The 87,943-nt window shown below is 45.9% G+C and carries 85 protein-coding genes, 1 pseudogene and 5 riboswitches; of the genes and pseudogenes, 32 read left to right on the top strand and 54 right to left on the bottom strand.

Annotated features, from left to right (window positions below; translation table 11 throughout):
- Positions 1-285: 285 nt before the first annotated feature.
- The 3 genes from ADM98_RS05505 to ADM98_RS05495 all read right to left on the bottom strand — a co-directional run bounded on the left by ADM98_RS05505 (position 286) and on the right by ADM98_RS05495 (position 3,761).
- Positions 286-1,197 (bottom strand): proline dehydrogenase family protein, encoded by a 912-nt coding sequence (locus ADM98_RS05505; RefSeq protein WP_053452615.1) that lies wholly within the window; start codon positions 1,195-1,197, stop codon positions 286-288.
- Positions 1,198-1,282: 85 nt separating this feature from the next.
- Complete coding sequence (locus ADM98_RS05500) at positions 1,283-2,587, bottom strand: NCS2 family permease (protein WP_200904887.1); 1,305 nt, start codon at positions 2,585-2,587, stop codon at positions 1,283-1,285.
- Between the two features lie 136 nt (positions 2,588-2,723).
- Positions 2,724-2,825, bottom strand: a riboswitch (purine riboswitch).
- A 597-nt stretch (positions 2,826-3,422) separates the two neighbouring features.
- Entirely contained in the window at positions 3,423-3,761 is a 339-nt protein-coding gene (locus ADM98_RS05495) for a nucleotide pyrophosphohydrolase (protein WP_053452606.1), read from the bottom strand.
- Between the two features lie 386 nt (positions 3,762-4,147).
- Here ADM98_RS05495 and ADM98_RS05490 point away from each other — a divergent pair, with 386 nt between their 5' ends.
- On the top strand, positions 4,148-6,043 hold the full coding sequence (locus tag ADM98_RS05490) for a DNA/RNA helicase domain-containing protein (RefSeq protein ID WP_053452605.1): 1,896 nt from the start codon (positions 4,148-4,150) through the stop codon (positions 6,041-6,043).
- An 810-nt stretch (positions 6,044-6,853) separates the two neighbouring features.
- Here ADM98_RS05490 and ADM98_RS17540 read toward each other — a convergent pair.
- From ADM98_RS17540 to ADM98_RS05465, 6 genes and pseudogenes are all read right to left on the bottom strand, one after another.
- Complete coding sequence (locus ADM98_RS17540; RefSeq protein WP_053452604.1) at positions 6,854-7,102, bottom strand: hypothetical protein; 249 nt, start codon at positions 7,100-7,102, stop codon at positions 6,854-6,856.
- A gap of 329 nt (positions 7,103-7,431) precedes the next feature.
- Positions 7,432-7,518: pseudogene (locus ADM98_RS17115) on the bottom strand (GMP synthase (glutamine-hydrolyzing)); the annotation flags it as partial.
- Between the two features lie 194 nt (positions 7,519-7,712).
- Positions 7,713-8,810, bottom strand: a complete 1,098-nt coding sequence (locus ADM98_RS05480) for an RES family NAD+ phosphorylase (RefSeq protein WP_053452603.1) — start codon at positions 8,808-8,810, stop codon at positions 7,713-7,715.
- Positions 8,797-9,762, bottom strand: coding sequence for a sce7725 family protein (locus ADM98_RS05475; protein WP_053452602.1), 966 nt, complete (start codon positions 9,760-9,762; stop codon positions 8,797-8,799). Before ADM98_RS05475 ends, ADM98_RS05480 begins: the two co-directional genes overlap by 14 nt.
- Positions 9,763-9,775: 13 nt before the next feature.
- On the bottom strand, positions 9,776-10,567 hold the full coding sequence (locus tag ADM98_RS05470; protein ID WP_152910956.1) for a sce7726 family protein: 792 nt from the start codon (positions 10,565-10,567) through the stop codon (positions 9,776-9,778).
- Positions 10,568-10,910: 343 nt separating this feature from the next.
- Positions 10,911-11,498 carry a recombinase family protein gene (locus ADM98_RS05465; protein WP_053452600.1) on the bottom strand — a complete coding sequence of 196 codons (588 nt, stop codon included), beginning with the start codon at positions 11,496-11,498 and terminating at the stop codon, positions 10,911-10,913.
- A 521-nt stretch (positions 11,499-12,019) separates the two neighbouring features.
- Between ADM98_RS05465 and ADM98_RS05460 the strand changes: the two genes are divergently transcribed.
- Together ADM98_RS05460 and ADM98_RS05455 are read left to right on the top strand one after the other, a co-directional pair.
- Complete coding sequence (locus tag ADM98_RS05460; protein WP_053452599.1) at positions 12,020-13,396, top strand: hypothetical protein; 1,377 nt, start codon at positions 12,020-12,022, stop codon at positions 13,394-13,396.
- A complete protein-coding gene (locus tag ADM98_RS05455; RefSeq protein ID WP_053452598.1) occupies positions 13,387-14,604 on the top strand; it encodes a TOPRIM nucleotidyl transferase/hydrolase domain-containing protein in 1,218 nt (405 codons plus the stop codon). The genes ADM98_RS05460 and ADM98_RS05455 overlap by 10 nt, the downstream gene beginning before the upstream one ends.
- A 64-nt stretch (positions 14,605-14,668) precedes the next feature.
- Here ADM98_RS05455 and ADM98_RS05450 read toward each other — a convergent pair whose 3' ends face one another.
- The 10 genes from ADM98_RS05450 to mtnK all read right to left on the bottom strand — a co-directional run bounded on the left by ADM98_RS05450 (position 14,669) and on the right by mtnK (position 27,832).
- Positions 14,669-15,601: a tyrosine-type recombinase/integrase gene (locus ADM98_RS05450; RefSeq protein ID WP_053452597.1), complete on the bottom strand. Its 933-nt coding sequence runs from the start codon at positions 15,599-15,601 to the stop codon at positions 14,669-14,671.
- 156 nt (positions 15,602-15,757) lie between these two features.
- Positions 15,758-17,278 (bottom strand): glutamine-hydrolyzing GMP synthase, encoded by a 1,521-nt coding sequence (gene guaA, locus ADM98_RS05445; protein ID WP_053452614.1) that lies wholly within the window; start codon positions 17,276-17,278, stop codon positions 15,758-15,760.
- Between the two features lie 129 nt (positions 17,279-17,407).
- A riboswitch (purine riboswitch) is annotated at positions 17,408-17,509 on the bottom strand.
- Between the two features lie 40 nt (positions 17,510-17,549).
- Positions 17,550-19,622, bottom strand: a complete 2,073-nt coding sequence (locus ADM98_RS05440; protein WP_053452596.1) for a transglutaminase family protein — start codon at positions 19,620-19,622, stop codon at positions 17,550-17,552.
- Positions 19,619-20,701, bottom strand: a complete 1,083-nt coding sequence (locus ADM98_RS05435) for a DUF58 domain-containing protein (RefSeq protein ID WP_053452595.1) — start codon at positions 20,699-20,701, stop codon at positions 19,619-19,621. The genes ADM98_RS05440 and ADM98_RS05435 overlap by 4 nt, the downstream gene beginning before the upstream one ends.
- The gene (locus tag ADM98_RS05430; RefSeq protein WP_053452594.1) at positions 20,698-21,654 is read right to left on the bottom strand and encodes an AAA family ATPase; all 957 of its coding nucleotides are present in this window, start codon (positions 21,652-21,654) and stop codon (positions 20,698-20,700) included. The genes ADM98_RS05435 and ADM98_RS05430 overlap by 4 nt, the downstream gene beginning before the upstream one ends.
- Before the next feature lie 365 nt (positions 21,655-22,019).
- The gene (locus ADM98_RS05425) at positions 22,020-23,024 is read right to left on the bottom strand and encodes an ABC transporter permease (protein WP_053452593.1); all 1,005 of its coding nucleotides are present in this window, start codon (positions 23,022-23,024) and stop codon (positions 22,020-22,022) included.
- Positions 23,021-24,529, bottom strand: a complete 1,509-nt coding sequence (locus ADM98_RS05420) for a sugar ABC transporter ATP-binding protein (protein WP_053452592.1) — start codon at positions 24,527-24,529, stop codon at positions 23,021-23,023. Before ADM98_RS05420 ends, ADM98_RS05425 begins: the two co-directional genes overlap by 4 nt.
- A complete protein-coding gene (locus tag ADM98_RS05415) occupies positions 24,526-25,608 on the bottom strand; it encodes a sugar ABC transporter substrate-binding protein (protein WP_053452591.1) in 1,083 nt (360 codons plus the stop codon). Before ADM98_RS05415 ends, ADM98_RS05420 begins: the two co-directional genes overlap by 4 nt.
- Before the next feature lie 11 nt (positions 25,609-25,619).
- On the bottom strand, positions 25,620-26,669 hold the full coding sequence (gene mtnA, locus ADM98_RS05410; RefSeq protein WP_053452590.1) for an S-methyl-5-thioribose-1-phosphate isomerase: 1,050 nt from the start codon (positions 26,667-26,669) through the stop codon (positions 25,620-25,622).
- Positions 26,666-27,832: an S-methyl-5-thioribose kinase gene (gene mtnK / locus ADM98_RS05405; RefSeq protein WP_053452589.1), complete on the bottom strand. Its 1,167-nt coding sequence runs from the start codon at positions 27,830-27,832 to the stop codon at positions 26,666-26,668. Before mtnK ends, mtnA begins: the two co-directional genes overlap by 4 nt.
- Before the next feature lie 78 nt (positions 27,833-27,910).
- Positions 27,911-28,014, bottom strand: a riboswitch (SAM riboswitch).
- A gap of 205 nt (positions 28,015-28,219) precedes the next feature.
- Positions 28,220-28,321, top strand: a riboswitch (SAM riboswitch).
- Positions 28,322-28,391: 70 nt separating this feature from the next.
- Between mtnK and ADM98_RS05400 the strand changes: the two genes are divergently transcribed.
- From ADM98_RS05400 to ADM98_RS05375, 6 genes are all read left to right on the top strand, one after another.
- Positions 28,392-29,582: a 2,3-diketo-5-methylthiopentyl-1-phosphate enolase gene (locus ADM98_RS05400; RefSeq protein WP_053452588.1), complete on the top strand. Its 1,191-nt coding sequence runs from the start codon at positions 28,392-28,394 to the stop codon at positions 29,580-29,582.
- Positions 29,579-30,238 carry a 2-hydroxy-3-keto-5-methylthiopentenyl-1-phosphate phosphatase gene (locus ADM98_RS05395; protein WP_053452587.1) on the top strand — a complete coding sequence of 220 codons (660 nt, stop codon included), beginning with the start codon at positions 29,579-29,581 and terminating at the stop codon, positions 30,236-30,238. The genes ADM98_RS05400 and ADM98_RS05395 overlap by 4 nt, the downstream gene beginning before the upstream one ends.
- Positions 30,235-30,855 (top strand): methylthioribulose 1-phosphate dehydratase, encoded by a 621-nt coding sequence (locus tag ADM98_RS05390; RefSeq protein ID WP_053452586.1) that lies wholly within the window; start codon positions 30,235-30,237, stop codon positions 30,853-30,855. Before ADM98_RS05395 ends, ADM98_RS05390 begins: the two co-directional genes overlap by 4 nt.
- A 16-nt stretch (positions 30,856-30,871) precedes the next feature.
- Positions 30,872-31,408, top strand: coding sequence for a 1,2-dihydroxy-3-keto-5-methylthiopentene dioxygenase (locus tag ADM98_RS05385; RefSeq protein WP_053452585.1), 537 nt, complete (start codon positions 30,872-30,874; stop codon positions 31,406-31,408).
- A gap of 126 nt (positions 31,409-31,534) precedes the next feature.
- The gene (locus ADM98_RS05380; protein WP_053452584.1) at positions 31,535-32,023 is read left to right on the top strand and encodes an arsinothricin resistance N-acetyltransferase ArsN1 family A; all 489 of its coding nucleotides are present in this window, start codon (positions 31,535-31,537) and stop codon (positions 32,021-32,023) included.
- A 60-nt stretch (positions 32,024-32,083) separates the two neighbouring features.
- Positions 32,084-32,839, top strand: coding sequence for an MBL fold metallo-hydrolase (locus ADM98_RS05375; protein WP_053452583.1), 756 nt, complete (start codon positions 32,084-32,086; stop codon positions 32,837-32,839).
- Positions 32,840-32,901: 62 nt separating this feature from the next.
- Here ADM98_RS05375 and ADM98_RS05370 read toward each other — a convergent pair whose 3' ends face one another.
- Positions 32,902-33,540: a pentapeptide repeat-containing protein gene (locus ADM98_RS05370; RefSeq protein WP_053452582.1), complete on the bottom strand. Its 639-nt coding sequence runs from the start codon at positions 33,538-33,540 to the stop codon at positions 32,902-32,904.
- 176 nt (positions 33,541-33,716) lie between these two features.
- On the opposite strand from ADM98_RS05370, the gene ADM98_RS05365 reads away from it, so the two are divergent.
- The 8 genes from ADM98_RS05365 (at position 33,717) to ADM98_RS05330 (ending at position 40,251) form a co-directional block, all read left to right on the top strand.
- On the top strand, positions 33,717-35,039 hold the full coding sequence (locus ADM98_RS05365) for a Y-family DNA polymerase (protein WP_053452581.1): 1,323 nt from the start codon (positions 33,717-33,719) through the stop codon (positions 35,037-35,039).
- Positions 35,023-35,352, top strand: coding sequence for a YolD-like family protein (locus ADM98_RS05360; RefSeq protein ID WP_053452580.1), 330 nt, complete (start codon positions 35,023-35,025; stop codon positions 35,350-35,352). The genes ADM98_RS05365 and ADM98_RS05360 overlap by 17 nt, the downstream gene beginning before the upstream one ends.
- A 51-nt stretch (positions 35,353-35,403) precedes the next feature.
- The gene (locus tag ADM98_RS05355; protein ID WP_053452579.1) at positions 35,404-36,216 is read left to right on the top strand and encodes a ZIP family metal transporter; all 813 of its coding nucleotides are present in this window, start codon (positions 35,404-35,406) and stop codon (positions 36,214-36,216) included.
- Between the two features lie 339 nt (positions 36,217-36,555).
- Positions 36,556-37,392: an undecaprenyl-diphosphate phosphatase gene (locus ADM98_RS05350; RefSeq protein ID WP_053452578.1), complete on the top strand. Its 837-nt coding sequence runs from the start codon at positions 36,556-36,558 to the stop codon at positions 37,390-37,392.
- 109 nt (positions 37,393-37,501) lie between these two features.
- Positions 37,502-38,095, top strand: a complete 594-nt coding sequence (locus ADM98_RS05345; RefSeq protein ID WP_053452577.1) for a LemA family protein — start codon at positions 37,502-37,504, stop codon at positions 38,093-38,095.
- On the top strand, positions 38,092-38,829 hold the full coding sequence (locus ADM98_RS05340; RefSeq protein WP_053452576.1) for a TPM domain-containing protein: 738 nt from the start codon (positions 38,092-38,094) through the stop codon (positions 38,827-38,829). Before ADM98_RS05345 ends, ADM98_RS05340 begins: the two co-directional genes overlap by 4 nt.
- A 17-nt stretch (positions 38,830-38,846) precedes the next feature.
- Positions 38,847-39,110 carry a DUF1294 domain-containing protein gene (locus ADM98_RS05335; protein WP_053452575.1) on the top strand — a complete coding sequence of 88 codons (264 nt, stop codon included), beginning with the start codon at positions 38,847-38,849 and terminating at the stop codon, positions 39,108-39,110.
- 178 nt (positions 39,111-39,288) lie between these two features.
- Complete coding sequence (locus ADM98_RS05330) at positions 39,289-40,251, top strand: EAL domain-containing protein (RefSeq protein WP_053452574.1); 963 nt, start codon at positions 39,289-39,291, stop codon at positions 40,249-40,251.
- A gap of 47 nt (positions 40,252-40,298) precedes the next feature.
- On the opposite strand, the gene ADM98_RS05325 is transcribed toward ADM98_RS05330, so the two are convergent.
- Positions 40,299-41,327: an iron-containing alcohol dehydrogenase family protein gene (locus tag ADM98_RS05325; RefSeq protein WP_053452573.1), complete on the bottom strand. Its 1,029-nt coding sequence runs from the start codon at positions 41,325-41,327 to the stop codon at positions 40,299-40,301.
- Between the two features lie 132 nt (positions 41,328-41,459).
- On the opposite strand from ADM98_RS05325, the gene ADM98_RS05320 reads away from it, so the two are divergent.
- A complete protein-coding gene (locus ADM98_RS05320) occupies positions 41,460-42,275 on the top strand; it encodes an aldo/keto reductase (protein ID WP_053452572.1) in 816 nt (271 codons plus the stop codon).
- Positions 42,276-42,402: 127 nt separating this feature from the next.
- Here ADM98_RS05320 and ADM98_RS05315 read toward each other — a convergent pair whose 3' ends face one another.
- From ADM98_RS05315 to ADM98_RS05305, 3 genes are all read right to left on the bottom strand, one after another.
- Positions 42,403-43,146 carry a general stress protein gene (locus ADM98_RS05315; RefSeq protein WP_053452571.1) on the bottom strand — a complete coding sequence of 248 codons (744 nt, stop codon included), beginning with the start codon at positions 43,144-43,146 and terminating at the stop codon, positions 42,403-42,405.
- Between the two features lie 127 nt (positions 43,147-43,273).
- Positions 43,274-43,591: a DMT family transporter gene (locus ADM98_RS05310; protein WP_053452570.1), complete on the bottom strand. Its 318-nt coding sequence runs from the start codon at positions 43,589-43,591 to the stop codon at positions 43,274-43,276.
- Positions 43,588-43,917, bottom strand: a complete 330-nt coding sequence (locus ADM98_RS05305; RefSeq protein WP_053452569.1) for a DMT family transporter — start codon at positions 43,915-43,917, stop codon at positions 43,588-43,590. The genes ADM98_RS05310 and ADM98_RS05305 overlap by 4 nt, the downstream gene beginning before the upstream one ends.
- Before the next feature lie 269 nt (positions 43,918-44,186).
- On the opposite strand from ADM98_RS05305, the gene ADM98_RS05300 reads away from it, so the two are divergent.
- Complete coding sequence (locus tag ADM98_RS05300; protein ID WP_053452568.1) at positions 44,187-44,741, top strand: GNAT family N-acetyltransferase; 555 nt, start codon at positions 44,187-44,189, stop codon at positions 44,739-44,741.
- A gap of 148 nt (positions 44,742-44,889) precedes the next feature.
- Positions 44,890-47,235 carry a C40 family peptidase gene (locus tag ADM98_RS05295; RefSeq protein ID WP_235504833.1) on the top strand — a complete coding sequence of 782 codons (2,346 nt, stop codon included), beginning with the start codon at positions 44,890-44,892 and terminating at the stop codon, positions 47,233-47,235.
- 58 nt (positions 47,236-47,293) lie between these two features.
- On the opposite strand, the gene ADM98_RS05290 is transcribed toward ADM98_RS05295, so the two are convergent.
- Entirely contained in the window at positions 47,294-47,587 is a 294-nt protein-coding gene (locus ADM98_RS05290) for a putative quinol monooxygenase (RefSeq protein WP_029340705.1), read from the bottom strand.
- A 77-nt stretch (positions 47,588-47,664) separates the two neighbouring features.
- Here ADM98_RS05290 and ADM98_RS05285 point away from each other — a divergent pair, with 77 nt between their 5' ends.
- The 4 genes from ADM98_RS05285 (at position 47,665) to ADM98_RS05270 (ending at position 51,705) form a co-directional block, all read left to right on the top strand.
- Positions 47,665-48,843: a M20 metallopeptidase family protein gene (locus ADM98_RS05285; protein WP_053452567.1), complete on the top strand. Its 1,179-nt coding sequence runs from the start codon at positions 47,665-47,667 to the stop codon at positions 48,841-48,843.
- A gap of 62 nt (positions 48,844-48,905) precedes the next feature.
- Positions 48,906-49,009, top strand: a riboswitch (SAM riboswitch).
- A gap of 95 nt (positions 49,010-49,104) precedes the next feature.
- The gene (gene msrA, locus ADM98_RS05280) at positions 49,105-49,635 is read left to right on the top strand and encodes a peptide-methionine (S)-S-oxide reductase MsrA (RefSeq protein WP_053452566.1); all 531 of its coding nucleotides are present in this window, start codon (positions 49,105-49,107) and stop codon (positions 49,633-49,635) included.
- Between the two features lie 238 nt (positions 49,636-49,873).
- Positions 49,874-50,470, top strand: a complete 597-nt coding sequence (locus tag ADM98_RS05275; protein WP_053452565.1) for a winged helix-turn-helix domain-containing protein — start codon at positions 49,874-49,876, stop codon at positions 50,468-50,470.
- Between the two features lie 11 nt (positions 50,471-50,481).
- Positions 50,482-51,705 carry an MFS transporter gene (locus ADM98_RS05270; RefSeq protein ID WP_326933861.1) on the top strand — a complete coding sequence of 408 codons (1,224 nt, stop codon included), beginning with the start codon at positions 50,482-50,484 and terminating at the stop codon, positions 51,703-51,705.
- A 43-nt stretch (positions 51,706-51,748) separates the two neighbouring features.
- Here the strand turns inward: ADM98_RS05270 and ADM98_RS05265 are convergent, their stop codons facing one another.
- From ADM98_RS05265 to ADM98_RS05250, 4 genes are all read right to left on the bottom strand, one after another.
- Positions 51,749-52,231 carry a DMT family transporter gene (locus tag ADM98_RS05265; protein ID WP_053452563.1) on the bottom strand — a complete coding sequence of 161 codons (483 nt, stop codon included), beginning with the start codon at positions 52,229-52,231 and terminating at the stop codon, positions 51,749-51,751.
- Positions 52,232-52,243: 12 nt separating this feature from the next.
- The gene (locus ADM98_RS05260; protein ID WP_053452562.1) at positions 52,244-52,912 is read right to left on the bottom strand and encodes a Crp/Fnr family transcriptional regulator; all 669 of its coding nucleotides are present in this window, start codon (positions 52,910-52,912) and stop codon (positions 52,244-52,246) included.
- 15 nt (positions 52,913-52,927) lie between these two features.
- Positions 52,928-53,356: a DMT family transporter gene (locus ADM98_RS05255; RefSeq protein ID WP_053452561.1), complete on the bottom strand. Its 429-nt coding sequence runs from the start codon at positions 53,354-53,356 to the stop codon at positions 52,928-52,930.
- A 136-nt stretch (positions 53,357-53,492) separates the two neighbouring features.
- Positions 53,493-54,431 carry an NAD(P)H-dependent flavin oxidoreductase gene (locus tag ADM98_RS05250; protein ID WP_053452560.1) on the bottom strand — a complete coding sequence of 313 codons (939 nt, stop codon included), beginning with the start codon at positions 54,429-54,431 and terminating at the stop codon, positions 53,493-53,495.
- 91 nt (positions 54,432-54,522) lie between these two features.
- On the opposite strand from ADM98_RS05250, the gene ADM98_RS05245 reads away from it, so the two are divergent.
- Complete coding sequence (locus ADM98_RS05245; RefSeq protein ID WP_053452559.1) at positions 54,523-55,062, top strand: gamma carbonic anhydrase family protein; 540 nt, start codon at positions 54,523-54,525, stop codon at positions 55,060-55,062.
- A 46-nt stretch (positions 55,063-55,108) separates the two neighbouring features.
- On the opposite strand, the gene paaX is transcribed toward ADM98_RS05245, so the two are convergent.
- The 12 genes from paaX to ADM98_RS05185 all read right to left on the bottom strand — a co-directional run bounded on the left by paaX (position 55,109) and on the right by ADM98_RS05185 (position 65,505).
- Entirely contained in the window at positions 55,109-55,993 is an 885-nt protein-coding gene (gene paaX, locus ADM98_RS05240; RefSeq protein ID WP_053452558.1) for a phenylacetic acid degradation operon negative regulatory protein PaaX, read from the bottom strand.
- A 73-nt stretch (positions 55,994-56,066) separates the two neighbouring features.
- Complete coding sequence (locus ADM98_RS05235) at positions 56,067-56,834, bottom strand: enoyl-CoA hydratase-related protein (protein WP_053452557.1); 768 nt, start codon at positions 56,832-56,834, stop codon at positions 56,067-56,069.
- Positions 56,831-58,039 carry an acetyl-CoA C-acyltransferase gene (locus tag ADM98_RS05230; protein WP_053452556.1) on the bottom strand — a complete coding sequence of 403 codons (1,209 nt, stop codon included), beginning with the start codon at positions 58,037-58,039 and terminating at the stop codon, positions 56,831-56,833. The genes ADM98_RS05235 and ADM98_RS05230 overlap by 4 nt, the downstream gene beginning before the upstream one ends.
- Complete coding sequence (locus ADM98_RS05225) at positions 58,036-58,902, bottom strand: 3-hydroxyacyl-CoA dehydrogenase (RefSeq protein WP_053452555.1); 867 nt, start codon at positions 58,900-58,902, stop codon at positions 58,036-58,038. The genes ADM98_RS05230 and ADM98_RS05225 overlap by 4 nt, the downstream gene beginning before the upstream one ends.
- A gap of 74 nt (positions 58,903-58,976) precedes the next feature.
- Positions 58,977-60,485, bottom strand: coding sequence for an aldehyde dehydrogenase family protein (locus ADM98_RS05220; RefSeq protein WP_053452554.1), 1,509 nt, complete (start codon positions 60,483-60,485; stop codon positions 58,977-58,979).
- A 5-nt stretch (positions 60,486-60,490) separates the two neighbouring features.
- Positions 60,491-61,270, bottom strand: coding sequence for an enoyl-CoA hydratase/isomerase family protein (locus tag ADM98_RS05215; protein ID WP_053452553.1), 780 nt, complete (start codon positions 61,268-61,270; stop codon positions 60,491-60,493).
- Positions 61,248-61,571: an EthD family reductase gene (locus ADM98_RS05210; protein ID WP_053452552.1), complete on the bottom strand. Its 324-nt coding sequence runs from the start codon at positions 61,569-61,571 to the stop codon at positions 61,248-61,250. The genes ADM98_RS05215 and ADM98_RS05210 overlap by 23 nt, the downstream gene beginning before the upstream one ends.
- 15 nt (positions 61,572-61,586) lie before the next feature.
- The gene (gene paaD, locus ADM98_RS05205; protein WP_053452551.1) at positions 61,587-62,081 is read right to left on the bottom strand and encodes a 1,2-phenylacetyl-CoA epoxidase subunit PaaD; all 495 of its coding nucleotides are present in this window, start codon (positions 62,079-62,081) and stop codon (positions 61,587-61,589) included.
- Positions 62,082-62,095: 14 nt separating this feature from the next.
- A complete protein-coding gene (paaC, locus tag ADM98_RS05200; protein ID WP_053452550.1) occupies positions 62,096-62,881 on the bottom strand; it encodes a 1,2-phenylacetyl-CoA epoxidase subunit PaaC in 786 nt (261 codons plus the stop codon).
- Positions 62,878-63,222, bottom strand: coding sequence for a 1,2-phenylacetyl-CoA epoxidase subunit PaaB (gene paaB, locus ADM98_RS05195; protein WP_023466991.1), 345 nt, complete (start codon positions 63,220-63,222; stop codon positions 62,878-62,880). Before paaB ends, paaC begins: the two co-directional genes overlap by 4 nt.
- Positions 63,223-63,236: 14 nt before the next feature.
- Complete coding sequence (gene paaA, locus ADM98_RS05190; RefSeq protein WP_053452549.1) at positions 63,237-64,208, bottom strand: 1,2-phenylacetyl-CoA epoxidase subunit PaaA; 972 nt, start codon at positions 64,206-64,208, stop codon at positions 63,237-63,239.
- A gap of 19 nt (positions 64,209-64,227) precedes the next feature.
- Positions 64,228-65,505, bottom strand: coding sequence for a phenylacetate--CoA ligase family protein (locus ADM98_RS05185; RefSeq protein ID WP_053452548.1), 1,278 nt, complete (start codon positions 65,503-65,505; stop codon positions 64,228-64,230).
- A 331-nt stretch (positions 65,506-65,836) separates the two neighbouring features.
- Here ADM98_RS05185 and ADM98_RS05180 point away from each other — a divergent pair, with 331 nt between their 5' ends.
- The 7 genes from ADM98_RS05180 (at position 65,837) to ADM98_RS05150 (ending at position 72,699) form a co-directional block, all read left to right on the top strand.
- Positions 65,837-66,238, top strand: coding sequence for a thioesterase family protein (locus tag ADM98_RS05180; RefSeq protein WP_023466986.1), 402 nt, complete (start codon positions 65,837-65,839; stop codon positions 66,236-66,238).
- A 37-nt stretch (positions 66,239-66,275) separates the two neighbouring features.
- Entirely contained in the window at positions 66,276-67,418 is a 1,143-nt protein-coding gene (locus ADM98_RS05175; RefSeq protein WP_023466985.1) for a Glu/Leu/Phe/Val family dehydrogenase, read from the top strand.
- A gap of 13 nt (positions 67,419-67,431) precedes the next feature.
- Positions 67,432-68,481 (top strand): pyruvate dehydrogenase (acetyl-transferring) E1 component subunit alpha, encoded by a 1,050-nt coding sequence (gene pdhA / locus ADM98_RS05170; RefSeq protein ID WP_053452547.1) that lies wholly within the window; start codon positions 67,432-67,434, stop codon positions 68,479-68,481.
- 1 nt (position 68,482) lies between these two features.
- Positions 68,483-69,481 (top strand): alpha-ketoacid dehydrogenase subunit beta, encoded by a 999-nt coding sequence (locus tag ADM98_RS05165; RefSeq protein ID WP_053452546.1) that lies wholly within the window; start codon positions 68,483-68,485, stop codon positions 69,479-69,481.
- Between the two features lie 13 nt (positions 69,482-69,494).
- Positions 69,495-70,712, top strand: a complete 1,218-nt coding sequence (locus ADM98_RS05160; RefSeq protein ID WP_053452545.1) for a dihydrolipoamide acetyltransferase family protein — start codon at positions 69,495-69,497, stop codon at positions 70,710-70,712.
- A gap of 1 nt (position 70,713) precedes the next feature.
- Positions 70,714-72,111, top strand: coding sequence for a dihydrolipoyl dehydrogenase family protein (locus tag ADM98_RS05155; RefSeq protein WP_053452544.1), 1,398 nt, complete (start codon positions 70,714-70,716; stop codon positions 72,109-72,111).
- A gap of 87 nt (positions 72,112-72,198) precedes the next feature.
- Positions 72,199-72,699 (top strand): methylated-DNA--[protein]-cysteine S-methyltransferase, encoded by a 501-nt coding sequence (locus ADM98_RS05150; protein WP_053452543.1) that lies wholly within the window; start codon positions 72,199-72,201, stop codon positions 72,697-72,699.
- Here the strand turns inward: ADM98_RS05150 and ADM98_RS05145 are convergent.
- From ADM98_RS05145 to ADM98_RS05085, 13 genes are all read right to left on the bottom strand, one after another.
- Complete coding sequence (locus tag ADM98_RS05145; protein ID WP_053452542.1) at positions 72,673-73,083, bottom strand: VOC family protein; 411 nt, start codon at positions 73,081-73,083, stop codon at positions 72,673-72,675. The two genes, ADM98_RS05150 and ADM98_RS05145, sit on opposite strands and share 27 nt — an antisense overlap.
- 127 nt (positions 73,084-73,210) lie before the next feature.
- Positions 73,211-74,215, bottom strand: a complete 1,005-nt coding sequence (locus tag ADM98_RS05140) for an aldose epimerase family protein (protein WP_053452541.1) — start codon at positions 74,213-74,215, stop codon at positions 73,211-73,213.
- Positions 74,212-75,708, bottom strand: coding sequence for a UDP-glucose--hexose-1-phosphate uridylyltransferase (locus tag ADM98_RS05135; protein ID WP_053452540.1), 1,497 nt, complete (start codon positions 75,706-75,708; stop codon positions 74,212-74,214). Before ADM98_RS05135 ends, ADM98_RS05140 begins: the two co-directional genes overlap by 4 nt.
- 29 nt (positions 75,709-75,737) lie before the next feature.
- On the bottom strand, positions 75,738-76,736 hold the full coding sequence (gene galE, locus ADM98_RS05130) for a UDP-glucose 4-epimerase GalE (RefSeq protein WP_053452539.1): 999 nt from the start codon (positions 76,734-76,736) through the stop codon (positions 75,738-75,740).
- On the bottom strand, positions 76,737-77,909 hold the full coding sequence (locus ADM98_RS05125; protein WP_053452538.1) for a galactokinase: 1,173 nt from the start codon (positions 77,907-77,909) through the stop codon (positions 76,737-76,739).
- Positions 77,906-80,029: an alpha-galactosidase gene (locus ADM98_RS05120; RefSeq protein WP_053452537.1), complete on the bottom strand. Its 2,124-nt coding sequence runs from the start codon at positions 80,027-80,029 to the stop codon at positions 77,906-77,908. Before ADM98_RS05120 ends, ADM98_RS05125 begins: the two co-directional genes overlap by 4 nt.
- A 14-nt stretch (positions 80,030-80,043) precedes the next feature.
- Positions 80,044-82,038, bottom strand: coding sequence for a beta-galactosidase (locus ADM98_RS05115; RefSeq protein ID WP_053452536.1), 1,995 nt, complete (start codon positions 82,036-82,038; stop codon positions 80,044-80,046).
- A 25-nt stretch (positions 82,039-82,063) separates the two neighbouring features.
- Positions 82,064-82,849, bottom strand: coding sequence for a carbohydrate ABC transporter permease (locus ADM98_RS05110; protein WP_035411101.1), 786 nt, complete (start codon positions 82,847-82,849; stop codon positions 82,064-82,066).
- Positions 82,850-82,862: 13 nt separating this feature from the next.
- Positions 82,863-83,825 carry a carbohydrate ABC transporter permease gene (locus ADM98_RS05105; RefSeq protein ID WP_053452535.1) on the bottom strand — a complete coding sequence of 321 codons (963 nt, stop codon included), beginning with the start codon at positions 83,823-83,825 and terminating at the stop codon, positions 82,863-82,865.
- Between the two features lie 72 nt (positions 83,826-83,897).
- Positions 83,898-85,208 (bottom strand): ABC transporter substrate-binding protein, encoded by a 1,311-nt coding sequence (locus ADM98_RS05100; RefSeq protein ID WP_053452534.1) that lies wholly within the window; start codon positions 85,206-85,208, stop codon positions 83,898-83,900.
- 30 nt (positions 85,209-85,238) lie between these two features.
- Positions 85,239-85,721, bottom strand: coding sequence for a hypothetical protein (locus ADM98_RS05095; protein WP_053452533.1), 483 nt, complete (start codon positions 85,719-85,721; stop codon positions 85,239-85,241).
- A 221-nt stretch (positions 85,722-85,942) separates the two neighbouring features.
- Positions 85,943-87,103 carry an ROK family transcriptional regulator gene (locus ADM98_RS05090; protein ID WP_053452532.1) on the bottom strand — a complete coding sequence of 387 codons (1,161 nt, stop codon included), beginning with the start codon at positions 87,101-87,103 and terminating at the stop codon, positions 85,943-85,945.
- Between the two features lie 110 nt (positions 87,104-87,213).
- A complete protein-coding gene (locus tag ADM98_RS05085) occupies positions 87,214-87,918 on the bottom strand; it encodes a hypothetical protein (protein ID WP_053452531.1) in 705 nt (234 codons plus the stop codon).
- Positions 87,919-87,943: the final 25 nt, after the last annotated feature.

Raw genomic sequence — 87,943 nt, 5'->3', positions numbered from 1 at the left:
ACGATTGACGAAGCTTGCGCTTCATTCGTTTTTGTATTCCGTAGAATACGTTTTTGCCTCATCGTTCAGTTTTCAAAGTTCGTCCGCCGCCTTAGCGACTTTAATAGATTAACAGGTTGTTTTGTTTATGTCAACCATGCTTTTTAAAAATCTTTTCAGCCCCAACGAACCGTTTATAAAAGGCGTCTCGCTGGAACATTTATTAATATAACAACAAAATTCGACAAACACAAGCATTATTTCAAAAAAACTTTGCAAAGAGTTTAAATCCTCTTCGCAAAGTCTTTACCTTCTTAACATGGCGCCTACTGTAAACGCGATATTTGCTGGGCGTTCTGCTAACCGTCTCATCAAATACGTATACCAATCGACACCGTGCGGAACATAGATGACGACACGGTAGCCTTGTCGAACGAGCTCTTGTTGTCGCTTCGGTCGCATGCCTTGGAGCATTTGAAATTCAAACTGTGCTCGATCAATATTTTTCATTTGAGTAAAACGAATGATTTGTCGAATAATCTCTTCATCGTGTGTTGCAATCTGCGTGTAATTTCCATGGAGTAAATTAGTCTTTATTAACTGAAGGTATGTCTCATCCACCGTCTTCTTCGGTTGGATATAGGTTTCATCATCTCCGTCGTATGCTCCTTTAACGACACGTACTGTTGATTGAAGACGTTCTAAATCAAAGCGACTGCGGTATACATTTGCTTGTAGCGCAATTCCGACGTTTGGATAATGTTGATGTACGCGTTCAAATACTTGCACGATCGACTCAATCATCGTCGCTTCCTCCATATTGACGGTCACACGCATGTTTCTCTGATAGGCAATCTCTGCAATACGACTTAACTGTTGATAGGCGATATTCGAATCAATTCTTAACCCGATTGACGTTAGCTTTAAAGATACTTGTGCGTCGAGATCCTGTTCTTTGATTTGACCGATGACTTTGATACATTCGTTCGCAATGTCTACTGCGTCCTGTTCAGTCTCAATGAACTCGCCTAAACAATCCACAGTAGCGGCTCGCCCATCTTGATTAAATTGTTTGACCGTATCGATTGTCTCTTCTGCGCCCTGACCTCCGACGAATAACGTTCCACCAAGCGGCAACCCAACTTTTCTAGCGAATTTAATCAGCAACCTGTTCTCAGCTAAGTACTCAAATACAGGTCCAGTAATCTGCTGTAACATCTGAATCACCCTCTCTCTCCCCCCTTACCCTCTCCCAATAAAAAAAACGTCTTTCTTCTATAATATAAGAAAGACGCAGTTTGGATTAATGCAACCAGATGAAGTAACCGAGGAAACCGAGTGATAATACATACATGATCGGATGCACTTCTTTTGCTCGTCCTTTCGCGATCATCGTGACCGGATAGAAGAGGAAACCGAATGCAATCCCTGTTGCGATTGAATACGTTAACGGCATCATGATGACGGTCAAGAACGCGGGAACCGCATACTCGAATTTTTTCCAATCGATCTGGAGCAATGAAGCTGCCATCAGGACACCGACGATGATCAATGCAGGCGCTGTGACCGGTGCTGTGATGATTGCAAGTAATGGCGAGAAGAATAAAGCAAGACCGAAGAACAATGCTGTGACGATTGCCGTCATACCTGAACGACCACCTGCTGCGACCCCTGCACTGGATTCAACGTAAGAAACCGTTGTTGATGTTCCAAGAATCGAACCTGCTACCGTCGCTGTTGAGTCAGCGATCAATGCGCGACCAGCACGCGGTACTTTATTTTCTTTAATCAGACCAGCTTGGTTTGCTACTGCAACCAATGTACCTGCTGTATCGAAAAAATCAACGAAGAAGAAAGTCAAAATGACGATCATCATTTGAACCGTGAAGATTTCATCAAAGTGGAGGAATGCCTGTCCAAATGTTGGCGCGATACTCGGTGGTGCTGAAACGATCTCACCAAGGCTTGTTGGGACTGGAATCAAACCGAAGATCATTCCAGCAATCGCCGTCACGATCATTCCGAAAAAAATCGCCCCTTTGACACCACGCGTCATCAGGACCGCAGATACGACAAGACCAAATACCGCGAGAAGTGTTGTTCCTTTACTTAAATCACCGAGTGAGACGAGTGTCGCTTCATTCGCAACGACGAGACCACCTGTTTTTAAACCGATGAACGCGATGAACAATCCGATACCTGCTGCAACAGCCATTTTCAACGGCTCTGGAATTGCGTTGATGATGACCTCTCGAATACCTGAAGCCGTCAACACCATGAAAACAAGACCTGAAACGAGAACGCCTGAGAGTGCAGTTTGCCACGGAATACCCATTCCGATAACGACACTATAGGCGAAGAAAGCATTTAGTCCCATTCCTGGTGCAAGCGCAATTGGATAGTTCGCTAGTAATCCCATCGTAACGGAACCGATGATCGCGACGAGTGCTGTGGCACCGAAGACCGCTCCTGCATCCATGCCTGCTTCAGCTAATGTATTCGGATTGACGAATAAGATGTACGCCATGGCGAAGAATGTCGTCATGCCGGCGATGAACTCTGTACGCATGTTCGTACCGAGCCCATTGAAATCAAAGAAACGCGCAATCGCATTTTCTTTTGCTTTCGGTTGGTGTGGCTGTTTCAATTGTGTGCTCATGATTGCCTTCCTTCCAAATAAGCCGTCTCCTTAGAAAACAAAAAACGACCCTTACCTAAGCGGTAAAAGCCGTTTCAATAAGCGCACAATATTGCATGTGCGCCGTAGTAGGAACCTTTACGGTGTTCCTGTAGAGACTTCCGGGCCCTATCCCCAGAATTATACGGCATTATTTATGTTTTTTTAGTGGTATGAAAAATAAGAACAGACACATCGTAGCATGGTCAAATTCATCAGTCAACCATAAAAAACGAAATTTAACTACTTATTTTATCCGAACGTTCGGTTTTGAAAACGTTTTTTTGAAGGCTATTTCACGATTGTTAGAAATCCTCCCTATCACTGAGCGTATATACTTTTAAAGTAGTCGGATAATAGTCCCTCTCCTTTAAAGCAATCCTCTAAAATGTTCTGGATATGATGTAATTAATTTCCATTTGTTCCGTAAGTATTTGAGAGTGACCCGAGATAAGAATAAGCATAAATTGGTTCATCTGGACATAATTCATGAGCACGTCGTAAAATGGGTGCGACTTTTTCTTCCCACGGACCATATTCTCCAAATAAATGATACATTTTTATAGAGCGCTGGCGCTTGAGTATTGAACTATATAAGTACATCAGATGGTTTTATAGCAGAAGATTTAGCTTATTTATTGGCAATATAATCTATAGTTAAATATTTTGATTTAATATTTTAAAACTTAAATTCATTAAATAACTTAAAACAACTTAAAAAAAGATTAAAAAATTCATATTTATTTTAACTCCTCAATCTTTCAAATTACAATTCATTGTATTTCTCATTCACTCCAAAAGCCTTTTCTACAGGGTACTTCTCATCGTTTTTCATCATTTTTTGTTTTACCGCACTTAAAACATCAATTCCAGTTTCATTGGCAAATAACAAAGCATATGTAATTACATCTGCAAGTTCATCTTTCATCTTTCCTAAGTCCTTTTCAACTGCTTCTTCACTGGTCTTCCATTGAAAAAGTTCTAATAGTTCACTCGCTTCAAGCGATAATGAGAGTGCTAAATCTTTTGGATTATGGAATTGCTGCCAATCACGATCATTTCTAAATTTTAAAATCAACTTTGTTAACTGTTTTATTTCATTCATAGAATCCACCTTTTCAAATTAGTTCGAAATTTAAATATGCTTTGTCTCTACGTCTAAAAATCAAATGTACAAATCTCTTTCCCCTCTAATAAGCACTATACAATAAATATTCCAAACTAATTCAGATACAATGTTAGTTTCAATAAATAATTCAATACATTTATCTAAATATTACGTCACCATATAATATTTTTTCATTAGTAAATAATAGCGAAAATTATTTATTACAATTAAATATAATAAAAGCCAAAATAAGGTTTATATTATTATAATATCTTGATATTATTGTAAGTATATTTGAGGAATGAAATGCATTATAGGTTAAAACTCTCAACCTTAAAAAAGATAGTTTATTGAAAATAAAACAGAATTGAGGATGGACTTTTATGGCAACAACACTTAAGCCAATATTTTTTAAAGCTCAACAAACAAGTGGTTATCTTACTGAATTGGAGGATAACATAAAGAAATCTTTAAAAGCTGATGCAGATTTACTTTTAAATTATCCAACCATATATGTACATATTTGGCGAACTAGGAATAATTTACTGAACGGTACTTGGAGTATATACATTGGTGAGACAAATAACATTATATCTCGTACTAAAGAGCACTGGGCAGCTGCAAAAATTCCGGAAATCAGTAGAAAATCAGGGAATTGGCAACACCAGATGCTTGAAGCAGTCGATGATGAAGGCAATCCTAGTTTTCCAGTAGTATATTTTTTTGGTCATTCTCTATTCCATAAATCTTTAGCTCTCGATATCGAAAATAAACTAATAGATTTTTGCATGGCAATGGAAACTGCACATATTTATAACGGAAGAGGTAATCCACAAAATTTTTATTCTGGATATGATAATTTCGATACAATTTTCAGCATGATTTGGAGGGTTTTACGAAACGATAACTCAGAGTTATTTTTAACAGAGGCTTCTATTAAAAAATCGGCCATTTATAAGGCTTCACCTAACCATAAGCTTACTGAGGATCAAAAGGCAGCAAAACAGCTTATAATAGACCGGACTGTAGATTCGATAGTGAATCGTAAAAATAACCAATTAATTTTCGTAGAAGGTGAAGCTGGTACAGGTAAAACTGTATTAGCGAGTAGTACATTTTACGGCATTATCGATAACGAAATCTTAAAAGATTTAAATTTATCCTGTTACATGCTAATGAATCACGAAGAGCAAAGAAATGTCTATAAAAGTATGGCAAGAAAACTCGGCTATACAGAAGATATTGTAAAAGTACCCACTTCTTTTATTAAAGAACATTCGATTTTAGATGATCTATCAAATACATACATTCCAACAGACACTGTCGACATAGTTTTTATTGATGAAGCCCACTTACTTTGGAATCAAACAAATCAAGCTTTTGATTCTAAGTTTAAAGAGCCACAATTAGACGAAATTATGAAACGAGCTCGTGTGACTGTGATTATGTTTGATGAAAATCAAATCCTTCATAAAGGGCAAATTTCTACTGGGGATTATATTGACAAGAAAATACTACTAGCAAAATCACAAGGACCAAATCCATCGGCCGGTGAAAGTAATTACATCAGATTAGTTAATCAGTTAAGAATGAACTGTTCTATTGAAACAATGAAGTGGGTTGATGACTTATCCAAAAAACTCGAATTAAATGATTTAGTACTTAATTCAAAGTACAAAGATTCAAAAAATTATGAGATACGAGTATTCGATACACCAGCAGAACTTCACAATGCAATTAAACTAAGAGCATCAAGAGATGAAACACAACTATCACGTGTAATTGCCACTTATGATTGGAAGTATATTTTGAATACAAATGCACCTAGTTCTCAAAAATATTGGCAACTAGATATTGATGGATGGACCCTCCCATGGAATGAACAAAGATATCGGATAGATTTAAAGCATAAACTGAAAAACAGACAAAAACTTAGATACGCTGCACTGAACTGGGCAGAAAAAGATTATTCTATTGATGAAGCAGGATCAACATTTACAATACAAGGCTTCGATTTGGCATATTCAGGAGTTATACTCGGTCCGTCTATAAGATATGATAGGAAAACTAATATGATTGAATTTGATGAAAGCTTAAGAGCATGGAATAACATGACAGGTAATAGAACTTTACAGGACGGTTCCATATTAAATGTCACGAACACTATTTCAAAGCATGAATTAAGAGTACTTATGACGAGAGGTACAAAAGGTCTTTATATTTATGCATGTGATGCCAACTTAAGAAAAGCATTACGCAAAGCCATAAAAACTCTATAAATACTAATACTATAAAAATACGGCATAAGATCAATAAGTAACCTTATATAGATTAAATCCCTTATAATTTCCTCGCATAATGAGAACTAAATGGATTATCTCACAATATTAGACACGTATAAATCACCTTAATTAAGCTGTCAATATACTATACTTTATCGGTGTATCGGCAGCCTAATTTTTCTGTAATTCGTTCTTCATCATAGTCACTTAAATATTTTATAACACGCTTGCACACCTCATGATTTCTCAACAAATCAAATCTGACGTATAGAAATCCTCCATTTATTTTTTATTTGATTTTGAAATTATTAAGTGGAATGTACATTCTATCAATCTTTAAAACACTGTCCTGTTCGATCCCCTCAAATATTTGGGCGTCATCTGCGTATCGAATTACTCTACTGATCGACTTTATTTATTCCATTCCGTAATTGCTGTTGAGCAAAGTAATGACCTCAATCATGTGGTGATCAATGGACTTGCTTAGGTACTCCAGCATTCTTGCACTGGACTTTCAAGATTTTTTTATAATAGATCGATGTAAATATATAGCAGATTGATTTAACAAGTAGTACTCTTCCATTTCATATGATTCTTTACATCAAAACTGCTCTTTTTTTAACACTTCATAGCGACGCATATATTTGCGCATCGTTTGTTAATTTATACGAGGCGCTGATTTGATCCCTTTTCATGGATGAGTATAGTCCTGAATGAAATATCTTTATATTCATCTTTATCTTTGATACCAATCAACTCCACAACGCAAACTCCTTCATCAAAAAGCTTGGTGAGAATAAACTTATCTCAAACATTGGCATAGGTTTCTTCCTCAACGTCCGTGATGATTTGTTTTACTTCGTCATCAATAAACGTTATATTCACTCGCTTTTCTTCCTTCAAACTCTTGATTCGTCGCATTAGATTAGAAAGCTCTTCAATGAATTCTTCTTCTACCAAGTAGTTAAAAAACACTTTTAATATTGCGATGTTGTTATTGTTTCTTGTTCGAGTTGCTGACGATATTGAATACACCGTTTTATGTGTATGGCTCATACGTCTTTTACTTCTTCTACGCTTAACTCATCTTGCATAAAGTCTTTCCATCTCGACAAACGCCAAATACACATCTCGATATACTTTTCTCTGCTCCTCAAACTTGTTGATTCAGTTTAAAAACGTCCGACAGTTCCCTAATTTTATTCACAAAAAAGCCCCCTTTCATTCACAAATCTTGTGAACAAAAGAGAGATTCATTTTGAAATAGAGTTGTTAAGGGTGAAACAGACTTTTATTCACCTTTCTCCTTTAAATACCTCTTAAAACGCTAATATGACGGGCTTTACACCCATCACGTTTCTATAAAAAAACGTGGTATTAATTATTTACTCCCACTCAATCGTTGAAGGTGGTTTCGACGTCACATCGTACAGGACGCGGTTAACGTGCTGGACTTCGTTGACGAAAGTGGTGGTACACCTACATTTTAACGATGTGTTTTTAGACTTCTATATAATACGGACTACAATTATTAGTGTTATTTCTGTAATTCAATAGTATCAGGTAACTATATTAGCTTTCAACATTATCATATTAGAAAACCTGTAATGCTTACCATCGTCCTTGCTTCAGGAAGTCTAAAATATATATAAAAAAACCTTATAAATCATCGTGAATTGGAATGATAATACTGTAAAGCTGTGATGGCTTTTTTAGTCACATTAGTGCATTTAATGATATTTGGATCAAACATCATAACATTTACTCCGTTTGGATTTACAGTACTTTCAAACATAATTCCGTGATATCCAGCATTTTCTGTATCATTTAAACTTTTAATAAAATCTACTATGAATTGAGTTGGCAAGTAATCTAATTTGCTATCTCCACTTCTAACTGGTTTAGCAATTGCTTTTCCCATCTCTTTAAAAATTTTTATATTAACCGAAAAACGTGTCGGATCTTCAAATTCAAACACATCCAATTCTGATAGCTTTGTAAAGTCTATTACTTTTATTTCAGTACTTTCAGGTACGGAAAACTCTCCTATATAAACTACATCACCTATGCTAGGGCGAATCTCATTAATTACTGTATTGATTTCATCAGCTAAATATAAATGACTGATCCCTTCTGAGTTCGCTCTACCAGCAGTAGCATACTTAGATGGTGGTGCCCCCATCTTCGTAGTGGTTAATGGCTCCTCATTAGAAATTCTTCCTCTATACAAAAATCTATTATCTATGACTTTCCCTAATCTTTCCAAGTATTCTTTTAAAACTACATAATTGACGTGATTGTTGTGAAACCTATTATTGTGCTTAATATGGTTCACAAATCCTCCCCAGTCGTACCCTTTCAAAACAGAGTTTTCCTCTAAATATTTTTTAACCATCCACTGAGGTATTCCGACTTGAGTCGTCAGTAGTGAAATTTTATCTGGATATCTGTTTTTTAAAAGTTCATCTAAAAACTTATGAATCATATGAGAGTCAAAACTTCTATTAAATATATTCCACTCTTTTTCAAAATTATCTTTTATACTAATTAACTCATACTCCGGAAAATCATCTTGTTGTAATTCCTCTTTCTTTCTAAATACGCTTAATAACCCATTAAATTTTTCATCTAACCCTTCATCTTCTTCTAAATTATAAATATGAACATCAGAACTTCCACAAAAATCGCATTTTCCAGTCTTGTCATAACCTTTTATAAGATCCTTTAAAACTTTCGAAAGAAAGCAGTCTTCACAACAATTCATCTTCTTCCTCCAGGTTTAATAATTTATCCACAAGCTCTAGATGATGCATAATAGAAAGTTTTTTCAAAGTAGGTAATCCGGGATATGTACCTTCATAATAATGCTTTGAGAGCATTCTCATTGCATAGGTATCCATTAAACTATTACCATTAAACTCTTTTGTATACCAATCCATTAATTTATTTAAAGCTTCAGAGAATTTTCCTGCTGCATCGCTAGTATCTTTGTTTGAGTCTGAAACAAAATGCATTATCTCAATTTCATTATGTTTATTTGGGTACACAATATGTATTGCTACTGCATAAGGTGCAAAGCCTCCTTCTGCATAAGCAGATCCTACAACTGAATAATCCGAAAATCCTATGTACCCTTCTTCTTCAAAAAATAAGTGATCTACCGAAAATTCTTCACTCGGATTTTCAAGATAATCGGAGTTTCTAGACATCTTATTAAATTTATCGCTCATAGCCACTAAATTTTGATTTCTTAATTTTCTTCTCAGAGACATACTATACGGAATTACATTAATGTACGGAATTTTATCCTTGAAAATCTCGCTATAATTTTGATCCAGACTTTCACTACTATGAATAATCGCAAAATTTTCATAGTTAAATGGGTATTCCTCTAACAACGCTTCTATTTCTATTTTCGATTTTTTATTTAAGTAATGTCCTACTCTAACAAATTCATTTTCTGATATCATTCTTTGATACTCTTTCTTTGTGCTTGGTATTTCAATTTCATCTTTAAACGAACCTATTTTTGGATTTGTAATAAATACAATAGGACTTTGCTTCTCAAAAAAAATAGATAGCAAAGAAATTAAAGTAGAACTAAATTTGATTGGTTCTATAATAGGAACAATCTTTTTACTTATTAAATTTCTCTCCTTGAGTTCTCGTAAAGCTATTAAATCATACTGACGACCACGAATAATTGGAAAATACATTTTTTCCCCTCCGTTATTTCTTTGAAATTTTAAAAAAACTATTACTGTTTAAATTTGACACATATACTAACCAACGTATGGGTAGTGGGATATTTTTATACACTAAATTGTTAGTTACGATAATACGCTTCTTTAACTGTTCAAAAACTAACTCTTGTGCCTTTAAAATTTCAATAGTTTCAAACCACTTCATCGATTCTTTAAAATACTCAACTTGCTTGACATTCGGTAATTTTTTAAAAACATTTAGTAATATGTTTTCATATTCTCTCTTCCTCAAAACTTTGAAAAGATTCTCATGATTTAAGTTCTCTCTAAAAACTTCAGCTTTTTTACGAACACTCAAAGTATCATGTTGTGTTAATACTATGATACCAATATAAGGAATGATTTCCTTTAAATTTTTATAAACTGGGTAATAATTTTTTTCTGTTGTCACAACATATAATTCACTAAAAACAGTAGAATAGTCTAATAATTGTTGTGACAATCTCTCTAAATTGTCTAGATCTGTTTTTATCTCATAGACTATACATTTTTTTTTATTTATCAAAACAAAATCTGCTTTTGATGATTTGATTATAACTTCTTCAAATGCTCCCGTAGTACTCAAGCTATATTTACCCATTACTATTTTATTAAATAAAGTATTTTTGAAGAAATATTCATTTCTATACTTTTGTTTTAAAATATCATAATTTTCATTCATTTCTTCCTCGAATGAATTAAAATTAAAATTTTCATCATCTATTTTTACTTTCAAATTTTTTCTAGTGAAAAATTTACCTGCATTATTAATATTCATTATCCTACTCACACTTTCTATACTTCTTGTTTTTCTTTCTAAGCTTTGTTTAGGTTTTTTTCGGGATATATTAGTTATACAATCATATGTCCAAAAAAAAACCTTTTATCAGTAAAATATCTATGTTATAAAACTTTAATTTTATTCTTTAAATTCTGCTCACGGGCATGTATGATAGTTCAGTCAAAAACATCTCTATAGATCGGTTTTTAAGTACTTTGCGCACGCGAATAATATTAATTAAAAGATTGCGCGGATAAAAGTGCCATCACATATACTCATACTTAACATAAACAAATTGGTCATAAACTCCCCCTACTACCGGGCCAAGTATAATTAAGAATTAATTCTTAAGCCCTTCTCGCTCAAGTAATCTATAAATAGTACCCGTTCCTACTCTGAAAGTTGTACGAATATCGTTTATTGATTTCCCTTTCTTATAGGCAGCTATAATAGCTTTCATTCTCTGCTCTTCTTTTCCACCTTCAACTAATTTAGTTTTTCTACCTCTGTATTTACCTTTACTTTTAGCTATCTCTATCCCTTCCTTTTGACGTTGTTTGTTCATCTTCCGTTCAAACTGTGCTAAACCAGAAAAAATAGTAAACAATAATTCGCTCATTGGATTATCATCAGACAAGTCCAACCAACTATCAGTAACAGACTTAAGCTTTGCTCCTTTTTCTTTTATCAGTTCCACTATGGTTAATAAGTCTTTTGTCGAACGAGATAAGCGGCTTATTTCATGAACAATTATCATGTCGCCTATATTAAGACCTTCTAACATCTCATTTAGTTTCGGACGTTCCATTGAAGCACCGCTAACTTTTTCAATATAAAACTCTGTACATCCGTTATCACTTAAAGATTCCTTTTGTCTTGCAATGTTTTGACCTTCACTACTTACTCTGATATATCCAATAGTTCTCACAATATTAACCTCCAAGGTAGCAGTTATAGTTTAATTTTACTCATTATTAACGGTAACAGTCAAACGGTAAGATAGATTATAAAGAAAACCCTTGATACTAAAGGGTTTCTGTTTTCTTATATTGGTTACCGTTTAAGTGTAGTCTAAAGATAAAATCAGTTCTTTTTTCTTTTTAATTTTTTTCAGCTTATAAAATTAGATGCCACTATAAAGTTTAAGTTAATGTGCACAACTTGAAATATATAATTTACTCATTAATAAGTTAATTACTCAAAGCTTTTATACGATCAAAATATGTTGAATTGAAGCACAACGAAAAATATTCATTATGTAATTTATTTTCACACTTGTAGTAATTAAATTTATTTTATTGAGGTGAAATCTCTATGACGATATACTATATATATCATTATTTTGTATAATTATACTAATATTTGTTGTTAGCAAAGGATTGCATACTTAAACGGCTTAACATAGACTATTTCGTTTACCTATTACGAGAAGTAAAGGATGATAAAGAAATGATCAAACACCTAGAAAAATTAAGAGGTTTTAATAGTATGGAACAGATTACAAACTACATCGAAAAAATTTACTCTAATACTGAAAATCTATATATACCAGCTATTTTAAGTGAAGGTGACTTTATAAAAGGAATTGAAGCCGATTTTTATGTAAAACTAGTCTTAAAACACAAGGATATATCTATAGATAAAACGTGGTTAACCTCTAATTTAAGCTTTTCGCTTCCAACTCCAGATAACATTCATAATATTACTCCATCCCAATTAAACGAGTTATTTATTCATAATGTAATTGTTTATAAAAACTATAAAAATTCAAGTGTATACCAAGTTAATCCATTTTTCACTGTAACTGAATTATATTCAGAAAATGACATTAAGCAATTTAAATATGTTGAAGCTTATTTTGATGAAGAATATCAAAATGAAAAAGGCAGTCTAGTTTTAAACTATCAAAAAGAAAACAATAGTGAACATTTAGGTATATTAAAAAATTTCTTAGCTGAATTTATTATTCATGACGAACAAAAGTATGAACATGTCTATGAACTGGTAGCTGAATTTGAGTATAGGAATAAAAATCATTCCAAGTTGCTCGAGAATCAAAAAAATTCAGATTCTATGTATCTAGAGTATTCTCATAATGAAAAATACGGACTATATCTCCGAGGAAGTATGACAGTACCTTTTTCATTCAGTAAGACTAATGCAAGATCTATAAAAGTTATTGATCTTGGTACGGGTAAAGCTAGAAATCATAATCCGAACCATTACAACGGCGATATTGAAGAAGGATTTGTAGTTTTTTCTGATGAAGTAATTAAGTTATTAAAACAAGACTATTTCTTTTACGATATTGAAATGATTGAAAAGAAACAACTAGATAATTCTGTTCTAGTTGATTACTTTGGTGAGAGAGTAGTATTTTGGGAAGCAGAATACAATAAATTACCCACTACTTTAAAAGATAAAATTGATACATACAATATCGTACCTAACGACAACAATTATATAAGCAAAGCAATGTTTTCTATGCAGCTAGATGTTTCTATAAATTGGGTAAATGATTTAGAACCCGATAAAAAACTTGCATATGCTATAAAAAATCATATGTTTTTAAGAGCCATTGATATGGATCTAAACTTTGTATATCCGCAAAATGAAGAAGAACTACAAATATTTATTAGTTCTATTGAAAAACTTACTCAAATTACATTGGAGGAATTCAATTCAAAAACTGAAGATGTTCAAAATTTATTGAGAATAAGAAATAATAATCAAAGTTCTCTTTCTGAAGTTCATTTAAAGAGTCTATATTTAAAATACTGTTTCGCTGTATATAACAAATATAAGGAGAAGTTTGAATGGATTTGAATTTTCTTGTAGGTTCTAATGGTTCTGGAAAAACCTTCGCTTTAAAACAATTTTTTGAAGAAAACAGCCATTCTGTATTTATTAATGAAGAAGGACATCCTAGTTTTAAAATAACCAAGCCTAGTGTACGAATTGATTTTGAAAGCAAAATATATTCCTTTCAAGATGAGTCTCGAAGAGGGGAACAATCGGTAGAACCTCAACAAGAAGAAATTAACGCTGACTTCTTACCTTTATTACAGGAAATTTTAAAATTAAAAAGCAAATTAAGTTTGATTACTTTAAAGTCTAAGGGACAAGAAAAATTTTCAAATTTATTAAACATATTCACTGAATATAATTTTAATAACGTAAAATGTATATGCTTTGATGAACCTGAGAATTTTTTAGATGAAGACTATATAAAAGAAATTTCTCGAATAATTGTTATGTTGTCTAAAATAGGTCTAAAGGTTAAAGTAGCAACACATAGTACGCGTATTTTGATCGAGTGTAACGCGACAATGAACAAAATTTTTATCGTTAACAGATTTGGAAATCATCATATTAACTTCGAAGGTATACGAGAAATGATGAGAGAAACCACAACTGATATTAGGTCATTTGAAAGTCGTGATTTCACTATAGGATCAACAATGCTAAATAAATTAAATGCTTATCAAAATGAGGAATACTTGGGAGTTCTTGTTTCTCAATTAATAGAAAGTGAAGAGTTTTTCAGATGCTTGTTTAATAAAACTATTGTACTTGTAGAAGGTGCATCTGAAATAATAGCTCTAAATACTATAAAAAATAGATTTGCAACATCTACACAAGTTTTTACTGCGCATGGAAAAGTATACATGCCGTTTTTTGCTAGGCTACTAACCTATCTAGGAAAAGAAGTGATTGTAGTAATCGATACAGACAATGCCAGACATCCACAATTACCAAGAGCGATTACTGCTTATTTTAATAACGAAAAAGAAGTAAACAATTTAAATCTAGTTTTACATGATCCAGACTTAGAAAGCTTTTATGACATTCCTTGGAGTGAAATTTCTGCTAGAGTCGGTTACACGACTGTGGGGGGTGATCCTTACCTAACTGGTGAATTAAAATCAATAGCATCAATGCTTTTTTTCAATATTAATACCAATCAAGATAGATTGTTTGAAACAATGCAGCAATCTTCTTCACCAGAAGATGACTCATACGATTTTATTTAATTTGAGTTAGATAGTTCAAATTTTTAATTCTTAATAAAAAACTTCTCTATAAACGAGAAGTTTTTTATTTTAATTTTAAATAATTTAAAAGACTAGTAGTATTTCCAATCTTAAAAACTTCTTCTTGTTCTAGACCTTTTAGATACTTAGAAGTGATCTGAGTATCAAAATGCCCCATCAATCTACTAAGACTATAAATGTCTATTCCGTTTCTTAATTGTTTTTGCGCATAATAGTCCCTGCAATCGTGTGGACTACAACGTACTTCTTTCCTCACTCCTACTCTTTTACAATGCTCTTTCAGTATCTGGTTAATCCTCGATCTCGATAACCGTTCAGCGCTTTGTTCTAGAAAATAATACTCTCCTATCTCATCATCAGGTCTATGGTTAAATCGTTCTTTCTTAATTGCTTCAAACTTGCGCATGTATTTTCGCATGAGCTTCGAAATGTAGATAAGACGTTGTTTTGAACCTTTTCCATGAATAAGAATATGCTTTCTAGAAACATCGTTTGTTTTAATATTACAAAGTTCACTCACTCTTATTCCACTATCAAACAGAAAAATTAAAATGAGCTTATCTTTGATATTTGAGTACGTGTTTTCTTTTACATCGTTTAATATTCGGCTCACCTCTTCATCGTTGAATGTCACGATCACTTTCTTAACTTCTTTTAAGTTTTTGATTCTACGCATTGGATTTTCATGCTCACTTAAATACTCTTCTTCAACTAATGAATTAAAGAATACCCTTAGAGTGGCTATACTAACGTTTATCGTGCTGTTGATTTCTTTCCCAGTACCTTGACATACTTGAATGTAGCTTTTGATGTGAGCGGGTCTCACGCCCTCTAAATCAACTATTTGAAATTCTGTTTCTACATATGTTCTCCATCGTGTCAGTCTTGTGGTACAAAGACTAATATAAAAATGCTTTTTCCCTTCAATTCTTTGATTTAGCTGAAAATCATCAATCAGTTCAATTAATTTGACCATCAAAAAAACCCCCTTCTATTTGCAAAACAACACAAATAAAAGAGAGTATTTTTAGAAGTCAATAGTCGTAGGTGATAGGAATTAAAATCAACTTACAGCTTCAAAACCATTGGTATAAAAGGGTTTGTAGCTAATTACTAATCTTAATTTCTGAAATCATTCCCACTCAATCGTTGACGGTGGTTTCGACGTCACATCGTACAGGACGCGGTTAACGTTCTGGACTTCGTTGACGATCCGGACCGAGATCTTCTCAAGCACGTCCCATGGGATACGTGCCCAGTCTGATGTCATCCCGTCAATGGACGTGACGGCGCGGATTCCGACGGCATAGTCGTATGTCCGCTCATCACCCATGACACCAACCGAACGGATCGGAGGAAGGACTGTGAAGTACTGCCAGATTTCGCGCTCGAGTCCAGCTTTTTTAATCTCATCACGAAGAATGAAATCAGATTCGCGAACGATTTCGAGTTTCTCATCTGTGATTTCACCAAGGACACGAATCCCGAGACCTGGTCCCGGGAACGGCTGACGCCAAACGATTTCATCTGAAAGACCGAGTTCTTTCCCGAGTTCACGGACTTCATCCTTGAACAACGTATTGATCGGCTCAATCAATTCAAACTGCATGTCTTCCGGCAATCCACCGACATTGTGGTGTGATTTGATTGTTTGTGCCGTATCCGTACCACTCTCGATGATATCCGTGTAGAGCGTACCTTGGGCAAGGAAGTCCATGTCCGTTAGTTTTGAAGCTTCTTCATCAAAGACGTAAACGAACTCGTTTCCGATGATTTTACGTTTTTGCTCAGGATCCGAAATACCACGGAGTTTGTTGAGGAAACGATCCTGTGCATCAATCTTGATGACGTTCATGTGGAAGTGATCCGCGAACGTCTTCATGACGCTCTCTGCTTCTCCCTTACGAAGTAAACCATGATCGACGAACATACATGTCAATTGATCGCCGATTGCTTTGTGAATCAAAGCTGCGACGACAGACGAGTCGACACCACCTGAAAGGGCACAGAGAACTTTTTTATCGCCGACTTGTTCTTGGATCTTCGCTACTTCGATTTCGATGAAGTTCTCCATTGACCAGTCGCCCGTACATTTACAGACTTCAAAGAGGAAGTTCTTGAGCAATTCTTTCCCGAAGACCGTATGGTTTACTTCTGGGTGATACTGCACACCGTACATGTTCAACTCTTCGTTTTTGATCGAAGCGATTGGACATGACACATTCGTTCCATCGACGACAAATCCGTTTGGTACAGATGTGACAAGGTCGCTGTGGCTCATCCAAACTGTTTGTTCGAGCGGCAGGTTTACATACATCGGTGACGGGTCTTGTAACGTCAATGTGGCTTTTCCATATTCACGATGTCCCGCACGTTCCACTGTTCCGCCGAAATGTTGTGACATGAGCTGCATGCCGTAACAGATCCCGAAGATTGGAATACCAAGGTCGAAAATTTCTGGATCACACCGGTACGCATCCTCTGCGTAGACGCTACGTGGGCCACCTGAGAAGATGATACCAGCAGGTGCGATTTCTTTTACTTCTGCTGCAGTGATTTTATGCGAATGCAATTCACTATAGACACCAAGGTCCCGAATACGACGTGTGATCAATTGATTGTACTGTCCTCCAAAATCGAGGACGAGAATCATTTCCTGGTCCAAATGTGCTTCCAAATCTGTTCCCGCCTTTCTGATTTCATGCGTACCCTATGAAAAAAGCCCACTCTTCGCCCATAGATAAAATGGAAAAAGAGCAGGCCGCTTCACAAAAAAATGTATACGAAGGGTCTGCTCCTTCATAGTCAGGTCGTTTAAGGTGACCCGGTAGAGACTCTCGCGCCATATTCGCGAGTATATACAAAGGAGATTGCATGTGTGTGATTTACGTTGTTCCCATTGTAACTGTATCGTTTCGTAAATATCAACCCTCTACATGACGAATGATATTTTCGAAATATTCACGTTTTTTCTCATCCGATAGTGATTCCCCACCATAGACCATCCGCTCATAAGCATCCGTTAGCGGTCGCATCGCATACGTCTCGTAATATCCATCGACTTCGTGCGCCAGTTCAGCAAGCGTCCGCCCATCCTTATAATGGAATCCTTTTTTATCAAGACGTCGTAAGAGGTACCGGTACATCCGGCGGAATCCTTCTGGTCGTTCGATTTGTCTCCGGAAGAAGAGAATCGTGAGTGTCCGAATGATTGGTTTTCGGAACAGGTAGAGGAACAATAGCGCAAGTGCCGTCAAGAAGATCGGCCAGAATGGAATGGACTTCTGCTCCGTCTGCCCAGCGCTAGTCGTCTGTTCTTCGTCAAGAAGATTTTCCTGCGGACGATTTGGCGTCGTCGTCTCTGTGTTATTTTCTGTCTCGCGTTGTGGATTCGTTTGCTCTGTCTCATTATTCGTTTCCCGATCAATCGTGTACTGACCTGCTCCGTCGAAACTAACTGTCGGCTCAAGCGGTACCCATCCCGGTCCTTCAATATAGACTTCGACCCACGAGTGGGCATTTTTATTCCGTACCGTATAACTCGTCACGGCAGAACCGATGACATCGGACTCACCTCCCGTGAATCCTTTCACCCAGCGGGCGGGTAAGCCAGCTGCCCGAAGTAAGACAGCAGCTGAAGTCGAGAAGTTATCACAGTACCCGAGTTTCGTCTCGAACAGAAATTGGTCAACATAATCTTGATTTTCTCCCGGTACGGCAACTTCTTCCGTATTGTATTCAAAGTTCTCTTCCTCGAAATAATTTTCAATTGCTCGCGCTTTGTCCCATGGTGTTTCTTCATCCTCAACAATTTGTTCTGCTAAATCACGGACACGTTGTGGTAAACCGTCCGGCAGTTGCAGATACCGACGTGTGTCTGCAGGTGATAAATTGAGCGGTTCATCTGTCTGTAACTGCTCTTCTGTAAAGAGTGGATAAGCATATTCAATTTGATAGTTGCGCTGCTGATCCGCATCGTCGAGATACGAGATTTTTTGATTGTCCGAATCAACTAGTACGTTTTGCCGTTGTTGATCGACAGTCAACCGAACATTATCACCATTATACGGAACGAATGGTAATTCACGTGCCATCTCAAAGGTTGCCGTCTCATTTCTTGTCTTGACCTCTTTTCCGAAATGCGAAAAGAAGCCACGCGCATCGATTTCCGGATTCGATTCCGACAGCACCCACCCCTTGCCGGTGTAGATATCTTTCGTCTCGACTCGCCAGTAGCGGTTTCCCTCACTTTCGACTTGGAAGACTTCCCGGTCGTCCATCTGGAACGGTCCTCCGAGTTGCTCATCGTTATTGCCATAGCCGACCTTTTGAATCGCATTTGACGGTTCTCCTTCACCTTCAAGACCAGACGTCAAATCGTACCAACTGTCTTGCCATGTCGCATTGATGACAGGACTTTGAACAGCAGCGACGATGACAGCCCCCATGATGAATAAGGCACTCAGCGGACGAACGTACGAGGCACGCGGTCGTTCGTTGACTTCCGTCGCATAGAGCAATAACAAAGATAAGATGATCGGATAGAGAATGAACGTCTCTCCCGAGTAATCCGTCCACGTATCACAATACGCGATGAAGCCGATCACTCCGAACGCAAGTCCGAAGACGAATCCACGATTCGGGAATGTCCGGCGCGCCAGGTACGCAATCAAGAAACTAATCAATCCGATCGACAGCGCGAAGGCTGGTCGTCCCGGCAATTCACCATTGATGACGCTCTGAATATCCGAACTGATTTCTGTAAAGATCCCCCATGGTGCCGCTCCTGGTGTCAAAATCAGATAAAACGACAACAGCAATCCACCGAGACTTCCGAGTAAAAAGTAACGTCGCGCTAGATGCGACAACAGCAAGGGCAGAAACAGCATCGGTAAGAATGACCAGAGGTGCTCAAATGTCGTCAGTTCAAGAAGTGGTGGCATGAAACAAGTCAGAACGGCTGCCGCGATGGCGTTCCAAATCAATCGTCGCATCATCGCACTCCCCTCCGTTCTGGTGTATAGACATGAACGGTTGCTTCTTGATTAATCTTTGAAATCCATAATTCATTGTTCGACTCAAGATCCGGTGTGATGAAGAGGACGTTCCCGCTCAGTCGAAGTGCTTTTGACGAGTACTCCCACGATTCGATGAACGTCCGCGTCCGACTCGGCTGAGCCGTCATCAGATAATGCGTGAGTTTCGCCCCTTCGAGTGGTAACGATAACGATTGAACAGCATGTCCGACGAGGTGGATCCGATAACTCAAGCGTCGCTTGTTCAGCTGATCCGTCGCTTCTGCGAGCATCGAGATGACACGTTCGAACGCTTCGCCTGCTTCCGTTCCCTCATCGAAAACGATCGTTGTTTCCCGTTCTTGCTCCCGTTCGAATGTCTTCGTCATCAAGCCTTGACGCTTCGCCGTCGCTTTCCAATCAATCTGATTCATCCGGTCACCACTGACATATTCCCGGACACCAACGACGGTAAAAGATGACTGCCGAAGATCAATCGATACGGGTGAGATGCCACCATCGCCACGATCCTCCTCATGCGGAAGTTGAACGGCAAGTCGAGCCGGTTCAATCGCAAGGTACGTCTCGACTGGAAACATCCGCTTTCGCTTAAACAAACCGAACGGATCCGTGATTTCGACGATACAACCTGGAATCTGGTAGACTCCCCGGCGAATCGATGGAATCGTATAATCGATCTGCTCCGTCTTCCGGTAATGGGCTCGGAGCGGACGGCTGATATCAAGTTTTTCTTCACTGAGTTCATTCGGAATCGCCTCCGTCACTTCAACGGCTCCGACAAGAAACGGGAAACGTCGGCGAACATGTAAGGAGACCGGGATATCCGTTCCAGCAACGAGCATCTTATTTGAGACTTCTCGTGTCGCAAGTGCCTGCGTGACAGGCCAGATCAGAAAGAGCGTCCAGTAGACGGTCAAGCCAGCCATGACGTAAAACAGCAAGGAAGCGACATTTCCGCCATCGACGCGCGCATATGTCCATAAGGCAGCCGTCGTCAAAAGTAATACAGCGTAACGCCAACCAATTTGCCACTTCGTCATAGGGACTCCACGTCTTGTTGGATCGGTACAGCAATCTCTTTTTTGATCTGCTCTAAAATCCGTTCCGACGATTGCCCATGGTAGCGAGCATCTGCTGTCAAAATCAAGCGGTGTGACAGGACTGGAATCAAGAGATGTTTGACGTCATCCGGCAAAACGAAACTTCGCCCTTCCATGTATGCCCACGCTTGCGCGACTTTCATCAAAGCAATCGAAGAACGAGGACTCGCACCGAGATACAGCGAACCATTCGTCCGTGTCGCTTGGACGAGATGGACGATATATTTTTTAACGGGTTGCGAGACATGGACGTTCTTGACTTCTTCTTTCATCTGGAGCAATTGCTCGCGACCAATCACCGCTTCAAGCGTTTCAATTGGTTCATCCCGTTCAAAACGCGTGAGTAACTTCATTTCTTGCTGGAAATCAGGGTAACCCATTTTGACTTTGACGAGAAAACGGTCGAGTTGTGCTTCTGGTAACGGATATGTTCCTTCATGTTCAATCGGGTTTTGTGTCGCCATGACGAAAAAGGGATTCGGAAGCGTATGAATCTCACCATCGACGGTGACGTTCGCTTCCGCCATTCCCTCGAGTAAGGCAGATTGAGTTTTTGGTGATGTCCGGTTGATCTCATCGGCTAAGACGATGTTTCCCATCAGCGGACCCGGTCTATATTCGAACTGACTTGTTTTTTGGTTATACATCGATACACCCGTCAAATCTGACGGAAGTAGGTCTGGCGTGAACTGAACACGTTTGAAGGTCAACCCGATCGATCGGCTGAACGCACGGACGAGCATCGTCTTCCCGACTCCCGGTACGTCTTCTAATAGGACGTGACCGCCCGCTAGTAATGCTGCCAATGATTGTGTGATGACATCTTCCTTACCGATGATGACTTTCTCTACGTTGTCGATAATCGCTTGAATCTCCTTAGTGTATGTTCGCATTGTCAGGCCCCTTGCTCTCGTAGTAGTTGAATTTTCTGACTTTTTATATCATCTCATATTCCGCTACGCTTTTAAAGAAATACGAGCAGTTTGTAGCACATGAAAAAGGGGGAACGCCGTAGCGTTTCCCCCTTATTTGTTTCAGGAACGAACACATGCCGTGATCCGTTCTTGAACCGTGCAGTTGCACGTAAAACACGAATACATCCGTGTCAATGGACAACGTTCGTCAAGTCCGGTGATCCTCTTCTTTCAGAAGCGACATGCGATCGTTCCCTCTACATTGGTAATCATTCATGTGCATCACCATCCTTTCATATATTGAATATTACCGAATATGTTATAAACGAAACGTCAAATTTTAATTATTTTTTACGATACCGCGCATAGGTCGTCGCGAGTGCCAGTGCAAGAACGAGTCCTTTGATGATATTCAAGGAATAGTATGGTACTGACAACATGACGAGACCATTTTCAAGAATCCCGACGAGACAAGCCCCAACAAGTGTGCCAAGCGCATTCGGTTTCCCTTGCCCTGCGAACGAGGAACCGATGAATGCGGCTGCGACCGCTGGCATCAAGTAACCGGAACCGGCATTGATTTGCGACGATCCAACTTGTGAAGCAAGTAAAATCCCACCGACTGCAGCAAACAATCCAGCAATCAGATAAGCAAGTGCTCGGTAACGGTTCACACGAATTCCTGTCAGTCGTGCGGCTTCTGGATTTCCACCGATGATATAGAGAAAACGACCATGTCGCGTATGACTTAAGAAGACATGGGTCACAGCGACGACGACGAGCATGATGACGATGATCCAAGGCGCCTGGCTGATTTTCGCGAACGCCTCCGGAATCGTGCCGACTGTTGGTGTACCGTCTAGGCGCGGCATCCCAGCACTGATTGAACCACCACCCGTATAGGTCATTGCTGCTCCTTCGACGATGAACATCGTCGCAAGCGTCGCAAATAAATCGGGAATCTTAAACCAAACGATAAGCAAGATGTTCAACAAGGCGACACTTAAAGACAGAATGAGTGCTAGACCAATCGAGACACCGAGTGGCAGACTATACCAGACGAAGAACGAGACGACGAAAGAACTCGCAAGCGTCGCAGTTGATCCTACGGACAAGTCAAATCCATTGATCGTCAATGAGACCGTCAAGCCAATCGAAATGATCGTCACGATGGAGATACTTCGTAAAATATTGATTAAATTCGTCCCTTGTAGGAACGTCGGAGCTGTCGTCGCAAAAAACAGGACGAGAGCAATGATCGCGAGGACGATCCCCCAATCGTTCAAGAATCCGAGGACAGGACGTAACCCCTTCCCCCGATTCGTTTGTTTCGATACTACCTCATTCATCGTTGCCCTCCTCCTGTCGCATACCACAACAAGGTTTCTTCTGATGTATCTGATGTCTTCGTTTCATAGACGATTCGACCATCGAACATGACGTAAATCCGGTCTGTGACGGTCAAGAGTTCATCCCATTCACTCGTCGCGTAGATAATGCCTTTTTGTTGTTGCGCGAGCTCGTCAATCAGACGATAGATATCTTGTTTTGCTCCGACGTCGACGCCTTTTGTCGGTTCATCTAAGACGAGTACGGAGACATCCGTCAGTAACCATTTTCCGATGGCGACCTTTTGTTGATTCCCACCGGATAGTTGACCCACTTCTTGCGTCACATCTGCCACTTTAATGCCCAGTTCCTTGACCCATTTCGATGCTTGATCCGTTTCTTTACGACGATCCATCAGCCCCCAGCGGTTGACAAAATCATGTGCTGCAGCTGCCGTCAGATTTTCCGCGACAGAATCGGCAACAAGAATTCCTTCTTTTCGCCGTTCTTCTGGAACGAGACCGATTCCTGCTTGAATCGCAGCTTGCGGATCGCGCAGGTGATGGGCCGTTCCATTTAGGCGAACTTCTCCTGCTTGAAACGGACGGTCGCCGAACAATGCTTTACATAATTCGGTTTTACCGGCGCCGACAAGACCTGCGATCCCAACGACTTCCCCAGCTTGTACCGTCAAGGAAATGTCTGCTACATCCGTATTCATTGCGCCCTTGACCGTAAGTACATTCGCCTCTGTTGTTCGTGATGTTTTCGCTACAGTTGCCAGCTTGCGTCCGAGCATCTGCTCAACAACGGCTTCTTTCGTAATATCCTTCAAAGCGTTTCGCGAGACGAGTTGACCATCGCGCATGACTGAGATGGAATCACAAATGTCATATAGTTCCTGTAAGCGGTGTGAAATGAAAATGATCCCAAGTCCCCGTTTCGCTAAACGTCGTACGACCGAAAAGAGATGGATTGTTTCTGCCTGACTGAGCGGTGCTGTTGGTTCATCCAAAATCAAAAACCGGCGTTCCTGAACGAGAGCGCGAGCAATCAATACGAGTTGTTTTTCAGCAAGACGTAATTCTTCGACACGTGTCTTGACGGAAATATCTGCCTGTAATGTCGCTAAAGCTTCTTTCGCACGTTGTATGTAACGGCGTTGTGACACAAAACCGGTCATCGTTCCGTCCGTCAACAGATCGAGACAGATATTCTCAGCGACCGTCAGATACGGAACGAGTGCCACATCGACCTCTTGTTGGACGAGGTCGATTCCGATTCGTTTCGCATCACGCGGGGATTGAATCGACAGCTCTTCCCCATTGAGACGGATGACGCCTTCATCCGCCGTTTCCGCTCCGGATAAGACTTTCATCAGCGTCGACTTACCGGCACCATTCGCACCAACGAGCGCATGAATCTCACCGGATTTCACTTCAAACGAGACCTGTTTTAAGGCTTGCACTCCCGGAAACGCCAGTGAAATCCCGGTCATCTCCAGGTGATGATTGATAGACGTCATTGTTTTTTATGGACGTCACGCAACCGGTCCATCCACGGCTCATTGAATTTGTCCGACGTACTCCATCCTTTGATGATCGTATCGAGATTGTACATCGTTGTGTCCTGCTTCAATGCCTTCTGCTCAACGAGTTTCGCATCGAGGTCAAAGCTATCTGGCGTCTTCTCTCCGGCGATTTTCTTAGCCAGTAATCGCATGTCCGTTTGTCCAATCAAGAACGGATCCACCGCACTCGTCGAGACCCAGTTACTGCCTTTTTCACGCATCAGATTGATATCCTGATTCGAAACATCGATCGAGATCAGCGGGATTTCTTGACGTTTATTATCCTTGAGCGATTTGTAAGCCCCTTTTGCAACTTCATCCCACGCTCCCCAGACGGCGTCAATGCTTCCTTTCGGATATTTCGCGAGGATGGCATTCATCTTCGTTGCGATATCGCCTTGGACATCTTGGAAGTTCGTCGGTCCGACTGTCTCAAGCGTTTTGATTTTGCCGTCTGCTTCGTATGTCTTATAGATTTCCTGACGACGATCGAGCGGGGCAAAACCTGGTCCGAACCAGAGTTTGATGACACGGACCGGCTTCTTGTCCGTCACCTTCGTCACTTCATCAAGCGATAGCTTCGCGAGCTGATGATCGTTTTGGAATGTTTCCGTCACGCCTTTTAGAGATGCCCCTTTTTTCTTCGTGACCGTATCGAACGTCACGACCTTCAGTCCTTTATCGACAGCTGGTTTGATCATGTCATACGCGTAATCTTCCTTGCCGTGCGAGATGATGAGACCATCATAATCTTGCTGAATCGCTTGGGCGACCAGTTCCTTGAACTTGACGTCGTTCCCTTCCGAGATGAACGTACTGACTTTAAAGCCGAGTGCTTCGCCCTCACTTCGTGCGCCATCAAGGAGTTGTTTCGTATGATCATCCGATGCGAGGTTACGAATGACGGCGATCTTGACGTCCGATTGAACCCCTTTTGGTACATCTTTGACGACTTTTGTCGTCGTCGCTTCTCCATTTGCACAAGCCGCTAGTAACAGTGCCGGTGCTAGGACGGCGTAAGCTAATTTTTTCATGAAATATCTCCTTATCCTAAGGGTTGAAGCCCCGTTAATTGTTCGATCGTTTCTTCATTTGGTTGCGTGATGACACCGAGTTCCGTAATGATACCTGTGATCAACGTATGTGGTGTGACATCAAATGCTGGGTTGAAGACAGCGACTCCTGCTGGTGCTGTCGCAACGCCTTGGATCGCCGTCACTTCCTGCGGATCACGCTCTTCGATCTCGATCGCGTCACCGGAAATAAGCGAGAAGTCAAACGTCGAGAGCGGTGCCGCGACGTAAAACGGAATACCGAAAGCTTGCGCGAGCAATGCCAATTGGAACGTCCCGATTTTGTTCGCCGTATCTCCGTTTCGTGTAATCCGGTCTGCCCCGACGATGATTGCATCGATTTGTTTTTCTTTCAGCGTATGAGCGACCATGTTGTCTGTAATTAACGTGACATCAATTCCAGCGCGTTGTAATTCCCATGTCGTCAATCGCGCACCTTGCAAGAGTGGTCGTGTCTCACTCGCAAAAACGGATAACTCGATGCCGCGTTCTTTTGCAATATAAAACGGAGCGAGTGCCGTTCCGTAAGCAGCGGTCGCAATCGATCCCGCATTACAAATCGTCAGGATCCGGTTGCCTGACTGGAACAATTCCAGTGCATGAATCCCGATTTGTCGCGAAGTCTGTGCATCCTGTTCGTATAAGGCGACCACTCGTTTTTCCAACCGTTCGCGGATGTCTTCTACCGACACGCCATCTTGAATGATCGGGTTTAGTTGATTGAGAACATTTCGCAGATTGACGGCTGTCGGGCGTGTCGCGAGTAACGTCGCTGATGTCTCAAGCAAGGCCTGCTTATAGACCGGAAGCGACGTTTCGAGCCGGTACGCTTCCTGAACGAGCACAAAGCCACCGAATAAACTGATCGCAGGTGCTCCCCGAACGCGTAGTTGTTTAATCGCCTCGACCGCTTGCGCAAGGTCGGTGATCACTTCATAGTGTTCTTCCTGTGGTAGACGCGTCTGATCGAGAATCGTCAAGACACGGTCTTCATAACGAATACTTTGGACGAATGTACTCATCGGCTTAACTCCTCCGTTACGTCAAAGTTTCGTAAATCATCAAATGTTCGGCATTCCGTCCGGCGCTTGATTAAAGCGGAGCCTAAACGGAGGGCGTGACGTTTTTGCTCCAGACGTTCCGTTGTTGAAGTGATTGATTCTAGATCAGCGACTGGCGCAAGACCAATCGTCCGCCGAATCAATTCACACCCTGCAAAGCCAAGTGCATCTTGCAAGATCGTGCTCAGCACATCATCAACAAGTCCCGATGTCTGGAACGGTTCGACCGCTTCCCGTTCCCATAAGGCACGGAACGTCGAAGCAAATGTCAGCCAGAACGTATCGATGTCTCGAATTCGCGCATCACGAAGTGCTGGGTAATCCGGATATGCCGCAAAGAATAGATGGGCGATGAATTGTCCGACATCGAATCCGAATGGCCCATAAAAGGCAAATTCCGGATCGATGACTTTCGTTTCCGTTGCCGAGGCGAAGATGCTTCCTGTATGTAGATCACCGTGCAACAAAGCGTCGCCTTTTGTGATGAAAAGGGCTTCAAGTTTCGCGACTTCGCGTTTGAGTGTGTCGTCTGCCCAAAGATGCGCTACTTCTTCTTCAAGCCCGGCTTCAATCTCATTCGTCTCCGCATCATGGAACGGATCCGTGAAGATCAGTTTTTCTGTGATGTCGCACAAGTCTGGATTGTAATACGTTCGGGCAACGCGTTTCTTTTCGACTGGACCAAGTGCAAAGTCCGATGTATGGAATAAAGTCCGGGCGAGATAGGAACCGATATGTTCTGCGAGCAACGGATATTGTTCACCTGCAAGCAGTCCGCTCCGAACGATCGTTAAATGTGAAAGATCTTCCATGACCGTGTACGCTTCTTCATGACTCGCATGAAAGACACGTGGTACGAATGGTACGGCATGTCGCGCGAATTCACGGAGTGCAGATTGCTCAATCCACGCTCGCTCGAGCGATAGCGGCCAGCTTTCCCCAACGACCTTTGCGTACGGTAATGCTTGTTTTAAAATCAACCGATGTTCGCCTTCTCGAATCCGAAAGACGAGGTTAAGATTCCCGTCACCAATTTCTTCTGCTTCGACAGGGCCGTTTCCGATCAGTCCGAGTGTCCGAACACGATCAATCGCGTCCTGTTCTGTAAATGCTTTGTATGTCATGTCAGTTTCCCCCTATGTGGTACACGAAAAAGCGCCTCTTTTCGTCATCGAAAAGAGGCGCAGGAAAGTCACTGCGTCCTCTTATCTCTCAGACGAAACGTCTGTTGGATGTAGCACCGTGCCTAGTGGTCGGTTGCTGCGGCGTCATCGGGCCAATTCCCTCTGCCAACTCGCGATAAGAGTCGTATGTAGTTGTCGTGTGTGATATTGATTTGAATCTTACGCAATCAACTTCCCTGCTGTCAAACTAAAATCGAGGAGAAACAGACATTGTTTTCACGCCATCTATAGAAAGAGTATTTTCAAAAAAATAAATTTTCTAAAAATAGTTTGACAAGTCGTGACTCTCATGTAAAAATTGCAATTAGATTTCACAATTTCATCCAATTCTTATCAAGAGCAGACGGAGGGACAAGCCCTACGATGTCGCAGCAACCGACCTTTTGGCACGGTGCTAATTCTTGCAGCTACTAAGCTGACCGATAAGAGTCCACGTTCGAATCATTCATGGTCTCTTGTCGCTGACAAGGGACCATTTTTTTGTTGAAGGAGGAAAGACATGGCTTATATTACTGCTACTTATCAATTGACTGCCCGTGATCGACTCGAGCAACGCGCTGAACAACTCGCGCTTGGTTTGACGGTCGGTTCTTGGACGGAGCTGAATCATCTTGAACAACAACAACTTGCCTCGTTCAAAGGGGAAGTCGTACATACCGAAGAGCGCGACGGTAACGGATATATCACGATTCGTTACCCAGAACATAACGTGTCGCGTGACTTTTCCGCGATTCTGACGACCGTCTTCGGCAAACTCTCACTCGACGGTGAAATCAAGTTAACGGAATTGCTGTTACCCGATACGTTCACACCAGATTTTCCAGGTGCGAAGTTCGGCATCGAAGGGGTCCGCTCCTTGATTGGTGTCGAAGATCGTCCCTTGTTGATGAGTATTTTCAAAGGCGTCATCGGACGCGATCTATCGTTCCTCCGCGATCAACTCGAAGGACAACTTGCCGGTGGAATCGATCTCGTCAAAGACGATGAGATTCTATACGATAACCCATTGACACCAACGATTGACCGGGCACGCATCGGACGTGAGGTCATCGACGCTCACTTCCACCGGACCGGTAAACGTGCGTTGTATGCGATCACACTTAGTGGTCCCGTCTTTACGCTCAAGGATCAAGCTAAGCGATTGATTGATGCTGGAGCGACCGCTTTCTTACTGAATACCTTCACATACGGACTCGACGTCTTACGTGAACTAGCAAGTGATCCGGAGATTACTGTTCCGATTTTTAATCACCCAGCATATAGTGGCGCGTTGATCGCGAGCCCGAACCATGGTGTTGCAGCTCCTGTCTTACTTGGTACACTACCGCGCGCTGCCGGAGCAGACTTGACGTTATTCCCGTCACCTTACGGCAATGTCGCTTTACCGAAGGATGTCGCCCGTGGCATCGCGGTCGAAGCGACCCGCATCGGTCAGACGAAAGCGATCTTCCCAGTACCTTCAGCCGGTATTCACCCAGGACTCGTCGCCCAACTCGTTCGCGACTTCGGGATCGATTCCGTCATCAACGCCGGCGGTGGCGTGCATGGTCATCCGCAAGGTGCAGCAGCTGGTGTCATTGCTTTCCGTCAAGCACTCGATGCAGCGCTCGCAAATGAATCCCTATCGACGGCAGCATCTCGCCATGAAGAACTACGGATTGCCCTCGACGCTTGGGGGATCAAGTCATGACTGTACGAATTCTTTGTGATTTCGACGGTACGGTGACGACGCAGGATAATATCATCGCGCTCATGCAGGCCTTTGCACCAGCTGATGCCTTCGAACCGTTGAAACGCGGTGTGCTTGACCGAACGTTATCGATTCAGAGTGGTGTCGGGCAGATGTTCGCGCTCTTACCGTCCGACGGTAAAACAGCTTATCTTGATTTCTTGTTAGAACGTGCCGTGATTCGAGACGGCTTCTCAGAGTTACTTCAGTACAGTCGTCGTCAAGGAATCGATTTTTCAATCGTCAGTGGTGGAATGGACTTTTTCGTCGAACCGATCTTAGCGCCATTCCTTGAACAAGAACAGATTTACTGTAACGTCGCCGATTTCAGTGGTCCATTCGTCCATATCGATTGGCCAAACGCCTGCGATGCCCATTGCACGAACGGGTGTGGCTGTTGTAAAACGTCCGTTGCCCGTACATTACGTAAAGACGGTGACGTCATCATCGTCATCGGCGACTCGGTGACGGACTTCGAACTCGCGAAACAAGCGGATTGTGTCTATGCCCGTGATTATCTGATCGCGTTGTGTGAAGAAAACGATATTTCCTATACGCCTTTTGAGACGTTTCACGATATCGTTCATGATTTAGCACGAGCGGAGGTGACGACATGACATTCATGCGACGTTATGAAGAACTACGAGCTGTTAAACAAGAGCTCGCGGCACGCGACTGGTTCCCCGGTACGAGTGGGAACCTCGCCATCCGGACATCTAATGTTCCGGTCGAATTCCTCGTCACAGCAAGCGGAAAAGATAAGCGTCAGACGACTCCTGACGACTTCGTCCATGTCGATGCGACCGGTCAATTGATTGGTGAGCAACCCGGACGTCCTTCTGCTGAGACCTTGCTTCATGTCGAAGTGTTTAATCGGACGGACGCCGGATGTTCCCTGCATGTCCATACGATTGCGAACAACGTCATTTCGGAACTCTATGGCGACCAAGGAAGCGTCACTTTTTCCGGGCAGGAAATCATTAAGGCACTCGGACAGTGGGAAGAAGATGCAACGGTCACGGTACCAATCATTCCGAACCACGCTGACATTCCGACGCTTACTGCTGCTTTTGCGCCGCACGTCACAACAGGTAGTGGCGCCGTTCTGATTCGTAATCACGGGATCACGGTCTGGGCACCGACTGCCTTTGAAGCAAAGAAACACCTCGAAGCTTTCGAGTTTTTATTCAACTATACGTTGACGTTGCAATCATGCCGTCAATCCATCTACTAAAAGGAGGAATCATCTCATGGCAACAGTCTTATTCCAAGAAACAAACACACGGTATACGGATCAAACGGAAGTCGCTGACTTCCTCGCGTCACGCGGTGTTCTTTACGAACAATGGGACGTCTCGAAACTTCCAGCGCATCTCGTCGAGAACTTCACACTGACGGATACGGACAAACAAACGATTCTCGATACGTTTGCTCCAGAAATCAAGGATGTATCAGAGCGCCGTGGGTATCAGACAGCTGATATCATTTCGCTTTCGGACACGACACCGAATCTTGATGAGTTGCTCGTCAATTTCCAAAAGGAACATCATCACACGGATGACGAAGTTCGTTTCATCGTCAGCGGTCACGGTGTCTTTGCCATCAAGGATGAGGAAGTCGGTTATTACAACATCGAACTCAATCCCGGTGATTTGATTTCCGTTCCCGTCAACACACGCCACTACTTTACGCTTCAAGACGATCGTAAAGTCGTCGCCGTCCGAATCTTCGTCACGACAGACGGCTGGGTTCCGATTTATGAAAACGAGACGTCAACGGTCTCTTAATAACGATAAAAGCGGCGACTTTCTTCTATAGGAAGGGAATCGCCGCTTTTTCTTATCTCACAAACATATCACTACATCGACACGTAACCGATATAATGAAGGAAAAGCGATGAGGAAGTGAGCGTCATGCATATTCGTCCCGTAACGGAACACGACTTACCAGCGATTCTCGCCATCTACAATGAAGGCATCGAAGATCGGATCGCAACGCTTGAGACCGACCAAAAGGACTTATCCTTCATGACCCAGTGGTTTGCGGAACGAACGGAGCGATATGCCGGATATGTCGCTGAAGATGAAACAGGTGTCCTCGGGTTCATCTCCCTCGACCCTTACAATCCGCGTCCTGTCTACGCGACAGTCGGTGAGATTTCGGTTTATATTACCCGGACTCATCGCGGACAAGGGATTGGAACACGGTTGCTTGAAAAGATTGAACAACATGCCCGTGATCATCAGATGCATAAGCTGATCCTCTTCACCTTCCCGTTCAATAAAATCGGACAAAAACTCTATATCCGTTCCGGCTTCCGGATTGTCGGAACGTTTAAGGAACAAGGGCGATTAAACGGCGAATATGTCGACGTCATGGCGATGGAGAAACGCTTGCGATAGGATTCATTGAATGCCAGATGGGGAATAGTTAATCCGAGTCATGTAGAGAGGATGAACCTAATGGATATTCAACAAATTCGCAATGCAACACTCGTTATCACGTATGCCAATCAAGTCTTACTGATCGATCCGTTTCTTGGCGATAAAGGCAGTTTGCCTCCGTTTGGACAGACACCGAATGCTGTCGCCAACCCACTCGTCGACTTACCGGTCGATGTCAACACACTGCTCGATCCTGACGCCATCTTCGTCACCCATTTGCATGCTGATCATTTCGATGATGCCGCAAAGCAGCTTCTACCTAAGCACTTACCTCTTTATGCACAGCAAGAAGAGGACGCACAGCAAATCCGAGAAGCCGGCTTCACGAACGTCTCTTCTTTCGATTCCGGTGTGACGATCGGCGATATTCAAATTCACCGAACAGGCGGACGACACGGCGTCGGGGAAATCGGTGAACGGATGGGACGTGTGTCTGGACTTGTCCTCACTCATCCAGACGAACCGACGCTCTATATTGCAGGTGATACGATTTGGTGTGATGAGGTCGCGCACGCGATCGAACAACATACGCCAGACATCATCGTCGTCAACAGTGGGGCTGCCCAGTTCCTGACGGGAGAACCGATCACGATGTCGCAGCGCGATCTCCTTGCGGTACACGAAGCAGCAGCGGAAGCAACGATTGTCGTCTCGCATCTCGAGTCCGTCAACCATTGTCTCTTGCGGCGTGATATGATTGCTGACTTTTTAGCTGCTTTCCACCTTTCTGCTCATTTCCTGATTCCAGATGATGGTGAAACGATGTCATTTTAATAGTAGCTCTAATGAAAAGAAGTCCTTTTTCGAATCATCCATCGAAAAAAGGACTTCTTTTGTTATGGAATAACAAGACCTAATAATCGAGCAAAGGCGACCGCCTGCTCTTCTGTAATCACAGCACCTGGTAAAAAGCGTGGATCGACGGTGATCCCTGACAGTTCCGCCTGCCGAAAATCGAGACCTTTTAACGGCGTTTCAATCCATTGACTATCCTGGAGTCGGACGGTGTCGAGTTTCCAATTCATCGCCTTCACTTCGAAAAACTGCGCTTCCTTCATCGTCGTTTCGGTCCAGTGTTGATGGCGGACCGTACTGCGAATGAACTGTGCATAATCCGCAAGTCCTTCCTGAATCGTCAGATGATCCAATGTACAATCTTCGAATTGTATTCCTGTCATGCGGCATCCGACAAAGGATACACGGTGAAAACGAGTTTCTTGGAAGTGACATCCTGTTAAATCGCACTGCTCGAACCGAACGTCTTCGAACGAACCACGATCAAAGGTGAGATTCGCAAACGAGACATTTTGAAAACAGACTTGATAGGCATCGACGCGTTCTGTCAGTTCATTCGGCATCGACTCTTTTTCATAACGCGCTCCTTTAAGATACGGATCATCGATTTCAACTTGATCGAATGTTTCTGTCTGAAGTGTCTTCGGTAATTCTGGTAAACGGATAATCGTCTCTTTCATAGAGATTCCCCCTTTTTTCTCTATCCTAGTGTATCAAACTCCGTTTACATGAAGGTAAATCGTATGAATTCCCCCTCTTTTCAACAGTTTTTATTTTGAGACACTTTGAGACCATGCTATAGTCAAAGAAAATCAAAATAAGAACATACGTTCTTTTATGTAAAGGAGTGATTCAAATGTTTCCTTCCGTCGTTTTACCACAAGATAAACGTATTTTTTGCGTCGATAGTGTTTCCTTCTACGCCAGTTGCGAATGTCAGTATCGCAATCTCCCTCCTTTGACGACACGCCTTGCGGTCGTCTCCGATTTAAAACGAAACGGGTCCGTCATCCTCGCCGCCACCCCTGCCTTAAAAGCACTTGGAATCAAAACAGCCGGTCGCCTGTATGAAATCGAGCAATTGCCATACGCCGTTCGTCGTACGATTCAACTCGTCGAACCACGTATGCTCGCTTATATGAAGACGTCGATTCGTGTCCTTGATGTCCTCCATCAATTTGCTCCACCGGAGGCGATTCGTGTCTACTCTATCGATGAGAACTTCATTGATATGACTGGAACTGATCGCCTTTTCGGTTCTGATTTTCAAGCTGCTCGTCGGATTCAAGAAGCGATTCTGAAACAGACTGGCATTCACGTTCGTATCGGAATTGGACCGAATAATGTCATCGCGAAACTGACTCTTGATTTAATCGGGAAAAAAGAAGGAATCGCTCGTTGTGGTTATGCTGATATCGCACGACGCTTGCATGATTTTCCGATTCGAAAGATGTGGGGCGTCGGACACCGCATGGAACAACATCTACACATGATGGGCATCGAGACAATCGGTGATCTCGCGATGCGTCCGGTCGAAGAGTTACACGAGCGCTTCGGTATCATCGGTGCTGAACTGTGGCATCACGCATGGGGGCTCGACGCTTCACCGACACTCCTTCCCCCTCGTCATCTGTTCGAAAAAGCTCCTCAACGGACGATTGGACACGGTGTGACCTTGATGCAGGACTATTATCAATTCGAACGGATTCGAAACGTCCTCAACGAACTCGTTCAGGATGTTGCCGCACGTTGTCGCTTTTCGAATCAAGTCGGCTGGACCGTCCATATCGGTGTTCGCTATTCCCGAAATGTCGTTCGAAGCGGCTTCTCGCGCCAAGTTCGGTTGCCTTATCCGACATCGGATGAGCGAATCATTCTTCGACACGTCTTACAATTATTCGAACCGAATTGGCTCGACGGGGAACCTGTTCGGTTCCTTTCCGTCTCGCTCGGTCACTTGACTGCTGATCAAGGTACTTTACAGCTCTCACTGTTCGAGGACAATACGCGCAACTGGAAGCGGCGGCGTTTATTAAAAGCAATGGACATCGTCAATCTTCGCTACGGGAAAGGAACGATTCGTCTCGCCGTCTCATTTCTCGATACGAGTGTCGCCAAGCGTCGTCTCCGTTTCGTTGGCGGTCATCCTGGAGGGGATCTCCATGACAGCGTATCGTGATCGAGGCAATTTAAAATGGATTCCTTTCCTGATGCCCGAGCACTTACAACTATTACGGGAGTACTATATTCAAATGCATCAACTTGACCTTCCTGAAATCGATGAACAACTACAAGAATCGTGGCACTTTCTACTTCAAGAAGCTTTAATAGAAGGAAACGAACTCGAAATCACGTATTATAAGGAAAGTAGCTACGTGACGGTCGTCGGTTTTGTAGAACGGCTAGAGCCTGAACGTTCCGTTCTCTTTTTGCGTAGTCGTGAAATAGTAGAAATTCCGTTCACACGAATCGTTCGAATCGAAAACGGGTAAGCTCTCATACAGATAGTCGTTTCAAATCGTGCCTGGAAAGAAGGAATAGTCATGTTGGATTGGTTTACTTCCCTCCCCGTCGTCGTGCAAGCATTACTTGCTGGTATGATGACCTGGGGATTAACCGCACTTGGTGCGGCGCTCGTCTTCGTCTTTACGACGATTGAGAAACGTGTCATGAATATGATGCTCGGTTTTGCAGCCGGTGTCATGATTGCCGCGTCATTCTGGTCTCTGCTCGCTCCTGCGATCGAGTTCACGGAGCAAGACGGTGGAATTGCTTGGATTCCGGCTGCAATCGGCTTCCTCGCCGGTGGTTTTTTCGTTCGTTTGCTCGACTTCGTTACACCGCATTTGCACTTATCCGCACCACTCGAAACAGCTGAAGGTCCTTCGACAGGACTCAAGAAAACGACGTTACTGTTTCTTGCAATTACGTTGCATAATATCCCAGAAGGTCTTGCGATTGGGGTTGCTTTCGGTGCCGCTGCCTTGAATATGGACGGTGCGACAGTCGCTGGTGCGTTAACACTCGCACTCGGTATCGGAATCCAAAACATGCCGGAAGGTGCGGCATTATCGATTCCACTACGTGGCGAAGGCATGTCTCGCCGTCGTGCTTTCCATTATGGTCAATTGTCAGCAATCGTCGAACCGATTGCTGCGATGATCGGAGCAGCTGCTGTCTTCTTCGTTCAACCACTTCTTCCGTATGCATTATCGTTCGCTGCTGGCGCAATGATTTTCGTCGTCGTCGAAGAATTGATTCCAGAATCACAGGCAGAGAACGGATCTGACTTAGCAACACTTGGTCTGATGGTAGGTTTTACCGTCATGATGATTCTCGATGTCGCTTTAGGATGAGCCTGTTGCAAAGCGAGTAATAGACGCAACCGTCTATTACTCGCTTTTCTCATTTTTTACATTCACGAATCCCTTATTAGTTTGAAGTTTTTCTGACCTTGTGTAACAACAGAAGGATTTCTCTTGTCAAAATGCTATCTTGCTATCAATAGAAATGACGGAATATCCTATGAAATCTAGGTAACTGCTCACTCTTATTCAAACGAATCTAGGCATCAGGTTTCGTCTGCGGCGTATCATACCTTCTCAGACCTACGCCCGATATTCCATTTAGTTCTGTCTCACAAGAATAAAACATGATATGTTTTTAACTAGCACATCATATAGAAGGAGATTACCATGACAATCATTGAACTTTTAAAAGCGCTCTTACTCGGTTTCGTCGAGGGGATGACGGAATTTGCACCTGTCTCTTCAACAGGTCATATGATTATCGTTGATGACATGTGGTTGCAAACAACGGACTTTCTCGGTAAGTATTCGGCGAACACCTTTAAAATCGTCATTCAACTTGGATCGATTCTTGCTGTCGTCGTCGTTTTTTGGAAACGTCTTTTCAGCTTGATTGGTTTGTATAAGATTGAAGGAGAACACGATGCATCAGGTACACACAAGTTAAAACTACGTCACGTCTTGATCGGTCTTCTACCAGCGGGTATTCTCGGATTATTATTCGAAGACTTCATCGATGAGAATCTCTTCTCGATTGAAACGGTCATCATCGGTCTTGCTGTCGGTGCGCTCTTGATGATCGCAGCCGATAAATTCGGACCAAAGGAACCAAAAACGACATCGCTTGATCAGATTACATATCGCCAAGCAGCACTCGTTGGTCTGTTCCAATGTATTTCACTCTGGCCAGGCTTCTCCCGCTCTGGTTCAACGATTTCCGGAGGGGTCTTCCTCGGGATGAATCACCGGACAGCAGCTGACTTCACGTTCATTATGGCTGTACCGATCATGTTCGGTGCTAGTTTCCTTTCGCTCGTTAAGAACTGGTCGGACATTCAACCGAACCATTTTGCATTCTATGCTGTCGGTTTTGTTGCGTCTTTCGTGTTTGCCCTCTTATCGATCCGCTTCTTCTTGAAGCTGATCAACAAGATCAAACTCGTCCCATTCGCAATCTACCGCCTTGTCTTAGCAGCTGTCTTAGCTGTCATCGTCTACATGTAATTTTTCAATCGCTAGCTATTTTAGCTGGCGGTTTTTTAATTTTTTTGAAACTAATTCACTTAGTTAAGGGTATATAGGGATGAGACACATATAAAGGAGTGAATGCCGTATGGCACGAAGAAGTCGGAGTGGATCAAAACTCCCATTAATCATTGGAGTCATTGTTGTTGCCGTGATTGCCTTTTTAGCAATCGGACAATACAATAGCCTCGTCAATGTAGAAGAGGATGTATCGAATAAATGGTCGCAAGTCGACAATCAAATTAAGCGTCGTGCGGACTTGATTCCGAACCTCGTCGAAACTGTCAAAGGTGTCGCGGGTCAAGAAGAAAAAGTATATGGGAAAGTCGCCGAAGCACAAGCGGGTCTTGCGCGTGCTGCGTCAACCGAACAACGAATCGAAGCCGACCAACAAGTCACGTCTTCGCTTCGCGGATTGATTGCCTTACAGACGACGTATCCGGAACTAAAATCTAGCGAACGATTCCAATCCTTGATGGATACGCTGGAAGGAACAGAAAATCGTCTCGGGATTGCCCGCAAGGATTACAATGATGCTGTAACCCTCTATAACAAAAAACGACGGAGCTTCCCAACGACACTCTATGCATCTGCATTCGGATTCGAGAAAAAACCGTATTACGAAATTTCAGACAGCGACCGGGAAAATCCGACTGTCGACTTTAACAGTGATTCGAAATGATTCGGCGGTGGACGCGACTTCTGTTGAGCGCGTTCCTCGTCTTCTTCCTCTTCGTTCCAACAGCTAGTGCCGTTTCAGAACGGACAGGAGCAGCCTTCTTCATTCAAGATGATGCTCGGCTGCTCACCTCTTCGGAAGAAGCCGAACTCGCGCAACTCGGTCAGGAACTCGAACAATATACGACGGCACAAGTCGTTCTCAAGACGGTTCCCGATCTAAAAGGACAAGATTTAAGCTCTTACGCCAACGAAACGTTCCGGCGTCAAGGCATCGGTCAAGAAGGAAAAGATAACGGCGTTCTCGTCGTCGTCGCCCCAAACGAAAAGGATCGGCAGTTTCGCATCGAAGTCGGTTATAAACTCGAAGGTATCTTAACCGATATCACGGCGGGACGTATCCTCGATCAATATGCTGTTCCCTACAAGGAAAACGGTGAGTATGGAAAAGCAGCGTCCGAAACGTATAAAGCTGTCGTCAGTGTCATTTCAAAGGATCAGTCGCTCGAGTCACAAGATCCACCGAAAACACAAAACGATGATGGACTTCCGCTGTGGACGAAAGTACTGATTGGTTCCGCCCTATTGATCTTGTTGTTCCTCGATATGAAGTTCACCGGCGGTATGTTCTTCTTTGCCATTTTGAATATCTTCTCCGCAATCATGCGTGGTGGCGGTGGGAACGGTGGTAGTCGTGGTGGCGGCGGAAGTTCCGGCGGCGGTGGTGCCGAACGTTAGAAAAGGAGTCGTTTTTCATGAGGATCATTTTAGGCTATTACCTCCTCCTGACCCTCATCGGCTTCGGCTCGATGTGGCAGGATAAACGCCGGGCGAGACAACGTGCTCACCGGACACCGGAAGCAACATTATTGATGATTGCTTTTCTCGGCGGTGCGTTCGGTTCTTGGATCGGCATGTACTCCGTTCGGCATAAGACACGTAAAGCGAAGTTCCAATGGCTAGTGCCACTTGCAGCAATCTTGCATCTCGCTTTCTGGATTTTCTACACTTCACAATAAAAGAATGTAACCGATAGAGAAGAGAACGTACGGAATTGTGTCCGTCGTCTCTTCTCTTTTTTGTATAAGGTCAATGTTTATGAAAAAGAGGTTTGATTTCTTTTTTATTCAGGGTAAAGAATTTAACCAATTTAATAAATACATCTTTTTTGATGTACTGAGAGGTGGACATCCCTTTATGTGGCATCCTTGCGCCGAATGTACGACATCAATCCGTTTCGTTGAAGCGGGAGCACTCCATATTCAATCACCAACACCAGAAATCTATTCCTATCAATCATTCGAACAACTCGAGCAGTTATTGACATCACTTTTACGTGTAGCGGATTATCCTGTGTCTTGTCGCGCCACACAATCGCGTTATGTAACAGCACCTATTTTGGCTTCAGCGCTTCTAGAACAATTAAAGCATCGGTCAGCAATCGATTTCATACAGCATGGTGTCATGACAAGTCACCTGCAACCGATTTATGATATTCAACAGAATCTTCTCGTTGCGAACGAAGCACTACTACGCGCAGCAGATGACAATACCCCTATCTCACCTGGTGTCCTATTTTCGACTGCATCCAAAATGGGACTACATTCTCGACTTGATCAACGCGCACGTGAAGAAGCGATTCGCGCAACATACCATATCGGGGGTACGTCAAAGACGTTCATCAACTTCCTTCCTTCGACGATCTACAATCCGGAGTATTGCCTGCGTCATACATTTGAGATCGTTGAACGTTATCATGTTGACCCGAGTCGTCTCGTCTTCGAAGTCGTCGAGACGGAGAAAATCGAAGACGTCAATCATTTGAAGCACGTCTTTGAACAATATAAAAAACAAGGTATTCAAGTCGCGCTTGATGATGTCGGTACTGGCTTCTCAACACTCGATATGTTGTCTTTACTTCAACCAGATTATATTAAAATCGACCGTTCCTTCATCGATCACTGCGATACGAATCCTGATAACGAAGCCTTTTTACGGAAAGCTCGTTATCTAACACAAGAAATGGGGATTCAAATCTTAGCAGAAGGCATCGAACGGCAAGAAGAACTCGATCTCTGTCGTGAACTCGGCTTTGATCTCGGTCAGGGATACTTGCTTGGGCGCCCTGCTCCTTATGCGCACTTCGCGAAAGCACAATAAAAATACGCACATGTTACCGTTTGATTCGGAACATGTGCGTATTTTTGTTAAGAAGTCATCGAAACCGACGTCTTTTCATTACGCGTGATCGCATCGGCGAGCTGATCTGCTGATACTAACGGACGTAGCAGACGGCACAGCTCCTCCGTCGATGTTCGTAAAGCAAGCTCTTCGACAATATCGAGTGAGAGGCCAAAATCAGTGAGTGATGTCGGTTGTTTTTGAAGAAGGAGATACTGGTGAAGTTCTGCATAATCGGCATCGTTCCCGAATAGCATCTCTTGAACGAGTAAGCCATACCCGACCTTACTGCCATGTAAGAACGGATGCGTTTCCCGGTAAGGAGACAAAGCATTATGTACAGCATGTCCGATTGCACCTCGCGTCGCCGCGTCACCAAAACCACCGATACTCCCAGCTAACGGAATGACCGTTTCGACGAGATATTGAATGTCAGCCGAGTACTCACGAAAGCGCGTTTCCGACACATTCGTCGATAAGATAAGATCCTTGCAACGTTCAGCCGTCCGCAGTGCCGTCTCGATGACGGGATCTTCTGCCGAGGAACCACTCAAGGCACGTGCTTCATACCACTTCGCTAATGTATCGACGAGTCCAGCGACGAAGTAATCATACGGACTGGCGGCGAGAATCCGATGATCGAGTAGAAGTGCTTCAATCACGACCGGGAATGTATCGAAACGGATATACTGCCCCTGTTCATCATACATGACACTGAGCGGCGTCCAAGGAGCACAGTTCGAAACGATCGTCGGAATGACGATAACCGGAAGTTGCAATTGAAATGCGACCTGTTTTGCCGTATCGATGACACTTCCTCCTCCGAGAGCGAGAATCATATCGTATGGAGCGCATGACTGTTTCAAGGCTTCCACCTGTTGATCTGTACAATGACCTTCAAATAAAAAGCGCGGGACATCTGGTAATAAAAATGCTGCTGCTTCATAGGCTTGACGTCCATGAATCAGGACTGCTGATCGGTTATCTATGATCTGTTCGAGTTGATCGAGTGCGTTTTCTTCATGTATGTATTGCAAAACGGCTTGTCGAATCACGGAATCGCCTCCTAATATTTGTTATCGCCCAGTATACGCAAAAGAACTCGATTCGGCAATCATTCGATTTTTAGAGAAGGAGCGCGTACACTAGAAAAGAGAAGAATTCACTAAAAAGGAGTCGATGAATCGATGCAACAGATCACGTTAAACAATGGCATCAGCATGCCCCAACTTGGATATGGTGTCTTTAAAGTACCGGAAGCAGAAGTATATGAAGCGGTCAGTGAAGCACTCCGTGCTGGGTATCGTTCGATCGATACGGCAATGATTTACGAGAACGAAGAAGGCGTCGGTCGCGCTCTGCGTGACTCCGGAATTCCCCGTGAAGAAATTTTCCTGACGACGAAAGTCTGGAATTCCGATCAGGGCTACGACGAAACACTTGCTGCTTTCGAGACAAGTCTACAAAAGCTTGGTGTTGATTACGTTGACTTGTATCTGATTCATTGGCCGATGCCAAAAGAAGATCGTTATGTCGACACATGGCGAGCGCTCGAACATCTCTATGCAGAAGGAAAGACACGCGCCATCGGTGTCTCGAACTTCCATATCCCTCACCTAGAACGAATTTTAGCTGAAGGGTCGATCTTTCCTGCTGTCAATCAGATCGAACTCCATCCGTTTCTTAGTCAAGAAGCAATCCGAGATTTTTGTCGTGAGCATGGCATCGTTGTCGAAGCATGGAGTCCGTTGATGAAAGGACGCGACGCGTTGACACATCCGATCGTCGTCGATGTTGCCAATCGTCATCAAAAAACACCAGCTCAAGTTGTTCTCCGTTGGCACTTGCAGCACGACATCGTTGCGATTCCGAAATCTGTCACACCAAGCCGGATTCGCGAAAATTTAGATGTTTTCGACTTTACCTTGTCAGATACTGATATGCAAGCGATCGATCAATTGAATGCCAACATGCGTACAGGATCGAATCCGGATACAAAATGATATACAGATAAATGGTTTCGTGTAATCTCCACTCCAAAAAAGGTACTTTCCGGATCAATTCCGAAAAGTACCTTTTTATCGTTCGACGGATTGATCACGGTGACATGTGATTCCGGCTCATTTTGTCTTAGCGATCTAAACTATTCCCATGGTCTTGCTTAGCGATATCATCCGAGTGATGTTTCGATTGACGGTGCTCTTCACCATCTTGCGTTGCATCATCGTTCTTTTCCTCACGCTCTGTTTCCGGACGACGGAAATCATCGTCCCGACGCATCGCGATATCTGGTTCTCGGTTACCATTGAGTTTTTTTGAATGATCGATCGCCTGCTCGTCTTGCGGCATCTTATCGGTACCCGCACGATGCAAATCGATTTCCGCATGCTCTTCCTTTGAATCTTTATCGACGTCAAGCGGGTTGCCTGATCCAAGTTGTGCGTTAGAATTGGCATCCGATGACGTGTGTGTCTCTTCACCACTACCGTAGCGAACCTTGACATCGGGATGTGTATTGTCTGTATTTAAATGTGGATCGAATTGGATGTCTTGAACTTCAAGTAGAAGAACAAATCCTCCGCCCTCGACTTCTGTCTTTCGTTGTTCGATCTCATTGTCTGATAAATCGAGTGATGCAAATAGATCATCGACCTCTTGATCGCGTCCTTTATTTCCACGAATCCGGTCAATCCAAGATGGTTTCGTCGTCGCGATTTCTGCATCCATCTGACTACGAACGAGCGCGATGTTCGATTTTTCCTTAACGATGACGTAAAAGTCTTCCTCTCGGTGTCCTTGAATGTGTAGTTCGTCCATTTTCGAGATCAGTTCTTCTTCTGAATAGAATGTTCCGACATATTGTTTCGTTTTCATGGATGTTCTCCCCTTATCGACACGATTTGTCATGCGTCACTTCTATAAGGAGTATTTCCTCTTTTGCGTTAAAATATGCCAAAAAACATGCGTTCCGTTAAAACGTCATCTGTTTGACATGAAACGATCATTCTCCAACGAGTTTCAACCCAATCGTCGCGCTCAAGACGAGACCGATACAGACGAGCCGTTTCCAGTCTTTTGATTCGTTATAGAGCACCATACTCAGAATCGCACCACCGGCTGCTCCAATTCCTGTCCATACCGCGTACGCCGTTCCCATCGGTAAGTCATTCATCGCCAGCGTCAAAAATAGAAAACTAAGTCCGAATCCTGTTCCCATCAACAGTAGATTCTTCATATTCTTATTTTGATTGAATGTATTGATCAATACGACGCCAAACATCTCAAAGATCCCGGCAATGATTAAATAAATCCAACTCATGCTGATTTCTCCTCTCCACTGACTAATTTCAGACCGATGACGCCGACGAGTAAGACGGCAATCAATGCTAGTTTCGTTACGGAAGCTGCTTGACCGAACAAGACGATGTCCGTCACGACCGTTCCTGCTGTTCCGAGACCAACAAAGACGGCATAGACCGTTCCGACTGGTAAATGATTACTCGCTTTAATCAGGACTGTAAAACTGACGATGATACAGATGATCGTCGCTCCCCACTCGAGTGGTGTTGCTGCATGTTTTAACCCGATGACCCAGCCGACTTCAAAACAAGCCGCGAGGATGATCCCAATCCAATACTTTGCCATAGTAATTGCCTCCTAATAGATAAATTCAAATGAAAAAGCCCGGGAGTAAGCGAGACGATTCGCTTTACTCCCGGGCTTTTATCCCTCCGTTGCATGGACAAATGCCCATGTTCCTCCCTCGGTCCAGCCGTACGGAACCCTAGAGGATACTCCCTATTCCATTCGATACAATCACCCTAGCACGCCCTTTTTCCGATGTCAAACAGGAATTCGTTCTCGATTTGTCTAATAGAATCAAAGTGACTTCATCTGAAAGAGGAGGATGCTGCATGCGTTATAAAATCAATGATCAACTTCGGATTCGTCGTTTTACACCAGAAGATGTAGAAGCGGTTCACGCCTATGCATCACAACCCATCGTCAGTCAATTCCAGGCATGGGGACCGAATACAGAAACCGATACGAAACAATTCCTACATGATGCGCTTGAAAGTGAACTCGAGACACCAAGACGTCGTTATGTCTTTGCCGTGACGTTTCCAAGTGACGTCGTCATCGGTGCTGGTGAGCTCGTCATCACTGACGTTGAGAATAAAATCGCCGAAATCGGATACGTCCTCTCACCAGATGAATGGGGGAATGGATACGCGACGTCGATTGCCTCCTTCCTTCTCCAATTCGGATTTGAAAAACTAGAATTACACCGAATCACGGCAACGTGTGACCCACGCAACGTCGCTTCCGAACGCGTGCTGCAAAAAGTCGGCATGACGAAGGAAGGGCAGCTTCGCGAAACGGTCTACCTCGAAGACCATTGGCGGGATTCCTTGATTTACGGCATGCTCGACTGGGAATGGCAAGTCGATCACGAGGAAAATCACTAACATTTGATTTCAAACGATGTGCCTCGGCATATCGTTTTTTTATGACCAATGACTAATCTCCTATTTTTTTGATTTTTATCAATTTTTAAACAAGCACATGCTACACTATTTATAATGACAATTTTTAAGAATTGGAGTGAACCTCTTGATGAAAAAATGGACTGCTCATGTTGCTGGCCTTGCCGCAACGTTGATGTTGAGCTCGGTTTTACCTGCACCCGCTCTCGCGGAATCACCTTCTGCTCAAGAGACAGCAGAAACGCAAACGGTCACAGAGACAACTGGAACAGCTTATTTGCAAGAGGACACAGCGCTATTACAAGCTGCCGACTCTACAGCAATCATTCAACAGTTACCAGCAGGCACTACGGTTGAAACATTGGGAACAGATGGTGACTTTACACGCATCAGCTGGCAAAACGGAACAGCATACATCGTTACCTCTGCTTTGGCAAAAGAAGCACCTGTCTTTCAAAAACAAGAGACTCTCGTTTCGAGCAGTCTACTCTCTCTTGTCGCTTCTCCTTTAGACGCTACAATCGTTGCGACAGTTCCTGCCTATCAACGGGTGGATACATACGGCATATTCGAGCAGTTTACTCGCCTAAAATGGAATGACCGCTATGTTTATGTCCCGACGAATCAATTGGAAGCACTCCCAAAAGCGACCGGCACATCCTATGCAAAACGCGCAACAACTCTTTTTACGGAACCAAGTACTACAAGTAAAAATACACCTATCACTCTAAATCAAGCCTTCAAGACATACGGCTCAACAGGTAACTTTACACGCGTCGAGACAACAACTGGTTATGCTTTTATTCTAACTGCTGACTTAATAGACGTAATTCATCCTGAAAGTGGACTGCGTTACGTTCAGCAACAGACAACAGCCTATTCGACAGCAACGACAAAAGGAAGAGTTGTGCAATCACTTTCTATCAACACCCCTCTTCAAACCTATGGAACAGAAGGTATGTTTACTCGAATTAAAATAAAAGACGATTATGCCTACGTGTTAACAGCACATCTCGGAACGTTAAAATATTATTCACAAACCGCTCGTCTCTATGTTCAACGTCCGACACCGATCTATAGTGCACCGAATGCTTCCGGCTCCATCATCGATCAACAAAAAACAAATACCTTATTAACAATCTATGGTAAAAGTGGCGTCTACAGTCGAATTATTTTCCGCGGAGTCCATGCCTACGTTAAAACAGCTGATCTCGGTAGTGGAAAAGTCTATGCATCAACGGGGACACGATACGCGAAACGCAACTTGTCCGTCTATACTTCTGCTTCGACGAAGAGCAAAATTATGTATTCTGTTAAACGGGCTGATAAACTAACGATTTACGGAACGAGTGGCAGTTATACGCGACTAAAAAAAGGCTCGATCTACGGTTACGTCAAGACGAGTGATCTTGTCACGAAAAAACCAGATCTGTATGACATCACCGGTCAACGTTACGTGACAGAGGACGACGTCGTCATTCGGTCACAGGCAAAACTATCGGGTAAAAAAATCGGTACGTTGAAAAAAGGAAACTCGATCACTATCTATGGAAAAAGCGGTTATTTTACACGTGTCAAATATAACAATATCTTTGGTTTCGTCGATTCGAGTCGGATCGGACTAAATAAACCAAAAGCAAAAGCGAAAAAAGGGACGACGTTTTATGTGCATTTGGACCAGACTCCCCTCTTCTCCGCTGACGTCGCTTACAGTCGTCCCGCTGCCTATTTAAAAAAAGGAACAAAGCTGATTGGTCTGAAATCAATTGATGATGATTTTTGGCAGATCCGTTTAGCAAGTGGGCAAACCGGCTATGTCCTCAACCCTTATATCAGTACGAGTAAACCCGATATGCGTTTGACACAAAAAGCAATCAACCGAACGAAAATCTATACCATCAAACAGACGACTTCCTTCTTCGCAAGTCCGACAAGTCCAAAAGGCAGCGGTCTCGTTGAACAAGGCAAACGCGTTTATCCGCGTCACCGAGTCGGAAACTTCTACGTCATCCAGTCGGGCTGGACACCTGTTTATCTTCCGGTATCCGCTGTAACGATCACGTCCGATAAACGGGTCGTCAAAAAGAATAATACGCGTGGCGAAAAATTAATCCAAGCAGCCGTCCAACATATCGGTACACCTTATACATGGGGATCGCAAAATGCCGTGAACGGTGGCTTCGATTGTTCCGGTTTGATTCACTACGCGACAAATAAGGCTGGAAAATACGGTGGTCGGACGAACGTTCGTGGCTACTGGTACGGTGCGTTCTTTACAAACCAACGGACGAGCATCTCAAGCGGTAAACGCTCAGATATCGTCTTCTTCCAAAATACGTATACGAAAGGCCCATCGCATATCGGGATCATGCTCGATAGTGAACATTTCATCCACGCCGGCGGTTCACAGCTACAAATCAACTCGATTTATGAACCACGTTGGCAGGAGCACTTCCTCGGCTTTAAATCAATGTGAGACAAAAAAAGACGAATCCGTCGATTTCGGCGGGTTCGTCTCTTCTTATCGCAACACGTCAGAATGTCATCTCGACGTATTTCGTTACTTGTCGGTCCATCAAGTATAACTCGATTTGTTCGCGGTATGCTTTATAGTGGTCGGATGCGATATGTGCTTCGAGCGCCTCTTCGTCACGATACACTTCATACAACATGAATTGATGCTCATCCTCGATCGATTGATGCAAGGAATAGCGCAAGCATCCTTCTTCTTTTTGTGAGGCATGATAAACCGTTTGTAAAATCGGGAATACTTGATCCGCGAGTCCTGCTTTGATTGTAAGTACAGCGTTAACGACGATTTCTCCCATGTTTCATTATCCCCTTTCGTGATTACCTGTATCTGTACCCATTTTCACGAAAAGACACACGTCAAAGGAGCTTGAAGATGCAAACACAACTTTTTGAAGCACTTGAACAATTCGAACCAACGATGATCGCGTTACGCCGTGATTTCCACCGCCATCCGGAACTATCCTTCCAAGAAGTCCGCACACCAGAACGGATTGCTGCTTTTTACGCGGAACGTGGCATTCCTCATCAAACAGCCGTTGGAGGTCGCGGAGTCGTCGCGACGATCGAAGGCAAACAACCTGGTCCAACGATTGCTGTCCGCGCCGATTTTGATGCCTTACCACTCCAAGAAGAGACAACGCTTGCTTTCCGGTCGATCCATCCTGGTGTCATGCATGCTTGTGGACATGATGGTCATACGGCGATGGTGATGGCCCTTGCTGCTACACTCTATCCGTTACGCGATCAATTGCAAGGAACAATTCGAATCATTCACCAGCATGGGGAAGAGGTCTTTCCCGGTGGTGCGATTCAAATGATTGAAGGTGGCGTCCTCGAAGGGGTCGATGCAATTTTTGCGACACATCTTGAAAATGATTTACCTGTTGGCACGATTGGTTTTCGGGAAGGACATACGCTATGCGCCATCGACGAATTCGAAATCATCGTCCACGGTCAAGGTGGACATGCTCAAGCACCACATAAAACAAAAGATGCGCTTGTCGCCGGTGCACAGCTTGTCTGTAACTTACAACACCTCGTCAGCCGACGGGTCGATCCGTTTGAGCCTGCCGTTCTCGCAATCGGTTCTTTCCATGCAGGAACGGCACCAAACATCGTTACGGGTGAGGCACGCATCGTTGGGGAAATCCGAACGTTTAACGAGACACTGCGGCATCAGCTCCGACAAGAAGTCGATCTTGTCGCTAAAACGACTTGTGCTGGCATCGGTGCTTCGTATTCGATTGACTTCACGACGGGTTACCCCGCGCTCTGGAATCATCCGGATGAGACAAAACTCGTTCAGGAAGCTGCTGCTTTCTTGCCGAAAGCATCTGTTCGAGCACTCACACCGATGATGGCGGCGGACGACTTCGCACATTATCTAACGCATGTCCCGGGAAGTTACTTCTTTACCGGCTCCGGATATACGGATGGTCGCGTCAATTATCCACAACATCATCCGCAGTACGAAATCAACGAACAGGCGCTGCTGGTTGGTGCGAAAACACTCGGAGCGACCGTTTTACGTGCCTTAAAACCTAAGGATTGACTTTATTTCTTATGGAATGGTATCATCACAACAATGATAACGAATGACATCAACTTCATATACCCTTATCAAGAGTGGACCGAGAGATCTGGATCGATGACGTCCCAGCAACCTGCGCATAGCAAGGTGCTACGACCAGCAAAGCGAAAGCTTTGGTTGATAAAAAGCGGCGACTCCTTTTGCAACCAAGCGAAGGAGTCGTTTTCGTTTTTCTCGCTGTCAGACATACAATGGGAATTTCCCACGGAGAGGAAGAGACGGATGGAAAAAGCAACATTTGCAGGTGGATGTTTTTGGTGCATGGTGACACCATTTGAAGAATTACCAGGAATCGAGGGAATCGTATCAGGTTACATGGGCGGTCACGTCGATCATCCGACATACGAGCAAGTAAAAACAGGAACGACAGGACATCTCGAAGTCGTCCAAATCACGTTTGATCCAAGCCTATTCCCGTATGAGCGTTTACTTGAACTCTACTGGCCACAAACGGATCCGACGGATGCAGAAGGTCAATTCCAAGATCGCGGCACGCAGTACGCACCAGCAATCTTCTATCATACGGATGCGCAGCATGAAGCAGCAATCGCTTCTCGTGACGCTCTTGCCGCAAGCAATCGTTTTAAACAACCGATTGTAACGCGGATCGATGCCGCTTCTGAATTTTATCCAGCGGAAGAGTACCACCAAGACTTCCATAAGAAAAATCCAGAACACTACAAAAAAGATCGTGCCGCCTCTGGTCGTGATGCCTTCATCGAACAGGAATGGAAAGATACGACGACGGTTTAATCTAGCCTTGAACCATATAAAACAGCTGAACTGACTTCAAACATTTCGCTTATTCTCACATCTACTTTTGCAAGAGGTGAATGAGAATGAACGAGTATGTCAATGGAGTCAGTTTTTGTATGGAAACTAACAGCTCTTTCCTTTGTCGTTACCCTCACATAAATTTGTAATCGTTTACAAAAAGAAGTTTTTGATTTACGGTTAACAAAAGTTAACCGGTTAAAAAGGAGATGATTGGATGGAACAAAAAGCGATTCACATATTAGAGAACTATGAACAGTTGAAGGTAATCAGTGATCCGTTACGAACAAAAATCCTCATGTTTCTCGTCGAACAACCGCATACGGTGCATCAGTTGGCCCACTTGCTGACGTTATCGCGCGCAAAGGTCCTCTATCACGTGCGGGAACTTGAAAAGCATGACTTGATTCGCCTCGTTCGGACAGAAGAACAAGGTGGAAATCTACTGAAATACTATCAAGCGATTGCTCGAGGATACATTCCTGCTGATCATCTTCTGAACTTCGTCGAGACGAAAGAAGCGACCCGACAATCGTATCTTGAGGTACTAGACCGAGCAAAGACACGCGTCCTCACCGCTCCGACAACTGCTTTTTCTCCTGTGTCTTCAAACGTCGAAGACTGGATGAGCTTATCGCTCCAAAAAGAACTGACGATGTCTGAATCCGACTTTCAACGCTTTGCTACAAAGTATCGTGCTTTATTAGAAGAGTTCACACAATCCCCATCTGACGAAAAAGATCGAAAACACTTTTACATCATGACGACTGCTTTTTCGATTGAGGAACGATTGTTTGATCGCGACGACGTCTAATCTGGAGGTATATGATGCTACATGTTGAAATGAATACGGAACGATCCCTATTTAAAAATCGCGCCTTTTTGTTTTTATGGGGATCCGGCATGTGCTCCGCCCTTTCCCTCTCAACCTATCTGTTTGTTGAACAATGGTATGTCATCCATACGTTAAACCAGGCATCCTTTCTCGGACTCGTCCTAATGGCTACCTTGTTACCTCGTATTTTTTTAATGTTGTTCGGTGGCGTTTTATCTGATCGCTATAAACGTTCGACGATCATGCGCATCTCAAGTAGTCTGCGGATCAGTTTTATTCTTTGTCTTCTCATGTTACTTCATACCGATCAGCTTACATTGCTAACGATCTTAGGATTCGCCTTTTTATTCGGCAGTGTAGATGCATTTTATTCACCCGCGAATGCTTCTTTACTGCCTACACTTGTTCCAAACGAACAACTTACTAAAGCTAACTCCTTGATTCAAACATCAAATCAAATCGCGCTCTTTTCAGGTCCAATTCTTGGCGGAGTCATTCTCAGCTATTCTTCTTACTCATACGTCTTTCTTGTAATCTTCGGGACCCTCTGTCTGACGCTCCTCTTCACGTATGGGATTCGTGAGGCTAAGACTAAGCGAGCACTCCAGCATTCCGCTCTATCTGAACTAAAAGAAGGGCTTCATTACGTTCTACACTTTCAGCAACTCAAGCAGACACTTTTTCTCATCATCTGCGTCAATTTCTTTTTCTTCGGACCGCTCTTACTCGGAATTCCCTTACTCGTTCATGATGTGCTTCAAGGAGACGCGATGGATTTAAGTTACATGCAAGGGGCTTATCAAATGGGAATGCTTGGTGGTGCGCTTTCGATTGGTTTTGTCCAGACGAAAGTAAGTGGGATTACCTCATCGGTTCGATTGATTGGCGCATTAGGTCTATTCCTTTGCTTACTTAGTCAAGTCCAACAGATTTGGTTGTACTTGACTCTTCTTCTATCACTCGGTGCCCTATCTTCCATCATCAATATTCGAATCATTACATCCATCCAGTCTCAGTGTGCAGAACAAATGATGGGACGCGTCATGAGTGTCGTCAATGCATCGTCCAACGGTCTTGTTCCATTATCTTATGCAGTCCTCTCACTTCTACTGTCATTTCATATTTCGATCACGACGATTATGTTGTACTGTGGTCTTCTTATCCTTGTTCTATCACTCTATTTCAGAAAACGCATGATCCAAACAAAAGACTAGTCAAAAAAAGACAGTGGATTTGAATTCCACTGTCTCCATTTAATTACGAAACACGTTCTACTTGATCCTTTGCCTGTTGTTCCGGCGCCACGACTTGATACCGTTTCAAGACGAAGATCCCACATACCATGACGGCGAGACCGACGAGCTGACCAAACGATAAGTCGATTTGCGGTAAACCAAACCACCCGAACGTATCAACGGCGAGGGCAAAGCTCAACTGCGAAATCAGCACGACAGAAATCGCGACGGATGGACCAAGTAACTGAATCCCGCGCATGACGCAAAAGACGACGCCGACACCGACAAGTCCACCGAACCAATAGAGCGGTGACACGTTTTGAATCTGTCCAAGTGTTCCACCACGAAACAAAACATACGTAACGCTTGCTCCGATGAAACCGACGAAGAAAACCAGCGTTGTCGTCGCCCATGCCCCGAACGCATCACTCATCCGAGCATTCAATACCGTCTGTAAACTGATTAACATCCCTGCCAATACGGCACACACGATGCCCATTACCATGTTCGTTCCTCCTTACTCATAACTGTTACCGTTCGCCTTCTCGCGAATCCGTTCCAAATCGACGATGATAATCTTCCCACGTCGTCGAATAAGAATTTCTTCCTCACATAACTTCGTGATGATCCGGTTGAGATGGCGATAACTTGTTCCAAGCCAGTCGGCGACGTCATGTAGGTTCGACGTCCGCATCTCCTGATAAAATAAACTGTCACTAGCTTCAGATGCGATCGACAACAAATACCCTGCAAATCGTTCCTCGACTGTATACAACACATGGTGCGACGCTGATTTTGAGTCGGCATACCATTTCGCTGTAATCGTTCGTAGTAAAAATTGCAGAAAGACATTCGTCGTATTGTGCTCGCGTAAAATCGCATACGGTACGCTCAACACCTCGACATCGGTCACCGCTTCGACCGTATTCAGTACTTCCCGTTCATTGATGAATTCGGCGTCACCGATCACCGTTAGGGGTGTTTTGAATCGTAAAATCCGTTGTTTCCCTTCTGACGAAGCAGCAGAAATCTTGACCTTGCCTGCGACGATGAAGTACATCCGGTCGATCGTCGCACCTGTCGTACAGAGGAGTTCCCCTTTTCGGAAGGTTTCTTGACGTAACCAAGCGCGTGTCTCTTCCGTTAAAATCGTATCCAGTCCATATTGTTGGATGACGGTTTCCATGTTCGTTCCCTCCCTTTAGACAAGTGAGAAAATCGCAACTCCTGCAAGCATGAGACCCACACCAACCCACTGACCACGATTTCCTTGTTTTTTTAAGACACCGAACCATCCTTTTAAATCAATCAGAAAGGCACATAAAATCTGCGCGACGAGTAATAAACACATTGCCCATGTCATGCCGAGCGTTTGAATCGCTGTTAATTCCGTCACGACGACTAGCACGCCAATCAGTCCACCGCTCGCATAAATCCACGGTAACTGACGGAATCCACCAATCTTTCGATCTCGTACGAAGCTATAAATGGCTAAACAACCCATCAGACCAACAAAATGGACGATCAATACAGATAACCACGGTCCGACGCCTGTCGCAAGGCGCGCATTGAATATGCCTTGCAGGGCGATGAACAGACCGCTCATCAAAGCAAACACGACTCCTTGCACGTCATCTCCTCCTTTAATCTCTACACTAGAGTAGACCCTATTCGTGCCTCACTTGAAAAGGACAAATGTCCCATTTTCAAAAAAACATAAAAAAACCCGCTTTCCGCAAGCGGGTTTACGGGTCATCACTGTATGTTCATGTCGCAAAACGAGCAGTCGTCCGCTTCAGCTGTTCCTCTGCTTCCGCCATCATGCGCGTAAACAACTCGGCAACAGTTGGCACATCACGAATCAAACCGGCAACCAGTCCAGCGTTGACATATCCTTTCTCCTCATTGCCTTCAAGAGCTCCCTTTATGTGATACGACTCGTTCGTCTGATCGAGAAACGCAGAAGGTGTCTCGGCTGTGAGCTGTTCGACATACGGACCATCAAGGACACGTCGGACAAATCCAACGGAGCGCCCGATGATGCGTGTATCGGTATCTGTCGCATCCGTTAAGCGCGATTTATAAGCTGTATGGACCTTGGCATCTTCCGTCGCAATCAATCGTGTTCCGAGTTGGACGCCGGCAGCGCCAAGCAACAGAACAGCTGCTAGTCCACGCCCATCGCCAATCCCACCCGCTGCAAGAACCGGAATCTTGACCCGGTCAACGAGCTGCGGAATCAATGTGAGTGTCGTCAACTCGAGCGGGGAATTGATACCTGCCGCTTCAAATCCTTCCGCTACGAGTACATCAGCGCCTGCCTGTTCTGCCTTCAACGCCTGTTTGACTGAGGCGACGACCGCAATCGTTTTGATGCCAGCAGCTTGTAGTCGCTCTATGTATGGTGCCGGATTTCCTGCCGATAAGGAGACGACCGGAACCTTTTCTGCAAGCGCGAGATCGATCAGTGCTTCCGTACAAGGAGACACACGAATTGCGATGTTCAAGGCAAATGGTTGTTCCGTCAGCGTTCGTGTCTCCTGAATCCGAGACGCTACTTCCTCGACAGACAACGTACCACACCCGAGCGTTCCGAGTCCTCCGGCATTCGACACCGCTGCCGTGAGTGCTGCATGACTAATGTTACCCATCCCTCCTTGGATTAAGGGATAACGAATCTTGAATAGCTCACAAATCGGAAACATATCTTTCCTCCGTTCTCGACTCCCACTGCATGATATACTGACAGGGAATGAATAGTAGTTCATCTTATCCTAGAAATGAGGTCGTTCTGTTATGAAGATTCCGTATCAATCGATTCATCCGAACGTAGCATCTGATGTATTCATCGCTCCTGGCGCTTATCTGATTGGAGACGTCACGATCGGTTCCGAGTCCACCGTCTGGTTCAACGCTGTCTTACGCGGTGACGAAGGACCGATTACAATCGGCAAACGCTGCAGCATCCAAGACAATGCAACGATCCATCTGTATGAAGGGGCACCCGTCGTCATCGAAGATGAAGTGACGGTCGGACATAATGCCATCTTACATGGCTGTAAAATCGGACGTCGTTCCATCGTCGGAATGGGGGCAACCGTTCTTGATCACGCAGATATTGGTGAAGAATGCATCATCGGGGCGAACACATTGATTCCATCCGGAAAAGTCTTCCCACCCCGTTCGCTGATCATCGGCTCACCCGGTAAAGTCGTGCGCGAACTGACGGAAGCGGATCTTGCGATGATTCAGGAGTCGATTGATTCCTACGTCGATAAAGGATATGCCTTCCGAAATATCCTCGCAGGATCAGCTGAACAGAACACATCTGAATGACACGAATGCGGGGCGGATCGCGTGATCCGTCCCGCTCTTTTGTATATCATCGTTCCGCAAACAGTGGGTGTTCTGTTGCATCATACGAAGCACTGCGTTGTGACACATCGTGTGTCTCTTCAAAGATTGATTCAAAGAACCGGCTCGCTGGTTGCGCAAGCAGACGGTAATATTGCTCAAACAACAGTGCCGCATGGTGTCCGCTCCAAGCATCCGGTAACAGTTCTTGCGGGAGTCCCGGATCCGTGAAGAGGAACTTCCGGTACTCATGTACGAGCATCGTCCGTTCAACGAAACACTGCTCATCCGTCATTTCTCCTAGTTGGAGCTGACTCTGATGGACGATGTATTGCCGGCTGTAATCCGTGATGAACGTCTCGTAACGTTCCTGCAATTCCTCCAGTGGAAAAGCGCGCTCAACAAGAGATTGATCTTGTTTTGGACCGTGGTATTCACCGACGAAGAAATCGACATACTCTTCGATTTCGTATGCTTCAATCAATCGTTCTGCCTCTTTCTCAAGCGGATTCGGCGAAATCCAGACCCCGTTTGATAAGTTACCAAACCCACTCCACGTCAGTTCTTTACGGAGCTCGTCGCGAATCTGTCGCTTATCTTCTGGAATCGTATACATCAGCGTTCGCCACTTCCCGTCCCAGTCATGTGGTGTTGATTTATAGATTCGGCGCGCTGCTTCTTCCATCCGTTCCACCCCACGCGGCGTCAACGAATAGAAGCTTTTACTCCCTTGCTTCTCAGAGACGAGCCAGCCTTGTTTGACCATCCGAGATACTGCGACCCGGACCGCTTGTTCGTTATGTCCAAACTCTTTGACGAGTCGAATTAAACTCCCGACCCAGATTTGATTGCCGTAATGACGGATATAATCCCCGTAAATCGTAAAAATCATTGATTGGGTGTTCGCACTCATGGTATTCACTCTCTCTTCAGTCGTTCATAGTGTGTATCGTTAGTATACGGGTTATTTCAAACCTCGACCATCCTCATCTTCCTTCAAAGCGTGGTGGTCGTTTTTCAGCGAAGGCTTGTAGCGCTTCCTGACGATCGGCGGTCGGGATGACAACTTCATAGGCTTCCGTCTCGAGTTGTAGTCCTTGTTCGAGTGAGACATCCCGTCCTTGATCAATCGCTCGCTTTGCTTGGCGTAAGGCGATGGGACCGTTTTGCAATATCTGATTGGCAAACTCAAGACAGGTCGTCATCAGCGCTTCCCGAGCGACGACAGCGGTCGCGAGTCCGTAACGTTCTGCTGTCATCGCATCGATTTTTTTCGCCGTGAAGATCAATTCCTTTGCTCGTGTCTCCCCGATCAGTCGTGGCAAGCGTTGTGTTCCACCGGCTCCTGGAATGATTCCGAAGCTAGTCTCTGTCAACCCGACGAGTGCATCCTCAACGAGAAAGCGGAAATCACAGGCGAGAATCCATTCAAAGCCACCACCGAGCGCGTGCCCATTGACGGCAGCGATCGTCGGTTGGGGTAATTGTGCAATCGACGTGAAGACGTTGCGAATCGCAAGGACATTACGTCGAACTTCTTCCTCATTCAAATGTACGCGTTCCTTTAAATCAGCGCCGGCACTAAATGCTTTACCCGTTCCAGTAAACAGGACGACCCGTGCTTCCGAGTCGATTGACAACGCATCGACTTGTTCCTGTAAGGCGACAAGCGTCGGATAATCGAGACAGTTCAAGCGTTCTGGACGATCGATCCGGACAATCGCAATATAGCCTTCTCGTTCTAGGTGAATCATACGAGTCCCTCCCGATCGACGACGACTGCGATCCCTTGTCCAACTCCGACACACATCGTGGCAAGACCATACGTCCGGTTCGTCCGGCGCATCTCATGCAATAGCGTCGTCAAAATCCGCGCTCCACTTGCACCGAGCGGATGACCGAAGGCAATCGCTCCGCCATTGACGTTGACTTTTTCGCTCGGTAGACCAAGTGCTTCAATACAAGCAAGACTTTGAGCCGCAAACGCTTCGTTCAACTCAATCTGATCGAGCTGTTCGACCGTCAACCCTGCCCGTCTAAGGACTTTTTCCGTCGCGTCGATCGGTCCGATGCCCATGATGGCGGGTTCAACGCCTGCTGTCGCACTCGCTCGGTAATATCCAAGCGGTGTCAAGCCGAGTTCGTTTGCTTTTTCTTCACTCATCAATAACAGCGCCGACGCCCCATCGTTGACACCAGATGCATTTCCCGCTGTCACTGTACCGTTCGGGAATAAAGGACGAAGCGTCGCGAGTTTCTCGCGTGTCGTCTCAGGGCGTGGGTGTTCATCTTGATCAAAGATGCTGACGTTACCTTTTCGGTCCGTTTGCGTGACCGCAACTAGTTCTTCCGTAAAGCGCTGTTCCTCGATGGCTCGTTTTGCGCGTTGCTGACTCTCAAACGCAAAGTCATCCTGCGCTTCGCGTGAGATGCCGTACTGACGGGCGACGTTCTCTGCTGTCTCCGGCATCGAATCCGTCCCGTATTTATCTGCTAAGCGATCATTGACGAACCGCCAGCCAATCGTCGTATCATACATCGTCTGATTGCCACGCGGGTTGGCTTGATCCGGCTTCGCGAGGACGAACGGTGCACGTGTCATGCTTTCCGTTCCTCCAGCGATATAGATATCCCCTTCACCTAACGCAATTCCGCGAGCGGCAGCGATGACAGCATCGAGTCCGGATCCACATAAGCGATTGATCGTCGTACCGGCGACTTCGACCGGTAGACCAGCCAGTAGTCCGGACATCCGAGCGACGTTCCGGTTATCTTCCCCCGCCTGATTCGCGTTGCCGAAAATGACTTCCTCGATCGTTTTCGGATCGACTTGCGGATTGCGCTTAAGCAACGCTTCGATGACACGTGCCCCTAAATCATCCGGACGAACTTGACGCAACGCGCCATTATAGCGGCCGATCGGTGTCCGAACGGCATCGATGATGGCGACACGTTTCATGACGTCACCTCACGATTCGTGTAGTCGTAGACTCCGCGACCTGTTTTACGACCGAGTCGACCAGCTTTGACATACTGTTCGAGCAATGGTGCCGGACGGTATTTTTCGCCGAGCTTCTCATGGAGATACTTTAAGTTGTGGAGCCTTGTATCGAGTCCGACCAAGTCCCCGAGTTCAAAGGGGCCCATCGGATAATTTAATCCGAGTTTGATCGCTTTATCGATCTCTTCCGGTGTCCCAAGCCCTTCTTGCAACATATAAAAGGCTTCATTTCCGACAAGCGCACTGATGCGCGAAGTCACAAACCCAGGAAATTCACGGATGACGACCGTTTCCTTTTGCATCTGACGCGCCACTTGCTCTAAGGCAGCAACCGTCTCATCCGACGTCTCAAGACCACGAACGAGCTCGATCAATGGCATCAAATGAACCGGATTGAAGAAATGCATCGCCATGACCCGGTCTGCGCGGTTCGTAAAGGACGCAATTTCCGTCGGACTCATCGTCGAAGTGTTCGTCGCGAAATAACAGTCCGGACGCGCATTGGCTTCTAGCGTCTCAAAGACTTGCTGTTTGATCGTCAGTTGTTCCGGTACCGCCTCAATGACGAGATCTGCTTGTTGTGCAGCTGTTGCTAAATCCGTCGACAAACTTAGCCGATCGAACAGTCCCTCGACTTCGTTCGCGGACATTTTGCCTCGCGTGATACCTTTCTCCGCGATGCGTTCGAGTTCTTGATACGCACTTTCAACATACGCTTCTTTAATATCAACGAGTGTCACCTGAAATCCGCGGTGTGCGGCAACGTACGCAATGCCACGTCCCATGACACCGGATCCGACGACGACGATTTGTTCTACCATCTGATTTCCCCCTTATCCCCTGTGTTGTTAAAAAAGGCTGGACTTCCCGACGGAACTCCAGCCTTCCCTCTTGCTTATAGTCCGAACGGATTGAGTGGACGACTGCCGTAATACGACAAGATACTCTTCGTTTCTGTGTACAGATCAAGTGTTTCGATACAGAGTTCACGACCGAAGCCTGATTGCTTATACCCACCAAAAGGTGTGCCTGGGAAAGCAGAAAACGGACAGTTGACCATGACGATACCGGCTTTGATTTGGTTGGCAACGCGCGTCGCTTTTGCGCCGTCTTTCGTCCAAACCGCTGACCCGAGACCAAACGATGTATCGTTCGCTAAACGAATCGCTTCTTTTTCGTCTTTAAACGGCATGACGACGACGACCGGTCCGAAGATTTCTTCATTGACCGCTTTCATTTCATGCGTGACGTCCGTGATGATCGTTGGTGCGTACCAGAAGCCTTTTTCGTATCCTTCTGGTGCTGAAGCGTGACCACCTGTGACGATTGTCGCTCCGTCTGCTTTCGCTGACTGGACGTATCCATCGATGACATCGACTTGTTGTTGGTCGATGATGGCTCCAACGTGTGTCCCTTTATCAAATGGATTGCCGAGAACGAGTTGTTTTGTTTTTGCGACGAATTGCTCCATGAACGCTTCGTAAATATCCTCGTGAACGTAAAGACGTGAGCGTGCTTCACACGATTGACCACTGTTGTAGAAGATTCCGAACAACGAACCATCAACGGCTGCTGTCACATCTGCATCTTCAAAAACGATGTTCGGTGATTTTCCACCGAGTTCGAGTGTGACTCGTTTTAGTGTTTCCGAGGCACGTCCCATGATGTCTTTTCCGACTGGTGTCGAGCCCGTGAAAGCGACTTTATCGACGTTTGGATGTTCGACGAGATGGTTGCCGATTTCGCGTCCTGAGCCTGGGATGACATTGACGACACCTGCTGGCACACCAGCTTCTAAACAAATCTCACCGAGAATGATCGCTGTTAATGGAGTCAACGTCGCTGGTTTGACGACGACCGAACAACCGACTGCGATTGCTGGTGCGACTTTCCAAGCTGCCATCATCAACGGATAGTTCCACGGGATGATTTGCGCACAAACACCGACCGCTTCTTTTTCTGTGTAGTTATGGAATTGTCCCGGCACGTTATTGACGACACCGCGATGACCGACGATCGCACCTGCGTAGAACTCAAAGTCTTCAATTGCTTGCGTGACTTGTCCTTGCGCCGCTGCTAATGATTTCCCTGTATCGAGAATCTCGAGTTCGACGATTTCGTTGAAGCGGGAACGCATGATGCTCGCAATCTTATTTAAGATTTGCGCGCGGCGTCCGACCGGCCACATCTTCCACTTTCCGTGATCAAACGCATCCCGTGCGGCTTGAACGGCACGATCAGCGTCTTCCTTCGATGCTTTTGCAACTTCCGCAATCACTTCACCTGTTGCCGGATTATATGTTTTAAATGTCTCGCCTGTTGCACCTTCGACTTGTTCGCCGTTAATGAGCAAATGATAGACGGACCGTTTCATTTCAAGTGTTTTTTCATGTACTATCGACATTGTATTCACTCCTGTTCCTGTTGATTGAAAATCGGTGGGCGTTTTTCGAGAAAGGCTTGCATACCTTCTGTTTGATCGGCTGTTGCGAACAACAGATAGAAGTTCCGACGTTCGTGCTCCATGCCATCTTGTAACGATAAATCAACGGCTTTGTTTGCTGCGTCCTTGATCAGTCGTAACGCCATGCTCGGCTGGTTCGATAACCGCTCTGCCATCGCAAGCACCGTCGCTTCGACGTCCGTCGTCACTCGATTGATGATGCCAAGTCGTTCTGCTTCGTCTGCCTGCATTCGATCACCCGTGAAGAGCCATTCGAGCGCCCGCGTCCGACCGATGCATTTCGTCAAACGTTGCGTCCCGCCTGCTCCTGGCATGACGCCGAGTCCGACTTCTGGAAAGCCGAACTGAGTCGCGGGATCGGCATAGATTAAATCACAAGCGAGTGCGAGTTCGAAACCGCCGCCGAGAACAAAACCGTGGACACCTGCAATGATCGGCTTTTTGATTCGGCTGATCCGATCCCAGTCCGCGAATGGATCGAGAAGTTCCATCGAGATTGGTGTCGCCTCGAGCATCTCCTCGATATCGGCACCTGCCGAAAACGACTTTCCGTTTCCCGTCAAAACGATGACCGTCACCCGATCCTCGCGGTCAAACGTCTCCATCGCCTCGACGATTTCGCGGACCATCGTCCGGTTCAGCGCATTGTATCGTGCCGTCCGGTCGAGCCGAATTCGACCGATCCGACCAACCGTTTCCGTCTTAACGTACTGTTGTGTCGGCATGGACATCTTCACCAATCATCAATGTGACGAGATCCCCCGCAAAGCTCATCAAGTCTTTCCCTGACGCTTTTCCTTCAAGAGAACGCATGCCAGCTTGCATCGCTTCCTGACTTTCATAGACCATCTCGCACATCAAGTAGTACTTTCCGTCTCCACCCATTGGTGACCCGACGATTTTCGTGACGTTCATTTCTTTTAGTCCTGGAATTTTTGCTGTTAACGGACCATGGACCTCAAAGTAATGCTGATCGAATGCTTCCTTGTTTTCCGGGTGTTTGTAAAGTGCGATTAATTTTGCCATAGTGATTACCTTCCTTCACATGAGAGTAGAGACGGGTTTCATCGCCTCGAATGGATTTTTACATGATTTACAGTAGAGAATACTTCGACAAGCGGTCGGTCCGAATAAGTTTTCCATCGTCACATACGTCGATCCACAATACGGACAGTCGATTTCCCACTTCCCTTGTTCGAATCGAGGGGGTGCGATGCCGAATGCCTTCAATCCTTGCATTCCTTGTTCTGTGATCCGGTCTGATGTCCACGGTGGATCAAACCGGAACTGGACGTCGACCTGTTTGACGTTTGGAATCACCTGCAAGGCAGCTTCGGTATTTTTTTTAATGATTTCAAGCGCCGGACAACCGAGAAACGTTGGGAGAAGCGTGACGTGCACTGTGTAGCCATGCGCCGTCGCTTCCGCGTCCATCGTCTCGACCATGCCAAGATCTAAAATACTGACGCTATCGATTTCTGGATCCTTCACCCCGTTCAGGGCTTCACGGATCGCATGTTGAAGTGTCGTCGTCATGCTTCCCTCTCCTTTCACCACGTCGCCGTCTGATCAATCAGGTAGACTTCTCCAAGTGTCGCGAGTGCGTCATTCAAGTCTTCCGTGTGATCGCCGTCCCGCCCGTTGCGTGTCATCTGCATTTCTGGGAGAGTCACGTTCAATTCGACGAGTAACGGCGTGATCGTCTGATACCAACGATCAAGTAAAATCCCTTGCCCTTCAATCAACCGCATCTCTTCGATCAGTTGACCGTGTTCGCCATAATCGAACATGTCACCGAAGTCATGTAGCACTCGCTCAAGCGCTTCGTCCATCTTCTGGCGAGCTGTCTCCGTCGATTGATAGAGCTGGGTGAACCACGTTTGCCAGTGCAGCAAATGATAGTACAACTCCATATTGATCTTGACGGCAGCAGCAGCGAGTGGCTCGTAACTGCTCGATTTCAACGCATCAATCCGAATCTTTTTCGCGACCGTGTAGCAATAGTTCCGGACGACAGCGAATGCCCAGTCATATTCGGGTTTTTCCATGTAGTAGCCGGGTCCATTGACTCGTTCGACAAGAATCGAGTTCTTCCGTTCGTGTGCCAAGCGGACATGGGCTAACGCATCAGCATTGCCTTCACCAAGTTCCTCAAGGAGTTGGTAATACATTGCCGCATGCCCCATTGAATCTTGCGCGATTGAGGATGAAGCGACGTCCTCTTCGATATGCGGTGCAAGCCCGAGCCATTCCGAACCACGGTAAGCGTAGAGGAAATCATCATCTGCGAGTTGATACAGTAAGGAGGCGAGTGCCGTCCGTTCTTGTTCCGTCATTTGGAATCGCCTCCTTGCCACGACATGATTTCTTTTTCGTCAAGCATCTGTTGCTCGTAATGACGCCATTTTTTCTTCAAGTAGCCGTATCCTTTCGTCGTCCGGTAATCTTTATTGTCGAGCCGTTGGAGCATCTGCTTCTCATCGGGTGACAAACCACGGATATCTTCACGTTTGACGACCCAGATATCAACGACTGGTTCCCGGCGCATGAAGTTTTCTTGTGCCATCAGTAAAGCCATCTCTTTATTTGGAGCAAGTAAACTGAATTGATGCGTAAACGCCGCGTTCGGCGTCCGTTTGCTAAAGACTTCGAATTCGTGATAGAACGTCTCGTTCATCGTACCTTCCCCTCTCATGCCTTCGTTTCAGCGAGTGCATCCCGTACCCAAGCATTATTCTCATAAGATGTCCGGCGCAGATCCAGTCGCTCTTTCGAACGCGGTCCTCCACCTTGGATGATCGTCTTAAATTTCGTCCAGTCCGGCTGTGCGTATTCCCATTGTCCTGTCTCTTCATCAAAACGTAACGTCGGGTCTGGAATGACGAGTCCGAGCGAACGAATCCGCGGCACGTACTTTGTAAAGAAGTTTTGCCGGAGCTCTTCATTCGTTTTCGTCCGAATCTTATAAGCGATCGTCACGTCCTGTTTCGATGTCCCAGTCGTCTCTTTCGAGGCTGGTCCAAAGAACATCAACAAGGATTCCCACCACTCATCCAGTGATTCTTGAATCATTGCTCGCTGTTCCGGTGTTCCTTCTGCGAGTGCCATAATGATTGACTCCCCGTGCTGCGCGTGAAAGACTTCCTCTGCACAGATGCGTTGCAAGGCACGTGCGTACGGTCCGTACGAAGCGCCGAGCATATTCGTCTGCGTGATGATTGCCGCCCCATCGACAAGCCAACCGATCATACCGGCATCGGCCCATGACCGTGTCGGCATGTGGAAGACGTTATGGAATTTTAATCGTCCCGTGAACAAGTCATCCATTAAATCCCCACGTGTCTTGCCATATGGCTTCATCAAATCCTCGACGACACGAAGTAACAATTGCCCATGTCCCATCTCATCCTGGACCTTCGCCATGATGCCCAGTTTCCGTCGAAGCGATGGTGCTTTTGGGACCCATTCTTTTTCTGGAAGTGCACCCATGATTTCACTGATACCGTGCATCGAAATCAGTTTAATCAGTGTGTCCCGATAAAAAGCAGGCATCCAGTCATCGGCTTCGATCTTTTCGCCTTGCTCGATTCGTTCCTTGAAGCGTACTAATTTTTCGTCTTCCGTCAGTTGGACGGGTTCGAACAGTTGTGTTGCATCATACATGCTAGTTCCTCCTTTTGAATCAGACGAGTGATGTCGAGCGTCGATCAACGATCCGGACGGCTTTCCCTTCCGATCGTGGTAACCCTTGATGCGGATGGCAGACGAGATCAATGGAAATGAGGCATTCTGACTTGATGGCGTCACATATCGAACGCATTTGTCGCTCTGAGATATTTTCGAATTCGATATGTAGCTCAACAGCATCGAGTCCGGCTTTACGCACGAGATGGATTTGATAATGCGGCGTCACGTCCGGTTGTTGGAGCAAGACCCGCTCGATTTCTGACGGGAAGACGTTGACGCCTCGGATGATTAGCATGTCGTCCGTTCGCCCTTTGACACGTGACATCCGTGTCGTCGTCCGACCGCAAGCGCACGCCTCATGCGTGATCGAAGTTAAGTCACCCGTCCGGTATCGAATGATTGGAAGCGCTTTCTTTTTTAAGCTTGTAAAAACGAGTTCCCCGACCATGCCATCTGGTAACGGTTCCCCCGTAACGGGATCGACGACTTCTGTAATGAATAAGTCATCCATGATATGCAGACCTGCCTGCTTTTGACACTCCATCGCGACCCCCGGTCCCATGATTTCACTGAGTCCGTAAATATCGAGTGACTGCAGATCAAAGGTCTTTTCGAGTGTCTGCCGCATCTCTTCCGACCATGGTTCAGCTCCGAAGATGCCATAACGCATGCTTGTCTTCCGTGGATCGATACCACGTTCAATCATGCGTTCTGCCAATCGCAAAATATACGAAGGCGTACCGCAGATACCGTCCGGTCGGAAATCTTCGATCAATGTGATTTGGCGATCCGTGTTGCCACCGGAAATCGGTAGGATCGTCATGCCTAGTTTTTCGGCACCTGCATGAAGACCGAGACCACCTGTGAACAGTCCGTAACCATACGCATTGTGTAGCAAATCGGCTGGTGATCCACCAGCTAAGACTAAACTGCGTGCCACGGCACCGGCCCAGTCATCTAAATCTTCTTGCGTATAACCAACGACGGTCGGTTTACCGCTCGTTCCAGACGACGCGTGAATCCGGGTGATCTGTTCTCGTTCGACGGCAAATAGCCCGAACGGATAATGATCGCGTAAATCTTGTTTACGTGTGAAGGGAAACTTTCGTAGATCCTCAATCGTTTGAAAGTCATTCGCTGTCATCTGTAAGGCCTGGAGACGTTCTTGATAGAACGGGACACGCGTGACGTGTTCCATCGTTTGACGCAATTGCTCCATCTGTAGCTGCTCCCGCGTTTGAGCATCCATCGTTTCGTGATGTTGATCGTACATACCTGCACCTCCTCATCATGTATACAATAATAAAACGGTCGTTTATTTTTAGTTATATGTTTAACGTACGACACGTTCACAATGTTGTCAATCTTGTTTTGTTAAATGCTCCCAAACGATTCTCACTTTATCACTTCAACGCACTTTATCAATAAAATAATTGGCTTAGAACAAGAGATTTTATGATAGACAGTCTTTTTTTGGAAAATATTTCTGAAATGATTTGCTCATTTTGTAACGGGTTGATAAAATATCGTGTGACAAGTGTTATACTATTTTTGGTAAGACCACTTGATTGAATAAAGATTCGGTGTTGTGAAAGGGGATCACGATGAAACTAGGATTAGCTGTCGGGGATACAGCAGAGATTCAAGCGGTCGTCTCAGAAGATATGTTTGCACGATTTGAAGGTCAGCTCGTTCATCCTGCATACTCCACCGTTTCGATGGTTTATCACATGGAATGGGCAGCACGTCAACTGATTTTGCCTTACTTAGAAGCTGGTGAAGAAGGTGTTGGGGGTGCAGTTTCACTGAAGCATCTTGGTATGGCAGCTGAAGGAACACGATTGATCGTTACCGCTACAGTAACTGCGATGACATCACGTCGCGTTGACGCTAGCATCGAAGTCCGAGACGGACAAACGATCATCGGTACAGGGGAAGTCACACAATTCATTTTAGAAAAAAGCCGGATTCAAGAAAAATTACAAAATAACGTTCCAACAAAATGAAAGCGCTTACTTATATTTGATAGAGGAGGACTCTACTATGAACATGTTAAATCCATCTACAAATCCAACGCTCTCGATCATGGAAAAAATCGCTGGTCACGAACAAGTCGTCTTTTGCAACGATCCTGTCTCGGGGTTACAAGCCATCATCGCGATTCACGATACGACGCTCGGTCCTGCTCTCGGCGGATGTCGAATGGCGCCTTACGCTTCTGTTGATGAAGCACTCGACGATGTGCTGCGTTTGTCACGCGGTATGACGTATAAATGCGCTGCCGCTGACGTTGATTTCGGTGGTGGTAAAGCTGTCATCATCGGTAATCCAGCGACGGATAAATCACCGGAGCTTTTCCGTGCTTTCGGTCGCTTCGTCGATTCGCTTGGTGGTCGGTTCTACACGGGAACAGACATGGGCACGACGATGGATGATTTCGTCCATGCTAGCCGAGAAACATCACGGATCGTCGGCATTCCGGAAGCATTTGGCGGTAGTGGTGATTCATCGATTCCGACGGCTGAAGGTGTCGTTTACGGGCTTCGAGCGACGATCGAGACGCTCTTCGGTTCAGACGACTTAAGTCGGGCAACCTATGCGATCCAAGGACTCGGAAAAGTCGGCTTTAAGGTCGCAGAACAACTGTTGCTCGCAGGGGCGACGATTTATGTCTCTGACGTCAATGAAGCCGCACTTGCAGCAATCGTAACCCAAGCTGAAATGGCTCCTGGCACGGTTCGCGTCGTCTCGCCTCACGAAATCCATCTGACGGATGCTGATATTTTTGTTCCGTGTGCATACGGTGGTGTCATTCACGCCCAAAATATTGCTCTCTTACCGTGCAAAGCCATCTGTGGTTCGGCGAACAACCAACTCGCGGAAGAACAACTTGCTCACGTCTTGATGGATCGCGGCATCTTATATGCCCCAGACTATATCGTCAATGGTGGTGGTCTGATCCAAGTAGCAGACGAACTCTATGGAGCGAATCATGAACGGGTTCTCTTAAAGACACGCCACATCTACGACGCAGTGCTCGAAGTCTTCAAGGAGTCGCAAGCAGAAAACATCACAACGGTCGAAGCGGCGAACCGGATGTGTGAAAAACGGATGCAGATCCGGGCGAAACATAACAACATTTTCACGAACACGACAAAACCAAAATGGGATATCCGTAACCACTGAAGGAGGGACTGACATGGAGCAACATTTTCCGATTCAACGCATCATCGATGAAGAAGGTCGTCTCATCGACGCATCAAAAGAACACGATCTGACAAAAGAGCTCGCCCTCACCCTGTATGAAAAGATGCACCGAATTCGGACGTTCGACCGGAAAGCGATTAACCTACAACGTCAAGGTCGCCTCGGCACTTATGCACCGTTCGAAGGACAAGAAGCCGCTCAAGTCGGTAGTGCACTCGCGTTGTCCGATCAAGACTGGTTATTTCCGACGTACCGGGATCATGGTGCGACATTGACGTTTGGCGCTGACATGGTTCGGACGCTGCTCTACTGGAACGGTCGTGTCGAAGGTTGTGTTCCGTCTGAGAAACACATCTTCCCTCCTGCCGTTCCGATTGCAACGCAAATTCCGCATGCCGTCGGTGCCGCGTGGGCTGAAAAACGAAAAGGTACGACGAATGTCGCTGTCGCCTACTTTGGTGACGGGGCGACGTCTGAAGGCGATTTCCATGAAGGAATGAATTTCGCAAGCGTCTTCCAAGCACCAGTCATCCTCTTTAACCAAAATAATCAGTTCGCGATCTCTGTTCCGATCGAAAAACAGATGCATTCTGAGACGATTGCGCAAAAAGCGATTGCCTACGGGATGCCGAGTGTTCGGATTGATGGAAATGATGCCTTTGCCGTCTATTTTACGATGCAAGCAGCCGTTGAACGTGCCCGCTCTGGTGGTGGACCAACATTGATCGAAGCTGTCACGTGGAGGTTTGGTGCCCATACGACAGCAGATGATCCAACGAAATACCGGGATCAAGCCCGCTCGCGTGACCGGGTTGATCCACTCGATCGACTCGAACAATTCCTAAAACACCAAGGCTATTTTGACGAAACGTGGATGCAACAGCTGCAGGAACGGCATCAAACAGAAGTCGAAGCGGCAGTAGCTGCGATGGAGCAATTCAAGGCACCAGATGTCAATGATCTGTTCGATCATACGTACGCGACCTTACCGGTTGATGTCCAGCAACAAAAAGAAGCGTATTTGCTAGCAAGGGGGAAATGAGATGGCAACACCAATCAATCGTCAAACAGAGATGACACTCGTTCAAGCTGTCACGGATGCCCTACGGACAAAATTGTCGGAAGATGAGACGACACTCGTTCTTGGAGAAGATGTTGGAAAAAACGGTGGTGTTTTCCGAGCGACGGACGGCTTACAAGAAGAGTTCGGTGAAGACCGGATCGTTGATACACCGCTCAGTGAAGCCGGTATCGTCGGTACATCGATCGGACTTGCCATCAATGGCTTTAAACCAATCGTCGAGATTCAATTCCTTGGTTTCATCTATCCTGCCTACGAACAAATCATGACCCACGTCTCCCGTATTCGAATGCGGACGATGGGACGCTATAGTGTCCCGATGGTCATCCGTGCGCCTTATGGTGCCGGCATCCGGGCACCGGAAATTCATTCCGACAGTACAGAGGCACTCTTTACATCGATGCCCGGTCTTAAGGTCGTCTGTCCGGCGACACCGTACGATGCAAAAGGGTTGTTGATTGCTGCCATTGAAGATCCAGATCCTGTTTTGTTCCTCGAGTCGATGCGCAGTTACCGCTCATTCAAGGAAGTCGTACCGAGCGAATCCTATACCGTTGAGATCGGAAAAGCGCGCTGCGTCAGTGAAGGGACGGACGTGACATTGATCGCTTGGGGAGCAATGGTCCAAGTGGCACAAAAAGCAGCAACTGCTGCGCAAGAACGCGGTATCTCTTGCGAAGTTCTCGACTTACGCACGCTTTATCCGCTTGACCGGGACACGATCGCTGCTTCCGTTCAAAAGACCGGTCGTGCCGTCATCGTTCATGAAGCCGCAGCGATGGGCGGTCTTGGTAACGATCTCGTTACGTTGATCAACGATACAGCGTTTCTTTATTTACGGGCACCGATTGCCCGCGTGACCGGTTTTGATGTTCCGGTACCGCTATTCGCCCTCGAAGACCATTACATTCCGACGCCGGAACGAGTCCTTGCGACGATTCAGCGTACGGTCGAGTTTTAAGGAGCTGAGTCCCATGATCGAAGTCAAGTTACATGATGTCGGGGAAGGTATGACGGAAGGTGAAATCGCGCATTATCTCGTTCAGGTCGGAGACCACGTCACGACCGATCAACCGGTCGTTGAGGTTGCGACCGATAAGATGGTCGCTGAACTACCAGCTCCTGTCTCCGGAATCGTCAAGGAAATCATCATTCCGGTCGGTCAGACGGTGCAAGTCGGTACGACGTTGTTGCATATCGAAGCAAGCAACGCTTCTGACATTCCAGTTGCGGTAACACCTGAAGTGTCGCGCGTACCTGAACCAGCGCCTGTCACTGTCGCCGCCCCACATGTTCAAGCATCTCCATCAAAACGTGTCCTAGCGACACCGTATACACGAAAACTCGCTCGTGACCACGGAATTGATATCGAAGCTGTGACTGCTTCAGATCCATCAGGTCGGGTTTCAGAGGACGATGTCCTTCGCTTCGTCAATGCTGCAGCTACTCCACAGGAGACAATTTCAACGATCGTCGAGGAAGTCACGCAACAACAAATGCCACCGGAAACGATTCCGTTCCGTGGTATCCGTAAGCAGATTGCGAAAAAGATGACCCAGTCGCTGTACACGATTCCGCACGTCACCCACTTCGAGGAAGTTGATATGACGCGCTTGCTTGCCCTGCGTGCCGAATGGAAAGCCGCTGGACGAAACATCAACATCAATGCTTTCTTCATCAAAGCCTTGATCGTTGCCTTAAAAGACTATCCCGTCTTCCATGCCAAACTCGATGAAGCGAATGAATGTATTCGATTAGAGCAGGATTTCCACTTCGGAATGGCAACCGAGACACCGGACGGACTGATGGTTCCTGTCATCCGTCATGCCGATCAGCTCTCACTGACCGAACTGCATGATCAACTGATCGCGCTGCAGCAACGTGCTCAAAACGGTGCCTTACGCGCAGCAGACTTAAAACCGAGCACCTTTACAATGAGTAATGTGGGTCCACTCGGCAGTACGGGGGCCACGCCAATCATCAACTATCCGGAAACAGCATTAATTGCCTTCCACAAGACGAAAAAACGAGCCTGTGTCGATGAAGACGATCAAATCGTCGTCCGCTCAATGATGAATTTGTCGATGTCGTTCGATCATCGCGTCGCAGACGGGGCAACGGCCGTTGCCTTTACGAATCGATTCGTTTCACTGATCGAACATCCGACTACCCTACTTTTGGAGTTGATCTAACATGGTTGTTGGCGAACTTACACAAGAACGGGATCTCCTGATTATCGGTGGGGGTCCCGCAGGTTACACGGCAGCAATCCGTGCTGCACAAGGCGGTCGTAAGGTGACACTAATTGAACAAGCTGAACTTGGTGGACTGTGTTTGAACCGAGGCTGTATCCCGTCAAAGGTCTATGCGCATGCAGCAGAAGAGATGCTCCGCTTGCCCCATCTCGAAGATCTCGGATTCACCGTCCCTACTGTCCATGATTTCAGCAAAATGAATGCTTACCGCAATCGGGTCGTGCAGCAATTACGTCAAGGTGTCGTCGCCCTCTGTCAGGCAAACCAGATTGAGCATATTTCTGGTGCAGCTTCCTTCCTGTCAGAAGACCGGATCGGTGTTGAGTCGGGACATCAGTTCGACACGTACCGATTCCAAGATGTCATCATCGCGACCGGTAGTCACAGCATCCAGCACGAGGAATCGTGCCGACTGAATGCCGAACAGCTTTATCAACTCGATCAGTTACCCGAGAGCTTATTGATCATTGGCTCCGACACATTAGCACTTGAAGCCGCAGCCTGTTTCCATGCTCTCGGTACAAAGGTGACGTTGTTTGCCGATCAATTGTCGCTCGAACCAAGCCTTGAAAAGGAACTGAAGCGGACATTCAAAAAACAAAAAATCCGTCTCGTATCGGATGTCGTAACACAGATTGACGCTTCAGTGGACGCGACCGTCACGGTCATGAAAAACGGTGAAGAAGTCACCTATCAGGGCACCTATCTGTTCCAATCCCTTTCCCGGATCCCGAACAGTTTGACGCTCGGTCTCGAACGGATCGGCGTGACGCTTGCAGAAGATGGAACGATTCCAGTCGATGCCTACGGACAAACAAATCAACCGCATATTTACGCGATTGGTGATGTGACCCCAGGTCCACAGTTTGCCACTCGTGCGATTCATGAAGCGAAGCGGACCGCAGCTCACCTGTCCGGTCAAGACGTCGATTCGACGACACCATATTATCCGACCGTTCTACGGACGTTTCCACCGATTGCTTCGGTCGGGATGACAGAACAGGAAGCCCGTGAAGCCGGGCATACAGTTCAAATCGGACAGTTCCCGCTGAACGCAAATGGAGCGACGACGATCGAAGGCGGCAGTGGTTTCGTCAAGGTCATTGCTGACGAACAAACGTCACTGGTCCTTGGCATTCATATGATCGGTGACGATGCCCATCGTCTCGTTGGACAATTCACCCAAGCACTAGAACTGACAGCGAAACGAGAAGATCTTCTCTTCCCTGTCATGGCACACCCCAGTCGAAGCGAAGCGTTGACAGAATCGATAGAAGCCTTATTCGGTCAATCGATTCACCTCCCACCACGGCAACAAGTTGGTTCGCGCGCATAATCAAAGGGGTGCTCAGTAGAAGCACCCCTTTCTTGTTCTTATTCTTCTCATCCATCATTTCAGCTCGTGTAGAAAGGACAACATGTCATGGAACTGTACTTCACTCACTTACACTGGAACACCCATACGTTTCCGGTCGCCGCTACAGCGGATGGCCTCTGTTATGTCGGTGCTTGGGATGAACCGGAGGAGTTATTTGACGACTGGTCGCATAAACACTTTCCTCGTGCAGAGCGGCTCGCCTCAGACACCACCCTCGCTCCGTATACGGAACAGCTACTGGCTTATCTGAATCAGCAGTCGACGACACTCACCTTTCCGCTTGCGCCTGTCGGTACCCCATTTCAGCTCGAAGTCTGGCACGCATTACGTGCGGTTCCATATGGTCAAACTGCAACCTACTCTGACATCGCAGAACGTCTCTTTCGCCCAAATGCGACACGTGCAATCGGTACAGCGATCGAAAAAAATCGCTTACTGCTCGCGATTCCGTGTCACCGGATCATTGGTAAAAAAGGAGATCTCCTCGGCTATCATGGTGGACTGAACATGAAGCGGACGCTACTCGCGCTCGAGCAACGTCTCTGACTCTCGCCCTTCTTCACTGAAAGACAGGGCAAAAAGAATTCCGAACGGATCGCGGACTTGCGCATACCAGCCCCCAAAGTCTGCTACAGCAAGCGGGATGACGATTTGACCGTCTGTCGCTAATCGTTGATACAACTGCTCTACTTCTTCATATGAGGTACAGGTCAGTAACAGATGGAGCGAAGAAGTGTCGTTTGACGCGTCACTTTCGTCCCACAGCATTAATTCAAACGCCCCATTCGATAAATGTGCGTGGTAAACGGTATCTCCTGCTTCATCGAGTATGATACGACGACGTGTCATCTCAAACACGTTCTCATAATAAGTGATTGCCCGCTTCGCTTGTCCCGAAAATACGAGACACGGGGTCGCTGCATACAACATGGAAATTCCTCCTTTGTGAATGATCTCATAATCCTTTCGCGCTTTTCATTCGAAACCCTTTTCCATACACAAAAGCCCCACTTCCATGTCTAATCGGGCACGGTAGCGGGGCTTTTCTTCGAATCAATCAAGATACTACACCAAAGCGATAAGCTGTTTTCCAGTGATACGTCTCACCTGGTGACAATAGGATCGATGGGAAATCCGGTTCATGGACCGCATTCGGATGAACTTGCGTTTCAAGACACAAGCCAAGCGACGGTCGAGCAGGAACACCATGAATCGTATAATCAGTCAGAAGTTGCGTTCCAGTATAAACTACGACTGCCGGCTGATTCGTCGTGACGTCGACAAAGCGACCAGACACAGGGTCTACCAGTCGTAGTGTATCCTCTCGTAAAATGAATGGATGATCGTAGCCGTTTCCGACAGCAATCGTCTCGGGATACTCAAGCATAACCCCGTCACGAATCGACTGACCGCTCCGGAAATCGAACGGGGTTCCGGAGACATCCCGTTGTTCACCCGTCGGTAAGCCGTCTGACTGGACCGGTAAGTAGCGATCACTTGGTAACGTCAAGATATGATCTAACACGTCTCGCTTTGCATTTCCCGATAGGTTGAAATACGTATGATTCGTCAGGTTGAGTGGTGTCGTCTGATTCGTCACAGCCGTCATCTCAAGCATCAACGTCGTTCCCTCTAGTCGATAATACACATCAAGCGTGACCGTTCCAGGGTACCCTTCTGCTCCATCCGGACTATCCAAGCGCAAGTGGAACAATGTATCCGTCGCTTCAACGACCTCAAACCACGCTTGATCAAATCCATGAATTCCACCATGCAGATGATTCGCACCGTCGTTTGCGACGAGCGGATAAACTTCTCCCGCTACTTCAAAACGTGCCTGTCCGATTCGACCAGCGACACGTCCGACGATTGCTCCGAAATACGGTGAATGTTGTTGATAGTCTTTCACCGTTTCAAGACCGAGGACGACACTTTCTAAATGACCATCTCGATCAGTCGTCCGGATATCTTGGATGATGCCACCGTAGTTCCAAAGTGTCACTTCGATGCCTTCCTGGCGTAACGTATGTCGGATCAACTCTTTTTCAAGTAGTTGTGTCATCGTTGTTCCTCCACCGGTTGGCGCGTCACGAGTTGAACGAATCGTCCGAACGCCGCCTGACCTTCTTCCGTCTGTTTAAAGACACCACAGTCTTCGAGTCCGCGCACGAATTTCGCAGCAACTGCTTGCTCGACGTATGTCGTGACATCTTGACCGTCATACGTTTGTTTCAGTTCCTGTGCCCACTCGGCATGTGCTACTGCCACTTCATCGACTTCGCCCGTGATGAACTGTTCAACTTGTTGCAACTCTTGTAGCAAACGCGCCGGTAAGACTGCCAGTCCCATCACCTCAATCAAACCGATATTTTCTCGTTTGATATGGTGAATATCCGCATGCGTATGGAAAATACCATCCGGATGTTCTACTGACGTTCGGTTGTTCCGTAAGACAAGATCAAGCTCGAATTGTCCATCGCGCTGACGGGCAATCGGTGTTACCGTATTGTGTCGTGTCTCACCGGTATGCGAACGAATATCCTGACTCTCATCCGTATACGTCAACCACGTCTCATAGACAGTCGTCGCCGCATCGAGTAATGCCGATGGATCTGTACTTTTCAGGCGTAACACACTCAGTGGCCACTGTAAGGTTTCACCGGTAACCGTCGGCTGATCCGGAAACGTAAAGGATGTTAACGTTTTCGCCCGGTCCATCGCAAACGTATAGCGTCCGCCTTGATAGTGATCATGGGTCAGGATGGATCCTCCGACGATCGGTAGATCCGCGTTCGAGCCAGCAAAGTAATGTGGGAACTGCTCAACAAAGGCGAGCAGGCGTGCAAACGCATCCCGATTGATGACCATGTCACGATGTTCCTGTGACAAGATGATGCTATGTTCGTTGTAGTAGACGTATGGTGAATACTGCAATGCCCACGATTCTTCCGTCAGTGTGAGCGGAACAATCCGGTGATTCGCACGTGCTGGATGATTCGCACGACCCGCGTAGCCGACGTTTTCGACACACAACAGACACGTCGGATAGTTCGACGCCGTTGGTGTCTCCGTCCGAGCTGCCGCAATTTCACGTGGGTCTTTTTCTGGCTTTGATAAGTTGATCGTGACATCGATCGTCCCGTAAGCTGTCTCTGCTTGATACCGTTTATTCTTAGCGATCCGTTTCGTTTGGATGTAATTGCTCGCTTGGCTCAGTTGATAAAAATAATCCGTCGCCGCTACCGGTGATTCAGCATACAGACGGCGGAACGTCGCCGTCACATCAGAGGGACGCGCGACGAAGATATCCATCACGTCTGCAGCAAACTGTTCTTTATCCTCAAGACGCGCTGGTAACTGTTCGCTTGTGATCAACACTTCGATCATGTCGTCCAAAATATCTGGAATCGGACGTGACACGACGTCTGCCTGTTCTTCAAAAGCGACTTGACCGACTCGCGCTAGAATCCGATTTCGGGCATAGATCGCATCTTCCGGTTCAATCAATCGCTCATGGATTGCTCGTGCTACTAACTGTTGGATGAGTTCATTCATCGCCGTCACTCTCCTCATTCTTTCTCTCTTTAACGAACGCTCGTCCGGTATCCTTCTGGGTTGTGTGCATGCCAGTTCCAAGCATCACGGATGATCGTTTCGATATCTGTCCGTTGTGGTGTCCAGCCGAGGATTTCTTTTGCTTTTGTAGATCCGGCAATCAAGGTACTCGGATCTCCTGCACGACGTTCGACGATGCGTTCCGGAATCGGATGTCCCGTCACGCGACGTGCAGCTTCGATGATTTCCCGAACAGAGAACCCTTGGCTCGAACCAAGATTAAAGACTGTGCTATCGTTTCCATCCGCCAAGTAATCGAGTGCCCGTACGTGGGCATCAATCAAGTCCTCGACATGGATGTAGTCGCGGATGCAGGTACCATCTGGTGTTGGATAATCATCACCGTAGATCGAAATTTCTGCCCGTTGTCGGTTAGCGACTTCAAGGACGAGTGGAATCAAATGGGTTTCCGGTGTGTGGTCTTCTCCAATTTCACCAGTTGCGCGTGCACCAGCGACATTGAAGTAACGTAACGCGACGTAACGTAAGCCATACGCTTGTTCACACCATTGCATCATCTTCTCCATCATCAACTTCGTCTCGCCGTACGCATTCGTTGGACGTGTTTTCGCTGTTTCAAGAATCGGCATCTGTTCCTGTTCACCGTACGTTGCTGCCGTCGAAGAGAAGACGATCTGTTTGATGTCATGGGCAATCATCGCTTCGAGCAACACTTGTGTACCATAGACGTTGTTGTCAAAGTAGCGTAATGGTTCTGCCATCGACTCTCCAACGAGTGAGAAGGCTGCGAAATGAACGACTTGTTCAATCGTTTCTTCCGTAAAGACGCGATCGAGAAAAGCACGATCGCGAATGTCCCCTTCATATAGACGTGCATGCGGATGAACCGCTTCACGATGACCGGATTGCAGATGATCGATGACGACGACATCCTTTCCGGCATCAATTAATTGATAGACGGCATGGGAGCCGATATAACCGGCTCCACCTACGACTAATGTTGCCATTTAGATGACCTCCCGTTCGATTTCACGTGCCCCGTCACCGACCGTCGCCGTATAGAACGTCGCCGGGTATCCGATCCGTGCTTCATAGTGTTCGCCGACAGCTTGTTTGAACGCGTCGACTGCCTCGTCTTCAACGATTGCAATTGCACAGCCACCAAAACCAGCACCTGTCATCCGTGCGCCGAGCACGCCGGATTGCTCCCAAGCGGCTTCGACGAGTGTATCGAGTTCAAGCCCCGTCACTTCATAGTCTTCCCGTAACGAGACGTGCGATGCGTTCATCAACTGACCGAACGACGTCAATTCTCCCGCTTCTAGTGCCGCAAGCGCCTGAAGTGTCCGTTCATTTTCTGAAATCGCATGTCGTGCGCGACGCATCAAAGTTTCGTCTTCCCACGCGACTTTTGCAAATTCAGCTGTCGTCCACTGTCCGAGCGCTTCTCGTGGCGTGACTCCGTTGAGATAGGCGAGTGCTGCTTCACACTCTGCTCGACGTTCATTGTATTTTGAATCCGCCAGTTCACGGCGTTTATTCGTATTCATGATGATGATCGTATACCCTGTCAAATCGAGTGGGGCATACGTATAATCGAGCGTCTCACAATCGAGCAGTAGACCGGCACCCGCTTTTCCCATACCGATCGCAAATTGATCCATGATGCCACTGTTGACGCCGATATAGCGATTTTCGACTTGTTGCCCGAAACGAACGAGATCAAGTCGTGGAATTTCTAATGCGTACAATCGATCAAGCAAAACACCGATGACGAGTTCAAGCGAAGCTGATGACGAAAGACCGGCACCGTTCGGAATGTCACCTTGGATCAGGATGTCACATCCTGTATCAATCCGGTAACCCGCTTCTTGTAAGACTGAAATCATCCCCTTCGCATAGTTCGCCCAACCATGTGTCGCGTCATATGCGAGTTCGTCGAGTTCCACTTCGATGATGCCGTCCTGCTCAAAATTCAGTGAGTAGAAGCGGAATCGTTGATCGTCACGCTTTCGAGCAATCGCATGTGTCCCGAACGTCAACGCGCACGGAAAGACGTGACCGCCATTGTAATCCGTATGCTCGCCAATTAAATTGATTCGTCCTGGTGCAAAGAAGCGATGCGTCGACGGTGAGCCAAACCGCTGTTCAAATTGTGCTTCTAACGTCTGGTCTGTCATACGATCGTCTCCTTTGGTTCAAGTAGTGAGAGCGCACGATGGACAGGTTGAATCCGCAAGCAGCGGGCTTCATAGTCCGTCGTGTATGAGAACGTCAAGCCTTGTTGCATCAAGTAAGCGCCGCTTAACGTCCGGTCCTCGACTTGGTAGCGCATTGCCGGGTCGAGTCCTTTTAATGTGAAGTGATACTGATGTGCCCCGTACTGCCGAAGTGGCGCGATCGCGAGCAACACCGTTTCTTCTTCCGATGTATATTGCATGACGCTTGGCGTCTGTTGTGTAAAAGTAGATAGGCGGTACTGGATACCGCGTTGAACCGTCGGACGAATCACTTGATATGTCTCGATCCAGCCCTTTGCTTCCGCGAGTTCATCCGTTGACCACTCACTTAAGTTACCGCCGATGCCGAGTGTTCCTTGCATCGAGGAGACGAAGCGTGTCGCAAGCGGCACGTTGCGTCCATTCAACCAGTTCGGTCCGTCCGTCACCCAGCAGCTCATCATCTTCGCATTGTAGGCGTAAGAGAAGTCATGCTGGATTTGCAAGCGATCGATTGGATCGGTATTATCACTCGTCCAGACTTGTTCCGTCCGTGAGAGGATCCCGAGATCGATCCGTCCACCACCACCGGCACATGCTTCAAAGTCGACGGTCGGGTGCAAGCGACGTAATTCATCAAAGATCCGGTATAACGCATCGACGTGGCGTTTCCATAATTCTTGTTGGCGATCCGTCTGGTCTTTTGGCACACCCGGTTCAGAGAAAGCACGGTTCATGTCCCATTTGATGTAATCGATCGCGTGACGCGTCAGTAAATCGTCCATCATCTCGAGAATGAACTGCTCGACTTCTGGTAATCCAAGATTTAAGACATATTGATTCCTTGACGTCGTCCGGACTGCATCGCGTGCATGGTAAATCCAGTCTGGATGCGCCCGATATAAATCAGAATCCGGGTTGACCATCTCTGGTTCGACCCATAGTCCGAATTGTAAGCCTTGTTGTTTTACATACGAGATCAAAGGCTCTAGACCGTTCGGAAACTTATCCCGATTGACGTGCCAGTCGCCAAGTCCCGCTTGATCGGAATGCCGTTCACCAAACCAGCCGTCATCGACGACGAACAGTTCACAACCAATTCCTGCCGCAAGATCGACAAGTTCACGTTGACCAGATTCCGTCACATCGAAATACGTCGCTTCCCATGAGTTATAGAGCACAGGACGATCGGTCGAACGCGGCATGATGACGTCACGCTGGAACGCATGCGCATGAGCGCTCATATCCGCAAACCCATCCGCATAGCCAATGTAGAACGTTGGCGTCGTCAACTGTTGTTGATACGATAGTTTCCAACTGAAGTCAAACGGATTCATACCACCTGACAGTTGAACGAAACCGAACGCATCCTGTTCGACGTGAATCGCCCAGTTACCGGAGTAAGCAAAATGTCCGTAAACGACTTCGCCGCTATCCTCTGTTGCATCTTGTTCGAGTGCGAACCAGGGATTCGCTTGGTGACTCGTCACCCCACGTCGGCTTTCGATTGTTTGGCGTCCTGGTGTCACCGGTGTAATTTGTTTCTTAAACTCACCTGTCCACATACCTGCGAAATGATGCAGCTTTAAATTCGGTTGATGCCATCGTCCCATCGCAAACGACTGGGCTGCTGTCAAACGAACAGGTAATCGTCCCGCGTTTTCAACGACAATCGAACGACCAATGATATCGTAATCGGCGAATACTTCATATCGAACACCGACGCGCAAGTCCTGTAATGGATCAAAGAGCCAGAGCGTCAATTCAGTTTCCGTCTGTTCAGCGCGTTCAAACTGGAACTGATGAATCCGTTGCCCATCCTCTCGTTCCGACTTCAATGTCGGCTCCGTATACAACATCTCACCGAACGGTACGAAATCGTACGTCGCGACGCCGTCTGGTGATTCAAACGAACTGTGCGCGACGACCGGACTCGGTAACGCTTCATAATCATCTCGATATGGTAGCTTGGCACCGAAATACGTGTGGATCAACTTGCCGTTCGTACCGATCGTGACGACGTGAGCGACCCGTTTCCCTTCGATGACGAAACGACGTCCTGCTACTTCAAAGATTGCCATGGTTCTCTTCCTCCTTACGTCGTCAGAATCAGTGTCTCGAGTGGTGCGAGCTGGACCGTTCCACGATATGTCTCGTCCTTTGTTAACGCTTTGTATGTTCCGTCTAAAGTGACGTCACGTGCTTCTTTCGTGTCATGGTTCATCAAGAAGAGGAAATCGCGGTTTTCACCGTGACGACGCACGATTTCAACTTGATCCGGAGCATCAATCATCTCGATGCCAGCCTCCGTGAACGCTTGACGGTAAATCGTATCAATCATCGCATCATCAATCGATGAGCCGATGTAGGTAATTGTTCCTTTATACGCATTGCGCGTCACAGCCGCTACACCCTCGTAGAACGTATCTTCATAGACAGCGAGCGTCTCTGCTGTCGTTGGTGTGATCAAGTCACACCAGAGGCGGGCTGTTGACGATTGTCCTGCCATCTCGCCGATGCCTGCCACCTTATGTTGCTGAACGGATTGAAGTGACTCGTATTCGTCGATCTCGATTCCCGCATACGGTGCGAATTTACCCGGTAACGTCGTCGGCACGACATGGTTCCGTGCATCCTTGACACCTGTCCGGTACGTGAAGATGACGTGACCACCTTGTTCCATGTACGCAATCAAGGCGTCATCGAACGTTGGGTTCGTCAAGAAATAGAGTGGGACGATGATTAGTTTATAATGCGATAAGTCGTCACCAGGGAAGACGATGTCCGTTGCGACTTGTTGACGAACCGCACCACCATAGAAACGAACGAACTCCGTTCGGAAATCAAACGCATCACTATGCGGCTGATGCGTCCAAGCCCACACGTTTTCTTGATCGAAATAGACACCGACCTTCGCTTCATAACGACTGGCGTTGATTTCATCGCCATACGTATTCAGTTCCGTCATAATCTGTTTGACTTCTTCGAATTTCCGCTTCGGTTTTCCATCATGATCGATGATCCCGTGACAGAATTCCTCTGTTCCGAAATGAGCAGCGCGGAACCGGAAGTAGACGATTGCTTCTGCTCCCCGAGCGACTGCTTGATACGTCCAAAGTCGAATATGCCCTGGTCGTGGCAAGTAACCGATTTTACTCCAGCCTTGTGCGCCACTCAATTGCTCCATTACCCAGAAACCTTTTCCTTGCTTCGAAGAGCGGCAAAGATCGTGATCGCTTGCCATCTTCTCGAACCGGTTCGGCTCCGGTAGTCCACCCCAGACAGGGTAGTTATCGAATGCGACATAATCCAGATCTTGCGCCATTTGCTGTTGATTGACAGCCATGTCACTGTAGACCAAGTTATGCGTGATGAAGACGTCCTCTGGAATATAGCGACGTAAGACATCAACTTGTAATTTGTTGTAGTACGTATAACCGTCAGCACAAAAGCGATCGAAGTCGACGAGCAAGGATGGATTATGTTCCTGGTAGACTTTACGCGGCACTGGGATCTGTTCCCACGCCGTGTATGTCTGACTCCAGAAGACCGTTCCCCACGCTTCGTTCAAGGCATCGAGCGTCCCGTAGCGGTTCTCTAACCAGCGCTGAAAAGCAGCGCGATCGACATCACCATAAGACCGGTCCGATTTCTCATGCCCATATTCATTATCCGTTTGCCACCCAATGACACGAGGATGTTGACCGTACCGTTTCGCCATCTCTTCCGTGATTTTGACGGATAGACGCTGATACGTTTCACTGTGGACCGTATAATGGCGACGGGCGCCGAAGCTGATCGTCACACCGTTCTCATCGACCGGTAGAATCTCCGGATACTTCGTACATAACCAAGCCGGTGGTGTTGCGGTTGGCGTGCCAAGTACGATATCGAATCCTTCGGCACTCAAGCGTTCGATGACATCATCCCAAAAGCTAAAATCATAGACACCTTCTTCAGGCTCCATCATCGACCAAGCGAATTCGGCGAGACGAACGACATTCACACCGAGCTCTTTCATCAATCGGAAGTCTTCCTCCCATAGTGCTCGTGGTGTTTGTTCTGGATAATAGTCGACTCCTAAATACATTGTGCTCCCCCTTACGCAAAAACAATTATTTTACTGCACCCGCCGTCATTCCTTTTTGGAAGAAACGTTGGAAGAAGATATAGAAGATCATCGTTGGTAAACTGATCAAAACAAGTGAAGCGTAGATTTTCCCTGGGTCCCCACCGAGCGCATCCTTGAAGAAACTTGGTGCCATCGTGACTGTCTGATAGGCAGGATCCGTCATGAACGTAAGAACCATCAAGTACTCGTTCCATGAGTTGAGGAACGCATAGATTAAAGCTGTTGCAAGTGCTGGTTTTGCGAGTGGTAGCATGACTTTGAAGAAGACTTCAAGAATCGTCGCTCCATCGATATATGCTGCTTCCATCAGTTCGTTCGGTAATTCATCAAAGTATCCTTTGATAAGCATCAGACCGAATGGTAAAAAGAACGCGACTTCCGCTCCAATCAGTCCCCAGTGGTTGTTCAGTCCGTCAAACGAACGAAGCGTGAAGAATAAAGGAACGATCATCGATGCAACAGGTAACATGAGTCCAGCAAGGACCATGTTGAACAAGAGACGTTTTCCAGCAAACTCAAGCTTCGAGAAGGCAAACGCTGCGAACGCCAAAATCGTGATCGAGATGATGATCATGAAGAAGGCGACGAAGAAACTGTTGAAGACGAATGTCGGGAAGTTCGGGTTTTGCAATGTGGCGATATAGTTGTCGAATCCATTGACTCGGAGACTCTCTTTGAACATGACGAAAATCGGGAATAACCAGACGATTGACGCAAGCGCCAATACGAGGTTAATCATCCAGCGGCTTTTTTTAGATTCTACATCCATGGGTCGTTCCTCCTTAGTTATCCATTTTCTTTTGTACACGCAATTGGAAGTACGTGATCAGCAAGGCGATCGTGAGTAGGATGATGGCAACAGCACTCGAGAAACCAACTTCCTGTTGCAACATCGATTTTCGGAACAGGTATGTCGAAATGAACTCAGTCGACGATCCTGGTCCACCAGCTGTCGTGATCCAGACTAAATCGAATGTCTTCAGACCACCGATAACTCCGAGAATCGACAGAGTGAATGTCGTTCCTTTCAAGTTCGGGAAGACGATGCTCCACAATGTCCGGAAGAATCCAGCTCCATCGATTTTTGCTGCTTCGAAGATTTCTTTCTCAATCGTCAGCATTGCCATGTAGTACATGACCATCGAAGAACCCGTCCACTGGAAGATGTTGATCGCAATGACGGAATAAAGCGCGATATCCGGATCACCGAGCCAGTTCTGCTCGAGACTACCGAGACCAATCGCACGGAGGAACTCATTGATGTAACCAAACTGGAAATCATAAATTTGTGAGAATGCCGCACCGAGTACGACAGGGCTCAAGACGACCGGGAAGAAGAAGACTGACTTCATTGCCGTCCGCATTGGTCCTGGTGTATGCAGGAAGTACGCCAAGACAAGACCGATACCGGCTTGGATCGTGACTGTCAAAATCGTGAAGATGAACGTATTCTTCAGCGAGAGATAGAAGTCCGGATCTTGGAACATCTCAGCATAGTTGTCGAGTCCGACGAACGCTTTGTCAAACGAGATCCCGTCCCACGAGAAGAACGAGTTATAGGCGTTATAGAAGATCCCATAATAGATGAAGCTGACGACGAACAAGACGATCGGAGCAACGAACGCCCATCCGACTAGGTTCCGCTTCATGTTCTTTTTCTTCTTTGGCGCAGGCGTGCGTGTCGCTACCGGCTGGAGCGGTTCTGCTTTTGGTTTAATCGGCAATTCCTGTCGCTCTGTCTGCATATGGATTCCCCACTTTCCTCAAGTTCAAAAATTAGGAAGTGGTACGCAGGCGTACCACTTCACTGTCGAGTCTTATTTCGCTGATTGATCCGCTGCGTCTTGAACGCGTTGTAGTGATTCTTTCGGATCTTGTCCTGTTGCGATGTTTTGAAGTTCCTTACCGAGAATATCGTTCAATTTCGTATCCCGGATACCACGGCTAGCAACCGCTTTTGCTAATGTGTCGTTCAACATCTTGTACGATTCTTTTTCACCTTCAGATGTGAAGGCAGCGTCTGAATCGATTTTGACGTCCTTGATCCCAGGTGCCATCTCGAACTCACCCATGTAGACTTCTTGACCTTTTCCTTGACTCATGAAGGCGATGAACTCAGCTGCACCCTCTTGTTGTTTCGACTCTTTGTTGACACCAAGTGCCATATCGATTGATGCGATGACTGGCTGCTCTGTTCCACCTGCTAAGTTCGGGAGTGGAACGAATCCAAGCTCATCGTCGATTTTCCATTTTTCTTTTTTCTCTTTTGTTGTCATCGAGTGCGCTTCCCATGAACCAATGACCCACATCGCTGCTTTTTTATCGAAGAATTGGTTCATCCCGTCATTGTATGTCGCAAGACCAAGAGCACCTTCTTGGAAGACTTTATCTTTGAAGAGGTCTTGCCAGATTTGCGCTGTTTTGACCATCTCGTCATCCGTCCACTTTGCTTCACCCGAAAGAACTTTTTGGATGTATCCTGGTGCTACTTGGTGACTGAGGACGTTATAGACGTCGATATCGATCCATGCATCTTTTGCTCCGAGCATGAGTGGGATGACTTTGTCGCCTGAGTCTTTGATCTTCTTGACTGCGCTAACTGTTTCTTTGTAGTTCTTCGGTGGTGTCACGCCGTATTTATCGAGCATCGTCTTGTTATACATCAAGTACGCTTGACCTGTGAAACCGATTGGAACAGCGTATTGTTTGCCATCAAGTGTCGTCTGTTCGATTCCGAGCTCGACGAACTTATCTTTCCAGCCTTTTCCGGCTGCTTTATCCATGTACGAATCAACTGGTACGACGCGATCCTTGTACTGTTGGATCATCGGTTCTTTTAGACCGATGATGTCTGGACCCTTACCTGACAACATCGCGACTTGTAATTGTTTCTCATAGTCTTCGCTGTAGCGTTTGAATTGAACGACGTATTTGTCTTGCGATTCGTTGAACGCATCAACGACTGCTTTCCCCGCTTCAGGTTGCGGCGCCCAGCCCCACCATGTGACGATTGTCTTACCATCTTTCGTTTTCGTTTGTTGTTCATCTTCGCCACCACAAGCAGCAAGGAATGCGGATAATGTCAGGACTGATGCTGCAGCAACGAGTTTCGTTTTTTTGAATTTCATGTAAGAGCTCCCCTTTTTATGTGTAAGTAGTCAAGCGTATCGTCTAGCATGTTCCCCTTCGATTTGTGCTTTTTGGCACCATTCTTCAATCACCTTCGTCTGAATCGGCATTCCCTGTAGCTGAATCAACACGCGGGCGATTAATCGAAGACGGTACGCCAGCGTATCGACGTCCGGTCGGACGAAGAGATACAACTCTCCACCGAGCGTCAAACAACCGGCAGATCGCATGTGTTGCATGAGTGCGCGTAATTCGATGTATCCGCTCTCATTTTTTCGGATGTGTAATTCGGATGAACGGATCGTCAGGACCCCTTGTACCGATGACATCCGGAATTGAAAAACACCGTCACGTCGTGGTCGGACGAGCACGATATCCTGCTCGTCTGTCGGGACATCGCCTGGACCCTGTTCTGTCATCTGTTGCGTCGATCGATGAAAATAAAAACCGCGGATTGCTCCGTAACGCCCGAAAGCTTCACGGTACGAAACCCATGGATCGTGTGGTTCCATTGCGCGATGCCTCCCTTTCCTGCTTCAGCTTGATTAGCCCCTGCTAACCTGCATCCACCTCCACTTAGTAGACCATGAACTTAGTAAATTAAATTTATTATCTAACTTTACATCGACTATAGCACATCACTTTTTATTTTGTAAACGGTTTCATTAAATTATTTTTGAATAACAAAACCGATTCTATCTCCTGCTGGTTCGCAAGACATAGAATCGGCTCATTAAATCGTTTGAAATAAACTGTTCGTCGCGAGGGCTGCTGCACTGAGTGCTCCTTGTTTTTCACTCCACGGAACCATCTTGACATCGGTTTCACGTGAAGCAGCGGTTAATGCTGTATGTTCGACACGTTCCTTGATTTGGTCGACGATATTTGGTGCGAGTTCGAACATCGGTCCTCCAAGCAATATTCGCCGCGGATTGAGGAGATGAATCGTGTTTAAAACACCGATTCCGATGTATTCCCCAGCTCGTTCATACGCACGAACGGCCTGTTCATGACGTTCGTTCAATCGCTTGCGCAAATCGGCAAGCGTCACGACTTGAGGATCAACGACAGCATAATCTCGTAATAAAGATTTCTCTCCGGCTAATGCCTCGAGACATCCCCGATTTCCACACGAACAAATCGGACCATCAAGATCTAGCCGCATATGTCCAACTTCCCCCGTAATATGATGTTGTCCATCGACCAGTTGTCCATCAAGCACATAGGCTCCCCCGATACCTTCTCCCGCATAAAGGTAGAAAAACTGTTCGACTCCGACACCCTCTCCGAACAATAACTCAAATGATGCGAGTGCCCGAACATCGTTTTCGATGAAGACCGGATAATCAAAACGTGCTTCGAGATGTACCTTCAGCTCAACGTCATGCAGATGGAAACGTGGTGCAAACAAGATGACACCCGTTTCCGGATTGACCATCCCGTGGACGGAAATGCCAATTCCGTGAATCGTTCCGCGCCCTTGTGTCTGTGCAATCAACGTCTCGCATAAGAGACCAATCGCTTCAATCAATTCTTCATTCGTCTCAAAGCGTCCCACGGCTTCAGACTCATAAATCGTGTTTCCACTCAGGTCCGCAACGACACCAATGAACTGATGACTTGTTGCGTCAATTCCAATGACATATTGTTCTGTTGCGACGAGTTCGAGCATGATGGGTTTTCGTCCCCCGTTCGATACCCCAAGCTCTCGTTCCGTCACGAGTTGTTCTGCAATCAATTCACTGACGATATTTGATACGGTCGGCTTCGTCAAGTTCGTCCGTTGTGCTAACTCGACCCGCGAAATCGGTTGATGCATCCGAATCAATCGCAAGACGAGTGCTCGATTATATGAACGCATCCATTTAGAATTACGCGGTGTTTCTTTCGCCATGTCCCCCTCAACCCCTTTGGTCTGTCTCTATACTATCTTCGCATATTTTGTAAGGGATTTCACGGTCTCACACAAAAACCGTTCATCTGCTGAACGGTTTTTGTGCACTTTCATGATTCGTCATACGGTTGTTCCAAAATCAAGACACGTGAACCATCCGGATTTTCTGTCAGTTCGATTTCGACGATTGCCTGTCCAACGAGTAATACGATCGGTAAAGACGGATCATGATTGCGGAAAAAGCCGATTTTTCCGTGATACGTGTCCATGTAATCCGCATAAAGAAATGTACCGTTGACGTGTAATTCATCCTTCGTCCGATTAAACGTTAAACGTGGAACACCATACCAAGCCTCTCCATTCAAATACAGTAATGGACGCTCTCCGACTGCTTCATTCATCGCTCGCCGGACTTCGATTGCCCCCGTCGTATCGTAATACAATCGATCCTGACCACGTGTCGCGATGACAATCGGATGTTTCTGATACAAGACGACTTCTAAAATTTCGTCTGCTTGTTCAACGAAGTAACCAGTCTCATCCGACTGAGCAAAACTAATCGTGTACAGTTGCATCCAGGAAACGATATCCGTCACTTGAACCGGTTTATGGAAAAGTGCAGAAACGAGCAGTGTTTCTTGCGGGGTCACAATCAGATTGACGGATATATCCGCTAAACGGATTGTCCGGATTTGTGTCGAAGGATACGTATGATCATAGCTTGGAACAAGCATTGCTTCATAATGATCATCCTTCTCGACCAATTCAATCGATGGCATACGTCGATCAAAATCCGCAATTTGAATTCGTTTCATTCGAACTCTCCTTTCACTTTCTTTA

Source organism: Exiguobacterium sp. BMC-KP (genome assembly GCF_001275385.1).
GTDB lineage: Bacteria > Bacillota > Bacilli > Exiguobacteriales > Exiguobacteriaceae > Exiguobacterium_A.
Note: the sequence above shows the minus strand (reverse complement) of the source record. Positions and strands in the feature narration are given on the sequence as shown.

Coding starts and splice junctions, on each gene's coding strand:
- ADM98_RS05505 (WP_053452615.1), bottom strand. CDS start 1,197: ATGTTACAGCAGATTACTGGACCTGTATTTGAGTACTTAGCTGAGAAC.
- ADM98_RS05495 (WP_053452606.1), bottom strand. CDS start 3,761: ATGAATGAAATAAAACAGTTAACAAAGTTGATTTTAAAATTTAGAAAT.
- ADM98_RS05490 (WP_053452605.1), top strand. CDS start 4,148: ATGGCAACAACACTTAAGCCAATATTTTTTAAAGCTCAACAAACAAGT.
- ADM98_RS17540 (WP_053452604.1), bottom strand. CDS start 7,102: ATGAGCCATACACATAAAACGGTGTATTCAATATCGTCAGCAACTCGA.
- ADM98_RS05480 (WP_053452603.1), bottom strand. CDS start 8,810: ATGAATTGTTGTGAAGACTGCTTTCTTTCGAAAGTTTTAAAGGATCTT.
- ADM98_RS05475 (WP_053452602.1), bottom strand. CDS start 9,762: ATGTATTTTCCAATTATTCGTGGTCGTCAGTATGATTTAATAGCTTTA.
- ADM98_RS05470 (WP_152910956.1), bottom strand. CDS start 10,567: ATGAATATTAATAATGCAGGTAAATTTTTCACTAGAAAAAATTTGAAA.
- ADM98_RS05460 (WP_053452599.1), top strand. CDS start 12,020: ATGATCAAACACCTAGAAAAATTAAGAGGTTTTAATAGTATGGAACAG.
- ADM98_RS05455 (WP_053452598.1), top strand. CDS start 13,387: ATGGATTTGAATTTTCTTGTAGGTTCTAATGGTTCTGGAAAAACCTTC.
- ADM98_RS05450 (WP_053452597.1), bottom strand. CDS start 15,601: ATGGTCAAATTAATTGAACTGATTGATGATTTTCAGCTAAATCAAAGA.
- guaA (WP_053452614.1), bottom strand. CDS start 17,278: ATGATTCTCGTCCTCGATTTTGGAGGACAGTACAATCAATTGATCACA.
- ADM98_RS05440 (WP_053452596.1), bottom strand. CDS start 19,622: ATGATGCGACGATTGATTTGGAACGCCATCGCGGCAGCCGTTCTGACT.
- ADM98_RS05435 (WP_053452595.1), bottom strand. CDS start 20,701: ATGACGAAGTGGCAAATTGGTTGGCGTTACGCTGTATTACTTTTGACG.
- ADM98_RS05430 (WP_053452594.1), bottom strand. CDS start 21,654: ATGCGAACATACACTAAGGAGATTCAAGCGATTATCGACAACGTAGAG.
- ADM98_RS05425 (WP_053452593.1), bottom strand. CDS start 23,024: ATGAATGAGGTAGTATCGAAACAAACGAATCGGGGGAAGGGGTTACGT.
- ADM98_RS05420 (WP_053452592.1), bottom strand. CDS start 24,529: ATGACGTCTATCAATCATCACCTGGAGATGACCGGGATTTCACTGGCG.
- ADM98_RS05415 (WP_053452591.1), bottom strand. CDS start 25,608: ATGAAAAAATTAGCTTACGCCGTCCTAGCACCGGCACTGTTACTAGCG.
- mtnA (WP_053452590.1), bottom strand. CDS start 26,669: ATGAGTACATTCGTCCAAAGTATTCGTTATGAAGACCGTGTCTTGACG.
- mtnK (WP_053452589.1), bottom strand. CDS start 27,832: ATGACATACAAAGCATTTACAGAACAGGACGCGATTGATCGTGTTCGG.
- ADM98_RS05400 (WP_053452588.1), top strand. CDS start 28,392: ATGGCTTATATTACTGCTACTTATCAATTGACTGCCCGTGATCGACTC.
- ADM98_RS05395 (WP_053452587.1), top strand. CDS start 29,579: ATGACTGTACGAATTCTTTGTGATTTCGACGGTACGGTGACGACGCAG.
- ADM98_RS05390 (WP_053452586.1), top strand. CDS start 30,235: ATGACATTCATGCGACGTTATGAAGAACTACGAGCTGTTAAACAAGAG.
- ADM98_RS05385 (WP_053452585.1), top strand. CDS start 30,872: ATGGCAACAGTCTTATTCCAAGAAACAAACACACGGTATACGGATCAA.
- ADM98_RS05380 (WP_053452584.1), top strand. CDS start 31,535: ATGCATATTCGTCCCGTAACGGAACACGACTTACCAGCGATTCTCGCC.
- ADM98_RS05375 (WP_053452583.1), top strand. CDS start 32,084: ATGGATATTCAACAAATTCGCAATGCAACACTCGTTATCACGTATGCC.
- ADM98_RS05370 (WP_053452582.1), bottom strand. CDS start 33,540: ATGAAAGAGACGATTATCCGTTTACCAGAATTACCGAAGACACTTCAG.
- ADM98_RS05365 (WP_053452581.1), top strand. CDS start 33,717: ATGTTTCCTTCCGTCGTTTTACCACAAGATAAACGTATTTTTTGCGTC.
- ADM98_RS05360 (WP_053452580.1), top strand. CDS start 35,023: ATGACAGCGTATCGTGATCGAGGCAATTTAAAATGGATTCCTTTCCTG.
- ADM98_RS05355 (WP_053452579.1), top strand. CDS start 35,404: ATGTTGGATTGGTTTACTTCCCTCCCCGTCGTCGTGCAAGCATTACTT.
- ADM98_RS05350 (WP_053452578.1), top strand. CDS start 36,556: ATGACAATCATTGAACTTTTAAAAGCGCTCTTACTCGGTTTCGTCGAG.
- ADM98_RS05345 (WP_053452577.1), top strand. CDS start 37,502: ATGGCACGAAGAAGTCGGAGTGGATCAAAACTCCCATTAATCATTGGA.
- ADM98_RS05340 (WP_053452576.1), top strand. CDS start 38,092: ATGATTCGGCGGTGGACGCGACTTCTGTTGAGCGCGTTCCTCGTCTTC.
- ADM98_RS05335 (WP_053452575.1), top strand. CDS start 38,847: ATGAGGATCATTTTAGGCTATTACCTCCTCCTGACCCTCATCGGCTTC.
- ADM98_RS05330 (WP_053452574.1), top strand. CDS start 39,289: ATGTGGCATCCTTGCGCCGAATGTACGACATCAATCCGTTTCGTTGAA.
- ADM98_RS05320 (WP_053452572.1), top strand. CDS start 41,460: ATGCAACAGATCACGTTAAACAATGGCATCAGCATGCCCCAACTTGGA.
- ADM98_RS05315 (WP_053452571.1), bottom strand. CDS start 43,146: ATGAAAACGAAACAATATGTCGGAACATTCTATTCAGAAGAAGAACTG.
- ADM98_RS05310 (WP_053452570.1), bottom strand. CDS start 43,591: ATGAGTTGGATTTATTTAATCATTGCCGGGATCTTTGAGATGTTTGGC.
- ADM98_RS05305 (WP_053452569.1), bottom strand. CDS start 43,917: ATGGCAAAGTATTGGATTGGGATCATCCTCGCGGCTTGTTTTGAAGTC.
- ADM98_RS05300 (WP_053452568.1), top strand. CDS start 44,187: ATGCGTTATAAAATCAATGATCAACTTCGGATTCGTCGTTTTACACCA.
- ADM98_RS05295 (WP_235504833.1), top strand. CDS start 44,890: ATGAAAAAATGGACTGCTCATGTTGCTGGCCTTGCCGCAACGTTGATG.
- ADM98_RS05290 (WP_029340705.1), bottom strand. CDS start 47,587: ATGGGAGAAATCGTCGTTAACGCTGTACTTACAATCAAAGCAGGACTC.
- ADM98_RS05285 (WP_053452567.1), top strand. CDS start 47,665: ATGCAAACACAACTTTTTGAAGCACTTGAACAATTCGAACCAACGATG.
- msrA (WP_053452566.1), top strand. CDS start 49,105: ATGGAAAAAGCAACATTTGCAGGTGGATGTTTTTGGTGCATGGTGACA.
- ADM98_RS05275 (WP_053452565.1), top strand. CDS start 49,874: ATGGAACAAAAAGCGATTCACATATTAGAGAACTATGAACAGTTGAAG.
- ADM98_RS05270 (WP_326933861.1), top strand. CDS start 50,482: ATGATGCTACATGTTGAAATGAATACGGAACGATCCCTATTTAAAAAT.
- ADM98_RS05265 (WP_053452563.1), bottom strand. CDS start 52,231: ATGGTAATGGGCATCGTGTGTGCCGTATTGGCAGGGATGTTAATCAGT.
- ADM98_RS05260 (WP_053452562.1), bottom strand. CDS start 52,912: ATGGAAACCGTCATCCAACAATATGGACTGGATACGATTTTAACGGAA.
- ADM98_RS05250 (WP_053452560.1), bottom strand. CDS start 54,431: ATGTTTCCGATTTGTGAGCTATTCAAGATTCGTTATCCCTTAATCCAA.
- ADM98_RS05245 (WP_053452559.1), top strand. CDS start 54,523: ATGAAGATTCCGTATCAATCGATTCATCCGAACGTAGCATCTGATGTA.
- paaX (WP_053452558.1), bottom strand. CDS start 55,993: ATGAGTGCGAACACCCAATCAATGATTTTTACGATTTACGGGGATTAT.
- ADM98_RS05235 (WP_053452557.1), bottom strand. CDS start 56,834: ATGATTCACCTAGAACGAGAAGGCTATATTGCGATTGTCCGGATCGAT.
- ADM98_RS05230 (WP_053452556.1), bottom strand. CDS start 58,039: ATGAAACGTGTCGCCATCATCGATGCCGTTCGGACACCGATCGGCCGC.
- ADM98_RS05225 (WP_053452555.1), bottom strand. CDS start 58,902: ATGGTAGAACAAATCGTCGTCGTCGGATCCGGTGTCATGGGACGTGGC.
- ADM98_RS05220 (WP_053452554.1), bottom strand. CDS start 60,485: ATGTCGATAGTACATGAAAAAACACTTGAAATGAAACGGTCCGTCTAT.
- ADM98_RS05215 (WP_053452553.1), bottom strand. CDS start 61,270: ATGCCGACACAACAGTACGTTAAGACGGAAACGGTTGGTCGGATCGGT.
- ADM98_RS05210 (WP_053452552.1), bottom strand. CDS start 61,571: ATGGCAAAATTAATCGCACTTTACAAACACCCGGAAAACAAGGAAGCA.
- paaD (WP_053452551.1), bottom strand. CDS start 62,081: ATGACGACGACACTTCAACATGCGATCCGTGAAGCCCTGAACGGGGTG.
- paaC (WP_053452550.1), bottom strand. CDS start 62,881: ATGACGGAACAAGAACGGACGGCACTCGCCTCCTTACTGTATCAACTC.
- paaB (WP_023466991.1), bottom strand. CDS start 63,222: ATGAACGAGACGTTCTATCACGAATTCGAAGTCTTTAGCAAACGGACG.
- paaA (WP_053452549.1), bottom strand. CDS start 64,208: ATGTATGATGCAACACAACTGTTCGAACCCGTCCAACTGACGGAAGAC.
- ADM98_RS05185 (WP_053452548.1), bottom strand. CDS start 65,505: ATGTACGATCAACATCACGAAACGATGGATGCTCAAACGCGGGAGCAG.
- ADM98_RS05180 (WP_023466986.1), top strand. CDS start 65,837: ATGAAACTAGGATTAGCTGTCGGGGATACAGCAGAGATTCAAGCGGTC.
- ADM98_RS05175 (WP_023466985.1), top strand. CDS start 66,276: ATGAACATGTTAAATCCATCTACAAATCCAACGCTCTCGATCATGGAA.
- pdhA (WP_053452547.1), top strand. CDS start 67,432: ATGGAGCAACATTTTCCGATTCAACGCATCATCGATGAAGAAGGTCGT.
- ADM98_RS05165 (WP_053452546.1), top strand. CDS start 68,483: ATGGCAACACCAATCAATCGTCAAACAGAGATGACACTCGTTCAAGCT.
- ADM98_RS05160 (WP_053452545.1), top strand. CDS start 69,495: ATGATCGAAGTCAAGTTACATGATGTCGGGGAAGGTATGACGGAAGGT.
- ADM98_RS05155 (WP_053452544.1), top strand. CDS start 70,714: ATGGTTGTTGGCGAACTTACACAAGAACGGGATCTCCTGATTATCGGT.
- ADM98_RS05150 (WP_053452543.1), top strand. CDS start 72,199: ATGGAACTGTACTTCACTCACTTACACTGGAACACCCATACGTTTCCG.
- ADM98_RS05145 (WP_053452542.1), bottom strand. CDS start 73,083: ATGTTGTATGCAGCGACCCCGTGTCTCGTATTTTCGGGACAAGCGAAG.
- ADM98_RS05140 (WP_053452541.1), bottom strand. CDS start 74,215: ATGACACAACTACTTGAAAAAGAGTTGATCCGACATACGTTACGCCAG.
- ADM98_RS05135 (WP_053452540.1), bottom strand. CDS start 75,708: ATGAATGAACTCATCCAACAGTTAGTAGCACGAGCAATCCATGAGCGA.
- galE (WP_053452539.1), bottom strand. CDS start 76,736: ATGGCAACATTAGTCGTAGGTGGAGCCGGTTATATCGGCTCCCATGCC.
- ADM98_RS05125 (WP_053452538.1), bottom strand. CDS start 77,909: ATGACAGACCAGACGTTAGAAGCACAATTTGAACAGCGGTTTGGCTCA.
- ADM98_RS05120 (WP_053452537.1), bottom strand. CDS start 80,029: ATGGCAATCTTTGAAGTAGCAGGACGTCGTTTCGTCATCGAAGGGAAA.
- ADM98_RS05115 (WP_053452536.1), bottom strand. CDS start 82,038: ATGTATTTAGGAGTCGACTATTATCCAGAACAAACACCACGAGCACTA.
- ADM98_RS05110 (WP_035411101.1), bottom strand. CDS start 82,849: ATGGATGTAGAATCTAAAAAAAGCCGCTGGATGATTAACCTCGTATTG.
- ADM98_RS05105 (WP_053452535.1), bottom strand. CDS start 83,825: ATGCAGACAGAGCGACAGGAATTGCCGATTAAACCAAAAGCAGAACCG.
- ADM98_RS05100 (WP_053452534.1), bottom strand. CDS start 85,208: ATGAAATTCAAAAAAACGAAACTCGTTGCTGCAGCATCAGTCCTGACA.
- ADM98_RS05095 (WP_053452533.1), bottom strand. CDS start 85,721: ATGGAACCACACGATCCATGGGTTTCGTACCGTGAAGCTTTCGGGCGT.
- ADM98_RS05090 (WP_053452532.1), bottom strand. CDS start 87,103: ATGGCGAAAGAAACACCGCGTAATTCTAAATGGATGCGTTCATATAAT.
- ADM98_RS05085 (WP_053452531.1), bottom strand. CDS start 87,918: ATGAAACGAATTCAAATTGCGGATTTTGATCGACGTATGCCATCGATT.